The organism is Paenibacillus sp. S25 (assembly GCF_019454085.1).
Lineage (GTDB): Bacteria > Bacillota > Bacilli > Paenibacillales > Paenibacillaceae > Paenibacillus > Paenibacillus polymyxa_B.
The window spans coordinates 2,299,287-2,411,596 of sequence record NZ_CP073683.1 but is presented as its reverse complement, the minus strand read 5'-3'; the positions used below and the strand labels follow the sequence as shown (position 1 = coordinate 2,411,596).

Genomic DNA, 112,310 nt, shown 5'->3' with positions numbered 1-112,310 from the left:
AAGTAAATAGTCTTCAAAAGAATAATTTCCGTTATCCGTAAATTCGTGGAATCCCATCGGGATAAGAGGCTGACCGTTCACCTCTGGAAATTTCTCTTTCACTTTTTGAAGCGCTTTCAAAAATCCTTCCGGTGTTCTCATATCCGGCTTGCCGATCGCCTCGTACATGTCCTTCCGAACCATAAACGTCTGGTTGGAAACAAAATTTTGGCCGTATTTTTGATAATCCTGTGGCGAAGAAGAAGCATTAGGATACCCATATACATTCCCGTCCGTTTGGCGATACCAGGACATTTTCGCCGGATCAGCTATTTTAATCAAATACGGATCGTATTTCTCGGCCAGCTTGTTGAGCGGAAGCACCATCTTGCCCTCAATCATTTTTTTGACCGCGTCCTCTCCCCAATCAAGCGTGACAAAATCAGGCAGCTTGCCGGAGGCCAGCATGGTGTTGAGCTTTTCATTTTCATTTCCTGCGGGTACGATAAAATTGACGCTGACCCCGGTCTTTTGCGTAACATACTTCGAGGTCATATCCGTTCCCCACTTGTTCGGGAACCAGGAAAAGTTCAAATACCAGTCAAACGTAATCGGCTCCATATCCGCCTTCCATCCCGGTGCATCTGCGGTAGCTTTGGTCTTCTCGTCTTGTAATTCCGTGACAGTACTGCCTCCGCCGGACGTACATGCCGCGAGCAAACCCACCAGCAGAACAGAAGCCAACAGCCCCTTCTGCCATTTGCAAATGTTCATCATAAATCTCCCCCTTGGATGATGTGCTATCCTTTAATCGAGCCGATCATCAGACCCTTGACGAAATACTTTTGCAGAAAAGGATATACCAGTACAATGGGCAGTGTCGTCACGACCATTGTCGCCAGCTTGATCGATTGCGAAGTCACGGACTGGGCAACGCCCCCCGGTGCAGCAGCCATCATCTGATTAGAGCTGGATTGGGCAACAACCCGGTACAAATATGTTTGAATCGGCTGAAGATCCGTATTATTAATATAGATCATTCCAGTAAAATAATCGTTCCACTGGTATACCCCATGAAACAACGCAATCGTCGCTACAACGGGCATGGATACAGGAAGCACGATCCGGCAAAAGATACCGAAATCGTTCGCACCGTCTATTTTCGCCGCCTCTTCCAGTGCATCCGGCAATTCTCGGAAAAAAGCCATAAAAATAATAAGGTCAAAAAAGCTGAACATTGCAGGAATGATGTACACCCAAAAGCTGTCCAGCAGTCCGAGATCACGAATCAGCAAATACGTCGGAATCAATCCCCCACCGAAAAACAGGGTAATGGTGCCAATCAGCATATACAGCTTGCGCCCGATCAACTCCCCACGGGAATATGCATATGCAATCATAGCGGTAAAAAACACATGAACAATCGTGCCGATAAGCGTCTTGGCAATAGTCACTCCCATCGCAGTCATAATACCATTGTTAGCAAATACGGCCTGATAGCTGCCCAGACTGAATACTCTTGGCCACCAGTAAATGCCGCCCCGCATAGCGTCTGCTCCTTCGTTAAAGGAGTTCACCAGCACATACCACACGGGATACAACGTGACAAAACAAATGATCAGCATGAAGACGTTGTTCATGAAATCGAATATCGCTTCGCCTGCTGTTCTGCGTTGCAATAGCTGCATGCAGCCGTCCTCCTTCAAAATAGGGATGTATTATTTACCCGTTTGGTCACCGAATTGGCAATTAGCAGCAAAATGAGAGCAAGAACCGATTTCAGCAAACCCACCGCGGTAGAATACGAAAAACGGCCCTGCTGAATGCCCACCTGATATACATAAATATCAACTACATTACTTGCACTTTCATTCAGCGAGTTACGCAGGACGAGAATTTGATCAAAGTTGGAGTTCAATATGCCGCTAACCGCCAAAATAAACAAAATAGATATTGTCCCCTTGATAGCGGGAAGTGTGACGTACCACATTTTCTGAAACCGTCCGGCCCCGTCAATGGTGGCCGCTTCGTACATGTCCGTAGATACCCCCGCCATTGCTGCCAAATAGATAATAGCTGACCATCCAAGCTCCTTCCAGATATCCGAGCTAACGGCGATAGCCCAAAAATAGCTCGGCTCTGCCAAATAACTGATCGGCTGGTCAATCCAACCCCAGGCTAGCAACAGTTGATTAATCATCCCGGTATCTGCCAGCCACGTCGTTAAGATCCCACCAAGAATGACCCAAGATAAAAAGTGAGGAAGGTATGAAATGGTCTGAATAGATTTTTTGAACCGAGTAGATCGTATTTCATTCAGGAACAGAGCAAATACAATGGGCAACGGGAACCCGATCGCCAGCTTGAGCAGGCTAATGCCCAGTGTATTTTTGACAATGTACCAAAAGTTATCATCCTCCAAAAAGGCCCGAAAATGCTCTAACCCCGCCCAAGGTGCGCTTGATAAGGTACCAATGATGTCAAAATGTTTGAAAGCAATCAAAATGCCGTACATCGGAATGTAATGGAAAATAATCATCCAAACCACCCCAAGCAGCGCCATAGTCTGCAAATGTCTTTGTTGAACCCATTTGCGCGCTAGTGATGCCCCTCTACCCGATCGAACCGGCGGCTGTGACTGCGGATTCTTCCATCCTGTACTCATACGAAGACCTCCCTTCTTTTTAATGTAAGCACTTACATTTATTATTTTAGAGGCTTCTGCTTCGAATGAGTAGTACTGGATTTTTTGATTTTGGTATCTAAAGTTCAGGTGGGGATCTGACTATACGCGAAAATTTTCTTCCAGCCTTTGGATTTTTACATCTATTAATTTACGAAGAAGACTATCAGATGGTACGATAAGACTATATGTGATTCCAATCATTACCTATTTACCTAGATCAGGAGGATTAAGAATGGAAGAATTGGTTCGTTCGATTCAGAAACAGGTTCGAATTAAAAAGGTTGCCTGCTGGGCGGGGCTCATCATGTTTGGTCTGTGTATTTTAGTTGGCGTTGCAGCTCAGGAATGGCTTATGACGCTCTTGGCGCTCGCGATGACAATTTTATCTGTCTATGGATTAACTATGATGCGTGGTATGTCAAAGTTTACTAAAGAGTATCAACCGGGAAAGGGCTACGGTTATTATCGCCGTACGGTACAACAAAAGCTGCGCTATCTAACTTGGGGACAGTGGTTAGTAGGCGGCCTTATTGTCCTGATGTTCTTTATATTTAACGTCCGACTTAGCGCTTTTCTCATAGCTATCTTGGGCATCCTGACTATTCAGTTCAGTATCAAAAAACGAATTAAAAATCATCAGGAACCCGATGTCACTGAGCTGGAGGAGTTTGTACGGATGGGGATTGTTTCTCCGCATGAGCAGACTATTGGGGTATATAAAGATTTTCTACACCTGAGCCATACGTTTCGGGGTAACCAAATAGTTATCGTTACAGACAAACGCCTGATTTCTGTATTTGTAGAGGAACAGGGGCGTGCGGTGAAAACGGAAATGCTACTCTCGGGTATAAACAAAATACGCGCAATCGGTACGGGTTTTCAGGGTCAAGGTATATTGCTGTCTGTAAGCAACTGTGACCATAACGAGCTTCACATTCATATGGTCGGGAAAAGCATTTTCTTTTCTCCAGAGCAATTCATAGGTTCCTTGCTGCGGGCACTGGATGCATCGTTAAAAAGCAGATCATACAGTACGGAAGAACCATTCCCGGTTTACCAACAGACAAGGATTTCATTGCATCCATCAGAACAGGGTTTGCTGCATAAACCTACAACAGCTTAAATATTTTTGGGACATGTGCCACGTTATAAATACAATTATGATCGGTCTTCATAATACGCCAAATAGCAAGTAAGCCCTGATCTTAATGAGCTTACTTGCTATTGGGTTTACTCCCACATCATATTTTCAAATTAACTGCCTACCTGCTAAAACAACTAATTTCTACTTTACTTCTACGTTCTTAATGATTGGCTCCATGATAAAACTCCATCTAATACAAAATGGTATTCATTTTTCTGTGGATAAACAAAAAAAGAGCCCCGAAGGGCTCAAGCAGACTTTTTCGCATTTGCATTGTAATCTTGTACAGCCTTTTCGATTACGGCCAGTATCTCCTGTTCAGTTACATTGATACCCATCACCCTCAGTCTACCAATGACATAGTCGATGGCTTCCTGTAGCTTCTTATCTCCCTCATATCCCTTGAACACAGATTCAGCATAGGCAACAGCCTCAACACCAACCTTATGCAATAATTCCCGGTCCTTTACTGACGTGTTAGCCATATAGTATTGTTCAGCCTTCTTCTGTGCCTTTTTAAGAGCACTTGTAGCAATCGTAGCCAATAGACCGATCAGCGCTGTTACGATGGTTAATACATACGGTTGAGCTGCTTCTATTAATTGTTCCTTCATTATATGTCACTCCTCTTATTTTATAGTTTAGGGAAAATGTCTACACGCTTAGGATTTGTCTTGTCCCAAAAGATCCGCGCACCAAGTGCTGTGGTTAGCGCACGAGCTGGCACATGACCAATACCATTGATGTTTACTGTCTCTACTGCATCACCATTGATAGTTACCTTACCGCCTGTATATCCGATCTTACCGCCTAGCATTTCACCGATTGGTCTGGATGGCACAAAGGTTACATTCTTTATGCTGTACCCCGTGAACTCCTGGCTACCTACAATGACCTCCATTGCCGGATACGGCGCTGTCTCCGTTGGTTTAGGTTCAACTGGCACTGGTGTAGGCTTCATATCGGGACCCGTAAATGGTACACCTATATGAGCGCATAGCCCTTTGGCAATGGCTAGAGCAACATTGTTTTGAAAGTCGTTGTCAAACAGCGTTGCTTCTTCTACCGCGTTGCTAATAAATCCGACTTCAACCAGGACTGCATCCATTGTGGTAGAGCGTATTACCTGAAAGTTTCCATAAGCCACACCGCGGTCTCTAAGCCCTGTAGCTGCTACCATATATTTGTGTATGGTGTTGGCAAGATTCTTGCTGGTAGGACGCATATAGTACGTCTCTGTGCCTGTTGCCTCTGGGTTGCTGCTGCTGTTGGCGTGGATGGATACAAAAGCATCTGCACCTGCTTTATTTGCGATAGATACGCGCTCTTTAAGCTCCAGAAATACGTCTGTACCGCGTGTGAGGATCACCTTTAGTTCCGGATTGTCCTTTAAAAAGGTTTCTACCTTAATCGCCATCGTAAGGTTAAAGTCCTTTTCCTTTTTGCCAGCAGGCCCGAGTGCTCCCGGGTCCTTAGCTCCGTGTCCTGCATCAATTACGATCGTCTTTTTCGCCATGATTTGTTCCCTCCTTGATGATTGTTCCTGGTCGGTATCCCTGCGTAATAATGTCGATAACATAATTAAGCTCTTCCGATCCGCTTTCCCTAATCGTGTCATAGCACCATGAGGTCCATGCAACTCCCATTTTCGCCCACCTAACGATTCTATTTGATCCGTTACCCATGCCTGCCATTCCTCGTTTTTATCTGCAAATACAAGAGGGAAGCGTTCTTGCATCCATCTCTTTACCATCTTCATCCCGGATCGTTTCCCGAGTAGGTAAACCAGATAGAGCAAAAATACTTCCCACTTCCAGTTATTTAAGTTCTTTATAATGTAATAAATTATCTCGTAAAGTGTTTCTATCATCCACACTCTCAGCCACCACCGGGTATAAAAACTTGTCTCTCTCTGTCGGGCCGAGTAGCCATAATACTAAATTCAGAAATTCAGGCGAAACCGCGCATTCAAGGCTTTCATCATCCAGTTCAATGTATTCCATGTCGTTTCCCCCATAAAGAAAAGGACCGCCAGATAACCTGGGGTCCTTAATAAGGTGTGTAGTTAGTAATCATTACCACAATGCACTATTATGAAACTATTATAATGGTACTCCTGCTTCTTCCATACGCTGGTTTATATCAATGTAGATTTTGTTAATCTCCATTTGAATTTCTCTTTGTTGATCTGCTCGTTGTTCAGCGGATAGAGATTTGTCCTTCCCTAATTCACGTTTTTGACCATTCAATTCGGAAATTCTCTTAGTTATTGAGCCAATGGACTTTGATGTGACAAACTTATACAGTTCTTCACTGTACCAGTTTGGCAAATCTGCCTTACCATCTTGGTAGTCCGTGTAGGCCTGAGTAATTTTTTCTTTGGCATCGTAAAAGTCTGATGTCAGAGTGTTGCTAAACTGTGGATCGGCTATAAAGTTTTTAAGCAGTGTATTACGCGCATTACCTGCTCCTTGTTCGCTAGTTAATGGCAAAAGCAATCTAGCCGCATCGCCTCCATATGCTCTCAAAAGATAATCCACATTTTTAGGTGACAACCCCATATTAATTTTATCTAGCTTTTTAGATATATCGATAGCCACACTAGATGTACGTTCATCATAGCGATTTACAGGTGAGTTCGCCGCTAGATCCTGTGGTTCAATAGGAGCACCTGTAAAGCTTTGATTGGATGCTACGGCAATTGGTGCTGCTAATGACGTAGCGTTGAGTGTACCCCACAATGACTTTTTGATGCCGCCACCTTGCGTAAAGCCCTGTAAAGCTCCACTTAAGAATGGAGGCGTGTAAGCACCAGCTATAGCATCTGCTGATTTCCCCCAATCTACTGGGTTTCCATCTTTAATTTCAGTTAACATATCAACCAAAACTGCTCCAATGGCATTATACTCTGGAGGCATTGGAATTTTAACAAATGTGCCATCTTCATTTTTATGTGCAATGAAATTACGGTACTTGTCACGAGTAGGAATAATCTGATAGTCAGGATCATCACTAAATTGTGAATATTCATAAAGCTTAGGCCCAATGATAAGGCTACCAACTGCGAATGCCGTTTTTACAGGGTTATCTTTCCACTGTTTTGTAAATTTTCTTATACTTTGTACAGCAGCATTGTGGTAAGGGAAAACTTTTTCAAGTCCCGGAGATTTCGCCCCTTTTCGGCTAAAGTTTACCGTAATCTCTTGAGAATCTCGCATCGCACCGCGGATAGCTTCAGGAGTTCTTACATTACCATTCTGACGCAATCCATTTTTGTAAGCTGCGATACGGTTAACGTTCTCAGATATATCAGAAATCTTGTGTAGAACTTTGAATGGAGCTGATGCAGTAGCCCTTATCCCACGTCCAATGCCTCTAGGCGATGCAAAAGGTTCACGTAGAATGCCTGACACCGAACGGTTCAAGGCTTTATCACCCAAAAGTACGGCAGAATATTCACCGCCAGTTCTTCTAAAATCTTGAGCTAATGCTCTGATTCTTTCTACACCAGGCGTACCTTTTGGCAGTGTGTCTGCTATAGAAGATATAACTGCATGGAATAAATCAGGTAAATGCCTAACTGGATTTTTGGATTGTATTAAGGACTGAATAACATCTACGCTGGCACTCTTAGCAGCAAATAACGGAGCACCAGCACCAGTAGCCCCATATTTAGTAGCATTCGTCAACTTGCCCAACAGGTCCAACACGAAGTTACTTTCCTCTGGTCCCATCCCAACCAAAGCTTTGAATACTTCCGGATTCTCCACACGCATCTTTACAGGATTTCCATTAATCATAACTGTAACTATATTGTCGGTACGCTCGCCTTTCTGCGCAGATTTACGGAACATCGGCACTAATTCAGCATCAAGTTTCTCCATCAAACCTTCTACTCCATCAGTCTTTAAAACACTATTAATTTCCTCGAGTGATTTGGCACGCATCTCTGCGTTTTCTGGAACAATCTCAATGATGCCTTTCAAGCTTTTTGGATCAGCTTCAATCCGATGATAAACTGACTTCATTACGCGATTACGCAAAGAAGCGTTGTACCAGCTGCCTGTTTGTTCAATTGCCGATCTAAACGGACTAACAATCTTTCGAACCGAACCATTTGGACTAAGGTCTTTAATAGGCGCTTTCTGACCACTGAATCCTCGTGTTTTCATTGCGAATGGCTGAGAGTATTTTTCGGCTTTAGAAAACTGCCTTCTCATACTCGCATAGTAAGGCTCCGCTTTTTCCATAGCGGCTATCTGGCTTTCGTTCACTAAATCCGGGTCAAGTCTTCGTAATTTGCGATAGTAATCATCCCATTCACTAGCAATCCCTTTGAACTCTGGATAACGTTGTTCAAGCATGGACTTGCGTGCGTTCACTTTTTCTAAAGTCATTCCCAATTTAGGATCATATACATTTTCACCACGAGCCATACGAGTAGCTGCTCTGCGCAAGATAAGATAGTCTTCAAAAGCTGGTCCCTGACCACGAGCTACTTTATTCCCTATTTCTTTAAGGCTCTGACCAAGCACATTTCCTTCTATATCCACAAACTTATCCTGTACCGTTGTATTAGCCAAGTTGTTAGCACGTCTTACGTCCTGAGCTGCTTCATATGCTTCCCGATCTATATGCTTAAGCGGACGCATTAAATCAACCTGATTATTGTAGGATGTACGTAGCATAGACTTGCCTTGAGCCTTTATACCTTCCACATCTGTGCGCAAAGGATTATCAACGATCTGCCCTTCTGTTGTAGCTAAATTCCTTCTGGCATTTCTCGTCCCGGCAGATATTCCGACTCCTTGATTACCGAAAAGATTTGTAAACCAATTGGACTTCATAGGCGGTGCTTCACTGATCGGTATATTTTGATTAGGTGCGGATTCTGGAACAGTAACGTTATCGTCAATTCGAGCCTGTTGTCTAGCCTGTCTCGCACGCATAAATTCAGGCACAGCAGGATCGTTCATGCTAAAGGTTCGCTGACGATTAATAGACGATTCACTCACCCGTTGTACAGGTTCACGACTTGCACCTGGACGCGCTCCCACACGTTGCGTAGGTAATGGTGACTCACCAACAAATGTAGAATTGCGACCAGCCGGAAGCCCCAATGGTTCTGGTGCCCAGTCTGTAGGGTTTACAATAGCATCGTCACCACGCGCTAAACTAGAACGCTGTCCTGCCTGTGCCATGCGCTGGTCAGTTCGTCCAAGAGGTAAAGCAAGCATTTCATCTGCTTGTGGCATCACTTGTTCTCTGCCTTTCAACCTGTTCAAGCCTTCGCGTAAGCCAGACCCAAACCCTCTTAAAATGACGTCGCCACCTCCACCGAGGGCAGCTCCTAATGTTGCATTGTGCAGCATCTCTCTCCCTGTTGTTTGGTCTTGGTTGATCCCAATTGCAGTGCTGTTGATTGCGCCAGCAGCCGCCCCACTCAAGGCACCCCGCGCGTAACTATTTGCAGTTGCTGCGCTTACTCCTGGCAATCGAGAGGCTTGTTTACTTAACGCTCCTGTAACCGCCTGACCCGCACGCGTAGCAAGTGCACCTTCTGCAGCTTCCAATGGACCTGTGAACAAGTTCTGTCCCTTAACACCGGGAGCAGCAGGGTTAATCCCCATTGCTAATATCCCACCTATATTACCTGCATAGTCTGCTACTTTATCCGCTGTTGCATTGCCTGTTGTAACGTTGTAGTATGGTCGATCTCCAATTACCATGCCGCCGCCCGTGCTAAACATACGATTCGTAAAATTACCCGTGTCTGTATCCGACATTAACTTAGTCACGCCTTCTGAAAAAGGTCGTATCGGTTCAAATGAAGGGTGTTTGCGCAATGTTTCATTAATCTCAGCCATACGTAATTGGTACTCTGTAGGGTTAGGAGGACCTTGGGGCGGCTGGATATCCAAACCCGTAGCCGCCTTGTACGTACTTTTGGCTTTTGGATTACCAGCAGCAGCACGCGCAAATGTGCTACCTTCTATAAACCCTGGTCCGATTTTAAGAGCATCAGGCAACGCAGATAAGGCGCTTGTATCTGTAAGCTTCGGATTTGCAGTTACATTAGAATTAAATGCTGCTGTACGTCTATTCATCCTTTGTTGTGGCTGTTGTCGTTGAAGCGTTCCATTAAGAGCATCCGTTTTTATTTGCTGCGCTCGCTCCCGTTGCTGCTCTACAAACTGTTCATATCGCGATGCCATCTACTCCACCTCAATACCATTTATTTTTATCCCAAAATGCAAGAGCCTTTTCAGGTGTGCCGTATCTATCTTTAATATATTGAACTCCTGCTAATGCTTGTTGAGTTGGGTCGTTCCAATTCACGCTATTGCCGCCATAGGATTTACGGGTCCCATCCAAAAACTGAAAAAGCCCACGGGCTGTGGACTTCGGATTTTTAGCATTTGGATTGAAACTAGACTCCCGAGCAACCAGTTCAAGCGTAGGCTGGAGCCAACTTTGCGGTAGCCCTTTTTGTTGTAGTGCAGACGCAACAGAAGAACTAGCAACAGAGTAATTACGCGGATTCGCTTTTGCATCCTTAGTTGCTTTGTAATAGTTTTTGTACGCCCCGGAGCCACCGGGGCTAGTCAGTTTCCCGATGTTATTCCATATTTCTTATCAAAATTTTTGATGGTGTCATTCGTTAGACCCGACATCAACATCGCTTGATCATCTTGCCCATCCGGTAAATTCATAGCTACTACTTGTTGATATATCATTTCTTGCGTCTTCTCGTCAGTAGGTATCTTTTTAGTGGTCGGATCAGTATATTGTTGACGTATTCCATCAATGACTTGATTAATTGTAGCTCCACTATATTTATCTGTAGTGCCGTTTAGGCTATCGCCGTATTTAAGCCAATCAATCGTGTTTCCATCTTGCTGAATTGCCGCCCGTTGTTGGTCAATAGCATAATTCATACCAAACTGCCGAACATCTTCATCAAATTTAGCTTGATTAAATTGGTTTTCCCATCCTTGCTGGCCTTCATTGAATTGTTGTTGTCTAGCTGCCAGACTATTAGTAATTTGTTGCTGTTGTGCCTGTAGTGTTAGCGGCGTATTGGGATTAGCCGCTTGTCTTTGTAGCCCTTGCCAGTCGTCCTGTGGCGTTACAGCACGTCCGGTCATTTGACTGACTACATTAGCCGCGTTCAGGTTAGATTCTTTACGTTGTAGGTCCTGTTGTTGACCTTGTAGCGTTCTAAACCCAGTGCTTGCATTCTGTGATGCATTGTTAGCATTCACATTCGCACCATAAGCAGCAGAGTTAATGCCGAGAGATTCCAGTACCTTACGTCTGTTATCAGCTTGTACACTTAAATCGGCACGTTGTTGAGCAGTAGTACCTTTAGTCTCTGCTTGTTGCTTAAATGTGAGGATATCGTTTATAGCCTGTCTCGCCTCTGCTGGCATGTAGTTACCTGTTAACTGTGCCTCAGACATTGGTTTAGTAACGTCCTGCTGATACTGTAATCCATAGAGGTTAGCAAGCTGCTGCGCTTGTTGTTGTGCCGCGCTCTGGTCGTAGTTAGCCTTGTCGATAAACCGTCCGTATGCCTGCTGCATCATCTGTGGCAAAGTTGTATTCGCAATGCTTTCCATGCTGCGATTAGCGAGTTGATTGGCTAAGGTTTCACTATATGAGGATCGACCTTGCCCGGTTGCCCGAAGTCCAGCGTTGGTGTTGCGTTGAGCCGTACCCAAATTCGCCTGTGCCTCTCGCAAAGCAGCCTGATAAGCTGGGTCAGAGTCTGGATCATATTTAAACTCTGGCAGCTTAGAAGCCTGTGTATTAGCTAACCCTGACAAAGAGTTAAGTGTCTGCTCTAAGCGCGGCGTAGGCGGTGTAAACGTCGATGTAGTTGTGTTGTTTCGTACATTATTTGCAGCCTGCACCATAGGCGATGCCTTAGCTACAGTTGGAACAGCTACAGGCTTGGTAGGCGTCATGCCCTGCCATGCGTTATTGAAGTTCTGCTGCGTGGACATTGACGAACCATTAGAGATGGAACCCGGCTTAAGGAAGTTTTTACCGTTCACCGTTACGTAGCCATTGTTGTAGCCTATTTGATTGTTTTTAACACCTTTGTTATTCAGAGCTTGACGCACACCGAAGTTGTTTTTATTGGTGGTTGCCATTGCATACCTCCGTTCTTGTGCAATAAAAAAAGGACCCTCGTATGAGAATCCTTTTGCTCAATATTTTATTGTTGTGGTTCTTCAACTGTTTGAAGCTTTGCTAAGTTGGCTTCAATATCCTTAACGGTATTTTCATAATCAGCAAGTTGCTGCTCATATCTACTTATGATTTCCGAATAATCGGCCTTTTCCTTATCAGTTGTAGCTTTATCTGCTTTGTCTTTTTTATCAGCAATAAAATCCTTTAATTCTTGAACTTTCTTATTGTTTTCAACTAATGCAGTTTTATAGCTTTCTATTTTTTCTAATCTATATTTTTCTTTTACCTCTGCGGTGTTCAATTTAGCAGCACCATCCTTTTTAGCGCCATCTTTCAACACTACATTTTTACCTTCTACTGTAACTGTATATCCAGCCGCTTCACCAATAGAACGAACAGGAGCATAACTCTTTCCTTCTACTACTATTGCCTTATCAAGTTCTTTTCCATTAACTGAAACGGACGTTTCGCTCTGAACTTTTTTTCCAACCAAACTTTCAATTTCATCCGCAAACGACGTTGCTCCTATTGTAAATAGCGCACCAGCTAAAAAACCTGCGACAATTTTCTTCATGATGTGTCTCCTTCGATCCATTTTTCACCAATATAACACATCATTGCTGGATTATGAACCTTCTAATGCTTCAAGTCTATCAAAAATTTCTGATAAATCTTGTTGTAATGTCCTGCTAGTACTCCTGTTATAGAGTCTATTCCAGTTTTCGAATTTGACTTTGTCAGCTGTTATATCTAAATCCCCACCAATAACCCTTAATAATAAACCCCCAACTCCAAATAACTCTATCAAGCCAGTTACGTCGTTTATACCTCCTCTTGAAGTACCATTAAATATCCATTTCAAAGCAGGAGTACCAGCATAGTTAGGATCAATAGCAATGTAATGATCAGCGCTAGAAAAAGCAGCTAATATATTGCCTTCTGACCCCATTTCAATCTTAGGGAAAGCACCATCCGTACTACTCAAAAGAAACTTAGTCAACGTAACTAAGCCACTCTCAAACACCTTAAACGCTGCCTTGGCTCGGTCTGGATCACCCGCCCATATACGCAGATCATCTTCATCCGTTCGTGCGCTGGATAAGCCTACGGCTCCATCTTTAGATTGTAGCTCGGTTTTATTGACGTTGTATCCACCGATTTCGCGGACGTTCTTGGAGTCGATTGCGCCGTTGACAATAAACTCTAATTCTTTAACGACTCTCGCAAACAAATCCAACAATTGGTCATGCGTAGTTTGCGCAACTACCTGTGGAGCGTGAAACATTCCCATGAAATATACCTCCTAATAAAGCGGCAATTCGCGTTGTTGCCGGGTAAGTTCGTGCAACTTAAAGTAGCCTGTACCTTCAAATTTGATGCGTATATAATTTTCATTCGCCATTTTGGCGGTAGGTATGATTACTCTGTGCTTAATAAGGTCAGCAGTTGGTGAAATCTCACCAACCTGTACCCAATCATTACCGCTTATAGATGCTGACAAATATATCTTAAGGTTGCTAGTAGAGAGTAAATCTACCACAGCCCATAGCTTGTACATACGCAGCTTTTGAGCGATTGAGCTATTGTTAAACGGCTTGGTTACAAGCGACCATTTAACGTCCTGTGTGCCATCCTTAGCGGCTCCAAATAGCTGTAACACTCTACCCTTACTATCACCTACATAAAGGTTGCCGCCCATCTCTGCAAAGCATAACGGGTCGATATCATTGAACATCGTCCAAGCTTGTATGCGTGGATCATAATTTAGTATGTCGTTTTGGTGAGTGGAAAAGAACAAGGTTTTACCATCTGTCCCGGCGCAGCTTGTGCTTGAGACACCGTTTATAAAGCCCTTAACAACCTCGCTAAACGATTTATCAGGCAAGATACCACCGGTATATTGATAGACACCATTTAAGTTGGCGAAGTATATAACCCCGTCCTGCGTGATTACGCTTTGATTATTACGCACACCGATACGGTCAGCCACCATCTTAGTGGTAAAGTCCGATGGAACACCGCCGTACATCTCATGTAGGCTGTTAGGCATGCCGATCGTAAGCTTGGTTAAGCTACCGGACAGCATATTAACCGTTTCCCCTGCCATGGACTCCATCTCTTTTCCATAACTGTCCTCGTCATCACCGTTGTACAATTCCCATTTCTCTGGCTGGTCCAAGGCACATGACTTTATTTCCTTACCAACAGCACACCACAGCCTGTTTTGGTAGGTGGTAATATAGTTGCCTTTGGCTGGTGCTCCAGTTAAATCAGATACCGTAGTACCGTCATAGTGCTTAATAGCATCTACACCGTTGGCGCCAACTAAGTGAATGTCTGACCAGTTACCTTGGAAGTTGGTGAAACTCCAACGAGCTGAGGTATCCAGCCCAGATGCCAGCGTCTGCCAAGTATTATTGTTAAATACTCGCCATGTACCGTCTCCAAATACCGCATGTAGCTGCTGGTTCTTCCAGACTCCCAGCCCGAGCACCGCTGTACTTATCGCACTGCCAAGTACGCTGTAACCGCGCCTGGTTGCTATAACCGGGTATTCGTCCAATACAAAGTTGCTGATGCTGGTAAAAAGGTTATCAGCGATGGAGAGAGGGTCGAAACTACTCAACCCTTTCCACTCTCGGACTGTAATTGCTTGTTGTATACCGGGTAGTGGCTGGTAATTAGACTGTTGATATTGGATAGCCATCACACCGCCGCCTTTTGATAGTTCTGGGCTGCCACGTTCCAAGCCGCCTTATATTGGTTTTCGTAGTTGGAAGCTTTGACTGCATCATCCTGGCTATGCGCGATATACGCAGCAAGAGCCGGGATATACGTCCAGTGGTATTCCAGTGGCGCATCCGGCTCTATGGTTAAGTTGCTGCTTACATAGGTTGTGGTGCCAATCCTACTGTACCTCACCAAACCGCCTAAGCCTAGTGTATACGGCGGCGGCGATAGGGTTAATACTTTCGTCCCATCATCGAATCTAAACGTATTCTGGAGCGGATTAGGAGCGTCTGCTGATAACTCGAGGTACTTAACCACGCCGCACATAACAAAATCTATATTTTTAAAGCGCACGCTAGCAGATAAAGTATACTGGCTTTGATCCAAGACCGATGTAAATGAGTCAAAAACAGGGATCTTCACCACGTTAAAAAAGTCCTGATTGATTGCATTTAGCCAGATCAACTTATCTGCTACGTCAACTGCATTAGGGACCAACAAATCTGCTTCTTGGATAATCTCATTTATTTTCATGCTATCACCCTAAGATTTTGTGACTTCGACAGTAACTTCGAATGCATTGTTACTGCTGACCACATTGATTAAAGTAAGGGATATCTTAGCGCCTTCGCTGCTCACACCCCAACGGGATATGTTGAGCTTGGCTGCTGGTCCGATATTGGATGTACCAATCACATCTGTAACTGCACCCTGTAAGTAGGTAGCGTCTGCAAAGTCCCTAATAACCACTAGGAACACACGACTAACTGATATAACATTTGTTGATGTGTCTTTCATTGTGATGGTAAATGAATGCGTCTTTTTAGAATTGTCGATTAGCGAGTCCGTCCAAAAATCGAACGTTTTTTCCGTACCATACGTTAGTGTAGCCTTCTGACGTTTGTACGTTCCTAAGTTATTGACTACCGAAATGTCTGACGCTCCAGTCAATAACGATCCAAATGAAGCCTTATCCAGGTTACACCCGGTAAAGTTAATATTTTTACTGCCTGAACCAGTTACAAGGTGCGTAGGTTTAGCGTTCCCTTCCCAGTAATCCATCGTAAACACGTTGCCGCTGAATACGATATCTTCACAATTTATCATCCGTAAGTGTGTTTGCTGCCAGTCATTAACGTTAGAGTAACCAGACGCCATCATTACATTTCCGACAAAGGCTAAATCCCTTGTGTTATTCATATAAATCCCTTCATTTTCACCTCTATCGAAGACGTTGCCAACAAACGTAGAACGCTGTGTGCCAGTAAGGGATATATGCAGGTCGTTGTACTCGATTTTATTGTTGACGATATTACATGCCGACCCGTTAAAGACCAATCCGGTTTTGCAAGTGTAAATGAAATTATCAAACACCTTGGAATCGTACAGCAGGTTAATGCCAACATTAGCGTTGAAAATAGCGCTATTGCTAATCTGCCACTGTTGCCCCTGTGTACCACCAAGGTCAAACCCTATTGCCGTGTTAAATCCTGCCCACTGGCAATTGTTTACTTGAAACAATCGTACTGACCCATCTATGCCGTTAGTAACCCGGTTTTGGCCTACAAGAGTAAGGTTGTGTATACCGATGTGACTGGCACCGTTTGCCCTAAACATAAACTCATCACCAATTTTAGCGATGATACGGGATGGCCCTAAGTCATATTCGTAATCCCACGTCTGGTTAACGCCCATGAGAGATATACCGTTGTATAGGGTGAGCTCACCAGCGTAGTAACGACCGGCCGGGAAAAATATATACCCGCCTACCAGTTTCAGCGCATCAATAGCTGCCTGAATCGCTGCGGTATCGTTGGTGACGCCATCACCCTTGGCCCCATAATCTTTAACGTTAAGCGAGTATGTGCCTTTTTTGACAAAGGTGTTTTTGTTTGTGACCCAATCATTCAAGTCTGCCACTTGCTGTGGACTCATCAGACCGCTCACAGTCAGCGTTGAATTTGGGATAGGGTCCGCTCCATCGCTTAAATGCGACGATCCATGTAAGCCGGGTATTGCATCTCCGGTAGCCGTGAAGATTAATTTATCTTCCTCAGGGTTCGTTGTAATGGCTATGCCTGTTCGAGCCTCAAGGGTTAGCGTATCTTCCTTATCGTCAGCCACTACCGGGAGTTTTCCAGGTACTTCTATCGTTTTAAAAGCGTTCTTAGCAAAGTTATCATCAGCATATTTCTTCGCGTTTTCCTCAGCCTTATCAGCCTTTTCCTGCGCACCCATTGGGGTTTCGTACCTTGGATTAAGCTGTGAACCAATATCCTGTGTTGTGTTAGGACGCCATGGTAGCACCAATATCATTCACCCCTTTACGGCCTACGTCCTAGCCGTGTAAGTCTTATATGCACGTTGTACAAGCTGTATGTGCCTGTACCTGACTGCGATGCCTTAAACGTAATTACATCAGTTGCAGCAAGATAGCGCTGTTCTTCGAATCCTAAAAATGTAACTGCGCCGGCTCCAAATCCAACTACTTGGCGACTCGTCAACATTGTGCCATTTTGATTTATTGTTAAATCCAATCGGTTAGTTGCTGGTAGGTCCTGAACGGTAGCAAGTAGGTTAATGCTGTACCAGCCATCTAACGGGATTACTACGGTGCTTCCGCTACGCATGCTGTAGCTATCCTCTACCACTGAAGTAATCGGCACATCCAATACAGTCGGACTTGCTGGTAAGGTTAATAGCCCACTGCGTACGTACGTAAATGGGAAATCTGCCCACGTTAGATATCCTTGTTGCTTAACAAATCCTGTAGTGGCTACCTGAGTATTATTGGTTGCTGCCGTGGCTGTAGGAGCCGTTGGTGTGCCTGTAAGCGCCGGACTGGTAAACATGGTCGCCTTGCTCTCATTGGTCACATTACCTAAGCCCACATCTGCTTTGGTAAGAGTGACTACGCCCGTTTTGCCTGCCACGCTCTGCACGGGAGACATAGGTGTAAGCAACTCCTGCCAGTTGGCTAATACTGTTGGGTCAGTACCCTTGAGAATATAAGACTTGCTAAGGTCAGTCCTGACAGCCACATCGCCTGTTTCGGCTACCAGTGCCAACATATCGGCTTGAGTAGCTACCAAAAACGTATCTGTGACCGCTATAGCTGGCACAACTACAGCGTCAAGCTTGCCATTTTCGTCCAATACCGGGACATTCCCGGCTGCTGTGCCGGCATTCAAATAAGCAGAGTTACCAGCATCATATACCTTGCTTAATGGGATAGGATCAATATCCACTGGACCTGTTGCCGTTACGGTGATTGCTCTGTCGTCCGGATCTTGTGTTACCCGTATACCGATGCCTTGCAATATTTTGAGCTCAGTCATTTTCGCGTTAGCTGGGATGCCATTAACGACCGTATAGGCATTCTGGTTTACCTCTGCGCCCCATTCAATTCCATCTAGCTTGTTATGGTCAGTCTGAGTGACATGAACAATCTGATCGGCGGCATGGGCTTTAAAACGGTCATCCAGTGCGTCAGTGTATGCTTTGGACTCCTGTTCGGCTTTGTCTGCCTTTTCTTGTGCTCCAAGTGGCGTTTCATAGCGCGGATCTAATTCCGCTGCTGTATTTTCGCTTGTGTTGCCATGCTTCCATGGATAAGGATTAGCCACGTTACCACCTCTCCTCTATTACATACCGCTCATAACCACTCGTAGCCGTACGATAGTCAGCCAATAGCTGCTGATAACGCACATCAAAGTTGTTGTTTTCAGGCGCTATATCACGCAATACCCCATATACCAGCAACATGTCCCAATCAGGATCAAAGCCTGTTGTTGATTGCATATCATTCACAGTGATTTCTGGATACACAGGCGTATAAAATATCTTAATTCCGTAGGCTTTGGCATATTTAGGCGGTGGGAATATACCAATCTGACCAGCTACAAAGTAGTAATAGGTATGTTTCATGCGCTCGTTAAACTGCCTGAGCGGTATCCTGTGCCAATCCCGGCTATCGTCATGACCTTCGCTGTTGTCATAGATTGCACGCCGTATATCAACGTCTGTGACGTTTCCTGGTGGGCATGGTAGGTCATACAATCCCTCACCAACAACGGTGTCAATGGCTTCTTCGATTACCTCTGATTGCTGCTGTGCTGCGGTTGGTGTACGCAACAACATATCTCTTACATTAGTCAGCTTCCGCAAGATAGACACGACTGGGGTTTTGTTCTCCGGTAGCTTCTCGACTATTTCCTCTACTACATCCTGTACGCGCATAGTGGCACCTCTCTTAGTACAGCGCTAAAATATTGGTTGCTGTCGTCCCAGTCGCTTTGATCCTCTTAGCAGGTAAAAATAACGGTACGCCTGCTGGTACAGCCTTAATCGTTACTGCACTACCTGACGGGCTTACAACAGCCACATCGCCACCTACACCGCAGTACACACCAACACATTTACCATCAGGTAAGTCGGCTGTATCGCTTGGTGTGACAGCCACATAATCACTTGCCTGTTTTACGGGTAGTGGATCTAATCGGCTTGACATTCTCGTGCTCATTATCTTCACCTCTCGTTTGCTTTACTATGATTTCAAGCAGCTCATTTGTCCGTTGCTGCTCCTTAACAAGCGCGTTTAAAGCATCAATCTCCATCCTGTACGACATCACAAGTACCTCCTATACATAAAAAAAGGGAGCATTTAGCTCCCCTTCTTGGTTTCCATTCCACCGTTTTTATCAATCCAATCACGCATGGAATTATATGTTTCAACCATTTGCTTTTGTGAGTCGTTGAAGTCGTCGGATACCTTCAGGCGAGGAACATACTTGTGCTTGGGTGTTGCACCCTTGCCGCCTCCGCTCACGGTCCATTCAACATCTTTTCTCACGGTGCCACCACCTTTACTTTCCAACTACCAGATGCGAGATCTACTGTCGCTCCAGTTGGGTTGAACAAGGAAAATTTAATGGCATTAGCAGCAGATACATAGGCTTGTACCTGTACACCTTGCAGATCGTATGGAGGGAATACCTCTACACGTCTGCCGAGGACAGCACCAGTGACAGTAATTGCACTGGACACCGCTCCCGTCATGGTAGCCAAGGATGGCGGGTCAAACGTTACCGTAGCGGCAATCACGTTGCTGCCACCAACGGGTTGGCCTGCTACTGTCAGGCTGTTAGTCTCAATCGCGTCAAAATGTGTTTTAGACAATTTAACCCCTCCTTATACTGGGAAGTGACCGTAACCCCAAGTCCAGTCAATGCAACCGTGGACACAAGTCATAATTACTTTGAATTTTTTAATTTCTGTATCGAAATCTTCCATGGTTCCTTCTTCTGGCAAACGGTGGTTGAACCATTTCATCGCTCGTTTCATGCGACGACTGTCAGCGGCAATCCAAGCTTTGCGGTTACCCTTGGAAAAGAAAGGATTGACAATAACCTTAATATCACCTTCATAAATATTGATGTTATGGTCAGCAGATCCAGGCTCATATCCCTCACCTTTGCCGCTAATCCCCGCAATTTGTAATGCCGCGCGCTTGTTATAAGGTGCGACGATCAGTGTGTCAGGCATGATAGGCAACAAGTTTCCACGGTCATTCGTCCATTCCTGCATAGCTACTACAGTGTCGTCGAATGAATCAATCGTCAGGGCATCAGTACCTTTGTTAGATTGCCCTGGTCCTGTGTCGCCTGGTGCCAAAGGATGATCTGTCGCAAACAAAGCTTTACCATCAGGAAGTGCAGCATTATATGTGCGACCACGGAAGTCAATTGCATTTGTTGTTTTATCTCCATTTACAAACCATTGTGCAGCCATATTTTGACGAGTGTAGTACACTGACCCAGCCAAAGAACGAATACGGTCTTTAATAGCTGTCAGTTTTACAAAATCGACAAGATCGCGGTCAATTTCACGACCATCAGAATATTTAGAGTGAGTGAAATATTTTTGCCATAGTTCATTCACATCAGAGTAGAATACTCGTTTGTTGGAGTGAGACCATTCTTCCATCAGGCCTTCTCCACCGATCATTTCAATACTTTCTGTTTCTTTTGTAGATGCTTGAACATCAAACATATCAGGAATATAATCTTTCATCCCTTTTACTTCTTGGTCGTACAGTTCACGGAAAATCGGCTCCAATGTCTTACTATCCCATTGCAAAATACTTTGTACCATATTTGTTTATCCCCCTTATGAAAGTTGACGGTTTTTTACTTTAACCCGGCAAGTAGATTTATTTGTGTTGATATCCAATACAACCAGCGCACCGCCAGTTACATCTGACGACAATACAGATAGGCCATCAGCCGAGACATCCACTGTGTTGGCTCCTACTAGAAAACCAGCGTCTGGTGTTCCAGTATAAGGAGCTTCAAAGTTATCACCCTCACGAGCCAACGTAACTTCTAGTTTTTTGTCAGTACCAGCAGTAATGGTTTGGTTGGCAAACCCTCCGATAGCTGCTCCATTTGCTGTCTTGCTCCATCTACCATTCACAAGAGAGACTGCTTCACCTCTTGCAATCGCCTCGCTATTTGTCGCAAAAATATGAGCGATACGACTTTCAGGCGCTCCGTAATCATTAAAAACCCATCTGAATCCCATATGTTTTTACCTCACTTTTTAACGTATTTTTTAGCTAAAGCCGGGTTTAACCCGAATAATTTGAATCCGTCTGCCAACTCTTTTGGCACTTCTGGTTCTGTTTCCAATGCCGCTTGTTTCTCAACTTGAGCACGTTTATTTAGCCTTTGCTGCTTGATTACAGACTGTTCAGTGCGCTTTCGTTCTTCCGCAATGATCTTGTCACTATTGGTCAAACGATAGGCGTGAACAGGCGCATATCCCTTCTCAATGAGTGCATCCATTTCCGCAGTAAGCCAATCTGGCTTTTCTCCTTCGGCTGGTGCATTCTCAACTAGCTCAGGATGCTGATTGAACAACTCTTCCCAGCCTTTTAGTAGCTGTTGTTGCTGTTCTTCCTGCTTGCGTGTCTCCTGTGACTTGGATTCACGTTCAACCACTTCACGAGCTTGCTGTAACAAAGGATGCGCGTCCAAGTACCGATCAAGGTAATCAGGGTCAATACCAGCGCTTTCGGCATCCTCACGCAATTGCTGTTTAAGTAGATCAAAATCATCTTGCTTTTTTTGTATTGCCTGTTGCTCGATTTTGTCCAAGTTAGCAAGGTATTCGTCTGTCGAGTTGAACCCGGCGATTTTGGCTGATCGCTCTAAGGCTTTCTCCGTTTCAGATCGACGCTCACGTTCCTTTTCCAGTGCCAAACCCTTTTGTACATACTCAGGAATTTGGTCTTCGTTAATCTCAATGTCCTGCTTGTTGAACTTTACTGTGAGCTTCTTGGGTTCGTCCGCTATGGCTGGCGGCTCGTCCTCTGGCTCAAGTTCTTCGTCTTGCTCCGGTTCGACTGACTCTTCGCCCATTGGTTCATCCTTAATGATGCCGAATTCCCTCAAAGCTGCGTTGATATCGACGCCCGTTGTATCTGGTGTTTCATTAGGTTGAACGTCCTCACTATGGCTGGTGGGTTGTTCGAATACTTCATCTTCCATTGTTGGTGCCTCCTATCGGATAAGCCCTATGGCTGGGGCAGAGATAAGCAATATAAAAGGCGCTAGGATTCTCACCTAACGCCCGCAGTATTCATTTGATTCATTAGCCCACCAGCTACCTTGCTGGCTTCGATATCCAGTTTCTGTTGCTGTAGGTTCTGGTTGAACTCCCGGTCTTGCTGCTCCTGCATTTGCTTTTGCCCAGTCAACTCACCAAGCTGTTGCTGCATTTGCTGGTTATGCTGTTGCATCTGCTGGAATTGTTGCTGCATCTGTTGTATCTGCTGCTGCATACCGGATTCTTCTTGCACACGACGATTAATTACGTCCATCGACTCCATGCGACCATTATCAATGGTGTAACGAACAGCCTCACCGTCAATCATTGGAAGTTGTGTGACTGGGTCTACCATTTGCAGCATATTAAACGCCATTTGGATGTAATATTCTCTATCCTGTGGTTTATCAGCACTGATATTAACCAATATGTCGAATGCAGGTACATACTCCTCGGCTACATCATGAATGTCAGGCACTTCCTCGCCTGTCGTTGGGTCAATAGCACTGTTGCCAGTGTCATACTGTGATGGTGCATGAGACACAATAGAACCCCTACTAACGCTAACTGAACGCCCTGTGACACGCGCTACACGCTCTGTGGTGTAAAACTGTGCCATCAACTCAATGTACTGCTCAAACACGTCTTGTAAAGCTTCCTCTATCGTGTCAGTGACCGTGTTTAGCCTTGTACTTGCCGCAGCCATGAGTGACTTGGCTTGTTCACCACTGGTCACGTTACTGCTTGCCTGTCCGTTCGCACTGTCAAACTGTCCCGGCAACTTCTGAAGCATCTCCAGATAATATTGCTGCATATTAAGGACTGTTGATGGAACATTAACGCCTTGCAGTTCTCTAATCTTGTTACCTGAGATCGCGCCAGGAGCTGTTGGAAGCATGGCACCCTCAGTTGATCTCTGTTCCTTCCAAGTGTTTGGCTTAGTAATAGCGCCTTCCTCGTACATCATGCCGCTGCCGCCCTGTTTAGCCATAGTAGAAACTGCGAGTTCAGCAAACTTATTAAGCATGATTTGAGGTTTGATCATATCCCGGACAAAACCTTTGCCCCATGCATCTTGCTCAGAAGGGTAAAGGGTACGGGCTGTAAATGGATATTTGCCATGATCGTAAAAATAGGACTTATGCTCAAGGAATACACCATTTGAGCTAATGTAGATGCAATGTACGCCCTCCATATTTCCTTCTGCTTTGGCATAATCCTCTGAAGGGTCTTTGCCCTCGCTTAGTTTCGTTTCTGCCTGGTCACGGAATAACTCTTTATCATCGTTACTCATCATCTTAGGTAGACCACGATACCAGTATTCCAACAGTCCAGCGGTTTGGGATTTTTTCACTCCAGTTCCGTAACTGGCTCCATTGTCTCGATTAAATCCCTCACTACTCACACCTGTGTGGTTGAATATTTCAATATCATCTGTGTTTTCGTCAGATTCAACCTTTCCCCCCTGTAAAGGGAACCGTTCTTTGAAATATTCCAGTGGCTTTCTAGACTTGATAATAATGGCGCCCATTTCCTGCAAATTGATAAAATCCTTTATGCGCGGATCAGGAAAAAACGTGGCCAGATCAACAGGAATAATATCGTTCTGACCTACAAATCTGTTTTGCCCTCTTCCACCCTCAACCGTCGGGTCAAAGATGGTTTTAAATATAAGCGGACCGTGAATAACCATACGCCGTATAGCACGAATGTATTTTTGCTTAAACTTGATCTGCCTAAGCTCATATGGCATGTAATCATTTAGGTCAGCAGCTTTCTCTTCGTCCCCTTCTTCCTGTGCCTGAAAATCAGGGTAAGGCGCCCAGCCAGTAAGCTTGCCGACAATAGATTCCACTTGGCTGTATATTATGTTGTCTACACTGTTAGGACGTTTGCGCGAGACAGCTTCAGATCGTAACCCGCGCCAGTGGTCTCCCATGTAGAAACGCTGTTCTTCTTCCCAGTGTCCCTCGACACTCTGTCTTGCAGAACGAGCCTCATCGAAATCCACCTGAACCATACCCACTATCTGTTGCTGCTGTGGTGTATTAATCGGCTCATTCGATTGCTTTTTGCTTTCATCTGTGCCGAATATCCCAGCAAATTTACTCTTCGCTTTTTCTAGTACAGTTGACATCTAATCACCCCTTTCACGCAAAATAAAAAGCCGCTAGTGGCGACTTGTGTCTTCATCATCTACAATGTCTGGGTCATCGTGATAGCTCAATGACTTGCGCTTTGGTTTGTCTTCCGCTACTACAGGCTGCTGATACGCCTTATACTCCCCGTAATCCTTAGCCATCAACTTATTGGTCAAGTCTCTTATCGTGTCTTGTTGCACCCTTGTAATGCGGTATACAAGCACACCAGAAGCACATAGACCAACTGTAAATACGCCAGCTATAAACTGTATGTCTGTCATCGTCTCACCTCACCAGAATGTTTCTGCGCTCAATCCGTCTCTATCATCGTCGTCAGCATCAAAATCCCTGTTCCCTTTGCCCTCCGGTATAGCAGCCCATGGCGTATCGTTGTACACCATCGTATGCACCAGTTCCCCAGCAATGGAGATTGTGTCCACCTGATCGTCATGTTTACCACGCGGGAAACTCAATAGCTCATCCTCAAAGTCAGTCAACCATGGCGCATCCTCGCGGTGATAAACCTTGCCAACCTCATAACGTGCTGCTATCGGCAAGCTACGAGTAACCTTGTCCTTATCCACTTTGATCGGCATGACGCTCATACCCTCGCGGGTCATCTCCTGTATCAAGTTGGTGCCAAAGGTCTTATCCTCAATCGCCTGAAATGCTGGCTTATAGCGGTAGTTTTGCTCCTTCATGAGCGGCTTTTGGTCAGGACCTGTAATGTGCGTCCGATACACGTCATAGATCAATATGTCATTGTCTGGAGTAACATAAAAAGTCGTGACGACAAAGTAGTCATTGATGGTCTTTTCACTGTTTGCAGTGTCAACCGTCTGGAATACTTTGCATCGCGACTTTTCGTATCGTTTCTCGCCAACGATGAAATATTTGGTTATGACGTGCTCAGTCTCTTCACGGAAATACCGGAAGTGCTTCCGCTTGAAGATTGTACCGCCTGCTGCACTTGGTCTCTGCTGATACAAGGCATTGAATACATATGAGCCAACGTCCGATTTAATCTGATCGAGACGCGGAACATCAAAGCCAAATTCAGGCCAAAGCGCCTCTCCAGGTTCTCGGCCTAAGTAATCATTCTCTTCAGCCAGTGCCGGGAAGTTGATTACCGTCCAACGCTCGCCCTTATGTGTTCCTTCACGTATCTCGTCAGCTTCTTTCTTGAGTAACCTACCTACCAAATCGTCTTCATGCCATCGCGTCATAACGACTATAATGCGTCCGTCAGGCGTTAAACGTGTGTAGAGTGTCGATGTATACCAGCTCCATAATCCTTCACGTATAACCTCGCTGTTGGCTTCCTCAGCGTTTTTTAACGGGTCATCAATAATAGCTATGCGCGCGCCCTTACCAGTGATAGGACCACCGACACCAGCAGCATTCACACCACCACGATACCCGTCTATGCCCCATGATTCAGCAGATTGCCGGGCAGATGATATTTTCACACCGAATACAGATTCCCTATCAACAAAGGTGTCTCGTGCAATCCGGTTGTTGTCCCGGCTCAGTGACAGCGCGTAGGATGCTAGGATTATTTCATCATTCGGGTTCCTACCAATGTGCCATGCAGGAAACTTCTTACTCACTCGTTCACTCTTGCCATGACGCGGCGGCATCGTAACAATCAATCGTTTGATCTTGCCAGCAGACACATCCATAAGCGCCTTATCAAGCACATCCAAATGCTTACCCTCTGCATCCCTGCCCTCACTATCGTAGTCAATGAAGAAACCAAAATCATGCTTGGCTAGTATCTCCCATTGCCTACTGAGTGGTACTGGCTTGCCGTTTCCATAGCTGCTTAAGAAGCTCTGCACTGTCTGAGTCTGTTGTGATGATTTGTTCGATATTGTACTCATAGTTGTGATTCACCTCGCCTTGCAAGTCCAATTTAACTTTGTCAGTGAACATACCAAGATGCTTGCCGATGTTCTCTAACGCTTTATTGGCTCCAGATGAATCAAACTTCCATTCTATAATGTTCCCTTCTTTGTCTGTCAAAGGTTCAGGAGACATACACCTTTCAGCCACATATTTAAGGTTTTCTAGCACCCATTTTACCGAAATGTCCGATTCTTCACGGATTTTGTCCTGTCTTTGTCCGATTTCGTCCTGAACGTCAACATTTGTCAACAGGCGACTTGCAGCCCTTCTCGCGGCTTCTTCACTACATTGATAGCCAGCACGCAGATAAGCTGCTGTTGCATTCATGTCTTTCATGTACTCATTAACGAAGTTCATTTGCTTATCTGTTAATGGCATGTGTCTACCTCCTCTCTCCAAACCAACTGTAACACTGTAACGCCATCATTAGCGCTATACAGCCCGGTAACCAGCCTATCCTAATGGCTATCCTCATGTACCATGGGAACTCCTTTAGGTTGAACATAAAGCTTACTGCGATGTAACAGATGCTTATACATAGTAATAGAATCATGTTGCCTACTTTCTCCCGTGTACCTTACTTTACCGTCACCCCTCGGTGTTTCGGGTTTAGATTACGGGATGCTTATTCACTTTTTTTCTCTTGGACGGCTATTGCCAATGCCAACAAAGCTGTTGATCTTGCTTGCATCAGTGTTGCTTTAGCTTCCTCTGATATGTGTTTACTCAAACGTGTTCCGATGCTGTTTATTTGACCTTCGCACATTTCAATGACTTTGTCTTTATTCATTCGTTATATCCCTCCTTATAGGAAACCCCTCTATACGGCTGCCGCTTCGCTAGGTGATTCGGTCGCTTCGATGACCTTCGGTAAAACACAAAAAAGCCACTCAAAAAAGTGACTTATCCCGTTAAATATATGTTGACCCAGGGCAATATGTCTGCTATAATTAAACTTGTAAGGAGGTGAACAATATGCGTAAAACGAGAAAAGAAGAACGACGTGATGAAAGAATTGCTAAAGTCGTGCTAGTGAGTGCAATCATTAGCCTGACAACTTCTATCATCACCCTCATCACCGCTCTGGTACACTAATCAGACGACCCGAAAGGGGAGCCGCGCAAGCGGCTTTCCTCAAAGGCTGGTGAAATACATGAGGTTCGTTCTTCTTGACTCATTATACCACAAAGGGGCTGAATGTATGAATGCATCCAACATGAATAAGGCTACAATGGTAATGTGCGTAGCATCCATGATTATCAACTTAGCCGCCATAACCATAATCATCGTAAAGTGGTGAAAATGATGTATAGCTTTAAGGATAAAGACGAATTAATTGCTTGGATACAGTCAGAAATAATTAGCGCAAGTGAAGCTATGGAAATACTTGATTGCACTAAACAGAACCTTCATAGTTTCGTCAAGCGCGGCAAACTGGTTCCTGTCAAGGAAACTGGACGCGAACGCTTCTTCCTACGTGATGACGTCCTGGAGCGCAAAGCAGAAGCCAGTATATACAACCGTAAGAAATGAGTCCACCGAAAGGTGGGCTTTCTTTTTTGCATCATATCGTGCAAGCACACGGAATGATCAAACAATCACCCTTTTCACTTTTCCACATTTGTCACAACGGTAAGTACGTATTTTACCCATTCCTGCATCAATAAAATTTTCAGTAATAAGAACGTAATCGTGTCCACCTTTGGACAGGCGGCATTTTACATGTTTTAGGATTTCAATCACCTTCCTTGGTGCATAAAACAAAAAGAGCAGCATAGTCGCTACTCTTCTGGTTTATATTCAATCAACCATACGCCATATTCATTTTTAGCCTTTAGCCTTCCATCTTCACACATACGCTGGACTGTTCGGATGTTCTTGCCTGTTCTTTCAGCGTATCCTTTAACTGTTGTCACACAGTCCAGCGGCGTTACTTTTTTTTCAACACCGCCAACTTTGTGCTAATCAAGACAGGTTTTCCTCTCTCATAACCAATTTCACATTTTCCACCCTCATCATCCCAAATGACTTGACCGAAAAGATTTGAATCTTCTTCGTAAGTGTATCCTTCTGGAAGAATGTATTCTTCTGGTTGGCTTGTTCCGCCCACAAAATTGAAACTCAGCATATCTCCAACCAGTGCAAATCCATGTCGTTGATCCCAACCTTTTACCGCTTCGTAATTTTCCCATTTATAAAGTTTAACGGTTTGTCCCATCGTATATCCCCCTTAGTAGTACTGGTCGATTACCTTAAATGCAGCATGTTTCACATCCTTGGCTTTACCGTTTTCCAGCATTACTATTGCTTGGGCGACTAAATCATTAATTTCACCAGGGACCCATGATGTTGTACTCCCAATAGCTAGTATCGCATCTTTAATTTCTTTCCGTCTACCATTTGATGTCATCTTCATTACCCCTTTCACCTCATTCGGTGTCGTATGTACGACTTGTTGATATAAATATAACTCATTGTCGCACATACGTCAATAGGGATTATAAATAAATTTTTGTGTGAAAACAAAAAGAGCAACGGTTACCCGTTACCCTCTCTGTACAGATATCATTTGAAGAAACAGCGTGGACAGCGACTGCGCATTTAGCTACCGTTGCCCATCGCATATTTCCTATACTAGTATTATACCAGTTACCGTGCGGGTTTTGTGGGAATAATATGCGGGTTTTGTGCTGAAAATATGGGGAAATTATGCGTAAAACCTAACGTCCTGCCAAATAATTCTGGCTTGTTGAGTAACATTTCTTACAGCTTGGCTATATTCGGCATGGTACATTGCAATAAAAAATAAAGAGGAGGATTATTCATGATAACACTTACAATCATCGAAGGCCGCGTAACACATATAGATGATGAATTCGAGTGGTATGCTCCAGTGCCAACTGGAGAAACTGAGGTATTGTCATATATAGATCCTGTCACTGGGATGGACGAGACGGCAGAGTTTATCAAAGCAAACGGTGGGCTTGATAAATTGGAGATAGAAAAAACGAGTGACGGTGAATATAGATGTACACGCGATACGCTCAACCGGCTTAAAGCTGTATTGGGTGCAGTACAATAAACAAAAAGCTCTGCCGACCCATTAAGGTTAGCAGAGCTTTTTGTCACGCGGGATATTGAAACTGTCCGTCCCTATCAAACATGTGGTCAAAATTCTCAATATACTCAATTTCCTCGTCCAGTGGTTTTAACGAATTTATCAGTTGTTTTAATGCTGATGTATGCCAAGAGGTTACCGTACCACGATCCCGGTGCAGTTCATGCGCTATTTGCTTGATAGACTTCTTATTTTGATCCAGATATTTTCGAGTGATTACAGTTCGTTCGTTATCAGATAATACTTCATCGACTGCGCCTTTGATCATTTTAACAATCAACGAGTATCGTCTATAATCCCAATCGCCTGCCCTCATTAGCCTGTGATTTTTCATATTTTTTGGCATCAACGGTCCTGATGAACCGATACCTGAATCCATATTCCTCACAGCGAATTCATATGACCTGTAGTCTATAAGCAATTTAATAACTTTTTCCTTGTCCATCAATATCCCTCCTTCAGCTCTACTAATGGCACAAAAGCAACCTCTCTGTACCCCTCATGCAGTTTGTATTCTTCGTATAAGTGGAATGATGGCTTTGTCCATCGGTTTATACTCCATCCATGCCGTTCAAAGTCGAAGTACACCAGCAGCGTGCCTGTTGCCTCTTCGTCCTTTAAGTCAATCATCACCGCGTATGGATGCTCTCTCCCAGGATGATTAAGCCGATAATGCTGCATCACGCTTTTATCACGTTTAAGCATGGTTACCCTTCTTTGAGGAGGCAGCCGTTAGGCTACCTCCTCTGGTCTCTTCACCATTTTTTCCACAATAACTACGCGTCTTTTGAGTTCTTCAAACTCTTCCCGCGTAACTGCCTGTCCTGCCACCGACTCACTAACGTTCCCTTTAGCCACTCCGTCGGCTGTGTCTTCTTCGGTTTGAAACTGTGACGGCAATTCTACTACTGTTCCTGCCGTGTCCACACTCTCCCCAGGTTGTGCCAGATCCTCATTAGCACGTTTTGATTCCTCGGCTTCTCTTCGAAACTGCTCGGCCTCTTGGGCCGTTACCTCCCGATACTTACCTTTTTCCAAGTAGTTAAAGGTGATTTCTTCGTCAGTTTCAGCCAGTTTTGCTTTGAAGTTAGCTCCACGGTTATCCAACGGTTGTACATCATAGATAGCTGGACGCGACTGCTTAAACTTCTCCATCTCTTCAGCAAGATTTGTTTCTAGATTGGTATCTACAACTCGTGTCGCCGCTTTAGCTCCAATAGCAATTTCAGTACGCAGGTCCTGTACATGATCGTTCAGTCGTTCAATCTCAGCCTTAGCACCAGTCAATTCAGCAGCTGCAGCATCACGTTTAGCCGAAATGTCTTCAATCTCCAACTTAGCGTTAGATAACTCTGACTTTGCTTGAGCCAGCTTGTCTGACATTTCGTTATTCTCAGTAATGAGCTTTGCAATTTGCTCTTCATATTCCTTTTGAAGCTCATCAATCCGCTCTTTATACCCGTTGCTCATAGTTCCAAACTTTGCTTCTACTGCAAGCCTCATTACGCTAAAAGCCTGCTCGCTTGCAAAGAAACTTTCTACATTCACGTCACCTGTATTGACACTATCCAACACATATTTAGTAGGCTGTTGTTCTTCTTGCGTTTCAATAATTTGGTCTGTCATGCTACTACACACCTCAATCCGATTATTTTCATCTCTATACTATGATTATACCATATATAGTGCCGTTATAGTACATTTTTCGTACTATTACACAACATTTCGTATACATGTAAGGTTTGACTATCTCAAATATTTACGTATGGCGACCATCACAACTGCGTAAATCAATAACGCTGCTATTAAGTCCATGTTAAGCTCCTATTTGTTTATCCGGTGGTTTACCTATGAAACTATGACCATCCATTTTAAACCACGTAGCAGGCTCGTAGAGACCTTTTAACTTTCTCCCTAGTATTCGTTTGTCCATTACCTTTATCACGCCTATACGACTCCCTGAATCGTCCATAAGGGTATATCCGTCTTTGTGGTTGATCCAACATGCTATCATATCTCTTCCCACCCTCCATTTTTGTAAGTAATCAACTTGAGTTCAATGTCCGGGTACTTGGAGTCAAATAGTTTTCGCTTGATGTTAAAGTCCTTGGTCTTCACCCCTTTCACGTCTACCACTATAGTTTTACCGTGCTCCTTGTACTTAAAGTCTGCTCGATACTTCGTTGCTCTGATCGTCCTACCAAGCTTTTTAAATGCTGGTATTAATACAAACTCCGGCTGTAACTCTAAATCCGATATCAAGCCAGCTCGTTCCATAAGATTGAGCTGCGTGTAATACCGTGATTCCATCTTGCTGTCAAAGGTGATCCCGTTTAATACTGTCTGCTGGGCTCCATATTTGTTAGCCCTCATGCGGATTCATCCTCTTCATACTTGCGGTATTTATTTCTTTCTCTTTTAGACATTTCTTGAAGTAGAATAATCTCATGAACCACCCTTGCTTTCGATATACCCAGCTTCTTAGCAATCTTGGAGCGTGCCACGCCTTGTTCATCCTGAAACAGAATGTATTGGGTATCCCTCGGATGTAATGGCTTGTACAGGCTTTCTATGAGGTCGTCAGAGGACATGGGCAACTTACTTGTTTTGACTGGCTGTGCCTGCTCCCGGATAGATCCACCTGTACGATAATGCTTTTTCATCATGCTGCCTCATCCTCCTGTGCTTTCTCCCACTCTAACTCTGCTAATCCTTTACGTATGAATTCGTCCCAGTCTTTGTCCATTAGGTCATAGGGGTCTATTGGATTCATGGGGTATCCTCCAGTGGGGTTTCATAGATGTTGCCGATGATCTCGGTGTTTTTGAGCACCCCATCTGATTCCATGTGGTAATAGAAACTAGGGTCTTTCGTAAAAATCATATATGCGCAATATTCCTGAACCCACTCGACCTCGCCTTTGCCTCTATCGTCTCGCAATATATCACCCTCGTATATCTCTTTACCGTTACGGTCTTTTAGTCCGGTATATTGCATCAACTCACAGGCCTTGTCTTTATCAAGATTGTAATACCATGCCTCGTTGTAATAATATGCTTCATTGTTATCATCGAAAATTATTGAGTCGCGTATATCCTCACCGCACACATGCATCCTTTTTAAATCCTTATCCCACTTTCTAAATTTGATGGGTCTACTCATTTGTATCCTCTCCTTCCAAAGCTTCACGGGCTCGTTTGCCACAATCAAGGTTAATCAACACCTTGTCGTAGTCCGCATAAAACTCAAGCGCCTTATCCTTAATCTCTATCTGTTGTAGGAGGTAACCGATGTGATCCCGTAGTATAGATGATCTCTCTTGTATCTTCTTATCCATGGTTTAGACCTCCACAATATCATCGACTTCAATGTCATCTGTTTGCCCGTTTCGTAACGCTTCCTGCCAGTCAATTGCAGATTGAAGCAGTTCGTTTTGCTCTTTCTCCGTAAGTTCAGAAAATTGTTCTTCCGTCAAATCCAGTTTCACTTCATAGTCCACGTATACAGTTGCTGTTCCATATATATTAATCATCCCTTATTCCTCTCCTTTGATATGCTAGTAATCCCTAATCTCTAATCATCCGGCGCAAAAAGTCTGTGCATTCCGCTTTGTCATACAAATCGATCCAGTCAATTTCGTTAATTTTTGCGATACACTTATGCACGTCATCGTTGTTGTTGATTACCATGACAAGATTAAGTGCGTAAGGATTACCACCAGCGAAAAATCCCCAACCTGATCCCTGTATTGAGTGCCTACCGTAATTATGGATGTACACGAAACCTTTCAATCCTGTTTTGATCTCAAGCGTGGTAACGTTCATATGTTTCGAGATGTTTGCAGTCATGTCTTATTCCTCTCCTTGCCCTTTAGGGGCTGTATTATCCGCGTTTGCGGTAGTATTTGCGTATCTCTCTCTTCCGGCGCTGCTTCTCAAAAATCATCAGCCGGATGAATTCACTTCTTATCCGTTCTACTTCTTCATCTGGAGTGGAGTAAAAGAAGTCAGTAGACCATTTACCAACTTCAAGATGCGTGTGACCATAAGACCATGAATCAAGGTAGTTACATCCGGTGCATTTCGTAACTGACTCCGTGCAACCAAAACATTCCTCAAACCAAGAGTCATAAATCAATTTGCCGCCACATACGGGGCAAGGCGCTTCCGGCTGATTTTCTAAACCAGACCAGAAAAAGTCATCTTCTGTCATAATCTTTCTTAGCTGCCGCCATCTATTATTCATTCCTCTATCCCCTCTCCTTGAGCTATTAGAGTTGCTAAACAGATGGCTTCAGGCATCGTTTCTTTAAACACATGGATAAATATGTTCTTAGTTACGATATGAAAGTTACACATTTGGTCTCCTAAATTCGCTTCACCAAGAATGACAGATCCACTCTTCTCAGATGCTTCACCGAGAGTAAACGAGAACCCTTTGTCCTTCATCTTCTGAATCACTTCCCACGCTGCACCCATGCCCGTCGAATAATCTTTTGGATAATGGTCGAAGCCTTCCGAACTTATCCATCCATAATTTATAGGGCTTTTCTTTTTGCCCATCACTTTAACAGCGACCCATATATTCCGTTCCTGTGGATTCATACTATTCCATTTAGCTATTACTTCATCACGATTCATATCCGATCACCTTTTCTTATAATATTTTCAGCTTCTTACGACGCTCTCCGAACAGCTTTTCCTTTACTTCTTTTTGACCCACTGGATAAATTGGTCTAGCCATGAACGATATAACCAAGTCAGTTCCTCTAAGGGCAATCTCCGTATACTCTTGGATTTTGTAATATTGACCCCTATTTAAAATCGTTGAGCCAAGACCATACCTTTTCAATTCAACGTCATCATATTTCCCTTCAATTTCGAGTTCGACAACGTAATTTCTAGGCTTACGATTAACCATCTTGGTAGGCGCTTCGTGATCAAGTCGCTGGCAGGTGTACCAGATTATTATCTGATCGTGCCATAATTCGTATTTTTCAATGCCAATCACAAGCATGGGTTCACTCGTACCGCTTAATGTAAAAGTGGCACCTATTTTATGCGGCTGCTTGAATAGGCGGAAAACGCATCTAATTGTTGTGATTAGCCTTTCCATCCGTATCTTCTTCCCTTCTTATTGGAGTCTATAGTTCAGCTCAATTCCACCAGTCAATACAACTTTGTATTCCTTGCACATTTCATTGATCCGGCTGCCAATGCCTTCGTCGTATTCGCATATCTGCATCACTGTTTTCTCAGAGCTGATCAGTATTGGTTTTTTCTCGAGATAGCGATAATTGATAATTGCAAAAAGCTGTTCCATTTGAAAGTCTGTCGGCTCTCGTCGCCCCTTGAACATGTCGTCGATGTATAACACTTCTGCCTGCTGTAATTGACGGATTCTTGATTCCATCATGTCCAAGTTATCTTTTATCTCGTTGAATCCCTCAACCCAAGGGAAGTAGACCACACCAACACCGTTTTTTAATAAGTGGTTGCTGATTGCCATTAACAAATGTGTTTTCCCGCATCCAGGACGGCCCAGGAGCGCGATACTGTTGTGTCGGGTATCTTTGATGCTCCTAAACCCTTTAGCGTAGTTCTCAGCAGCTTCAAAGGCTTGTACAACAGCTAACGGTCTGCCTTCAATGTTAAAGTTGTTCAACCTCTTACTTTGGAACTCCTCAGTGATTTTGCTAGACTTCATCAGTCGTTCAATTCTCCTTTCATTCTTGCATTCGCAATCATGCCAAACATCTCGATAATCAAATGGTCCATCACCTGCTTTAACACGTATCAAGAACCCTTCTTCATCTTTGCATTTGTGGCAAAGGTATTTATCCTTGGGTTCCGGTTCGGTTTTGGCGGTCGAGGTAAGCAAACTCACTCTCTTTTTGATGTCCTCCAGATTGAAATCTTTCACCGCGGACTTTATGCTCTGCATATTGATTCCCCCTCCCTCTCATTTCTCTTGATTGCTGACGAGAATGTATCCCTTCCTTCATCCAGCGTTCACTAATTGATTTAAGGAAATTGATGCTTACTTTCCCGTTATCAGCAGATTCAGAAGCCTCTAACAACAGTTCTTTGCAGAATGACTCGTTGTAACCTTTTTGTCTGACCTCTTTGAAAAACTGTCTAAAGTTTTCTGGCATAAAGAAAGTTCCACATACTTTTGTATAGATATCCCCTAATGGCAATTTCTCCGATTCGTCTGTAGTCGTAGTAGATATATTCTCTCCTTTCTCTATGTTCTCTAAATTCTTTAACTTCTTGTTTGTGTCAGTCTGTTGTGGTTCTGTTGTCAGTCTGTTGTCAGTCTGTTGTGGTTCTGTTGTCAAAGTCTCTTGATACTCAGACCACTTAACTATTGATACAACGCTGTATTTGTTGAATGATTTGATGTCAAGGTTGCCGAATGTTTCGAGCCGTTTTAGCCAACTCCAAAGCGTTGTTTCCTTAATTTTTTTGCGCGGAGCAACACCACGGTTGTACTCGTCATGAAGTGCAAATCTTCCGGTTACAAACTGACCCGGTTGGAGGTTTATTTCTTGTTTCTCAATCATCACAGTCTTTTCCTTATAGGCGGCTTTCGCTAGACAATAGATCCATAGCCGTAACAAGTCAGGATCAGAAAATATTGCACTTTCGGTGATCTTGCGATGGAGCTTTATCCATCCGTCCATAAAATCACCGCCTAAACTGCTTGACTTTGATCGCTGTTCATTTTGTACCAGTGGTTTCTTACAGACGCCTTGGTTCTCTCAAGTTCAGCAGCAGCTTGGACAAATAGCTCGTCCACTTTCATTCGTTGCTGCCTGCCAGTAGTCATGATATCGGTAAGAATTCTTTCTTCCTCGTTTGTCCATTCGTGATAGTAATAGCGAACCATTTCATCATCCCTCTCATTTGTTCTTGTTGATTCTAGTATACTCTATTCTACTCATTATGGGTACTATATTACCCATTTTGGTCTATACTGTTTACTTATCACATGAACTGCATATGATAGAATTAAATAATAAGTGTGTAGGTGATCACGTGATCCGTAATAAATTGTCCGTTTTAATGGGTGAACATAAGGTGAAGAACTTTGTTTTGTTAGAGAAAGAAACTGGCATCACACGTAAAACGTTGGCAAAGCTTTATAACGATGAAGGTAAGGGCATCGACTATGCTACGCTTGACGCCCTATGTACCTTCTTTGGATGCCAGCCTGGTGACATACTGGAACATGTACCAGACGAGGACTAAGCCCCTCTTGTCGCACTCTGTATGGAGTGCGTGGATTGAAATTGCTCTAACCGATCCATCTTTTGCTTAATGCGGTCTATCTGCCATTCGTAGTGCATAACGTCCGCATAATTACCATATCTGTCGGCCTCGTCTCGCTTCTCTACAGCATAGGCGAGGTCAATCTTCAGTAGTGTGTAATCGTTGTTTGCTGCCATCTTCACTTTCCTCCGAGTCTGTTATGAGACGATCAAGGTAATATCTTGCCTTCTTCAAATCTTCCAATCCATTCTTATGCTCATAGCGAGAAATATATTTAATTACGTTGCCTGCTAGAAATCCTCTGTAAGCCATAGGAGACATTTTTGCATGCATGAAGTCAATTGGTTCAATGCCGCCGAAAGAGTAATGATTTGGGCGTATAGCGTCACTCATGAGCAACTCTCCCTATGCTCAAAGTATTCGGATCTATTGGCTCAATTAACATATACCTATCTATACTGACTACACCTACATATAATAGTAATGCTATTAATATAGAGGTATAAGCTCTTATCATGGGGTGTCTCCTTTATCTTGCAGGAGAGCATGATATGCCTTGGTCATATCGTCCAACTTCTTTAATGTCGCTTCATACTCTCCACGGCTTACGCAATTTGCTTGTAATCCTTCATATGCTTTCTCAGCGGCGGTTAAATCATCGTTCCAGCCCATTGCAGCTTTCTGGAACCGTTCATATTCCCTTTCAAGTGCTGCATATTGTTGGAGCCAGTAAGGAAGGGCTTCAAGTCCATCTAATATAATCTCAGCATTGCTTATGCCTACATCCCCAGCAATAACCTGGGCAAATGCATAATCAGCATCCTTTGCTACAATATTTCCTTCACCATTAAAAGTGATTTCATAGGTCCAGCATTTGGCTTTTTCTGACAGTTTCACATCCTCTTGCCAGTTACGTGGTTTATCTGTCATTGTTGTTCCTCCCTCAAAACGGGTATGGTTATTGGCGTCCAATGCGTATGATAATCCGGCCAGTCTGCATCCAATGGAGTACCGCAATATGGTGGTTCATCAATCGGGAATTTCCACCAGAGTACAGCTCCAAGATCCTCATGCCACTCGTCAAGTGGTCTCGGGGTTTCTGTTAATCGATTATTCCACACCGCAACAGCTGCCTTTTCTCCGTTTTCGATTTGGGTTGTGCACCCGCAACTTCTGCATTTAATACTTGTCCCAGTGGCGCTATGCCATCGGTTAATGTATGGTGTTCCTCCGCAAAACGGGCATGCTTTCATCTATATATCCTCCCTTAGTGGGTGTAGGTCCTACACCCTGTATTGGTTATTCTTTATTTCTAATGAGTCTAACGAAAGCATCCGTAACCAAATAAATTCCGTACCCCATGATGAACATGGTTATATAATCCCATACTATTTCTGCTTTGCTTTGTGGAGTTGCATTCCATCCGAAATATGCCGTTTCAATGATATTTAAAAAGAATCCTATAACGAGAATTTTCCATCCAAATTTGTGTTGTTTGTTACTGTCCATTTTCATTCCCTTTCTAGCGCTAAGGAGCGTATTGTATTGGTGGTTACTCCCCTAATGCCTCATCCAGTCGCTCCAGCACAGCTAAATCCCTGCCAGCTACCAACAAAGCCCTTGCATCATGTAAGTTAGCTTTTGCTTTAGCAGATATCGCAACCTCGTCGGTAATTTGCTTGGTGAGCAGCTCTATTGTCCGTTCCCTCTCTGCAAGCTGCTTGCCTCTCTCCGCAGCCGTTTGAAAGTTAGCTAGGCTTTCCTCGTTCAAGCCATTTACCTGCTGTTGGAGTGAGTCTACCAGGGCAAGCAGGTCTTCTACCTCTCTAACTGGTAACAGGATATTTTTCTTCGCTTCATTCTTTGCTGACTGCAAATCTGTACGGATTAAATCTACTGTCCGTTCACTCATGACTGTTCTTCCTCCCCTAACTCGTTAGTAAGCCACTCTATTTTGCGTTCCCTCTCTGCAATCTGCTCACGGAGATGATCTACATCAGCAGCATACCGCCTGTTATATTCGTGTAATTCAGCTATAGCATCGTCCTTCTCTGCTACCTGCTGCTGGAGTGAGTCTATTTGCGTATAGGCGGCATCAAGGGCGTTGACTAAATCAAACACATCATTACTCATATGAGCTTCATCACCCCGAGCATCGTCGGCTTTATTCCAAATAGTTTTCAAATCTCCTGCCGACATAGGTTCCAGACCATTCGGCAAATTAATTGTCCGTTCACTCACCTTTACCGCCTCCTTGGGGCTGTAGTAGCTCCGGGTTATCGTATATATTTCCAGCGACATGCATGTTTTCCTCGCCATATTCATCTAGTGGATACAAACGTCCGTTGGATTGACTTTTCAGCGCATAACCAGCCGTTTCCTTGTTCCAAACTACCGTATATATCCCGTCATTGTGTGTACATCCATATTCACTATCGCAGTCGCAGGCAATGAGCATAATGTCACCATTGTAAAACTCTATTCCGTAATAATTTACATATTGACCTACTGTTTCAGGGTCTACCTCATTTACAAATGGAGCTTCGGTATTAACAAAATTGCCTTCACTATCAATGCAGGCGCCAAAACGATTATCGACGATGAATTTCCTGCCTTGTCCTTGTTCACCCAACAATTGAATCAAGTCACCCTGTGTCCAAGATCCGTTATCCAGTCGTTTACCACGGAATTTACTATCTCTCATGCTTATCGCTCCTTATAAGGTATATAGGGGTATAGGGTAAGAGGCTGTTATGCCTCTTCGAAACATCCTGCTCTATAGAGCACCGTGCCAATAAGTATCCAGCCCGGCTTATAACGAGTGGCTGGGTATGTCTCACCCAGCTTCAATTCCTCGTAATTTGCGTGCCATTTTATATAAATGACTCTCATTGTATCTCTCCTTTGGTATAGGTAGTAGGGGGTGTATCCCCCTTATATCTGTCCTGCCGTCTCTGGCATGTCGTGATAGACATTCCATACAAGCTGATATCCTTCCCTGATCCCTTTGATCTTGGTTTCATAAAAACGACCAACCTCCGCAGCATCTTCCACCCATGGGCATTCTCTCAAATCCTCTTCCCACTGTCGTTGGATCAGGTCATCCAGCTCCTGCGAATAGATAAGCTTTTGCGGCTCCACTCCGTGCATTCGGGCCAGCTCTTCGTTTTCCCTCTCAGCCTGCCTCACAGCCTCATAGAGCTGCATACGGGCCTTAACCGTAAATGTACCTTTGCCATACTCCAGTACCGTACCGTCTCGCTTGCGGCCTGCCTTATTGCGTGGGTCCTTGTACATGTCGATCATAAGGTTACGCAGGCCTACATATGGCTGTAGCCATGGGTTATGCTTGGCAAACTCTTGGCTGGATTTATCTATTTTGACCACAGGGCAGATAATACACCCGGTTCGCGCTCCACACGGATCGTCTGTTTTTTCGTCAGCCCCGGCTTTACGTTGCCGCAACCCGCACTCGCCTGTTGCCTCCTTGTAGAGCTGGCCTAGCTGCTCCGCATCGCCCCATGCCATGCCCTCACGTACCAGGTAAGACCAGACATCATCAAGCGTGAAATTCACGATCGGCATAAATTCCGTGTCACTGAAAAACTCGGACACCTGACGGTTCTTGATGTTTTCCTGCCGCGCTGCTGACTCGCTCATTCGGACCCCTGTAACCGTAAGCGCTGGTGCAATAGCTTTGTGCTCTTTTTGGGATGGCTCAATCTTGAGCCGTTCAGTACACCAACGGTTCATTCTGCTTTTGGGAAGCGGGTAACCACGTCCAACAGTCAGATACATAAAGCTCTTTTCGATTGGCGCAGCAACTTCGACAATCTTCACGGGAAGCCCCTGCTCACTTACCAGACGTTTGATCTTTGCCAGTTCCGATTGCTTGAGCGGGTCCGTTACAAAATCCAGATTGGTGTTAGCTGTGGTCAGATACACATCCCTCGTAAGCGCGTCGGGCTTGTACGTCTTAAGCTGCATCAGCGACCGGATTACGATATCTAGGGCTACTGTACTGTCCTTGCCACCGCTGTACGCTATAACCCACGGCCCCGGCTTATCAGTATCTGTATATGCTTTAAGCGTCTCCGCCGTAGCGATAAGCCGCTTTTGCTTATAGTCCAATGTGCTGTTCCCTCCTTCTTATCCCCTATGAGGCTAGACTTTTTAATGCAACGTTTCAAAATACTTCCGTGACATTGGCTTTGTATAAACGGTCTTTGCACCTTCATAAGTCAGGCGGAAATACGCGCTTTCCTCATCCCAACCGCCACGTTTCGTAGCCAACCCTTTAGCAACAAGATCGTTCCAACCCGCATCGTCCGCGTCACAGTAAAAATTGTTTCTTGTCGGCTTCTTGTTGTAGTTAAGGCCCAAAGCGTGCTTCACATTCTCCAACTGTTCCTCGTTAAGTTCCATCTTGTATTTGTCCTCTCTGCCCTTGGGGGCTATAGATTCCTTGCTTGATATATTGGAGACATATCAGGTGCATATTTCATTGCCTTGATATGGTCTAGTAATATGGGTTGCCATACTCTCTTATTGCTGTGGATTCGTTCATGGCATGCATGGCATACCAGTACACAGTTATCTACCACATACTGACCTCCACCGCCGCCCATGCCGCCGTATATTACTCGATGAAGGTGTAAGCCTGGACCCGGCTTGCCGCACAGCAGACAGCAATTATGAGCGCCTACGGATGCATCACGCTCAGACACCCCAGAGCGTACCTTGTCCTTGCTAATGGACTCTGGATCAACAAAACGTTTCTTTTTAGGTCGTTCTTTACGATTGTGGTGAGCCAGGATATTTTTACGATGTTCAGGTATAGGTTTCTTACGTTTCGCGAGTGCCATAGCTACCTCCTAAAATGGTCCGTCAATGGGATCGGGTAAGGGGCCACCATCGTCGTAAAATGGGTCTTTATCGCGGTCATATTTAGAATGGAAGATCATCATCGCTCACTCCTATTGAATAGTCCGGGTCTTGTCGTTCAAGCTGTTGCCCACCGTTCTCAGGTCGTTCTAGGAAGCGCACGTTGTCTGCTACAATCTCAGTTACGTACACACGCTTGCCTTCACTGTTCTCGTAGTTACGCACCTGTACACGGCCTTCTACGGCTGTCAGTCGCCCCTTTCGGAGATAGTTGGCACATGTCTCAGCAAGCTGCCGCCAGGTTACAATTGGTATAAAGTCCGCTTCCCGTTCGCCGCCTTGACTTGTAAACGGCCTGTCTACCGCTAAGGTAAATTCAGTTGTGGCAACGCCCGAAGGCGTATACCGTAGCTCAGGGTCGCGTGTCAGGCGTCCGATCAAAATTACTCTGTTCAACATGTGTTATGCTCCTTCCGGCTCAACTGTTTTTTGTTTATCGTTCAGGACATCAATGAATGATTGCCCCTGTTTTTCCGTTATTCCTTGTAAAGGTGATCCATACAATTTCCGAGTTTGCGCATCTATTAACTCAACTTGAAGACCGAGTGCGTTCCATTTGTGTTTGATGATGTCCGTTGTGTTGTCAGTAATAAGCTTCTCGCCTGACTCCAGCCAGTCCAGCAATTGTTTGCCTGTCTCAACTGATGGCGTGAAGTATTGTCCATCGAATAGACCTGTCCGATCCTTTGACACAGTTGCCACATGGTCTGCAGTCAGGTCCATGACCAGCGTAAACTCGTACTCTAACCCATCACGCTGTACCGGAGCCATACCAATCTTACGTGGTACCTGTTTTCCTTTATCGTTCGCTTCAAGGACGTATTCTGTCTTGGATCTCATCGTTGTGAATACGTGACATTTCGATTTGAGTATGGTCTCGACCATCTTGTTTTGCTTTGGCGTTAGTTCTCCCCACGCTGCGAAGCTATTTTTTGTCTTCGACATGGTGTCCTTCTGCTCAAGCAATCCGCCTTCACCAGCCCAAGCGTGGGACAACGAGTCAATAATGATGACGTCGACGCCGTAGTCCTCAAAAGCTTTGATTGCCTCAATGTACTTTTCCGTGGTGTATGGAGGATCAAGGTCAATCTTCGGGAACTCCGGAATGTGTACACCTGCTTTCATAGTTTCTGCATATAGGTCAGCGCTTCGGTTCTCAGTATCAATTAAACCTACCTTTTCCCAATCCTCCGTCATTCCATATGCCATCAGTAGAGCGGATAGTGTCTTGCCTGAACCACTTGGCCCCGTTATACCAACCTTTGCCTTAGTTACCTTACGCTGCGCTTTACGTATTAACATTTGCTTCATCCTCCAGTTCATAAATAATACTTACTGGCATAACTTCATATTCCCAAGGCTTTTCAGGTCGGAATTGATTAATATATAGGAAATGATTTGCTTCATCTTCGTCGTAATAGAGATAGGCTTTGGTTAGTTCGTATACAATTCCGCGTGCAAGATGGTGATAGTGACCTTTCGACTTATGCCGAATTACATACCGAATCTTTTTCTCGCAGATTTTCATACCATTCGACCTTTCGTTGTGGTATAATCACGTTACTTACTTTAGATGTGTGCTTGATCTGTGCTGCCGTTGCTTCGGCAGCTTTTTCTTTTTTATAAGCTATCACCATGTTTTTCAGGTACACCCTCAGCAACGTTTTTGTCAGCGTCCCGCGTTGTTTTGCGATCTTTGCGAGTTCTAGAAACACCCTGCGATCCGTCAGATTCATTTTTCTTCACCTCCGAGTATTTCACCTCACCTTCCCAACCGTAATGCTTTAAAATGTCGTCTACGTTGCGAAACCTCATGCTGTGCGTTTGCCCTCCCGATCCTCTGGATGAAACATCTTGTCCAATTCAACTGCGCGCTTCTCATAAATCACGTCAGGCCGTTTCAAGTCAAAATCTATTGCCCACTGACTATCTGACTTTCCCAACTCCATATCATCAGCCAACTGGTTGATCCAAAATGCTTGGTCCCGTAGATATGCGATGTACTCAACTCTGGTCATGTTAGCAAGCCCCGCCATATACTCGCCGCCCTCCTGCTTCTTTTAGAACCCAGTTTGTCACGCACCCATCGTCAAGGAACAAATCACCGTCCACAATGATGTAACTGTCTATGCTGGTGTTTATCTCACAGCCGCAGCCGCATTTGCAAATCACCGCGTTGGTTGATTCAGGACGTTTAAATGGGAAAACTGGTGTCAGTATGCGGTTTTCAATCTCCTTTGGATGTTTAGCCACTTTTCTTCTCTCCCTCCAGGTTGGTAACTCGATGTCCGTACTTTTGGTTAAGCAATATAATTTTGCGGGTGACCTCTAGTCGTGTACGTTCACTCAGTTCGGGCGTGTTTTTCTTTAATTCACCGTTGGTAAAATTTCCTTTCATTCCGCAGCCTCCTAGATGTACAATGGGTTGTGGTTGTTCTTACATATGAATCAAGATGTTGATCTAAGATGATAACGTTGGAACTTATTAATGAAGTATTCCTGACCGCGTCCAGTAACTTTAGGTGTCTTTCTAACCTTGATGTCCTCACCATTGCTGTACATAGTCGTTTTAACTTCGAATAACTTAAGTTCCATAGAACGTTGAGTTGGTAAGTTGTATCTCTCTCCAGACTTGCAAAGGTAACCTTCTTCTCTGAGCCAGGAGAACAATCGTTTTTCACCAATATTCACGCCGTTCTGTTTAAGTTGTGTTGCCAACTGACCTACCAAAATAGCGTCTTTAGAGGTTTGAAGAGCTTTGGCGAAGAATACTTTATCGCTGTCGTCCAAAATCTGTTGTTCAAGCGATGCTCTCTTTTCCTGTTCCTTTTTCAACTCTGTGGCAAGGGTGATTATGAAATCAGGATTTGAAAGCGTCTTTTCTATGGCTTCTGGTGACATGTACGCGCCATGTTTTCTAATGGAAGGAATGACTTCGTGTGTGATCCAACGTTTGAACTGTTTGGCCTCGGGTTTTCGACTGCCAAGGATTAAGGTGTATAATCCGGGTTCGTTTACAATTGCAACTGAGGGGTTACCGCGATTACCCTCATTTAAAATGATGGTATTTTTCTCGTCTTCATCTAATCTTGAAAGTGATTGACTTGGATTTCCCACTTCCAAAACATCGCAAACATCTTTGGCAACAAACCATGGTTCGTTTGAAACAGTCAATGTTCTTACTTGTGATGATCCATACATAAATGGTTTCAATTCTTTCACTTTAAACACTCCTTATTTTTAATTTTGATCACGAAGCGCGATCATTCAGGGTAAAAAAAAGCTCATCAACTGTTACTTTATAGAACTGAGCTAACTTAAATTGCAAATCTCTACGTGGGAACCTTTTACCTGTCTCAATCATGGCGTAAGTGCTATAAGGAATACCGATCTGCTCAGCAACTTCCCTTAAAGAGCGGTCGCCACGAAGTTCAGACATTTTCTGATTCTTCATGTTATCCTCCTTTCAGTCACGTTTCGTGACCGCCTTATGTCTATAATATACAGTCACATTTCGTGATTGTCAACACTTTTATTCACTTTTCGTGATCAAATTTATAATGTTCACGTAATGTGATATATAATAATCATCTGGAGGTGGGAATTTTGAAGTCATTTGGCGAACGTCTCTCTTATTTAAGAAACAAAAAGGGATTGTCCCAAGAAGAACTAGCAAAAATTTTTAAAATTGCAAAATCCACTCTTGGTATGTACGAAACAGACAAGAGAGAGCCAAACCACGAAATGACAGCTAAAATCGCTGATTACTTCGATGTTAAAATTGGATGGCTTACTACAGGAAAAGACGAAAAAGAGAGCGAGTACACGCTCCCGGAGGAAGTCGTATCAAAAGTCATTAAGGAAGCTGAGGCACATTACGGAGTTAGCCTGAGGGATGATCCTGTTGTAGAGTCGGCAGTTCGTGATTTAATAAACAATCTTGCAAAGATGAAGCAATCAACTCAGAAAAATGATTAATTAGAGATTTGTTTGTTTCTTCAATACCAGTTCTAGAAATTATTACACTTGCCGACATCAACAACTGTTCATCCATGTTAGCAGCTCCTTTGTGTCTATTTCAGCCGTTTTTAACATAATACCACATATCAGCAACAAATGAAGAACGTATGTTCTGTTTTTGGTTAAAAAAAGAGAACAAGGTGGCAGTGAGATGGAGTTAGTACCCGTCCGCTGTCGTATTCCCGAGTTACTCAAAAGGATCAATAAGAATCAACAATGGTTAGCTGATAAGACTGGTTTGCCCAAGCAACGCATATCGGACATTGTTCACCTGAGAACGGACAATATCCAAATTCAACGAGCTGCTTTACTAGCTTATCACCTTAATTGTAAAATAGACGATCTTTTTGTTTGGGAATTGCGGTAGCAGAGTAGCATTAGCTACTCTCGGGGAAAAGTACCGTTTAAATGGTACTTGCTTCTTAAAAAAAATTAACTGCAACCGCAGCCATTCCCTGCTCACCTTTATTAACACTATATCAGATAATAATTGTCATATGCTGTCGAATTTCGCCGTGAATCAGTCGACGAATAGGGTTAGAGGGGCTTGACAAATCAAATATTCTTTCTAATTACTACATAACTACCATCTGTGAAAATTATTCTTGTACCGTTTTTAACTGGCACGACATCTTCTATCTTATTCTCATTAACCACTGTGGACTGATCGTAACTCCTAAATCCAAAAGAATAATAGGCTTGCGAAATATCTTTAAGTGTATGAAGAGATAAGTACGAACCGTGTTGCGTGTGATGACAAGGTACCTTAGCAGAAAATTTAGTAGGCTGCCATAAGTCAATATAGTTGACTTCATCTAAGCCGAACTCAACAAAATCCGAATCATCTCCTGCTCTATCAAGCAATTTAACTCCAATCATGATGCCAACTCCTGATGTATGATATTTTTCACCATACATCATAAAGCATAGTTGACTACTGGGTCATGGGTAAATGCTACCAAAGGAAATTGTGGGAAATGACGATAATATAGAATAATAGATAAAGAAGCGAGATGAAAATAATGAAACCAATAATAACTGTTATAATAACAGCGCTATTACTTTCAGGATGTTTCGACAGTTCATTTGACACATATATGAGAAAGGGTAAAGATGCACTGATAAATAACAACTACGATGAAGCCATCGAAAACCTTGATAATGCACTTATTGAAGAACCAACTAACAAAGATGCAATTGCGTTAATGAAAATGGCAAAAGAAACGAAAGAAAAAAGTGAGAACAAGAAAATTATTGATGACTTTACAAAAGATACAGAAGAAATATATAAAAAACTAAAGTCACTTGGAGATGGCATCAACACAATGGTTGATAATGTAACTTATGAAGAAGCATTATCCAAGGTGGAAATTCTTAAACCGATGAATGAAAAATTCGTGGAACTAACTCCAAAGTGGCAAGATGAAAAAGTAGTTGGTAGTGCTTTTAGTAACTTGAATTCTGCATATAACAATCTAAGTTATACTTATAGTCTTATCATTGAAAATACAGAACAGCCAGAACCAGAAATTGAGGACACTGATGGTGACGGAAAAATCAGTAGGTACGAAGCGATCCGAGGGAGAAAAGTTCAACCTAGCTTAGCATTCGTTGATTTCAGACAAAATATGGAATCATATAAAAATACACTAACTAAGCTGGAAGAAAACAACCAATAACTAAGGAGTTGACGTTTTGATTACTACTATTATCTATATCGTAATTGGATTAACATCCATCTTCATTATTTTAGGACTCGTTGGTACTGCTTCATTAATTTTTTCAAAAGAAAAAGACAAGAGTTTAGCAGTAATAGCAATAAAGGACGTTTTCAAATACGCATTTATACTGATGCTTTTACTGCTTATATTTTACTATGTTTATCCGACACCGTATTTATATACACATTCAAAAGAAACCTTGGTCAAAGTGAACAGGCTTACTGGAGAAACAACTTATTTCAGATTTAACGAGGGTTGGGTAAAGCCTGAAAACTCTAATTTGTCTGAATAAATAAAAGCTCTGCTAACCTTAATGGGTCGGCAGAGCTTCGTTGTTTTAAGCAGGATTGTATCTAGTTTTAGCTTCTTCGAACAGTTGGCCAAGATCACGAAACTCAATTGTCTGAACCCCGCGATTCAATAATGTTTCAACACCCTTGTGGAATACCTCGAACTCGATTAATAAGCTATCTTCCTGGAGCTGAAAATAGCACATCCGCTTAACATCATCCGCAAGCCACCATTTGTTATCCCCGTATTTATCCATAACCCGCAACATATTATCGATTGCCTTTTTATCGCTGGTCATAGCCTTAGCATATTGTTCGTTTGTCATGGTATTCATCCTTTGTTAGCATAGTTTTTTTATTTAATGATATTCCTAACAGCATCCAAAACCGCTTCTGTATTTTTACGGAACTCATCATAATGTTTGTCGTCAAGTAAAGTATGTATGTGTTCAGTAGACTCTTCAAAATCGTTTATGACTTTAGATAATTTTAATTTGTATGCCGATAAGTAAATATTGCTCAAGTGGTCATTAAGATTGTAGGTTCCTTGCTCTGTTTTTGGTACACCATGCTTATTCAATAATTCTGCAATGTCTTGTTCGCTTAATCCAATTCCACTTAAATTATATGTAAGCTTAACAACTTTAGGGTCAATTGCTGGTGTATCCAATTATGTATCCTCCTAAATATAATATCTGTTGATATTGTATTCCAAATGGAAATTGAATTGCAATGAATAAAAAAATTGTGTTACCATAAGAATAGATAAAGGGACCGGCTGCAACCGGTCCCCTGTACAACTTACCGCTATAAGAGCGGTCGGCATAAGGTTTTAGGTACAGAAATAGACCGTTTACCTTGTCCAGGGCGGTCTATTTCCGTTTATGGAAAGAAAGTATCAGAATCACCAATGTTGCAAATTGAATCATCAACATCAGCGTGTCTTTAACTTCCATGGCTTCACCCCCTTTACAGGAGATTAGCCGACCGCCATTGATAGCCGTTATGTCGTACAACCCAAATTATACCACATTAGTCCTCTATTAAGAGGGCTTTTTATTTTGCCATATTAACCTTACAATCAAAGATAAGACAGTTAGGAGGCACAATATGAGAGTAGCAATATACATCCGGGTAAGTACAGATATGCAGGTTGAAGATGGCTTCTCTATTGAAGGGCAGCGTACAAGGCTCACAAGCTATGCTGCATCCCAAGATTGGGTGATACATGATTTTTACATAGATGAAGGTCAGTCAGCTAAAGACCTTAAGCGTCCTGAAATGGAACGCATGCTTTCGGACATGGAAGAACATAAATTTGACGTGGTACTCGTTTATAAGCTTGACCGTCTCACACGATCTGTGAGCGATCTGCACGTTCTTCTAAAGCGTTTTGATAATCATAGCGTAAAGTTCAAGTCAGCCACTGAAATATTCGACACTACGACTGCTATGGGACGTCTCTTTATCACAATCGTTGCTGCGATGGCAGAATGGGAACGTGGCACCATCTCTGAGCGTGTACGCTTCGGTATAGAGCAAATGATACTAGAAGGTAAGCGTCCTGGAGGTGTCCTGCCCTATGGATACACACAAGACAGTGAACTTATAGAAGAAGAAGCAGAATTAATTCGTTACGCCCGTAAACTATATATGAGCGGTTTGGGATTCAAATCTGTAGCTATGAGATTGAATCGAGAAGGTAAACTGCGAAGAGGACAACTATGGACGGCTGCAACGGTTGCCTACACGATAGAGAATCCTTTTTATGCCGGCATTCTTCGACTTGGTTCAAAACTTCCAGGAGGAGGATATGTTAATAGCGGACGTGACGACAAAGTAAAATGCCTGTATGGTGATGGTGATCATCCTGTTATATTTACCCGTCTGGAATATGAAGAAACAAAAGAGTATATGAAGCGTAGAACCCATGGAGGATTCAGTCGTATCCAGACTTACTGGTTTTCTGGCGTGCTGCGTTGCGGGCGCTGTGGAGCAGCCATGTTCGGCAGAATGACAACTAAACGTCTTAAGTCCAGTGGTGAAGTTGTACGTAGACCATATTATATCTGTTATAACAAGCACTCTAATAAAAGCTGTGACATGCCCACATTTAGACAGGTACATGTAGAGCATCTATTTATGGAGTATATTAAGCAAGTAACCACAGATGATGAAACCGTAAAACAGGTTGCAGCTACTATGGAAAATGATGAGATTAAAATAGTAGATGAAGTTGCGTCCGCAAAGAAAGAGTTAAAAAAAATAGCAGAGCGACGCGAGAAGTGGCAATACATGTTCGTCGAAGGTCTTATAACTAAAGATCAAATCCGAAAAAGAATTATGGAAGAAGATGCCGCTGAGGAAGAAATAAAAAAACATCTGACCGAAAATAAAAATATGATGTCTGCTGTTCCAAAATCGGATGATTTAAAAGAGCTCCATCAATTGTGGCCTGAAATGAATGATGAAGAAAAGAAAGATATGATTTTTACATTGTGTTCTAAAATAGTATTGAATACGGATGAAACAAAAGTTAAAGGCGTAAAAAACAAATTTTTCGACGCTTATATTGGTGAGGTACTTTATAATTGATACTGTATTTATAGCGCTCATAAAAGAGCGCTTATTTCATTTCATATGAATACCATTTTGTATTGCATAGAACACCGTGATGAGGTCATGACTTGTAACAAACACTAGCAAACTAAACAGACTGAGCGACAGAGGGCGTGAAATCAATTTTTTCATCCTTTAACACTCCTTTTAAAATAGTTATATATTGGTCTTGCTGTGTTGCTGTAGCTTGGGATCTGAAAATTTCAAATATAGCGGTACATTTCCTAAACTCATGCTCATGTTCCATACCCAGGGTATCGGACAGCATAAGTGATTGCAGGATATAGCCCAACGCAACCGTAAACTGTTCTTGCTTGATATAATAAAGAGCCAGTTGATAACAGAAGCGAAAATAATATGATACATTCACAGGCTCTTCAAAATATTTAAAACCTTCAATTTGTTCGGCAAATGATTTAAGCACAGCCTCTAAAGGATAATCGTATCTCGACGCTCCCTCAACGATGGAAAGAAGCCCCGGTAACAGCTCTTCCGGATTGTTACGAAGAAATTGGACGTATTCCTGCAACACTTCGGCATGGCCTGACAAAATTTCAAGGGCATACAAATTAGCTCTGGCAGCATAGCGGTAATATTCTACCTCTGCCTCCCCATATTGGTCGAGACCATTAAACCAGCCCAATTCTGCATATTTTTCGATGCAATCGCGAGCGGCCTCATACTTGCCCTGTTTTTGAAAGGCCATGCCTTTCATGAGATGACTGTAGCCGTAGTAGTAGACTAGCGGCCGTTTGGTATGTATGGGTTGTATAGGTTTCTTGCGCGCTTTGTAGAGCTGCAATTCCTGATACTTTTGGTTGACATGGCTATACAGCCGGTCGCATAAAGCAATCATATTGGCACCATCCGCAAATGAAAAAGACAGCTTAATCATGTTAACAAGTGTGTCTAGATCTGTGATGTCGGAGTGAACAAGATCATCCACCGTTCCCGCCTCCTTGTCCGACTTTTTATATTCACCAAACAAAAGTAAGATCTAAATCCTAACTAAAAATAACTTAATTACGTATTTATTACGTAATTAAGTTATATCATAAATACAAACATATGACAAGTACATTATGATAATATATTCCAGTTTTTAAAATACCGATGAAAGTGGATCGTTCACTTGTTTATTTCCATGTGAAGTAAAGGAAATGCCCTACCTGATCCATCCAGTGCAGATCGCGCCGTTTGTACAAAGCCGTAATGTCTGTAGAAAGCATACGCTTTCTCGTTCTGCTCATTCACGTCCACTTTGAGGTGCTTGCCTTTTATTTTTTCAGCATGCTGGATGAGTCGGCTACCTATGCCTTGCCCATGCCGTTCAGGGTCCACAAACAGCATCTCGATTTTCAATCCGTCCAGTCCGATAAAGCCTGTTGGTTCTTGACTTGTATTCCATTCCATCCAAACTTCAAGTTCTCTTAAAGCACCATTGCGTACGATATGATGATAAAATTGAATGTCCTCTTCCGACAAAAATGTGTGCGTCCGGCGTACACCCCGCTGCCAAATATCAACGAGTTGATCATGATTTTCTTCCCGATAAGCAACAATTTCATTTTGCACTTGCACTTCCCCCTTCATTTAAAAATCGATATTGCATGTTTTGCAGTAAGTCTAACATGCCTATTTAGAAGCATACAAACTCAAAAAGGGAAGCGGAATAATTCCGCCTCCCTTACATTACAGCCTTTTACAACGTAACACCGTTTTTAAAAATAGCGAGCTCTCTGAAATTGTTTTTCTCATTGTTCACCCAGGTTCCGCTGGCTACATCGACGATGTAATCGACAAAGTTGCGAAGCGCATCTTCCATACTGACATCCTCCACCAATGAACCGGCGTTATAGTCGATCCAATGAGGTTTAGCCTTATACAACGGCGAGTTGGTTGAGACCTTCATCGTCGGAACAAAGGAGCCAAACGGCGTACCGCGTCCGGTTGTGAAAATGACGAGCTGGCAGCCTGCTGCGGCGAGAGCTGAAGATGCCACTAGATCGTTCCCCGGCGCGCTGAGCAGGTTGAGCCCCTTGGTCTTGAGACGCTCCCCGTACTGAATGACATCAGTGACCGTGGAAGACCCGGATTTTTGCGTACAGCCCAGTGATTTATCCTCCAGAGTCGTGATGCCCCCTGCTTTATTGCCCGGTGACGGATTTTCGTATACTGGCTGCTTGTAATCCAGAAAATATTGTTTGAAATCGTTAATCAGATGTACGATCTTATTAAATACTTGCTCATCGGCAGCGCGCTCCATTAAAATCGTCTCCGCCCCGAACATTTCAGGTACTTCTGTCAAGACCGTTGTTCCACCTTGCGCGGCCATATAATCCGACAATCGTCCGAGTAGTGGGTTGGCAGTAATACCCGATAAGCCATCAGATCCACCGCATTTCAAGCCGATGTTCAGCTCAGACAAAGGTACAGGTTCCCGCCGATCTTCTTGCACGGCCGCAAAAATTTCATGAAGCAACCTTACCCCTTCCTCTACTTCATTCGACACATCCTGGGAAAGCAAAAACTTTACCCGCTCTGAATCATATTCCCCGATGGCTTCCTTAAATTCTTTCATCTCATTGTTCTCACAGCCCAAACCCAGCACAAGTACGCCACCTGCGTTCGCATGTTTCACGGCATCAATCAAAATCGTGCGCGTATGTGCATGATCGTCACCCAACTGAGAACAACCATAGTTATGCTTGAGCACAAGTGCATTTTCAAAAGGTGAAATATCTCCCGCTTCCTGCTTGAAACGGTTTAAAATAAGTTCAGCGATCCCGTTCACACAGCCGACCGTCGGCACAATCCACAACTCATTGCGAATCCCCACACGACCGTCCTTTCGCCTAAAACCTTTAAACGTACGACTCTCCTGTTCATATAAATGAGGAGCTGGCTTAGGCTTATAAGTGTACTCCTCCACGCCTGTCAGGTTCGTCTTCGTATTATGCGTATGCACATGCTGACCTGCCTGAATGGGCTGAATAGCATGACCGATGGGATATCCGTATTTCAGAACATGCCCACCTTCAGCTATATCCTGCAAGGCGATTTTATGCCCACGTGCTACATCCTCGGCTAGCTCCACCCGTTGTTCTTCTTGTGCTCCCCACGCCAGTGTCTCTCCCTGCTTGTAATCACGCAAGGCGACAGCCACGTTATCTTGATCATGAATTTGAATGAATTCCAGCATTCCGGTCTCCTCCTTGCTTATGCTCTGGGCACGCTGTTCCCGGTTAGAGAATCGAGCGTCTCCTTCATTCCTCTGCTTGTAATTTCATACACGTGCTGTGCCGTTTGTTCAGCCAGTCCTTCGATCTGGTTCAGGTCTTGCCCCCACCATGTCTGTCGGCCAAGTACCAGCGCAGTCAATTGCTTCGCCCCGGCGAGAGTACCGTCATATTTACTCCACAGTTCACCAAACGCACTCAACACTTCAGCTTCGTCTGCCAACGCAATCGACTCGCCATTTCTGTCACCCCGGTAAAATACGAGCAAGGACGCCAGTGAAAACACGATTTTGACAGGCAGCACCTTACGTTGTGCCACATACTGGAGCAAGGATGGCAAGTTCCGTGTCTTGAACTTGGACACCGAATTCAACGCAATACTCATGACATAATGACTTACATATGGATTACGGAATCGTTCAATAACATCGTCGGCATATACATTCAATTCCGCTTCTGGCGAGTCCAGCGTCGGAATAATTTCTTCTCGAATCAGCGACTGGATAAAGTTTCCCATAATATCATGCTCGACCGCCTGCCCCACCGTATCCAGGCCATATAAATAAGCTACAGGTGTAAGCGCCGTATGTGCTCCATTCAAAATGCGTACTTTCCGTGTACGGTATGGCGCCATATCGTCGACAATCAGTACATTCAATCCGGCCAAATGAGCAGGTAATTCTTCTTTAAGCCACTGTGGCCCTTCAATAACCCATAAATGATACTGTTCGCCCACAACAACCAAATCGTCCTTGTAACCCAATTCTGCTTGAATCTCATGAATCCGGTCTTTGGGATAACCAGGCACAATCCGATCTACCAAACTGTTGCAGAACGTATTCGATTCCTCCAACCATGCAATAAACTCAGCCCCAAGCTTCCATTGGTCCGCATATTTCAATACGATTTCCTTGAGAGCGTCTCCATTACGGTCGATGAGCTCGCACGGAATGATCACCAGTCCCTTGCTCTGATCGCCCCCGAAAAATTGAAAGCGCTTGTACAGAAAGGCTGCCAGTTTGCCTGGGAAGCTCTTTTGTGGACGATCTTCTAGCTGATCCTCTGGTGCATAAGCGATCCCCGCTTCCGTCGTGTTTGACACGACAAAACGCAGCTCCGGCTTTTGGGATAATGCTTCATACTCCAAAAAGTCCGAACCGTACGGATTAATCCCACGAGTGACGCACTCCACAACGGTATGCTCCTTCATGGCCTTCCCATCCTTAATCCCTTCAAGAATAACCGTATACAGGCCATCCTGCTCGTTAAGTTTCTCCACGAGGCCTCCTGGCTGCGGTTGTACAATCACAACTCCCGTATTCCATTCTGCCAGCTTGTTCATTTTGTCAAATTGCCAGTCTACAAAAGCACGCAGGAAGTTCCCTTCCCCAAATTGGAGCACCTTCTCGGGATGTGGTTCAGTAACAATAAAGCTTTTTCTGTTTAATTGGTCTAATTCATCTACTTGTTTCATCCGGAGTAACCTCCCATAATTACCATAATGATTTCATCGTTATTTTATCACAATGCACACGTTAACAAAATAGTTTTATCAATATTTTTAGTTTGAAAAAATAATAATGACAATAATATGAACACGTTAACATATACGTTTATATTTAAATTTGCAAGTATATCGTCCTTTTTCTGTTGTTTCGCACCTGATCCAAGACGGTTAAGGCTAACTATCACCCTATCCCGAGACCTTGTTCTTATATACATTTCAGGAGAATAGACGCAAGAAAGCACGGGCAGGATAACACTACTTACTAGGCAGGAGGAACATCTATGAAGACAATCGCAGATACTATTGTACAAGTTTTGGTCAATGCTGGGGTCAAGCGGATTTATGGCATTGTTGGAGACTCTCTAAATAATATGGTTGATTCCATTCGCATCAATGGTCAAATCGAATGGATTCATGTAAGGCACGAAGAAGTGGCTGCCTTTGCAGCCGGAGCGGATGCTGACCTTAGTGGCAGCATTGCTGTATGTGCTGGAAGCAGTGGTCCCGGAAATTTGCATCTGATTAATGGTTTATATGATTGCCACCGCAATCGGGTGCCTGTACTGGCTATTGCCGCTCATATTCCAAGCGACGAAATCGGAAGTGAATATTTTCAAGCTACGCATCCTGAGCATCTTTTCGGAGAATGCAGTCACTTCTGTGAGGTTATTACGACACCGCGACAAATTCCCAGAACAGTGACCATGGCCATTCAACAGGCAATTTCACGTTCAGGTGTATCCGTCATTGTTCTTCCCGGTGATGTAGCAGCTTTGGCGGCGGAAAAGGTACCCGTCCCTGAACATGTCTACCATCCCACTGCACCTGTAGTGCATCCGTCAGCTTCCGAAATCTCCCGACTGGCCGAATATTTGAATAAAGGCAAACGAATTACGTTACTATGCGGCGCCGGCTGTGCACAATCTCATGAATTGCTCATGCAGCTATGCGACAAGTTAAAATCCCCTATGGTATCCGCTCTGCGAGGCAAGGAATATCTGGAGTATGACAACCCTTATTATGCTGGATTGACGGGACTGATCGGGTATTCTTCCGGATACCATGCGATGATGGATTGTGACGTCCTGCTTATGCTCGGAACAGACTTCCCTTACAGACAATTTTACCCTGAAGATGCGATTGTTCTACAAGTAGATATAGAGCCAGCCCATCTCGGCAGACGTACTCCGTTGACGTATGGTTTATGCGGGGATGTAAAAGCCACATTGGAAATGCTGCTACCGCATTTAACGTCAGAGCATGATTCCAAGCATCTAGAGAAAACCGTTTCCCACTATACCAAGGTACGCCAGGAGTTGGATGACCTTGCCGTCGGTAAACCAGGGCATACGCCGATCCATCCCCAATATCTCGCCAAGGTCATCAGTGACGCCGCGCAGGAAAATGCTATTTTCACCTGTGATGTCGGTACTCCCACTGTATGGGCGGCGCGTTATTTGCAGATGAACGGTCATCGTCGGCTGCTTGGCTCGTTCAACCATGGCACGATGGCAAATGCGCTGCCGCAGGCAATCGGAGCGCAGGCTACTGAGCCTGACCGACAAGTGATTGCCCTCTCAGGCGATGGCGGGCTCACGATGTTGATGGGCGATCTGCTCACCCTGAAGCAGCATCAGCTGCCTATTAAAGTCATTGTTTTCAATAATGGCGCTCTCGGTTTTGTCGAGCTGGAAATGAAAGCGGCCGGATTCCTGGAAAACGGCACTGAACTGGTGAATCCTGATTTTGGTGCTGTAGCGCAAGCCATGGGACTCAAGGGCATCCGGGTTGAAGATCCGGCAATGCTGGAGGATGCCATTCAGCAAGCACTCGCCTATAATGGCCCTGCTCTGGTAGACGTGGTGGTAAACCGTCAGGAGCTATCTATGCCACCCAAAATTAATCTTAAACAAGCAGAAGGATTTACACTGTGGATGATGAAAGCGATGCTGAACGGACGCGGTGACGAGATTGTAGAACTGGCTAAAACCAATCTCTTTCGTTAAATGCAGACGAGGCAGAGCGCATTTCAACCTAAAAGGGGCAGAAACCATACATCTAGCATGGTTTCTGCCCCTTTGGGCTGCCTGTTAATAAAACGAAACTCAGCGTGGTCTGCCTGCCGTTGATTTCCGTTTCTTAAGCGCAGTCTCCATAAATATAAGCTCACCCTCATTGGACGGTGACTGAATTCGTTCCAGAATGCAGGCGGCTCCGCGCTCACTTATCTGCTCAATCGGTCTTTTGACCGTTGTTAACGGTGGAGTCGTATACATTGAGAACCCGATATCGTCAAAACCAATGACTGAGATATCCTCTGGTACCTTCAAGCCGTTTTCGAATACCGCATTCATGGCCCCAATAGCCATATCATCGTTAGAGCAAAATACCGCTGTCGGCGGCTCCTGCAAGGAAAGCAGTTGCTTCATTGCCTGGCTTCCGCTTTCAGTATCATAATGACCTTGCACAATATATTCATGTCGAATCGGCTTACCACTATCAATCAACGCATTCATAAAACCCTCGCGGCGTTGCTGGGTAGACTTGAAGCCTTCTACCCCTTCGATGATTGCAATGCGTTCATGCCCGCTTTCAACGAGAAAGGAGACCGCTTCATAGGACCCTTCCTTATCATTAGAAATCACATTTACAATCCCCGCACCGGACACCTGCCGATTCAGTACAACAAGCGGAATACCTTGACCGAGCACATGATAAATAAAAGGGTTGTCCGCCTCGCTCTGGCTCATCAGAATGATACCATCAAAACGCTTGCGATGAATGGCCGAAAAATCGGCGTAATCGTCAATTCCTCGCACAAACAAATTGTAATCCACCCCGATGACATGATTAACTCCGCGGATGGTATCCGCAAAAAAACTGGAGCTGGTGCCTTCTGAAATACTGGTGAAAAACAGGCCAATCGTATGCGAGCGCTGGAGAACCAGGCTTTTGGCATTAAAATTTGGAATGTAATTGAGTTGCTCTGCCAACTCCATAATTTTGCGTTTCGTATCTTCTTTAATCAGCGGGCTGTTATTGAGCGCCCGGGAGACGGTTGTATGGGAAACATTAGCCAATTTGGCAATGTCTTTAATGGTAGCTGCCATATACGTATCCTTTCCTTAGTGAGGCTCTAAAAACTTATATACCCACCATACCACAGGAGCCGCCCGGAAAAGAAGACTTTCACAAATTATACGCGGTTGTCCGCATGTCGACGCTGTAACTCTTGAACCATTTCTGCATGTCTACTGTCAGTCAGCTTGTACATTTTACCGATGACCAGCATGGCCAAAGCCAGGGCAACAGCCGGATAGAGACAAAGTAATGCCTTGATCCCAAGCAGCGTTCCAGAGGACTGAACCACATTCGGAACATACCCGATGAGCGCTAGTCCAATACCCGATAGAAAGCCAGACAAGGATTGAGCCAGCTTACGTGAAAAGTTAAATAACGAGTAAGTAATCCCTTCCTTACGCTCCCCGGATGACCATTCGCCATAATCAATGATATCGGACACGAATGCCCAGGTAACCCCGTTAGGAATACTAATACCAATGAACGAAATACTGGCCAGGATTGTGAAAATATATACATTTGAAGGCATGAAAAAGTTAATGGAGTCGGCAATGACACTAACCAGCATCCCCAGTATAGCTGTTTTTCGTTTACCGAAGCGCCGTACCAGCTTGGGCAGGAACAACACACCCAGTAGCGACGAACCGATAATAATAAAATTCATATAAGCCATTAATTCTACATGCCCCAAGTTATATTCGGCAAAATAGATCAGCAGTGCGGACTTAATATTGTACGCGGATATGGTGAAAATCGTCATCAAAACGAGTACCAGCAAAGGCTTGTTATTCGTAAAGGTATGGACGATAACGCCTATAGATAGCTTTTCTTTTGGTCCGGACTGGCTAATAATACGTTCTTTCGTTCCTCGGTAACATATGATGAAAGCGATCACACCAATGAGTGACATAATCCCCATCACAACTGGATAGCCAACATGATGGTTAGGAAACAGTAAAATAAGCGGCATGACAACGACACTGGTGACGAATAATGCGCCCAGAGATCCTGCCTGACGGAAAGATGACAATGAAGCACGCTGATGAGTATCCTGCGTAATGGCGGCACCCAGCGAGCCGTATGGAATGTTTACAATAGAGTAGCCGATCCCCCAGATCATATAGGACGCATAGGCGTAAATGAGTTTGCCTGTGGGTGAAATATTCGGCGAAATAAAGGTTAGAACCGTAAGAATTGCAAGGATAACGCTTCCAACGATAAGAAAAGGCCTAAATTTTCCACGTGTACCGATATGTTTGCGATAATCAACAAAGGACCCGACAATGGGATCACAGATGGCGGCAAACAGCTTGCTGACCAAGAAAATGCCTGCGGCGGCTCCTGCAGAAACCCCTGCTACATCTGTAAAAAATTTCAGCAAATACAACTGCCCCAAATCAAACATGAATCCGTTTCCAAAGTCACCCATACCATACGAAATCTTTTCTTTCAGGCTAATATGCTCGCCTGTCTTGTTGTCAGTTTGGACGCTCTCCTGCACGATAGGCACTCCCATACCTACACACTCCTCTATGTTTGTAATTATTTTCACATAATTAGTTCAGGATTTTGCAAAATTCGATTCCAGTCGCTCCGAAGTGCAAGATGCAGACGAACTAAACCATTTCGATCTATATCTTGTTCATTGGAAGTCGCTTATGGGATTTTTGCAAAATCCTCAGTTGATAACTATTTTGTTTTCAATTGCTCTTACCAGGAGTTTGAAACAAGCTCCTGGCAAGAGCTATTTTTTATAAAGTTAGTGAGTTCTCACCTTAGGCGGTAGCTTCACTTACTATGAACAACCGTTGGGAAACTAAAATATTGCTCAGCGTTATTGTAGCAAATGTTTTGTACCATTGCTCCGAGCAGTTCCAGATCCTCAGGCGCCTTACCCTCCTGAACCCACGTTCCGATTAAGTCACAAAGTATACGGCGGAAATATTCATGGCGCGTGTAGGAAAGGAAGCTGCGGGAATCCGTCAGCATACCAATAAAGCGGGACAGCACCCCGTAGTTAGCCAGCAACTTCATCTGCTCCTGCATGCCTTCGATATGGTCGTTATACCACCATGCCGTGCCAAACTGGATTTTCCCTACAGTTCCACCGGATTGGAAGCAACCCGCGAGACTTGCCAGTACTGGATAATCAACCGAATTAAGCGAATACAAAATGGTTCTCGGTAATCCTCCTGCCAGCTCCTGTGCGTCCAGCAATGCCGCCAATGGACGAGCGATAGAGCCATCATTTACGGCATCATAGCCTGTATCCGGTCCCAAATGACGGAACATAGCCGTGTTGTTGTTACGCAGCGCGTGAATGTGATATTGCATAGCCCAGCCATGTTCTGCATACTGTTTGCCAAGGAAAACCAGAACGTATGATTTGTATTTCGCCTCCTCTAAAGGAGTCACATGGCCTTCCTCCAGCGCCTTGCTGAATATAGCTGCCGCTTCCTCCAGTGTCGTTTCTTCATAGACTACAGTATCCAGCGCATGATCAGATACCCGGCCTCCGGCAGCATGGAAATGGCGCACCCGGCTCGCCAGCGCATTCAAAAATCCTTCCAAGCCAGAGACATCCAGTCCGCTGACTTCACCCAACCGAGCCACCCAAGGCTGGAAAGTTTCACGATTAATTTCCAAAGCTTTGTCGGGGCGAAAGCTTGGCAGCACTGCCACTGGGAAATCGGTCAGCTTGCTGATTTGTTTGTGGTATTCGAGATGGTCTGTCGGATCATCCGTGGTGCACACCACAGTTACCTTCGAGTTCACAATCAGATCACGTGCGCCAAAGCCCTTTCCCTGCAGCTTTTGGTTTACCTTTTCCCAGATCACTGGTGCGTTCTGTTCATTCAGCAGCTCATAGACACCAAAAAAGCGTTGAAGCTCCAAATGCGTCCAGTGGTACAGCGGATTGCCGATTAGTGTAGGTACGGTTTTGGCCCAAGCCAAAAACTTATCATAATCTTCACCATCCCCCGTAATCAGGCGTTCCTCAACCCCATTGGCCCGCATAAGTCTCCACTTGTAATGATCTCCGTACAACCAAGCTTCCGTAATATTCTTGAACGCTTTATTTTCATAAATTTCTTGTGGACTTAAATGACAATGATAATCGATAATCGGCATATCCTTGGCGTACTGATGGTACAAGATTTCAGCCGTTGGATTGCTCAACAAAAAGTTTTCGTCTAAAAACGCTTTAGTCATTACTCTCTCATCCCTTCTATAATCGTGTTTCCTAATAAATTGTTAACGTTAACAAAAATGTTCGTACTCTACTTGTTTTTCAACAATAACATTCTCCACCACATAGCAGGCCTCGTGATTGCATAAGATAATATAGCTATAATACGAAACCTGTACATCATTTCAAGCTGGATTACTTCACCTTAAATTTAATGTTTACGTTAACAACAATTACATTGTAACCGCTATCCTTTGTAGAGGAAAGTGATTTTTATCATGTGAGAGGACAAAAAAACCGACCTTCCACTCTTTGGGGCAGATCTGTTTGCATTTCGTCTATGTCCTGCACCATCCAACACCAAAAAGGAATCTTCAAAAGACTCATTGTGATAGGTGCCTTTTCCTTCACATCCGCCGAGAACATCTGCCATTGCAATAGCAACCCATTCCAAATCTCCGTACTTTTTATTTTCCCCGAAGAATCAAACTTTGAAAACGCTTTATATATTTTCAATCTTTTTCAGAAAATTTCCTTCTTGAAAATACCAGTTATTGTATTATAATTGTCATATACATCCATTGTTTTACATTGAAAGTATTTCATTAGTTTATTTCAAAGATGAGAAGAAGAGGTGGTAGCATTGAGTACCAAAGTTCAAGCTGTCCAAGCAAAGACCGATACTAGAGGAGCAGACCTTGTTGTCGATTGTTTAATCAAGCAAGGGGTGACGCATATTTTTGGCATTCCAGGTGCCAAGATCGATTCTGTTTTTGATGTTCTTCAAGATCGGGGTCCAGAATTAATCATATGCCGTCATGAACAAAATGCTGCCTTTATGGCCGCTGCAGTCGGTCGATTAACTGGAAAGCCGGGCGTATGTCTTGTCACCTCTGGCCCCGGCGCATCCAATTTGGCGACAGGACTTGTCACCGCGAATGCTGAGAGTGATCCTGTCGTCGCTCTTGCAGGTGCAGTCCCAAGATCCGCACGCCTGAAACGCACGCATCAATCCATGGATAACGCCGGACTATTCGAGCCTATTACCAAATACAGTGTAGAAGTAGAACATCCTGATAGTGTACCGGAAGCTATTACTAACGCATTTCGGATTGCGACCTCAGCCCAGCCTGGAGCCACCTTTGTCAGTCTGCCGCAGGACGTGTTGACTTCGTCATCTGAAGTAACAGCCATTGAGAAAATTTCCCTTCCCCAGCTTGGAATCGCACCAGCCGGGCTCATCAAACAAGTCGCAGACCAAATCAAAAAAGCCAAGCTGCCCGTACTTCTCCTCGGCATGAAAGCCAGCACGCCCGAAGCCACAGCAGCCATCCGTGCACTGATTCGAAACACGGATTTGCCTGTAGTTGAAACTTTTCAGGCCGCTGGAGCCATTTCCCGGGAGCTGGAAAGCCACTATTTTGGAAGAGTCGGTCTGTTCCACAATCAGCCCGGTGACATGCTTCTTGGAGCGGCAGATCTGGTACTGACAATTGGCTATGATCCTATTGAATATGATCCAAAAAACTGGAACATTCCTGCAAACCGAACCCTCATTCACCTGGATGATCATCAAGCAGATATTGATCATGATTATCAACCTGATTACGAGCTTATCGGGAATATATCCCTGATTGTGAGTAGCCTTGCAGAAGAATTGCCTACCTTAAAGCTATCTAGAACCTCCTGCAACCAATTAAAACGTCTTCACCATGATCTAAACGAGCAAGCAGCTGTTCCTGTACACAAGCATGACTATCTGATTCATCCATTACAATTCATTCGCACACTGCGCAGCCTGATTGACGATAACGTCACAGTCACTTGTGATGTCGGCTCACACTACATTTGGATGGCACGATATTTCCGTTCGTATGAGCCGCGTCGCCTTCTATTCAGCAACGGGATGCAGACGTTAGGCGTAGCACTTCCTTGGGGGATTGCTGCTACACTCGTCAACCCCGGTCAAAAAGTCGTTTCTATTTCCGGAGACGGAGGATTTCTTTTTTCATCAATGGAGCTCGAAACCGCCGTACGTCTTAACTCACCGTTGGTGCATATCGTATGGAGAGATGGTTCCTATGACATGGTCGCTTTTCAACAACAGATTAAATACGGAAGAACATCTGGTGTAAAATTTGGAGATGTTGATGTAGTGAAATATGCTGAAAGCTTCGGGGCCACTGGATTACGCGTGCACTCTCCTGAAGAACTAGAAAGTGTATTGCAGCAGGCACTTCATACCGATGGTCCTGTGGTTGTCGATATTCCGATTGATTATCAGGATAACATCCAATTGGGACGTAAACTGCTGCCTAACCAATTAAACTAACCTTAACCATGCCTCACTCGTGACGGCTTTATGACAATTATGGAGTATAACGTTTTTTTTATGATTTTTTTGAGTTATTCATGTTATTTACTGAAATTTTACGTTTATTATTGAAAAGGAAAGAAAATAAATGCATACAATTACAAAAGGAAGTGTATTGCCATGACCGTTGCACAATTGGAAACCAAGCAAGAAACTGATCATGATATTTACCAAACGTCCACCATGCTTGCTTTATTAGATGGTCTTTATGACGGAGTCGTTGCGTTCGAGGAACTGCAAAAGCACGGGGATTTCGGACTCGGTACCTTTGATCAACTCAATGGCGAGATGATCGCGTTCGATGGTGAATTTTATCACTTGCTTCCAGACGGTACGGCCCATCGCGTAAAACCAGAAGAAACTACTCCATTTTCCACCGTCACCTTTTTTCATGAAGATTTCACATATACTATTGACCGTCCCATGCATCGTGAAGAGCTGGAGGCTCTGCTGTTAACGTTGTTTCCAAGCCGTAATCTGTTCTATGCCTTCCGTATGGATGGTACTTTTCGTGAAGTAAAGACACGGACCGTGCCTCACCAAGTTAAACCATACAGACCGTTTATCGAAGCGACTAAGTCACAGCCTACCTTCACTTTTAATGAGGCTTCCGGCGTGATTACAGGTTTTTGGACACCTGCCTATGCTCAAGGTATTGGGGTAGCCGGATTTCATCTGCATTTTATTAACGATGAACGCACCGGAGGCGGGCATGTCTTTGATTTTATCGTCGAAAAGTGCACCATCCGCATTTGTCAAAAATCCAATCTGCACCTGGTCCTGCCCGATACCCCGGATTACTTGAAGGCTAACCTGTCCAGAGAAAACCTGGAGAAGGAAATCGCCGTTACTGAAGGTGCGCAGTAATCGCAGTTATTTAACTCATCAAGTTACGGATCCCATAGCTAAACAATAAACAGCAAAAGATCACAGTCAGGGAAGAGAATTAGTACTCTCTGACTGTGATCTTTTTATGTACGAGCGTATATACACGTTAGTTACTACTTATGCTCTCACTCCGGTTCACCTATCCTCGATCTGATCCAGTTTATCTGCATAATATTGAATGGCACGTGAGTACTCCTGTGTAGATAAATCCGAGGTCGTTTCAGCCACCTCCATTAGCAACTCCTGCATGGCCTTCCCGTATTCCCCCAGATTATATAACACCATCGCGTAAAATACCCGAAACGGTCTGTAATCCGGAAATTCGTTCATTCCTGTGTCCAACCACGCTTTCGCCTTGGCGTAAACGCCCAATACACGATATGTACTGCTTAATCCCAGGATAGCTCCTTTCCTTGATTCTGCAGATAACGCCATACCCAGGCATTTTTCATAATAGGCAACCGCTTCCCGCTCTAAGCCCAATGAATCATGGGTCCAAGCTGTCTGATACCACAATTCTGCATCATTTTGCTGCTGTTCTAATGCCTTTAAAAGAAGCTTACGTGCTTTCTCTGCTTGCCCTATTCGTCTAAGCTCGTCAGCTTGCGCCATGATATCGTTCATATTCTCCTCCACTTCTGACTCATGCCTATCTTTGAGACATATGTTACCCGACATTTGAATGCAATGTAAATGGGGTTTTTCCTAAGATTTGAAATCCAAAAAAAACGACCCTCCCTTTAGGAGAGCCACTATATATCCGAAGTTGAAGTTACGGTTTATTTAACCTTCAATGATCCTACAGTTAGTATTCCCGCTACACGCTGCGCGTCGAAAATACGAGAAAGCTCCTCCACTGCCGTCAAGTACAGTAGACCGTTGCCCTCCAGCTTAGGAGAATTGCCGAGTGGAATCGTGCGTTTGATGAGTTGTGCGTATAATTCCGCTTCGGTGAGATCACGCTCAAAGCTCGCATTCGCCAGCTGCTTAATCAACGCCAATGCACCTGCTACGTGTGGAGTAGCCATCGAAGTTCCGCTAAAGGTCGCATATTTGCCGCCCGGAACAGTGGACAAAATATCTTCTCCCGGTGCAACCAAATCCACCTCATTATTAGAATTACTAAATTCTGAGGCGTGCCTGTCAAAATTGATAGCACCTACGCTAATCACTTCATTATAGCAGCCGGGGTAGCCGAGCTCGTCCGTTCTGTCGTCACCGTCTCCCTCATTTCCAGCTGCACAGATGACTAAGATTTGGCTAGCTACAGCCTTTTTTACTGCTTCATGAAGCTCTGGTACATCCTCAGGACCGCCAAGTGACATCGATATAATATCTGCCTTTTGCTCAATTGCATAATAGATGCCTTGAATAATCCAGTCATATTGACCGGAGCCCTGCTTGTTTAGCACTTTGATGATGAGCAGGTCTGCCTCTGGAGCAACACCCACGACACCCTCCGCATTTTCTGCTGCCGCAATGGTTCCTGCTACATGCGTACCATGACCGTTGTAATCCTTGAAAATTTCCGGATCACCTTGATCATCATCCGTAAAATTCCGGCCGCCAATAATGCGCGCCTTCAAATCTGGATGGTCTGAATCACAGCCCGTGTCCAGCACCGCCACCTTCACGCCTCGGCCTCGAGTCTGGTTCCATACCGCAGGAGCCTGAATCAGCTCTACACCTCGCGGTATTTCATTCACTTGTTGCTCCTGCTTGATCACTTGGTAAGGAATGATATGCACTTTACGTTCCATCCTATTCCCTCCTTCATGGATTCAATCGGAAACCATCCGTCTTTGAAACTTTGAAACTTTGAAAACCTCTAATACATTCGAGGTTACTATATTCTAGCAATTTTTGAAAAGTTTGAACATCCCCATTTTGCTTATTTTTGTAAAAAAAACAGACATCCTCCAATTCGCTTGGAGAATGTCTGTTGTAGAATCTCTTTCAGCCTTAGGCTGACTCCGCCTGAAGTTCAGCCTTAGATAACAGCGATTTGTGCTGCCATTTCCGCCCCTTCCAGCGTAAATAGTGGAAAATGCCTCGTACCCACTCATCGCAGGCATGTGCAATCCACACACCCAGCACACCATATCCCATATGAATGCCCAGCACATATGCTAACGGGATTTTAATCCCCCACATTGAAATAATGGCCATCATTAACGGGAACTGAACATCTCCCGCTGCTCGCAAGGAGTTAATGACAACATGATTAAACACACGGCCCGGCTCCAGCAATATACAGAAGAGCAAAATCGCTGCCCCTAATTGAATGATCGCCAGCTCATCTGTAAAGATCGCCATCACTTCATATCGGAAAAAGGATACTACCACGATCACAGCAATTGTAATGACCAAAGACCATTTCAGGCTCCGTAAAAGTTGATGATAGGCCTTTTCTTTATCTCCTGCTCCAATCAGACGGGCAACAATAATTTCCGTCCCCTCACCTACAGCCATTCCAAATACCATAAAAAAGTACACAATTGTATTCGTATAAAAATGGGTTGCGATCGCCGTTGTACCCATAAAGCTGACAAACCGGGTCACCATCATTTGGCTAAGCTGATAAGACAACCATTCCAGCCCGGCAGGAATACCAATCTTCAGGATGGCTACCAGCTTACTCCACTGAAGCTGTACATAATACCGGATGCGAATCGGCGCACTTACACGCTTGTACAGCAGTAGAAAAATCCAGACACATGCTACAGCACGACTAATAACCGTTGAAATCGCTGCTCCCGCCACTCCCATCTGCGGCAGACCAAACCAGCCATAAATGAGCAACGCATTTCCCACGATGTGCAATATATTCATACCAATGCCCACGATCATCGTATCTTTAGTAAAACCATGCGATCGAATAACCGGACCTGCGGTTAGCATGAGCGCTTCCAGAAACAGCGAACCCCCTGCCAGCATCATATAAACCTCTGCATTTTCCTTAATCGTCGGGGTAATATGGTAAAAGGATAGTAAAAAATCCCGGCTCACAATAAACATCAAACTCAGCGCCAGACCAAACACCAGATTAAAGGTTAGTGCCGAAGCTGTAACACGGCTTGCATCCACATGCTTTTGCGCCCCCAATAGCTGAGCAATAATCACACCTACACCAAGACCAAGCAGATTGAAAAGTATAATCGTAAATTCAATCAACTGTCTTGATACACCTACAGCCGATACAACCTCATCAGAAACATGGCTTAGCATGAACGTATCCACGCTACCCATCAAAATGTGAAACAACATCTCTATAAAGATCGGCCAAGTGATTGCAAAAACCGTCATCGTTTTAACGGCTTGTGCTTGCTTGGAACCGTTTTCCTGAGACAGTGACATCCTTCCGTATTCCTCCTAAATGCGACCCAATTATTACTTAATACCTACACTTCAATATCGATAACACTTACTCAATCATAAAAAGTCATATGCTTTTTTTCATTTTTATAATATTGCAGGCGATCCTGCAATTGTCCTGTGTGGAATTCAAACTTATGTCCGTCTGGATCTGTAAAATAGACCGACCTTTTGTCCTGTTCATTCCGCTCTCTTCCGGGCAAAATGGTGACATTAAAAGTTCTCAGCTTGTTAAGCATGCTCTCAAAATCCGCTTCCGCTACCGAAAATGCAATATGCGTATAGGATTGATGAATTTCATTTCTTGGGATATCCTCCTCCACATTGAGGGCCAGCCACATTCCCAAGCAGTCCAGGTAAGCCAACTTACGTCCTTTAACGAGCAGTTTTCCATCTAGTACATTCTGATAAAAATGTATTGATTCCTCTAAATCTGACACCGAAAAGCAAATATGATTCCATCCTTGTATGCTCATATTCCCTGTTCCTTTCAGCGAACACTGTTCAGCCAATAAGGCCACGCTTCTGTATATTTATCGAGATCTTTAGGATGATGGCGAATGCAGGTAGCTATACGAAAGTATAATCCCAGTAACACTTCCCTGTTCAGCTCGTATTCCCCTGTCATCTCCGGCCCAAGCTTCTCTAAGGCAGGCAAAATAGTATCGACGGTCAGCCTATCCGGTGAAGAACAAAAGGCGTATATTAGATCATACAGAGGTTCTCCCACCACTGGATCAGGGTCAATAATGCCCGTCAATGTGCCGTTTTCGGTAAACACAAAATTATGTACTCCACAGTCACCATGAAGCAAATATTTAATATTACGTTGTGGCAATCCAGCCACAAGGGTATGAGCGAACCGATGATTCTCTCGGGGTAAAACGCCTTGTATGATCTTTTCAGATTCCTTCGTTCTGTGCAGCAGAAAATCTCTCCATTCCACAAACGGGTGGTCCGGATAACCATAATGACGTTCCTCACCAAAAGGCTTATAGTGCGAGATCACCTCCGTCGCCAGACGAAGCAACAAATCGCTTTTGTTTCGTCCATGATACTGTGTGAGCCCCGACCTGAACGTGTACACCAAATAACGGTGCAACGGATCTACATAAACCAAACGTGATAGCTTCTCAATCTGTACATAGGTATGTAAGAACTCTGCCTCGGCTTCTACGACAGCGGGATCATTTTGCTTAATCACGTATCGCGGCTTAGTTCCGTCCATGACAACAACCACTTTGCTCGAAGTTCCGCCGGTCAACGGTTTGAGATTTCGCATATGGCTTTCAAGCACGCCCGTTTCGTGAAGCTCATTCAGGATCAGTTGAACATCCATCTTACGCCTCCTCCATGCGTTTGATCGACAATGCAGCTGGCGATTTGGATATTTCATTTAGCTCCCACACGTTCGCCAGCCGCTCTTCTTTTAAAAATAAATCTTTTCATGCTCCGCATAGATTTCAAGCGCCCGCTCCATCTTATGCACATAGGCCTCATCCTGACTAGAACATAGAAATGTAATATGTCCCTCCTGCAATGGACCGGATTTTGGCGAAGGTTCCAGCAAATTACGCTCAGACAACACCTGTTTCAACCGTCTGACTGTTCCCTGGCTCCCGTCAATTAACTGAATATGAGAAGGCAGTAGTTCCCTTAGAATCTCCTTATAAAAAGGATAATGAGTACATCCCAATACCACCGTACCATATATGTCGAGATTGAACGAAGACAGCTCACGGTTAAAATATTCGGACATTTCTGCCCGGTCAAAATTCAACTGTTCGCAATAATGTACTAGCTCCGGCAGAGGTAGTGAGTCCACGCTCCCATGATCGTCAACCCTGGATATCAGCGCTGCATAACAGGATTGTTTCAACGTCAATGGTGTGGCTAACACCAGAACTCTTTTACCATTGGCTCGGTTCATCTCGACCGCTGGCTTCACAGCTGGCTCCATCCCGATAATCGGAATAGGATATTCCTTCCTTAGCTCCGCAACCGCGATACTTGTAGCCGTATTGCAGGCAATTACCAATGCCTTAACATCTTCTTTTAGAATCGTTTGTACTGAAGCCTTGACATAACCAAGCACCTCTTGGGGAGTTTTCGTCCCGTAAGGCACATGAAGGGTATCCGCCATGTATACAAAATTTTCGTTTGGCAAACGTCTTAGTGCCTCGGACAATACTGTAATTCCACCCAATCCTGAATCAAAAAAACCTATCTTCAAGCTACTCACCTTTTTTCGTTCAACTATTGTGCCTATCTTGCTGGCACCATGTTCATTTTCTTCTTAGCCTACTCAAACCATTCTCTGCATTAAACTTTACATTTAAATTTTACCGCAAAACTGATATTTTGCAAAAGAAACACGTAAAATTTACAGTGTAAAAAATAAAGTAGCTTTTCAAAGTAAATTTAATATAAAAGTGTTGACAGATATTATCTTTATATTGTAATATTACGTGGTAACTTACTAACTTAACTTACTTATTCAACTTACTTAGGGGGAAATAAATCATGTCTAAAGTATTATTTGTCAAAGCTAATGATCGTACAGCTGAAGAATCTGCAACAGTTAAATTGTATAACGCCTTCGTAGAAAGCTACAAGTCTTCCCACCCAACTGATGAAATCACTGAGCTGGACCTGTTCTCCGTCGAGCTTCCTTATTTGAACGCTAACATGATCAACGGAACGTTCAAATCCGCTAGAGGCATGGAACTGAACGCAGAAGAAGCTCGCCTGGCAAACATCGCTAATGGCTACCTGGATCAATTCCTGGCAGCAGACAAAGTCGTATTTGCTTTCCCGCTCTGGAACATGACGATTCCAGCTGTACTGCATACGTACATTGACTACCTGAACCAAGCTGGTAAAACATTCAAATACACTGCTGAAGGTCCAGTTGGTCTCGTAACTGAAACTAAAGTAGCCCTGTTGAATGCAAGAGGCGGCGTTTATTCCGAAGGACCAGCTGCTGCAGCTGAAATGTCTTTGAACTACATGAACAACATCTTATCCTTCTTCGGAGTAAAGGATATCGTGAAAGTTGTTCTGGAAGGACATAACCAAGCTCCAGATCAAGCACAAGAAATCGTTGCTTCTGCTGTACAACGTGCAGTAGACACAGCAAAATCGTTCTAATCATATATTATGAAGAGAAGAGGATATCCGCGCCCTATATGGGCTGGATATCCTCTTTTTTGTTATAAAGTATAAAAAACACGTGCTCCCCTGATCTATAATCAAGTGAGAGCACGTGTTTGTGAAATGAGATTACTTCTATTTTAAGGAATGAATTGCTGCACGATTTTTACAACTTTACCCTCACGAAGCGTAATATGGTATGGAAATTGACTGAGGTCCAGAACGTCCTTTTTAGCAAAATCTTTCTCAAACTGTGCCAGAGGAATCGATTCGTTCCATTGCACGTCTGTATCTTCTATGTTACCCGTGTGATCATAAATCTGCACCTCTACCGAAGCATCTGGTGCAACCTGATACACGTCATTTTGCACGGAATTGTTTACGATGTAGTAGCCGTCTGGAGCTCCATCCAATCCTGTATTTCCTTCATGTTCCAATAATGCTTTGTCAGCTGCCGCGCCTTCATACCATTCAATCGGGTCTGCCGACAAATAAATTTGTCCGTCACGAATCTCCATTTGGTTTATATATACGGTCTCCTGATTTTCAGCAGCTGCTACAGGCGTGTAGCCTTGCGCTGTTGCCCCTGCCGTCGTAATCAGCATCATCATTAAAGCCAATACGGTCCATTTCGAAGCTAGTTTCATCATGTCTGATCTCTCCTTGCCGTTTGGGTATGTACACGGTGTCTGTAAGCTTCATTACCCTTGTGTACTTATCATAAACGTTGCACGGTTAAAAAGTGTATCAGATACATAAAAAAGAAGTTACGATTTTTTAAGACTTGGTCTTAAAACTTGATAACATGTCCTATTTTTCTTTGCTATCTTAATAATCCGACCTGACGTGCCTGTTCTTCGGTGAGAATAAACTCTTCATTTTGCCATACTTCGTCCTCTTTGGTTACAGCAAACATCCCCATGATCTCTGTCCATATTCCTTTGTCAACGGCTTCCTTTTGCGTAATAATAATTTTCATTTCGTTTCCTCCTCCTGTAAAATATGAGCAATCCAAGGCTGTCGATTTGTGTGTCTCACTTCGCGATCAGATGGTTTCTACCATTCTCATTTTTCATGAGTTTGCCTCTAAAAAAGCCAACGACCTAAACTGATACTTAGGCCAAATATAATACTTTTATTTAAAGCCTCTAACCCTTATATGGAACTCACAATGCTTGTCCTAGATTTGCATTATCGGAGTGCTTGAGAGATTCTTGTCCCACTTATAACATATGTACCCTTTTCCTGCCGAGATTATTCGCATCTTATTTGTAACCATAAAATTTTATATTATTTTTGTAGGTAGTGACCTCTTTCGAAATGACTAAGCCCTAACATAAAAACGGCTGTAGGTTATCCTACGAGCCGTTTTCACTAAAAAATTTTCTATGCTTGGTTAATCTATCAGTACCATCAACATATACGTATTCATTTATTGTTTCTGCATAAAAAAATGGTCGCCAAAAGCACTAAAGCAGCGGAGAGGACGGAATTGTTCTGAAGAAGCGGAGCGTTCGCCTTTGTCCCCGGATTTCTACCCTTGAACATACAATCGAGAAATCCGGGGGCAACAGCGATCGGAAGAATGATCCGTTCTCGTAGCGGTCACAAGCCGCATACCGTTATTTAGTTACCCCCAATGTTTTCCTAATTTTTACACGGAAAAGTAAAAAGGCTGTACGCATACTGGCTTGGACACGGTTACTTGTTGCCCAGTGTAGGTCAAGCGTCCACTTGCCTTGTCCACTTTGAACGTAACAATGTTGTTGGTGTCGCGGTTGGCCACGAGCATATGATCACCATTTGGAGTCAAAGCAAAATGGCGTGGATGCTCTCCTTCGGCAGATACATGCTCGACCAAGCTCAGCTTGCCAGTTGCTCCGTCTACAGCGTATACCACAATGCTGTCATGCCCACGGTTGGACCCGTACAGATAAGCTCCATCCTCCGAAATTGCAATTTCAGCAGTTGTGTTTTCACCTGTAAAGTCAGACGGCAATGTCGGTACGCTCTCAAGCTCAGTGAGCTTGCCAGCCTCTGCATCATATGCAAAAGAAGTAATGGAAGAATCCACTTCGTTAATGACAAAAGCAAATTTACCATTCGGGTGGAACGTCAAATGACGTGGACCTGCACCTGCATGGGTTTTCGTTTCACCATGAAGCAACAGTTGTCCTTTGCTGTCATCAATGGTGTAGACGCGGATCAGATCCAGACCGAGATCTTGTACGAACAGGAAGCGGCCATCCGGACTAAAGAAACTGGAATGTGGATGTGGACGATCCTGACGTTCAGGATGCGCTCCTTTGCCCTCATGCTGTTTAACATCCAGCAACTCACCAATACGTCCGTCCTCAGTCAGAGACACCAGTCCCACCATACCTCCGTGGTAGCTGACTACAATAAGGTAACGATCAGATGGATCACGCTGAATGTGGCAAGTTGTTGCACCCACGTTTTCCGCACGATTCAGCAATGTAAATGTTCCTTTAACTGGGTCAATTTCGAAAGCAGAGGCTTCGCCTACTTTCGCTCCTGCAGCAGAAGTCGTCTCTCCAATGGAATACAGCTTCCGATTTTTGACGTCCACATTCAAGAATGTAGGATTTTTCAAGCCGGAGAACTCATCCTGTAGTGTAAGTGCTCCTGTCTGTTCATTAAAAGTGTACGAATAAACCCCGTTACCTTCCAATTCGGCGTAAGAGCCTGCGAATACGAGCAATTTTTGTTGTGCTGTCATGGTTGTGTCCTCCTTGGATTAAAAAAATGATGGGCAGTTGGAATGATTGCTCCTGTTACAAATATCGCTTTAAGAGGCGCGCTCCACCACGGGCTCTGTGGACAACGCCACATTCCCCGCTACGGCACGCGAGATCATGCATGAGGTTTCTGCCTGCTCTGCCAGTCGCAATGCTTGTTCGATCTGCGATTCTGTCGCATCGGCGGCCAATTGAACCTGCGGACGATGCACAATTCGGCGATATGTAAAAATATTGTTCGTTACATCGACAATCCCTTCGGATTCCAGTGCCAGTGATGCCACCGGGAGACTCGCGCGCTCCATCATCGCCGCCAAAGTAATCAAATAGCAGGTAGCGGCGGCACCGAGCAGCATTTCATCTGGATTGGTGCCCACACCAGGGCCTCCCATCTCAGCCGGGATCGAAATTGCAGTCCGCAACTGTCCAGCCTCAATACGGCCGTCGCTGTTGCGCCCCCCGTTCCAGTCTGCCTTGAGCAGAAAGGTATGCTCCATTTCAGGTCACTCCTCTCTCTTATATTATGAATCTTTACACAGGTGAATGTAAAGGTTAGTCAATCTCCTGATTTTTAGTTTCCGTACCCAGCAACCATACAGCCGCTGCTCCAATCAAGATAGCTACGAAGAAAATCACAAAGATAGATGGTAACGCTACGCCCTGTCCTACGAGTATACCGACCGCAAACGGCCCGATAACGCCTCCAATACGGCCAAACGCAGCCGCCATACCCACACCAGTTGAACGTACAGCTGTCGGGTACAATTCCGGAGTATAAGCATACATGGCTCCCCATGCACCAAGATTAAAAAAGGACAAGCAGATACCAGCAGCTAGCAGCATTCCCGCTGTTTCCGAGGTGCCAAACCAAATGGCAGACACTGCTGTGAGCAGCAAGTAGATGATCAGTACGAATTTTCGCCCTAGCTTTTCAATTAGATAGGCGGCGGTAAAGTATCCTGGTAGTTGCGCAAGCGTCATGATCAGCACATATTCAAAGCTTTTAACCAGTTCGAAACCTTTCATAAACATAATGCTCGGTAGCCACAGGAACATGCCGTAGTATGAAAATACAACTGTGAACCATAAAATCCACAGCATCAGCGTAGACTTGCGATTGGGTCCCGACCAAATCGAAGCCAATCGTGCACGCAGCGGAAGTTTAACGCTTTGCTGCTTATAACGCGGTGAATCCTCAATAGCTCTGCGCAGATAAAGAGCGTACAGCGCAGGTACTGCGCCGAGAATAAATGCCATTTGCCAACCATACTTTGGAATAACAAAATAAGCAATAAGAGCCGAAAGGATCCAGCCTGCCGCCCAGAAGCTTTCCAGCAGCACAACCGCTCTTCCTCGTTCTTTCACAGGCACTGATTCTGACACCAACGTCGAAGCAACAGGCAATTCCCCACCCAAGCCTGCACCAGCAATAAAACGCAGCACCAGCAGCATTCCGAGTCCTGTCGCCAAAGCTGATAAGCCGCTGGCAATAGAAAAGATCAACAATGTCCACACTAATATAGCACGTCTGCCGTAACGATCAGCCAAAATCCCCGCCAAAGCGGCTCCGAACACCATTCCTATAGAATTCATTGCAGTCAGCAGTCCAATTTGCTCAGATCCTAGATGCCACTCCTTTGCCAACGCTGCGACTATAAATGAAAGCAGCCCCACATCCATAGCATCAAACAACCAGCTGAGCCCTGCGCTAAACAGCAATTTTCTTTTTTTGGCTGGTGGTAATGAAGTTAATTCACTCATGATTCGCTCTCCCTTAAAAATATATCGTATGTAGACGTATATTCAGGTGTCTTGTCACCTGTAGCCTAGCATCTATTGTACCGTAAGCTTCCTTAATCTGCGAGCTTTTTAACACAGAAAAAAACGGAAGATTGCCTACGGCAATTCTCCCGCCTTCTGGAACCTGCCACTTACCGGTTTTGGACCAGACCGATGATCGTCACCATGAGCACCAGCAGCTGGATGAGTGTATCGTTACTCATTCCAATCGCCTCCATCCCATATGAGATACTCCTTCGGCCGTTTCCCCTCTCCCCGGATCATGACGCTTGTTCCCCAATACATACCTATGCAGGTGGCGGGAAGCTTATGATCAATAATGGATGAAAATCTCCATACGTTTAAGGTTTAATCCAGGACCACTGCAAATCCATTTCCTGAATACATTCACGGTTATCATGTTCATCATTGGCCACCAGTGGGGTCACTGGATAGATGCTCATGTCGCCTTGCTCATACGTGCGCAGTAGAGGCAACAGCTCATCTATGTTCTGGACAGACGGGTCCAGCCATGAATCTATATGATCAGCTTCCAAAATAGCTGGCATACGGGTATCGAATTCACGTATATCCGTATTGGCATGAACTGTCATCATCGTACAGGTGCGTAAAGGCTCCTTACGACTATCCTGCCATACTTCATATAGCCCCGCGACCGCAAACATCTTCTGTTCCGGTAGTACCACCCGTACAGCACACATGCGTTTACCCAATTTGCGCCAATAATAAAATCCATTGCATGGAATGATACAGCGTCGGGTTTCCGCCATCTTGCGATAACTCGGATTTACCCGAACCGTATTCAAGTCTGCATTGACACAATCCTTGCCCCAGTAGGGAATAAATCCCCAGCGAAATTCATCAAGTACCCGTTCTCCATCCTGATGCAGCACAATTGGAATATGCTGGGTGGGACTCATGTTATAACGCGTTTTGTAATAATACATCACCCGTTGTATACCAAAATGATCCCTTACCTCATCCAAATCAGCCGATAACGAAAACCTTTTGCACATACGCTATTCATCCTTCCGCCTTTTTCACCTATTGTGCGGATATACAAGGAAAAATATGCATATGCAGATTTTGCAAAATTCCAATAAACGACAAAACATATAGCAATATCCCCGCAGTTGTGAAGCTACGGGGATAGATACTAGCTTATATTGTTATTACTTCTTTTCTACCGCGTGACCGCCAAATTCATTGCGCAGCGCAGCAACCACTTTCCCGTTGAACGTGTCCGCATCAAGAGACCGGTAGCGCATCAGCAGGGACAAAGCAATGACTGGAGTTGCAGCCTGAATGTCCAGTGCTTCCTCAACCGTCCATTTTCCTTCACCAGAAGAGTGCATAACCCCACGGATTTCGTCCAGGTTTGCATCTTTGGAGAATGCACGTTCAGTTAAACCCATCAGCCAAGAGCGAATAACAGAACCGTTGTTCCACACACGCGCTACTTGTTCATAATCAAAGTCAAAGCTGCTTTTTTCCAGCACTTCAAATCCTTCACCGATGGAAGCCATCATGCCATATTCCACACCGTTATGAACCATTTTCAGAAAATGTCCGCTTCCGGATTTACCTGCATACAGATATCCATTTTCCACTGCTGTGTCGCGGAAAATAGGCTCAACAACCGCCCAAGCTTCCGGATCGCCACCGATCATGTAACAAGCGCCATTGCGTGCGCCTTCCATCCCGCCTGAGGTTCCAGCATCCATGAAGCTGATACCATATTCCTGAAGACGGGCATGACGAGCAATAGACTCTTTGTAATGAGAATTACCACCTTCAATAATGATGTCCCCTTTGGACAACATCGGTTGAAGCTGATCCAGCACAGAATCAACAATTTGGTGAGGAACCATAATCCATAATACTCTAGGGGATTGAGTTGCCTGTACAAGCTCTTCCAATGTAGAAGCACCTTTAGCTCCATAATCCTTCATTTCTTGGATGGCGGCTGCATTGACGTCGTAAGCAACAAGTTCATGCTTATGATCGATCAAATTTTTTCCGAGATTCAAGCCCATTTTTCCCAAACCAATTAATCCTACTTGCATAGTAAAGGCCTCCTGCCGTAGCAAACATATTTTGTATATACTTTCTTGTTAGTGTTAAGAACGAACGACTGCTTTTTCAGTGCTTTCGGACTTTTCGTCCAGCCACCATGTAAAGCCTTGCTCTTCCAACAATTGATCTGAAGCTTCTGGACCGTAAGAGCCTGCTGCATACGTATGAAGTGGGACCTCACCACGAGCAAAAGCTTCCAGTACAGGTTGAACCCACACCCATGAAAGCTCAACTTCGTTCCAATGAGCAAAAAAGGTGGAATCGCCGCGCAGCGCATCAAAGATGAGGCGCTCATAGGCTTCTGGTACATCCTTAGCCTCGGAATGATAATTCATCAGAACCGTTTCCAGTTGACCGGCGTTTAGCGGGTCTCTGCTATTCAGACGCAGCGTTACCTTTTCATCCGGGTTAACATGGATGATCAGCAAGTTCGGGTCGGACGGCTGCCCTTGAGCGGCATAAGGATCTGTGCTGTCCTTTTTGAATTCCACGACGATACGAGTGGATTTTTCTTTCATACGTTTGCCTGTACGAATATAGAACGGCACACCAGACCATTGTTCGTTATCAATCCATAGGCGAGCTGAAATGAAAGTATCATTTTGTGAATCAGGACCGATGTCCGGCTCTTCTTTATAGGAAGGAACTGCTTTTCCGTTGATCTCACCGTTGGTATATTGACCTCTAACCACGTTGGAAGCAATATCGGAAGGATCAAGCGCACGAAGCGCGTCCATAACCTTGCTTTTTTCGTCACGCACCTGGTCAGCCGTGACATGTCCCGGCTTGTTCATCGCCGTCATCATCAACACCTGTAGCATGTGATTTTGTACCATATCACGAATAGCGCCGGAGTGATCGTAGTATCCCGCTCGCTCCTCCACCCCTACAGTCTCGGAAGCGGTAATTTGCACATTGGCGATGTATTGATTGTTCCATATCCCTTGAAGCAATGGATTAGCAAATTTTAAGGCTTCTAGGTTTTGCACCATGGGCTTACCTAAGTAATGGTCAATACGATAAATCTCATCCTCAGCAAAGGTTCTGCTCAGGCGATCATTCAGCTCACGTGCTGATTCCAGATCATGTCCAAATGGTTTTTCGATAATGAGCCGTTTCCAACCCTTTGTTTCAGCTAAACCACTCTCCCGAATATTGAGGGCAATCACATCAAAAAATTCCGGTGCCACCGATAAGTAAAACATGCGGTTCCCCGGAATTCCCAATTCATTTTCACGTTGCTCAGCAAGCTGTAGCAGCTTTTTATAATCTTCCGGGTGGTTAACGTTCAATGCGCTGTAACGGAAAGCACTTAAGAACTGATCCATCTGTGCACGGTCTTCATTCACGTGTCTGGAAAAATCCTTAATGGATTGCTCTACATTACTTTGAAATTGCTCATCCGCCACTTCACGACGCCCCATCCCAATTACAGAAAAGGAAGCCGGAATTTTACCTTCTAAAAACAAATTATACAAGGCAGGGTAGATTTTGCGTTTCGCCAAATCCCCTGTCGCTCCAAATAAGACAAATGTCATTGAATCCATGAAATATTCCTTCTTCCCATTATAAAGATGAGGTTATTAAAAGTTACCTGAGGAATTAACGTAACCCATAATACACCCAAAATAAGGGGCAAGTCAATCAAATTTTAGCGAAATCGTGAACATTCGATATATCCTGTAATGATAACGTTTTCTGTGGTATGATTGACGAAGGGAAAGAGAAAAAACTGTTAAATATGTCACAGTTGATACAAAGCGTTATAGTTACTATTGGTATACAGAGTTACTTTTAGTATACTGTTTAAAACAACAATGAAATTGAGGGGATTCAGATGAGCGACGACAGGCAGCCTAAGCTTTTGTGCGGTAAGGTGGAACAGTCCTTTCAGATCATCAGCAAAAAATGGACCGCTCTCATCATTCATACTTTGATGGAACATCCCAAACGATTTAGTGAAATTCACGTCTCCATACCTGATCTTAGCAAACGCATGCTGAACGAACGCATCAAGGAACTAGAGCTTTCCGGCCTGATCCTTCGCAATGTCATCACAGAGCGGCCTGTGCGTACCGAGTATTCGCTGACACGCAAGGGTAAAGAGCTAGGTGATGCATTAAATGGTGTGGAGAGCTGGGCCGAGAGATGGCTTTAACCGCTAACAGGAGGTCGTCCCACATGGTCTCCTGTTATTGTGTTACCCCATGTGGATCATAATACAAACTATAGCACGAAAATAATGGGACAACCACGCAGCAGCTCATGATTTCAGAACGAGCCAAGGAAGGATGAGAATGATGGCATTTGGCATTACCCGGCAGGAGCTTATGGCCTGGAAAAGAGAGGTCAGTCGTGGTGAAATTGCTTTTCTTACACATTACTGGCTGGATGATCGCTTTCCAGGCATTACAACCGTCACCAAGGTGGGATGTTCTGATTTGGACAAGCTGCGCTTATGGTGCAACCATAACGGATTGGACCCCCAATATATTCATCAGCGTCAGCCCTATCCGCATTTTGATCTTATCGGCAACAAACAAACGGAAATTTTACGTAAGTACGGCATGAGCGATCAATTAAAACGCTTCGAACTTCATCTCTCAATGAGTACACGCCCATCGTTCTAAACCGCAGCTCTCAGAGCTGCGGTACTTTTGTTTTCATACCAGTTAATACCTTGTGTATCCAAATCGCTGACATAGCTCCTTCTCCCATCGCCACAGTCGCTTGCTCGGCATGTGCTCCTAAGTCCCCGGCTACCCATACATTTTCCACATTTGTCATTTTGCTGCGAGGATGAGTTTCGATATGCTTATTATGCAGCAGATGTACACCCAGTTGCTCTGCCAGCTCTGAATGAACGTGATTGCTGCCAAAGGCTAAAAACCCCCGCTCTGCTCGAACCACTTGTCCATCAGCCAACCGCACTCCTTCAAAACAGCCCGGTTCTCCGGTTATAATCTCAGAAATGGCTGCTTCCTTATAGCCAATCCCTTTTTCCCGCAACTTATCGGTCAGCTCGTCCGACACCTCTGAACGCTCATGATTGACATAAACAAGTTGATCAGTGCGGGCTGATAAAATCAGAGCCATGGAAGCTCCTGCTTTGCCTGCCCCCATGACGACCGTGCTTCGATCCTGAACCTCATAACCGTCACAATCCGGGCATACATATACACTGTTGCCCAAGCAGGCTTGTAACCCATCCAGCTTTGGAAAACGGTCCGTTAACCCTGTAGCTAACAACAGCGTCTTAGATGAATACACGGATCCTCCCTCCACTTGAATGTCAAAAAGCTCATCTCTTTTGGCGGCTTTTACCGCCTTCCCTTCAACAAATTTAGTACCTAGTTTCGTGGCTTCACTACGTCCAAGCCGTCGCAGCTCTTCACCAGAAATTCCGTCAGGAAAGCCCAAAATATTATGATACTGGTGGCACAGCGTAGATCGACCATAGCCCGAATCTATCACTAGAACTCGATGACTGCTGTATCTCCCCAATTGAATCGCTGCTTGCAATCCGGCAATTCCCCCACCAACAATAATGCAATCATAGTTCATAACTTTTCCTCCTTTGAATGCGCGTTATCCTAGACATCTGCATAAAACCGCAATAACACCTATGTAAACTTCTCATCCAATTTTAAACATAATATCACCCACTAACGGATGAATTAACCCCTGTGTCCGTATATATCAAAAGCTTTCATACCTTAAAAATGGAATGACAAAGAGCACTGTAGATAACCACAGTGCTCTAATCAGGCTGAACCTGAAACGTCATTTTATCGTAAAAATTATTTAAATGTTTTTACGCGTTCCTCAACAGGCTGGAATTCTTTTTCACCTGGTTGGAATGTCGGTTTACCAAATGGCATTTCAGCAATCAGTTTCCAATGCTCAGGAATGTTCCATTCGTTTTTCACTTTTTCATCAATCAATGGGTTGTAATGCTGAAGGGATGCGCCCAGTCCTTCTTGCTCCAGAGCCGTCCATACAACCAATTGCAGCATACCATTAGATTGGTTGGACCAGATTGGGAAATTGTCCGCATAGGCTTCAAATTGTTGTTGTAGACCAGCCACCACGTTATTGTCTTCAAAGAACAAGACTGTTCCGTATCCGCTGCGGAAACCGTTCATTTTCTCAGCAGTAGACTTGAATTGCTCCTCATTGCCTACAACCTCACGCAAAATATCTTCTGTAATATTCCATAGTTTGTCATGATGCTCTCCAAGCAGCACTACGGCACGTGAAGTTTGGGAGTTGAAAGAGGTAGGTGTGTACTTAACAGCTTCCTCTACAATCTCTTGAATCCGTTGGTCAGAAATGACTTGTTCTTTGCTAATACCATAATAGGAGCGTCTGTCTTTCAGAGCTGTGAAGAAGTCTTTAGCCATTTTGTTACCTCCTGAGAAAAATTAATTACTTTTCGTAACTTAATATACATTACACATATCTTAAAGTCAAGAGATTTCTTTTTAAATATTACCAGTTAGTTGATGATTATACGCCACCATTGTATTTTTTCTCACTGGAAGAGGTATGCTTGGTTGCATCCTTGTCTCTCTCCTCCTGTCTTTCCATCTTCAAATCCTCTACGGGAATGGCGTCTACCGTCTGCTCAATCTCAAAACGGTCAAACAAGCTTTCCTGCTCTGTCGGATACTGCTCTGCATGATCTCGATTGATCAACTGTTCCTGATGTTTAGACTCCGTTGTTCCTCTCCCCGTCTGCCCTTTCTGCTCATTCTGATCGTGCAGGTTATCTTCAAATGGGGCCATTTTACTTCCCTCCCTATCGGATTGGTGTCCACAGTATACTTTTACCTTTCACATCGGGGATTAAACGCAAAAAAGAGAAAATCTCCACAAAGATTTTCTCTACTCTGTTCTTATAGATGGTTGATTGGATTATTCCGAGCTGGATTTACCTGTACACTCATGAAAAAGATGAGGTTCCAGCTTCTCTCCCGTTACGAGCCTCTGCACCAGTTGAGTCCCCGAGTCGGGGGTCATTTGACCATACCAGTCCCCTTGAGGATATACGATCACAACCGCAGCATCATGACAACGCCCATTACAGCGAGTTCTGGTCGTGTGAATATATGCTTCTGCATTTTGTTTACGAATTTCATCCCGAATTGCCTGTGTAACTTCTTCACCCTCATGTCGCATACATGTGCCTCCATTGCAGATCAACACATGATGCTTCATCGGTTCTAATTCAAAAATGGCCATAGCTTCCCCTTTAATCAACAGTTGTTGGTTTTAAATCAATGTTTATCTGGATAAAGAACAAGCTGTGCTTCCATCTGACCAGCTTCAATCGTCAGCACGATAAATGAATATTCGTCTTCGCCGCGTTTGTCCGTCGGAGACCCCGGATTAAGGACAAGCTGACCGTCAATCGTTTTGACCACCGGAATATGCGAATGTCCATAAATCAGGCAATCCAGCATTTCTCCCTTAAACGTATTCAATGCGATATTTTCTGTCGAACCTCGCCAGCCGTGACCGTGAACCATACCGATCCGCTTGCCTTCAACATCAACGATTCGCTGATAGCCTAAACGCTCCACGATGTCCATTCCATCATTGTTTCCAGCAATGCCTTGCACAGGCGCAAATTCAGCTAGACGTTCATATACGAACCAATCCGTCCAGTCTCCGGCATGGAGAATGAGGTCACTGCCTTCTAACTCCTGTACCAGTCGACTAGGCAGTGTTTTACTTCTGTGCGGCATATGAGTGTCTGAAAGTACGATGATTTTCATATTAATTGCTCCTTACTGGCGTCTTACACGGTTGAACTTTGTTGCCCAACGCGCTGCTGAAGCGCCTGCTCCAGATCTCGCAGCGTAACGGTCTCGAAAAACGCCTGTATTTTCTGCTCTGCCACGGTATATAAACCATCCAACAATGCGTCTATGTTCCTACCAACCTCACAATTATGATTGCTGTCGGTATGGATAGCAAACAACGGACCTTCATCCTTGGTCGCTTCATAGATCATTTTCAGATTGATGTTTGAACTGGACATGCTTAGACGAAAGCCGCGTGCTCCAGGCGACGAATCCACCAACCCCGCTTGCTTAAGTCGGCTCATAATCCTTCTCACAACTACCGGATTTGTATTGATGCTGGAAGCAATAAGTGACGATGTCATTCGCTCCGGTGCCCCTTCAGCCAGAAGAAGCAGACAATGGATACTAACGGAAAAATGGGTACTCATGTTAACCACCTTTATGTGTGTGCCTCATTAAATGTTTGGTAAAATGCTTGTTTCCATCATACCACAATAGAGGCACCAACACAGTGCTTACTGCATCTTACTCCGGAAAATAGTCATTTTCAGGACGTACTCGCACTTTTAATTGGCGTACACTATATTCCAACTGCTTAACGATATCCTCCAGTTGACGACGGTCAAGTCCATTAAGGTCGGCGGCAGGCTTAGGCGCATTTTTCAAATCACGTATGGTTGCCTGCTGCTCCTGCCACTTGTCCATCAGGTCGGCTATATTCGCATAAAAGCGTTCATAATCCTTGATTACTTCATCCAGAAAGGCATCCACCTCGTCCGGATCATAGCCGCGCATTTTATTTTTAAACTGTTTCTCATGAATGGAGAGCGCGTCCAGCTGAATGCCCAGTTGTTTAAACAACTGCTTTTGTTTTTCCAGACGACGCTTCATATGTTCATCCATCGGTTATTCCCTCCTTAACACACTATTCTTTTTATATCACATTCTAGGCTGGGAATAAAAGTCTCTGCTGATTGTCCGGCCCTATGAACGGGTATAAAAGAGCATACGTGTCACTTATACAGACCACGAAGGGGAGAGATGATCATGAATCATTTGAACGATTCGCAGCTCGCAGAGCTGAAGCATATGTTACTGGAACAGAAAAAGGATTTAGAAAAGCATTTTGAACAAAACGGTCAGGACAACGCTCCATTGGGAGAAACACTGACAGATTCCACAGGTGAACTTTCTTCCTATGATAACCACCCCGCTGATATAGGGACAGAAACCTTTGAACGGTCCCGTGATTTGGCGATTAATGATTCGCTGCAAGGCGAGCTGGAGCAGGTCAATGCAGCCCTTCAACGGATGAAGGATGGGACATACGGAATATGTGTGGAGAGCGGGGAAGAAATTCCTTTTGAACGGTTGCAAGCCATTCCATATACAGCCTATACAATCGAGCACACACCAACTCGAGAATTATCGAATGACCGTCCTGTAGAGGAACAGGTCATGACTCCACCGCCCAAGGGTTCAGGTGAGGTTCGCCAACGGAATGCAGGACGATTTGACGATGCGGGCGCATGGGACGCCGTGGAGAAATACGGTACATCAAACTCGCCTGCAACTGCCGCCAAGCGTGATGTCACCGATTATGATGAAAATATGTAATGCTATATGCTTATGTATTCGTTCATCTAAAAAAGCAGCTTGTCCTTCGGACAGGCTGCTTTTTATGTCTTTACGGGAATGCGGTGATCCCGTTTATCCAATTTCTATCCGTTTCCGACTGCGAGCTGACTCAATACAAGCGTCAATCACCTTCATATTGCTCACCGCATCTTCTGGCTCATACGGCAACGGGACACCGTCAAGCACCGCTTTAGCAAAAGCATCCGCTTGCAGTTCAAAGGAATTAAAACCTTTCAGACGTTCCTCACGCGTGACCGAACCGACGTGGACGAAAATTTGCGGTACAACAGACGTTCTTTCCCAACCGAACATTTTGGGCATCGCAATCGTACCCTTGCTACCGAGAATCTCCATGTTGGAACGATTGGCTGCCCACATGCCACAATCGAAAGTAAGGTTGACTCCACCCGGAAATTCCAGCAAACCGGAAGCCATCATATCGACGTTGTCATGTTCCGGGGAAAATAAGGCATGTACCGTCACTGCCTCCGGCTCCCGATCCAAATACATACGAGCGGCTGATATCGGATAGACGCCCACATCATATAGCGAGCCGCCGCCCATGTTTTTATTAAAGCGCACATTATCTGCCTGATCGGTATTGTTAAACGTAAACGTGCAATGAATGCCGCGAATGTCACCAATTTCCCCACTATTGATAATTTCCTTAATTCTTCGATGTTTGGGATGATAGCGATACATAAAAGCCTCTGCAAAGATCACTCCTGCACGTTGACATGCTTCAATCATGCGGCTTGTCCCGGCCGAGCTAAGAGAAGATGGTTTTTCACACAAAACGTGCTTCCCAGCCTCCGCTGCCCGAATGGTCCACTCCTCATGCAGATGGTTCGGCAACGGAATATACACCGCTCCGATTTCGGGATCAGCCAACAGTTCATCATAGCTTCCATAACTTTTCGGAATATCGAACTCCCGGGCGGCCTCAGCGGCTTTATCCGCATTACGACTAGCAATCCCAAGCACTTCTCCGCGTTCGGATTGCTGAATTGCCGGAATTACAGCGATTTGGGCGATCTCCGCAGTGCCTAAAATTCCCCATTTCAGCTTTCTACCCATCATTCTCATCCTTTCGTGGTTAGGAATAGTTGTCTTGTTCCGCTTTATGCAGCATACCTAAGCAACGGTCCAAATCGGCTTTGACCTGCTTCTTGTACAGTCGGGCTTTCTCCTCCCCATCATCTGTAAAGTGATAGAGTACAATCTCCTGAAAATCCACGCGCGGGTCTGTTCCTTTCAATCGCTTGGTACGGTAAAAAACGCCTTCCTGTACCAGCTCATGCAGCGCCCGGTAAACCTCGCTCTGAGGCGGAACATATCCAAAGCCACTAAACTCATCCTTCATCGATTCGAGCATCTGATATCCATAACCGCGATGCCTCTCCACCATTGTGATCAGATAAATTTTGATAAAAGCCCGCTGGGATATCATAAACGCCATTTCATAGCCTCCTCCACACCTTATTCGTGCACCTTATCTTCCATTATAAACCACTCTGCGTCCATACACTATTTCCTTTGATGATATGAGAGCGTATGAGAACCCTTCATCCCTTGTGACCTGTTTTAAGATGGCGAGAGATATAGAATGAGGCGATATAGAGTAGTGTGCGAAGCGCTGAGAAATGATTTTATTGTTTTTATTATTATGAATTTTTCATATGTTGAAATAATGTAATTAAAGCTAAAAAAATAGAGTTACAGATTACGAAGACTGGATTAATTGTTTTAAGGCCTCCGTATCGTTACTTGTCAAAACAGGAATATATTCTGTTATTTTTTGAATGTCCCAGTCCCACCATTTCAGGGTTTGTAGCATAGCTATTGTCTCCTCATCAAACCGATAACGAATTAACTTCGCGGGATTTCCTCCTACAATGGAATATGGCAGAACATCTTTAGTCACCACGGCATTTGACGCAATGATCGCGCCATCACCAATTTGAACTCCGGGCATAATGGTAGCGTTGTAACCAATCCAAACATCATTTCCAACCACAGTGTCCCCTTTGTAGCCCCCACTTAAATTGGGTAAACCAACTTTCCAATCTCCACCAAACGCTCCAAAAGGAAAAGTGGTAAACGCATTTGTATTATGATTAGCGCCATTCATAATAAATTTGGCTTTGGCTGCAATCGCGCAAAACTTTCCAATCTTTAATTTGTCCCCTATAAAATCAAAATGATAAAGGACATTTTTCTCAAAATCCAAAGGGTTATCATCATCGTCATAATAGGTATAATCTCCGATTTCGATATATGGATTAACCACTACATTGTTCAAAAAACACAGACTTCTAATATTTTTCATCGGAAAAACGCTTCTTGTATCTGGACCACTCATTTTGCGACCCTCCCATATGGATGTTCCTTCACCCTACTGGTAAAGGCACATCCAGTCTATCAGTATGTATACTATTAAACAAATGCAGATAGAAAAGTATCCCTTGGCCTTATTTCTTGGCTTTGGGATACTCTTGTGAACATATGTGATTGGATTATCAAATCAGGCTTGCTTTTGTAAGGCTGGAGGACCTCCAGTCGGGCGAGGACGAACCCGAAGCCCCACGATCCATTTGCCCAGAGGCAAACGTGCCAGCAGCCATGTTCCGGCAACGGAAAAGATCATACAGAGAACGAACGAAGCCAGCGTACGAAGAACGTAGCTCCAGTCTGCAAACAACGTCTCGTCAAAATAATAGGTCACGCGCAGCATAAAGGCATGCATGAGATAGGCTCCATAGGACAACGTTCCGATGGCCGTCAGCATACTCGCCGCACGTCCCCTCTTATGAGCAATCCACGTCGCTACCCGATAAGCTACAAAAATAGACGCAACGCAATATACAGCCATGACCGGACGCAGCAGAGACAAATAGTTAAAGGAAAGAACTGTACCTCGCGGCGTCTGGAACTGACCGATCATCTCGTACAGTAAGTAGCCTGTAATCACGATAAACAACGGCCAGTATATCATCTGTGCTTTGGTTATCCAAGCATTCCAACGCTTGACGTTCATCCCGGCTGCTGCTCCTAGCACAAAATAAAAGAAAAAGTAGATCACATTCCGGTCAGCGTACAGGGTAAACCAAGAGGTAATGACCGGAAGCTGGAGCTTATCCATCGCTTGGTATACGGGTCCAACGGCGAACATGAGCAAAATATATAGCACACCGAATCCAGCCAATACAGTGGGTCGCCATTTTGACGGCAGTAGCGCAGACAAATGACGGACCGCATAACGAAACACGGGAAATAACACATAACATTGGATAATCATAACGATGTACCATAGATGATAGCTGCTTTTCCCGTTCAACAGCTTCTGGAAAAAATCCAGCGGGTGAATATATCCACCACTTTGGGCAAGCTGATTTCCCAATTCGTATAAAAGAGACCATATGATATACGGAACGATGATGTCCATGAATCTTTTACGTAAAAACGTTCCGTACTTTAAGACCCCATCATAATTGTAAAATAGCACCATGCCCGTGATAAACACAAACACAGGAACTGCAAATTTGGAACACAGCAGTAAAAGTGTCATCAAAACCCCGTCCTGGATGCGCGCCCCCTGCGCAACCGCATAGTGTGCGACGGAATGCTGAAGAACAACGGCAGCAAAAGCCAGCCCTCTTAGCAAAGCGACTTCGGAAATTCTCTCTTTTTGACTCATGTCACTCTCCTGTTACATCTAGCAATTTATAAATCCAGGATTTTTCAAAATCCTCAAATCTATTATAACGACAATTCTGTAAAAATATATAGAAGGATAAACGTGCCAACAGCAAGCAAAGCATCATTTATCTCAGGTTTATTCCATGTTTCACTAACATGTAAAAGCAGCAGCCTTCCCTCTCGGGGAGACTGCTGCTGTAGAAACAACCTATATACAAAGGAGATAGGAAAGCCTGTTAAATCACGTTCTCAACTAGCCGTTAGTTGTTTAGAGGTTCCTTCTAGTATCTGTGTACGCATCTGTCCGCGTGTCCGCCACCGTATCATCATACGTTCTGTAACGATCCGCATTCAGCGAACGGTTGGTGCGGAAAATATCATAAACATCCCTGTGATGGTCAGCTGAATCCACCAGCACTAAAATCTTGCCCTGATCGACGTATGTCTCGTATTGACGTGCATCATCTTCTGGAATACCTAGCCCGACCAGTCCACCGACCAAGCCACCTGCTCCCGCACCGACAGCTGCTCCGGTAAGAGTAGCCGCGATAGGTCCAGCAGCGAGGATCGGTCCGATACCCGGAATAGCCAAGGCCCCGATGCCTGCCAGCAAGCCAGCAACGCCGCCTACAATACCGCCTGTAGCCGCACCTGTGGCCACACCCTCCGGTGCTTTGGTGCCTGTCTCTTCACTAATCGTCCTTAGCTCGTCACGGTCACGGGTGATCACAGAAATTTCACTGCTTGGGATTCCTTTGCTCTGCAATTGTCCTATCGCACGAGATGCTTCCTGCTCTGTATCAAAAACACCAACAATTTTCTTTTCATTATAATCGTTTAAGTTATTAGCCATGATAGTTACCTCCCAATATTTTGGTGTTGAGTGGTTCGTCTTTCATTACCCCGCCATTATGACGTTTAAACGATTTTACGAAAATTCAAAAGTCGATACCCTTCAATTTGAACCCATTCTATAAAAGTTACATATGGAGCCACTGCGCAGTCAGATGGTGCTTCCCAGCGCTGTTGTCCCCAGATTTCCTGAATGAACGTGCAAGAGTAGAAACCTGGAGACAAAGGCGACCGCTTCCGCTTGTACAGCACCATTCTGCCTACTCCGTTTTTATGTGAATTTTTTGAATTCAGCTTACTACTTCTCACACCGTTCTGTCGCATAATAAGACAGCTGCTGGTCAACGCTTTGGCTTTGCTCTGTTGGTCGCCACAGCTTCCAGTGGATCATCCGGCCAATAATGCTTGGGATATCTGCCCTTCAGGTCCTTTTTGACTTCAAAGTAAGCCTCGCTCCAGAAGCTGGACAAGTCGGAAGTCACTTGGACAGGTCGCTGGGCAGGTGACAGTAAATGCAATACAATGGGTACGCGTCCGCGTCCAATAAGAGGCGTATCCCTCATACCGAACAACTCTTGTAGTCGTACGGCCAGCGCTGGTGCCTCAGGATTCGAATAATCGACAGGAATGCGGGAACCGCTGGGTACGCGGATATGCGTCGGCGCTTCCTGATCAAGCTGCTGCCGCTGTTCCCAATCCAGCCTGCCAAGCAGCAATGCAGCACTGTCCAGCCGTTGCAAATCGGATACATTTTGGGCTCCTAGAGCAAAAGGCAACAGCCACGATTCCAGTGAATCCAGCAATGCCGATTCCGTGCAGTCCGGCCAGTCCTCAGGCGCCGAGAAGTGCATAAAAATCAAACGAGCCTGCAACTGGAGGGTTTGCCGATTCCATGACAGTAGCTTTAGACCGCGTTCACGGACACCCTGCATCAAGGCGACAGCAACCTCCTCTGCCGGAGGTCGCTCATAGGACGTTTCCTTTAAGACGAGTGAGCCCAGCCGCAGTACCTTGCGGGCTCTCACTGCTGAGGCGGAGCTATCCCAGTATACGTTGGCCTGTTCCAGCAACAAATCGCTGCAATGCTGGATCAGCTCTTGCAGTTCAACCGGTGCCGCCAACTGAATGGCGCCATCTGCTCCCTCGTCGTCCACTTCGGCGGCGACAAGATAGGACGAACGCGACATCCACTCCACTTGTCGGAGTCGCGCCCCCCGACCGCCGCTAAGCAAAAAGCGGCCGTCCCCTCGGCCCTGCGCGATCCGATCCGGATACGCAAAGGCCAGCAGCTGCCCGCAAGCCGCGGAGCCGTCAGGCTCGTCCTGCACTGCGGCTGCTGTTGGCAGCGTGGCTAGCAGCTGCCGGCTCTCCTGCACGATACGGCGAATCACCGTATCGTCTGCTGCCCGCAGCAGGCTGTGCGTACTGCGGGCATGGGCCGCCTCGCGCAGGGCATCCAGACGCGGGCGCAAATCCGTTCCGCCATGAGCGCGGAACGGGTCCCGCTCTTGCAGCAGCGCAGCCAGACGGCTGGCAGTCGGGGCCAGGCCAAGGGCTGCTGCACGCAACAGCATATGCCCGAGGCGCGGGTGCGTGCCCAGGGCGGACACCTCGCGCCCATGCACGGTGATGCCGCCTGTAGTGCCATCGGCTGCTTCATCCAGGCAGCCGAGCTGGTGCAGCAGACCTGTGGCTTGGCGGTATGCGGCCTCAGGCGGGGCATCCAGCCAGGCCAGTTCGGCAGGCTCGCGCACACCCCAGGCCGCCAGCTCCAGCGCGAGCGGGGCCAGATCCGCCGCGGCGATCTCCGGGCGGCTGGCATCGGGGAGCGCGGCATGCTCCTGCGCGCTCCACAGCCGGTAACATACGCCCGGTTGAAGGCGCCCTGCCCGTCCGCGCCGCTGGTCGGCGGAGGCCTTGGACACCTTGACGGTGGTCAAACGACTCATGCCAGTTCGCGCGGAAAACACCGATTCCCGCGACAGTCCGCTATCAATCACCACCGTGATCCCGGCGATGGTCAAGCTGGACTCGGCAATCGAGGTGGCCAATACCACTTTTCGACTGCCCAAAGCCGATGGGCGTATTGCCTCATCCTGCTGCTCCAGCTTCATGCTGCCGTACAGCGGAATTACCTTGACGTGTGCTGGTAAATGCTTTGAAGCCAATTCTCGTTCCGTTCTATGAATTTCTCTAGCCCCTGGTAAAAACACCAACAGATCGCCTTCATGAGCATCAAGCGCCTTTTCTACCGTCTCAGCCGTAAAGGACTCTAATGAAGTTGACGAAGGTTTGCACATATGAGAGGTTTCTACTGGAAATACGGTGCCTGGACATTCCAGCAATGGCGCATCCCCTAATAGTCTGCATACAGGCTCTGCCTCCAGGGTGGCAGACATGATCAATATCTTCAAATCTGGTCGCAGCAACGCCTGGCTTTGCAGGGCAAGTGCCAATCCCAAGTCTGCATGCAGGCTCCGTTCATGAAACTCATCAAACATAATCAGCCCGACTCCCTCCAATGCCTGATCATGTTGCAGCATCCGGGTCAGCACGCCCTCCGTAACCACTTCAATCCGCGTGTTTGATCCTACTTTTGTATCCATACGAACCCGGTAACCCACGGTCTTCCCGGTGGGCTCTCCCAGCGCTTTCGCCATTTGCGCTGCTGCTGCACGTGCTGCCAAACGCCTCGGCTCCAGCATAATCATCTTTTGCCCTGCCAGCCACGGCTCATGCAGCAATTCCAGCGGTGTTACCGTCGTTTTCCCCGCTCCTGGCTGTGCAATCAGTACCGCCGCCGAATGGGATTGCAGTGTATGTTTAAGCTCGGGAATCACTTGCATAATAGGCAGTTGTTTATCTGTCAATGAAATCTCTCCAATGATACGCTTGATGCGTAGAATCTAAGTTTTAATTTCTTTATTATTATGAATTTTTCATTACCTGTAATTATCGAGCAATGAATAGAAAATGCTAAGCTGCCCTCTGGGACTTCTCTTCGGCCTGTAGTGCATAATCCTTCTAAATCTATTATACAGATATTTAAATTTCCCGTCTGGCCATCGCGGCTATGTATGCTTCGTGTTTAGCTTCTATACCTGTCGGGATGCACTCGCGGCAAGTTCGTTTTATAATATGGTTGATATGGATTGCTGAAGGACGGAACATAGAATCGAGGTCACTTTCTTATGGAATTACAGGCCCAACCCATCAGAGGGCGATTTGCCCCAACACCATCGGGATGGATACACTTAGGAAACGCTCGCACCGCCTTATTATCCTGGCTGCACGTTCGTTCCCTGGGCGGAACCTATATTTTGCGCATGGAAGATATTGATATGACGCGAGCTCGCAACCAGTTAGCGCAAGGGATTATGGAAGATTTGCGCTGGATCGGGCTGAATTGGGACGAAGGACCCGACGTAAGCGGTCCCTACGGTCCCTACACTCAAAGCCAGCGGCTGGAACGCTTCCAATCTGCATTGGAGAAACTACAGGAGCAAGATTTGCTGTATCCTTGTTTTTGTAGTCGGGCAGACATTCTGGCTGCCGCTCATGCTCCACATGGACTGTCTGGTGAAGGACCCGCATATTCGGGGGCATGTCGTAACCTTAGCTCTCAAGATGTCGTAGCCAAAGCACAACATAAACTCCCTTCACTTCGCTTTAAAGTACCGCAAAATCCAGATGCCGTTATTTCTTTTCATGATCAGGTAGCAGGTCATGTGGCCTTTGGTGCGGCAGATGGGGGCGATTTTATCGTCAAACGAGCCGACGGCATGTTTTCCTATCAGCTTGCCGTCGTTGTCGATGATGCGGATATGCATATGACCGACGTACTACGCGGATATGATCTTCTCGATTCAACCCCCCGTCAGCTATTGCTGTACCAAGCTTTGGGGTTGCAGCCGCCACGTTTCGCACACGTTCCCCTTGTCCTGGGCCCTGATGGGCGAAGGCTGGCCAAACGACATGGTGGCGTAGCACTCCGAGCTATGCGCCGACAAGGTGTCACACCGGAAGCAGTCATTGGCTGGCTCGCCTATTTTTCCGGGCTGCTGGATTCACCTGAGCCTGTGAAGGCTGTGGATTTAATCGATGACTTTCATTTGGACAAACTGCCCAAAGAACCTGTCATCCTGACGAAACAATGCCTCACGAGATTATCTGCACTGCAACGGTAATGAGGTAAAGCACGGAAATCAAAGTGTACGGGCAAGGGCATTCCGCCCTTTGCTCCTCTCGCTTCTATTCCTCCAGTCGCTTACGCATAGCGGACTCATATTCATAAAATACAGATGACGTATTCAGCCCTCTTTCCTCCAGCAGCATACGGAGACGTAGTGATTTTTCAGTCAGCCTGCGACTGATCCGTTGTTGCTCTCCTGCCTCATGGCAAGCGTGAAGCAAATCACGTAGCTGGACACATTCCTTTTGTAACTGAAGCTCTTCCGGTAGAATGCCTGCATTCTTCAACAGCTTGTACGACATCCGCAGCTCCTCTGGAACATGTGACAAATCCTCGATGACCAGTGGCTTGCCCGCTCCCGGCAAATGATCAAACTCACCTTTGGCCATCGCCTCGGCAATCTTCTGCTCTGCCATTCTGGAGAACATCTCCATCACTCCTTGTATTAAGCTTCCTATGTACAATCTATATTAAAGAAACCTGGAGTCCTTTGCCACTGTAGCTTACATATCATTAGGATGTCCTGTATCCATAAAGGAGAAAGAGGGTTATTCTTCGATCCCAAGCAATTGAGATACTTGTACTCTATATTTTTTGGCCTTACGTGTTCCATGAATGAGATTAGACAAGCGGCTATCAGGAATATGGTAGGTATCACAAAATGTTCTCTGATCCATTTGCCTCTCGACTAGCTTTTCTTTGATTTTCCACCCAAAAGGAGTTACAGGATTTCGTTTGTTCAACAACGTTATCACCTCTTCATAGTATAGGATTTAGAATTTTGATTGGGGTTTGGGGTTTGGAGATTGGATTTCACATTCTTCCATTAGCAACATGTCATGAACTCATTTGTTAAGATTTCATTTTGTATATTTGGTATTGATTCAATAGTTCATCCAGTTTCATGGATTGTTCAATCACTTTGGGATGCGTTAAAAATCCATATTTCTTCTGGACTTGGTACAGTCTTTTTCTGGCCCGTTCGACACGAAGTAAAGTCACACCTGGATTCATCAGCATGATTCCCCCTTCTGTGTCATATCCTAATGCAAAACGTAAATTTTTGGATTTTTTTAAAATACGCTTAACAAAAAAAGTGCTTCTGGAATATTCCAGAGGCACTTTTTGTCGGTATATGTTTATTTTCAGTTGGTTTCAAGTTGTTCAGAGTTAAACTTTGGAACCCTTATAATCGTCAGTTGTAAAGTTAGCAGAACATTGTTTGTGTTTCTTCTCTGTTACATACCTCCAATTTGATCATTAAGTTGAATGTGACTATGCGAATGAACCGGCACAGTAACAATAAACAAAAAACTAGTCGCGATGATCAGCAGTACCATTTTTTTCAACATTCTCTAACCACACCTTTTCAATAAGATTAAAAAAACCTGCTTTAGTTTCAAGAACCGCATAATCCCGAAAATGTAAAAGCAGCCCCATACAATTTATAAAATAAGTCTCATTATTTAGTGTATGATAACTTACCATTGCATACATCAAATATTTAAAACCATCACTATACACACCTTGATGTAAATAATAATAAGCTAATTCATATCCAAAGCGTGCACATTGCTCTGGTATTACTTGATTAGTATACATATCATCAAACAACATTTCCGGCTGAGTGAAAGAATTAACTTCAGTTTCAAAACGCTGAAGTATTTTATCTACATCAATCTGATATCGGTTAGCAGCCATCAAAACATTAAGCAGTTTGGTGACCATTTCTTTATTCGTTACATTTGTTGATGCAATGTATTCAACATAATCCGTAAGCACACCTGTATCTCCAGATAAGAGTTTATTAACGTAAGTATTACCTTCGGACCAATGTTTGTACAAATTGACCCAGTGCTGAGTAGCCTCGTCTGTCTCTATGACCCAATCTAAATTAGCGTAGGCGTATGTATATTGCAGAGCTTGTCTATAGTCGCCTTGAGCTTCACAGACACATGCACACAACAAGTCAGCATAAGCGATGTAACCAAATAATGGACTCCTTGTTTTCTTGCCAGAATCTTTTCGCTTTTCCTGCTTATGCTTCATAGTGTATTGAATTCTCGCTTTAACCCTCATTCTGCAAGCTGTTGCATCAAGCTTGTCCCATTTACGTAAAGACCTATACACATTCGCCAAATCCTTTAATGCATCAAGCTGAACTATTTCATCCAGACGCTCGACATAAGGTTCAAATAGTATCGCTGCCTTGAGATTACGGCTCTGATCATCTCCAACTTGAATCGTGAATATACGATATTGGCAGGTGGCCAAGCGTTCAGAATGCTGATATTTCTCCACTTCTGCGACATTCTCATAGAGAGGCAGCGCAGCAGCATGTCGTCCCTGTTCAAATAATGCTTCTGCAACATCAAATAGCCTAGTCGCATACAGCGGATTATCCATGATATGTCCAACCATTCGACGGATAGCATACAGCTTGTCCAGCTCCGCACAACGATACAATAATGGCTCGATTCGCCTAAAATTCGGGGAAAGGTCAATGATGTAATTTTCTATGTATAGATCGTAAAAATAGCCTTCTGGCAAATCCATAGCCACAGTGATTCGGTCTAGCTGCTGTACGGAAATAGGACGATGCTGAGTAATCCAATTACTAAGCGTTCTTTGATGAACCCCTGAATATTCGGCAAATTGACTCAATGTCATATCATTTTGTTTTAGATAATCCTCAAACTCCGCTGAAATCGTAGGTGTATGCTTCAAGTCATAACCACCCTTCACATAAAAATTCCATTATTTTAAAAATCACCCTCTATTCTTCTCCATAATTAACCATCTGTCAATATATTATGCAACTAATGTTTATAGCGAAAATTCAGCATAACTTACACATATTGGGACATGATGGACGAGTGGCATCCTGAAATGATTGGGTTGATCCAAGTAAAAGGTTTCACAGAGTTGACATGACTAATTCATTTCCCCATGTGGATTCTCACCAGTAATGATATAGAGGTCCCATGCAGAAACTCTGTTGTACCTTTTAATTACATGAAAAATCCCCTGATGTTGATGCAATCAGGGGATACCTAGGTTCATTTCTCTCGCTTTGATAATACGAAGTTGATTATTTCTCCAGTCACAATTCCTGTCAAAATTGCATAGATTCCCATAGCGCTCATCTTATAACCCAAAGCGTAAAATAACCCTATACCTATTGCGTAGCCCAACAAAATCACTGCATAGCGCTTTAATTTCAATCCACGCACTCCATACAGAGTGCGACGTTGAATCTGAGGCCATAGCCTACAATGAGGTCGATTTCAATCCACGCACTCCATACAGAGTGCGACGCCAAACGATATTATTGAGTACGTAAAAGAGCAGGAGATTTCAATCCACGCACTCATATAGAGTGCGACCGGAACAGCACTTTGAATTTCTTGCTCCAATGAAGATTTCAATCCACGCACTCCATACAGAGTGCGACGCCAAACGATATTATTGAGTACGTAAAAGAGCAGGAGATTTCAATCCACGCACTCATATAGAGTGCGACTTCTATCTACTGCCTTTTGTGCTCGGTTAGTTAATTTCAATCCACGCACTCATATAGAGTGCGACGCTGGGACAGACAATGATGCTTACCGTCAGATAGATTTCAATCCACGCACTCATATAGAGTGCGACGTAATCTTTGGATCGTGACGGGCGTTACTGTCGTGAGAATTTCAATCCACGCACTCATATAGAGTGCGACAGAGGCTGTCGATGTTGCAATCAGTATACCAGTCAATTTCAATCCACGCACTCATATAGAGTGCGACTATATAGTCCTGCACAGCCTTGACGACTGCCACTATTTCAATCCACGCACTCATATAGAGTGCGACCATCGAATTTGTCAGCAGCAGCTTGGTCAGCAGATTATTTCAATCCACGCACTCATATAGAGTGCGACTTTGCTCTATCGCCCCCATCTTGTCGCTCCTTTATAATTTCAATCCACGCACTCATATAGAGTGCGACGCTATTTACTGGATATCAAAGAGGATGAAGAATTCATTTCAATCCACGCACTCATATAGAGTGCGACTCAATCAGACCGCCGAGACCATACCGGAGGCCGAAATTTCAATCCACGCACTCATATAGAGTGCGACTAACAGATTATTTCAAAAAGTCAATAGTTTTTAATGAATTTCAATCCACGCACTCATATAGAGTGCGACAGCGAAAATGGGTCAAATGCCCCCTATTTAAGTAACATTCTAACGTTATTTTGGCAAAAACGCATCTAATATTACCTCATCCTCTTGCGATCGTTTAAAATTTGTTCACATTCGATATAATTCGACAAAATCTGAGGTGCGAATCTCTCGGAGAATTCATGTGAGCTTCACATTCGCACCTGGACAGACTCGCTTTTTGGCTTAGCAACAAATACCTGCCTGAACTTATTTCACCTCTGCCAGTTCTGCCAGTTAACTCCAAAGCTGAACGTTCTGGCTTTGGGTAAATACATCCGGAAATATCCACTACATTGATCAGAAAAATACCTTTATGTCTTCGAAAATCATAAAGGTATTGTAAAATATTTTATGAAGACGTTCGGCAAAAGTTGAGTTATTAACCCTGTTCATCATACCGGCTGCATTACCTGCATAAACCTTCCCATCCGTTCCAGCGACTTCTCCAAATCGACGAGCGAGGCTGCATATGAGCAGCGAATAAAGCCCTCTCCGCCTGATCCGAATACATGTCCAGGTACAACCGCCACCTTCGCTTCCTTCAGCATACGAAGTGCAAACTGCTCAGATGACATGCCAGTAGAAGTAATTGAAGGGAAGGCATAAAAAGCCCCCTCAGGCTCATGACAAGCAAGCCCGATTGCATTCAAGCCAGCCACAAACAGCTTGCGACGTTCATTGTAGCTCGCCATCATCTCATCCTTGGCAGCCAAGCCATGGCGCAATGATTCCAGCGCGGCAATCTGTGCAATGGTGGGCGCACACATGGCTGTGTACTGGTGGATTTTCAGCATGCCGGCAATCAGCTCATGCGGACCGCACGCATAGCCTACCCGCCAGCCTGTCATCGCAAATGCTTTGGAAAAACCGCTGATGACAATCGTACGCTCCTTCATGCCCGGCAAAGAGGCGATACTTACATGCTTTCTCCCGTAAGTCAGTTCGGCATACACTTCATCCGAAATGACGACCAGATTATGTTTGATAATGAGCTCTGTAATCGGCAGCCAATCCTGCTCCGTCATAACTGTTCCAGTCGGATTACAGGGATAATTGATCATAAAAACCTTTGAATGAGGAGTAATTGCCGCTTGCAGCGCTTGCGGGGTCAGCTTGAATTGCTCCTCTGCCGTAGCCGCCACCTCTACAATTTTACCGCCATGCAGATGGGTAATGGGTTCATAGGCAATATAGCTTGGTGCTGGAATCAGCACCTCGTCACCTGGATCGATCACTGCTCGCAGCGCCAGATCGACGGCTTCACTGCTTCCCACGGTCACGATCATTTCCTGCTCAGGGTCATAGGAAAGCGCGAAACTGCCGAAAAAATAAGCAGAGATCTCCTCCCGCAGCTCCATCAAGCCGGCATTCGAAGTATATTTCGTCTGCCCTTCACGCAATGCCTGAATGCAAGCTTCACGTACCTTTTCCGGTGTAACGAAATCAGGCTCTCCGACCCCAAGGGCGATTGTATCTCCTCCTGCTGCATTCAGATCAAAAAAAGTGCGAATTCCCGATGGGCGAATATCCCGTACACGCGAGGATACAAAACACCCTGTACCCTTTTCATTAAACATATTACGCCATCCCCCATTCCTGTTTACGCTCATGGAGCGAGCTGGCAATAATATGGTCCAGCAGTTGTGTAAAGGTTATACCCGCAGCTGCGGCACTTTTCGGAAGCAGGCTGTTGGCGGTCATACCCGGTAATGTATTCACTTCCAGCACATAAGGTCTATCCTGACACAAAATCATATCGACCCTTGCATAGACCTTGCATTGCAGCAGCCGGTAGCTGGCCAGTGCCGCCTCGCGCACACGCTGCTCAATAACAGGAGGAAGCTCGATCACCTTCTCCTCAGCGCCGCCGACCTCATATTTCGCTTGGTAGTCGAACCACTTTGAACGAGCAGAGCTAATGCTAATAATCGGCAATACCTCGCCATCCACGATCGAGCAGGTAATCTCCGTCCCTTTATAATAGGGCTCAATCAAGATCGCTTGATCCAAGCTGCAAGCCTCCTGAACAGCTGGTAGCAGCTCCTTCTCATTTTGTACAAGCTGGATGCCAATGCTGGATCCCCCCGTATTCGGCTTCACAATTACCGGGTAGCCCAAACGCTCCACCACCTGCGGATCATAATCGTCCATCCCCTGCCAACAAAGGCCTGCAGGCGTATGCACACCTGCTGCCTTCAGCAGCGTCTTGGACAACTGCTTATTCATGCATAAGCTGCTTGCCAGGACACCGCTGCCTGTGTAGGGAATGCAGAGCGTCTCCAGCGCTCCCTGCACCGTGCCGTCCTCGCCATACTGACCATGCAGTGCCAACAGCGCGATATCAATGCCTGTCTGCTGGACCTGCGTGATCAAATCCGCTCGCTGCTCAATCACCATTGGAACCACTTCATAACGGCTGCGATCCAAATGATTGATCATCTCTTGACCTGTCTGCAAAGAAATCTCACGCTCAGAGGAAATACCGCCCATAATAACACCAATTTTCATCATGACACCTCATTTTTCTTCAAAATCTTTATGTGGTTACGGATTGTTCTTTTGATCGCTGGTGCTTCTTCAGAACAATATTCCGTCTCTGTAGCTCTTTTCTAACCATTATGCTTAAGAAAGTTAAGCGTCTGTTTGCCGATTATTTGAATACCCCGTTCGATATTTTCATCTGTTACTCGTGAAAACCCAAGCCGCAATGTATTCGTCCCTTCGCCTTCTTGAATAAAAAACTTGTCTCCCGGTGTGAAAATGACGCCCTGTTCAGTGCAAGCTTCTAGCAGCTGGCGCGTATTTACACCTGTCGGGAATGTAAGGAACAAATGCAAGCCCCCGTCACCAGACACCTGCGCCTCAGGAAGATGTGCTTCACAGCATGCCTTTGTCAGCTCATATTTGCGCTTATACTCTGTACGTGCTTTTTTTACATGTTTATCGAAATTTCCGTTAAGCATATATTGGTATAAAATCGATTGATCGATTGTTGAGGTATGAATGGTGCGCGCACGCTTAATGCTTTCCAGAGTGTCAATCAGTGCTCGGTCTCCAAGCACCCATCCTACACGCAAGCCAGGGAACAGCACCTTGGAGAAGCTGCCAATATAGATTACCCCGTTCCCTTGCCCTGCTGTCGCTATTAAGGGCGCAATGTGCGCTCCCGAGTAACGCAGCTCCTCATTGAATCCATCCTCGATCACCGGAATCTGATGGCGCGCCATTAATTTCATAACAGCGCTGCGCTTTGCCGGCGACATGACGATGCCTGTCGGATTATGATAGGAAGGAGTCAAATAGGCCAAATCGAAGCTATTGTTCTGCAGTACCTCCTCTAGCCGCTCTACATCAATACCGTCACACTCCATCGGAATGCCAGTAATCTCAAATCCTTGCAACTTCAAATTTTTGATCGCTGTGTGATGGGTCGGATTTTCACAAATTGCCGCTCCGCGGCGTGCAGAAGGGCGTAAAGCCGACAGTACAATGTCAAAACCTTCTGTAAACCCGCCTGTAATCAGCATATCCTTGCCAATTATATCGACGCCTTTGTTCTCCATATAATGCATCAGATAATCAATCAGCGGCTTGTAGCCCTTGGCATAGCCGTAGTTGAGCAGCACCTGCCCTTCAATTGCCATACGATCCATAAAAGCTCGCCTTACATCCCCCAGATCAAACAGCTGCTCATCCGGAGCGATGCTTGTGAACGAGATAGTTCCCTTTTGGGCACAAATGCCCTGCTTCATCATATCGAGATCAACAGCCGATACAGCATACTCGTTCATTCTTGCCTTCCAGTCGACCTCCCAGGTGGCAGAACCGTCAGATCCTCCGTTATCTACGGCCGACTGGCCCACCATGGCGGCCACATAACTACCCTTTCCGGGAATCGCATACGTAAACCCGTCATCCTCCAAGCCTTCATAGGCTGCAATGACTGTATTGCGGCTCACCTTAAGCAGAACGCTCATTTCTCGTGTGGAAGGCAGCTTCTGATCCGCCTGAAGCGCCCCTTTTATAATTAAACGATTGACGTATTCTTTTACTTGTATCGAGAACGGGCGGTCACTGACGAGCTTGAAATCCTGGAACATCCTTCATCCCCTCCCCCTATAATGATGGCATACAAGACGAGTGAAAAAAAAGAACCACCGCACTGGATTTTTCATCCTTCGGTGGTTCTTCCGCATTTTATCCCCTGTACGCCCTCATATTCTTGCCTCATTCCCCCGCATCATTGCCTCTCATCGCGCCCATCGCCAGCATTGTACATATCACAAAGATCGTTTCACTTCGATTTTATTTTCTTCCTTCTGCAGCTGAAGCCCTGAGAACTATGCAAAGCATACCAGTCAAACAAAACCATATGCCGTAACGACTGACCGTGAATCCTGCCGCATCGTCAATTGTCACATGGAGTGCGCCTATTTCTTTCTTGAGGACGTCCTCCATTCATCATATTTCAATCCACGCACTCATATAAAGTGCGACCCAATAAAATCGGTGCAGCTACCGTTAATCATTTGTCATTTCAATCCACGCACTCATATAGAGTGCGACCAAAGCAATGGTATAGCCGCTTTGCAAAAGGAATTAATTTCAATCCACGCACTCATATAGAGTGCGACTTCCCAGCAGCCGAAGTCATTTGACTATGACGTATTTCAATCCACGCACTCATATAGAGTGCGACTCAAAAAGTGTTCTGATATTCACGTCTCCGTTGTCATTTCAATCCACGCACTCATATAGAGTGCGACTCGACCAACAAAAGCAAAAAATAAATGAAATCACAATTTCAATCCACGCACTCATATAGAGTGCGACTGGCGTAGTTGCTACGTCCTTTACGCTCTGGCACAATTTCAATCCACGCACTCATATAGAGTGCGACCCGGAGTCACGGAGTTTATAAACGCAGTATAAGGAGGATTTCAATCCACGCACTCATATAGAGTGCGACTACGGCTTTGATTGGACTTCGCGCCTGGGCAGGGATTTCAATCCACGCACTCATATAGAGTGCGACTCCAGCTCCAAGGCACTATCATCGGTGTGGATGTATTTCAATCCACGCACTCATATAGAGTGCGACGTTCCAGCTCCAAGGCACTATCATCGGTGTGGATGTATTTCAATCCACGCACTCATATAGAGTGCGACGGCCTTTTGTACTGTATAATAGTTCTTACAGGTAATTTCAATCCACGCACTCATATAGAGTGCGACCTGAATCCAGGCTAATAAAATCGGGAAATCCGTTTGAATTTCAATCCACGCACTCATATAGAGTGCGACAGCGAAAATGCAGTAATTGATTATCTAATGATATCATTTCCATGCATTTTCGAAAAAAGCAATGTCTAAAAGGCTTAAATTAACCATTGACTTTTTCTCACTGATAGCATTTTCTATACTTTTCGACAAATTCCGAGGTGCGAAGGACCCGGGGTTTTCATGTGAGCTTCACATTCGCACCTTATAAAATCAGTGAGCTTTCCACATTGGAAGCTTCCTTAGCCCCTATATGCTCTTCTTCTTTTTATAGCTATCACCCAAATTGTAGAAATGCAGGCTAAGTTCTCTTTCGTCTATTAATTCTTCTAGTTCATACTTTAAACGTCTAAATTGGGTCAAATCCAAAATACATTCAAATAGAGATACATAATCCTATCCTGTTTCATTGTACCATGCCTTCATTACGATTTTCCTTATATCATCGTTTCATCATGACATCCCATTTTCTTTTTTTGTAAAATCCTTTATCTAATCATTTTCTTGTTAATCAAAATCAGGACAAAACAGTCGGCATACGCCTCGAAACTCTTTCATCATATCCGGTGTCAAGGAGGCTCATCCCGGATGATCTCTATGCAGAAAACCTACATTAGCATCCAGCCGACGGCTTCCAGTGCTGATTCATATAATTGGGCAGCAGTGTATAGGCAAAAGATAACAAAGCATTCACATGATCTAACGGCGGGCGCTTATGGCGTCCATGGAAGTAAAAATCAATTTTTCACTACAAAATCAGTTCATCCCAAACGGAATTGTACTGAACCGCCTCCCTCCCCTCCAAACAGCGTAAAATCACCAGCTCCTCCACTTCTCTGTGATGCCATGCGTTCATGATGACAGGACATTGGTCAGATTTAATTCTGCCTGGATGATAATATAATCCAGTTTTCATATAAATACCTCAATAGTCCCTGTTTATATCATCATCATACGAGATTGAATGTACATCATAAGTGCTGGTAAACAAGGAAAGTTTAACGCAGGAAGTTATCCCCCTGGAACCAGTGAGTCAGGTTACGTATAAGAATTCGAATTCATCCCTCACATCCGTAACTGATACTACGTATAAAAATAATAGGTATAAAGATTCAACGGGGCAGTTATATACTTTACCCGTATTACAGCCTAAACTAGCGTGTATGGGAAATCACTTATTAACACCAATGGATTTTAGCACTAACTCCGCGAGCTTTCCTGAATGTCGAGACCTGAGAAACGTGCCGTATCGTTCGGTATGGTCACATATAGGGTTTGCATGGGCTAGTACACGGGTTCATTTACCAAGTGCTAGAGAGATTCGTGATAATAATAGTGGTTATAATGGAAGCACAGGATTTATCTATATGGGTGGTTGGAGTAACACCAATATGGCGGTTGATGTTGGTTTGCAGCATAGTACAAAATATAATGACTGGGCTCCTTTTATGCTTATTGAAGGTGTGAAGAACCCTTATACTTTCAAGCCACGTTTTGAACCCGATCAGGAAGTACAAATGAAATTTTATGTTCCTTCTGACGGTAACATTGCCTTGACTGTAACAGGTTATGCAGACGGTGAAAAGATAAGTAGGAGCTATGTCGAGCCGGCCCCAGGTTGGACTGCTACTGGCAACGGTAACCTTATCAAAAGAACGACAAGTATAGGGCAGATACAAGATCGACAAGACTATAATGATGGATCTTACATTAGAAGAGTTCGTTGGGCCACATCCTATATCGGTTCAAATTCAGAAGATAATATCCCTTGGCGTAACAGTCAAACCTATGATTATTGTTCTATGCCACGGAGTAAAGTTGAAGTGGATTACGTGCATGGAGGAGAGGAAACAGACAGTATATTTTTAGACTGAATTTTTATGAGAGGGGCTGCTTCGCCCCTCTCTTTTAAGGAGGAAATTTTGTGGGAAAGATGTTGTTCAGAATTATGCTTATAGGTGCATTGTTTTTTTGTTTTTCTCAACCCAATACAGGAAAAATGTCAGCTCAGAGTATAGCTCCAAGCACTCCATTTTTGAAGATTAACAATTACTATGTCTTGTTCACAGCCCCCAAAGCACCTTATATTGATCAGAACAATCGCTATATGGTGCCTTTGAGATCCATTAATGATTTGTTGGGAGGACAGACTAAGTTTAACCCAACTTCTAACACGGCTACAATTAAGTTTGGAACACACAAGGTTAAGATTAAAATGAACTCCACTGAGATTGTTACCGACTCGAACACGTCCGTGATGGATACCGTCCCTGTACTTTATAAAAATGCGATGTTTGTGCCTTTAGGGGTGCTTACTAAGTACTTAGATATACACCAGGAATGGGATCAGCAAAATAAACTGTATTCCCTCTCTGGGAAAGAATTAATGAAGACACCTATGATGGAGAATGTAGAAGATTTGGATCATTTTAGAGAACAAGTGGATAATGAAAATGCATTCCAGTTGTTATCGTACAAATTGACTATGGGAGAAAAAATTCATCTGGCCATTACAGCTAAGAATGTGACAGGGAAAAAGATTAGTGAGAGCATTGAAGATTTAAATACTACTTTTATTTTTTCTGACAATAGCACAGCCGGGGAAAATAGAAATCGTAAAAGACCAAATATAGATAAGGATGAAATTGTAACTCGCGAATATGACATAGATTATGTGAAAACAATTGAGAATAATAAAATCATCAAAAATGAGCTGTCGTATATTCTCTTTAAGGGAAGAACGCTAAAACCATAGAATCCCTTATGTGAAATGGTACTGTTTTCCTTGCAGATGGGTCGTAGGGTGTGAATTGAGTTAAAAATAAAGCTGATCCAAGAAGGGATCAGCTTTACTTTTGCCATTCTAATTATGTAGCCATACAGAGGTTTTCATTCTCCTCCTCTTATCAAGGCTACTGAAATAAAAAAATGACAAAAAATATTATAATATGGAAACTTTTTGCTGAATAACAACGTCTATATAGTTGATCGTTGATTTATAAAAAATTCCATAGGAGGAACAAACATTGAGAAAAGTGAAATGGAAAAAGAAATTGATGATCACTTCAATGACATTTGTTTTATCTTTAATGGCAGCAACAGTAAGCGCTGACACTGGAGCCGCGCATATTAAAATTGGTTCTATATCAGGTGGGGCAAGTAATATCTCCTATTGGTACGATTCATCTCTTTCAACATACGGCCAAACTGGTGCTGTAGACAATGCGAGAAGTAAGTGGGATGCAACATCATCTAGAATTGGATGGAGTTCTGGAAGTTCCTCAAGTGCAAAATTAAAAGTTTATGCCGGGAATTACTCACTTCCTGGAGGTACTTACGGATCAACCTCTTACTTTCTTTCTAACGGACAGCAAGTTGACGCTGGAGCCATAACAAATGGGTCAAATTAAGATGTGGCTAGAGTTGTATTAGATGCAGGCTGGACAAGCGGCTGGTCACAATCAGAAAGATTTATGAATGCTGGTCACGAACTTGGTCATGTACTTGGCTTAAACCACTTTCAAAATGCTCCTGCTCATGCAGGAGAACATTGGATGAAATCAGGTAGATATGCTCTCTCATCACCTACATCAACAGATACTTCACATGTGGTTAAGAAATGGGGGAATTAAACATGCGGAAAAAACTGGTATTGACGGTCGCTGCTTCTCTAGCGCTTGGGATGGGTATTTTCTCCTATTCATATTCAAATAGTGCGGCAATAAGTAAGCAAGCCCAACATAATGCTAATCCAATTGCTATGAAAGACCCTTCATCTATATTACGTACAGGTGAAATTGAAGCCAACCATGCAATTTTCACAAATGCAGATGATGCGGAAGCTCAATCCGATGCTGTAGTTAAAGTCATTGCAACCGGAGAAAGCAAAAATGTCATTGAAAATTTTGATTGGGGGCCTTCAGGTAGAACAGAAACTAAGGTCAAAGTAACTAAAGTATATAAAGATTCCATAAAAAAGGAAATCGGTTCTGAACTTGTAGCATTCGAGCCTACCTATGTGATCCAAGACAAGCAGGGCAGTATTAGAATGAATTATGAAGATTACACACCAATGCAAGAAGGGAAGGAATACATCTTATTTTTAGTATGGAGTGAACCGCTTGGTGGATATTGGATTAATGCTTTAGAACAAGGAAAGCATGATTTATCTGGGACTGATGCAGAAGAAAAAACATTACAAGCTACTAATAATCAGTATAATGAGCTGAAGAAAAGTGTATTAGAAAAATATAAATAATGACTGGCAGGTAATAACTTATATGTGCCTTTTCAGACAAATGTGCTAATAGGTCCTAGGGCTGTGAATTGAGTATAATTATGTAGCCATACAGAAGATTTCAATCTCTCCTCTATCAAGTCCAGTTCGTTCAACTCCAGTGCCGCATTTGTCTCAATTACTCCCACATTCCTTCTTCATCCATTGTACTGTGACGTTCCCATCTTATTACGTATTTCGAATACTCTAGTATCATTGAAGCAAGCAGCTGTGTTTTTTCGCCATACGTTAGTTTGTATTGTTCTGAGATTTTCATTAGAAGAGATTGAACACCTGCCTCAAAAGCGTCATTGTCTTCTTCCTTACTCCAAAAAGTAGCGATAATGCGCCGGAGCCAATACAAAACCTCCTTATGAAATATGCTACCTCTCCAATACGCACTCACATGGAGTGCGACGTACGAGGCTGTCCCTTTTCACCAGTATCTTCAAATTTCAATCCACGCACCCATATAGAATGCGACTTTAGCTTCTACTGTTAATTCTTCAAGTCCTAGCAAATTTCAATCCGCGCACTCCACACAGAGTGCGACTCCTTCGGTACACTATACTGGTTCATCTCTGTTACCTATTTCAATCCACGCACTCACATGGAGTGCGACCATAGCGTGTATTTTCTGCACGAAGCATTTTCTTTACATTTCAATCCATGCACTCCATACAGAGTGCGACAGCAGCTCTAATAGCTACCCAAGGAGAGGGGATAGAGATTTCAATCCACGCACTCCATACAGAGTGCGACGTGCCGGTTCATCAGGACCATTGATGCCAATAAACATATTTCAACCCACGCTCTCCATACAGAGTGCGACGGGCAGTTCATGGGGCAAATTTTCATTTGTTTGGATTATTTCAATCCACGCACTCCATACAGAGTGCGACCGAGCCGACTTCGGTACTGGTTCGTACTCCGAATATTTCAATCCACGCACTCCATACAGAGTGCGACGATCACTACGTATCGCAAAACTCCTCTACGACACAAATTTCAATCCACGCACTCCATACAGAGTGCGACGGTAAAAACAGTGAAGCTTCATACCTTGCCTATTGCCAATTTCAATCCACGCACTCCATACAGAGTGCGACCACATTCGGGAACGACTGGAGCGCTTGAACGCTCATTTCAATCCACGCACTCCATACAGAGTGCGACTTGGTTATTGTAGATGATGATGAACTGAGAGATCGATTTCAATCCACGCACTCCATACAGAGTGCGACTACGAGAATTGCAGAGTACAAGCAGAAAGTGGGCCTATTTCAATCCACGCACTCCATACAGAGTGCGACTGTCTCCCGAGGGAGATGTCTGCTCCAATATTGGCTATTTCAATCCACGCACTCCATACAGAGTGCGACGAGAGGTCAGCGGGTACGAGGCGGAGATGTTAGAAATTTCAATCCACGCACTCCATACAGAGTGCGACATGGGAAAGCTCGCGCATTATTATACCGGAGCATAAGATTTCAATCCACGCACTCCATACAGAGTGCGACATTGTTAATAAGAAAGTCGATATCTATTTGAAGCAATTTCAATCCACGCACTCCATACAGAGTGCGACCGGAGTCACGGAGTTTATAAACGCAGTATAAGGAGGATTTCAATCCACGCACTCCATACAGAGTGCGACCAAGGCTTGGAGCTACACGACCACATGGATAGATATTTCAATCCACGCACTCCATACAGAGTGCGACAGCGAAAATGCAGGAATTCATACCCTAATGATATCAATTCCACACATTATCGCAAAAACTGATGTCAAAAAGGCTTGTATCAACTATTGACTTTTTCTCATAGACAGCATTCTAATGCTTTTCGACAAATTTCGAGGTGCGAAGGACCCGGGATTTTTATGTGAGCTTCACATTCGCACCTTATAAAATTAGTGGGCTTTCCATATCGTAAGCTTCCTTTGCCCCTATATGCTCTACTTTCTTCTTGTAGTTATCTCCTAAGTTGTAGAAGCGCAAGCTGTCTTCTTTTGGGTCTATTAATTCTTCGAGTTCATACTTTAAGCTGCGGAACTGGGTCGAGTCCAAAATACATTCAAACACAGAATTTTGCACCCTTTGTCCGTGATCTACGCACTTTTTCGCAACCTTTGCCAGTCTTTTTCTACCTTCTCTGTCTACTGTACTTACATCATACGTGATCAAAATGAGCAAGTGTTCACACCTACTTCCACAAAAATGGAGGGTACTCGTCCAGATCTCCCCGAATATATCTAGCCAAGAGCAAAGCCTGTGAATAGGGCACCAGTCCCCAAGACATTTTCTCATTCAAATAAGGATGAATCATTTTTTCCTGTTTTCGTTCTTGCCATGCCTTCAATACGATTTTCCTCGTATCATCGTCCATCATCACAGCCCCGTTTTCTTTTTTGTAAAATCCTTTCCCATGAATAAATTTTTTGTTAATCAATGTAAGGACAAAACGGTCGGCATATACTCCTCGAAGCTCTTCCATCACATCCAGTGCCAATGAGGCTCGCCCTGGACGATCTCTATGCAGAAAACCTACATAAGCATCCAGACCGACAGCTTCCAGTGCAGATTTCATATCGTTGGATAACAGTGTATAGGCAAAAGATAATAGGGCATTCACATTATCTAGCGGCGGGCGCTTATGGCGCCCATGGAAGTAAAAATCATCTTTTTGCTGCAAGATCAGCTCATCCCACACGGAATTGTACTGAACTGCCGCCGTCCCCTCCAAACCGCGTAAAATGTCCAGTTCCTCCACTTCTCGGACTTGCTTCATGATCTCTGTCAAAGAAGCGGTCACCTTCTTCATGCGTTCCGTATCAATACGAAGTGGATAATCCCTCGTTGCCCGTTCCAAAATCCATTTATGGTTATATATTTTGCCTATAATCATATTTCTGGCTACAAGAGCACTTCTTCTATCATCATCGGAAATCCGGTACTGTTCTTTTCTCAGTACCACATTTCCCCGGCTTTCCCCGGTAACTCTCGCCAGGAAGCGTCCGCTTCGTGTCATAAAGGTTAGGTCTATATTGCGTGTTGCACAAGCTCCCATGAGGCCTGGACTGGCCCCTGAATAGCCAAAAGTGCAAACCGCCTCCAAATTGTGCAAAGGATACCGTGCAAGAATGGACTCTTCTTGTTTGATCACGATATTTTCCCCATCTAGTGACAAGTACGTATCTGGCATGGTCACAAATAATGTGTTTAGTAATTTTTTCATTCAGCTATCCTGCTTTCAATAAAGCTTGAAACTGATTTTTTATTCAGTATTTCGGGAACACATATGTTATGTAGTGAGCAGCTCAGGCAGTGTGGTCCCGCTTTGGCTTTAGGTGTATGATTTCGCTCAAAATAATGCCGCATTTCCTGCAAGCTTGTACGCACACGCTCTCGGTCAGCCGCCGTGATGATTACCTCTACACGGTGTTTGATCTCATCGTAATAAAAGTAGCCTTTTGAAATCTCACACACGAGCATTTCTTCAAGACACATCACTTGTGCGACCAATTGTGCATGATCCGAGTCATTTCGTTTCGGTTTGCCACGCTTGTATTCAACAGGAAAAGGAAGGTAGGTACCTTCCTCCCCTGCAAGCGGAACACCAAGGGGATCACATTTGAACTCTACCACGTCACAGATTCCTGTAATTCCAAGCTCTCTGGAATGTACAGGTAACGCGCGTACGATGAGCTTATCCCCTCTTTTTTCACGAATCATGGGCTGATCGGCTTTCCTGTGCAAATGATTGCCCTCAATCGTCCGCACGTTTTCTTCCCATTGCTGCTCAATGTGAATAAGCGCCCACTGCCTTCTACAAAAATTAAAATGCTGTAAACCGGATAGCAGCAAATAATCTTCTTCGTTATAGCCCAGCATACTCTTGGACCTCTAAGCCTTCGAGCGGTGTTAATATACATTCATAATGTGTATCAAAAGATTTGTCGATTGCACTTACATTTTCTTTCGGTTTCACTTCCAAAGATCGGTGTACTTTAGCAGATGAGTATTTTCCAAGTTTGGACTTGTGCTCCCACCAATAAACTTTATGAACCTCCATACTACCGTCAGGACGAGCGGATGAGACATCATTTTCAAATAACGAAATCAGCGCATCTTTGATCTTTCCAGCATCTTCGTTGGTAAACCCTGTTTTTTCAGCTAGCTGCGTATTGATACTTCCTTTGAAAAGGTACACGCCGAAATCCACCCGATGCTTCATCCCCATCGTATCGGAACCTCTTTCTTTCCCCGGTTCGGAGTTTACACTTTTTGTGATTTGTATACTTGTAATATCAATAGGATCTATACTGGTTGCCGTATGTATAGATACAGGGCCTCTTACCCCAACGGACACTCCTGCTCCCTTACTCGCCGCCTTGAACGCAAATACTTGACCGAAGCTACGAACATCTATCCATTCCTGACAGGCAATTTTAGCAAATTCATCACTTGAGCCTTCCTTGCCCTTGAAGAATTTTTCCAATTCAGGATTGGAATCTGCACGTTCTC

Annotated in this window: 138 protein-coding genes, 1 pseudogene and 3 CRISPR repeat arrays (2 of these 142 cut by a window edge); of the genes and pseudogenes, 21 read left to right on the top strand and 118 right to left on the bottom strand. The window is 44.5% G+C overall.

Annotation, left to right across the window (positions count from 1 at the left end):
* The 3 genes in view from KAI37_RS10845 to KAI37_RS10835 are tightly spaced (at most 26 nt apart) and all read right to left on the bottom strand, a layout consistent with a single transcriptional unit that may run on beyond the window.
* A protein-coding gene (locus KAI37_RS10845) for a type 2 periplasmic-binding domain-containing protein (RefSeq protein WP_220031464.1) crosses the window boundary here: on the bottom strand, positions 1–753 show its 5' end (the start). 894 nt of this gene lie to the left of the window's left edge; the window shows 753 of its 1,647 coding nt (coding positions 1–753); the start codon lies at positions 751–753; its stop codon lies off the left edge, out of view.
* Positions 754–779: 26 nt separating this feature from the next.
* Positions 780–1,667: a carbohydrate ABC transporter permease gene (locus tag KAI37_RS10840; protein WP_220031241.1), complete on the bottom strand. Its 888-nt coding sequence runs from the start codon at positions 1,665–1,667 to the stop codon at positions 780–782.
* Between the two features lie 14 nt (positions 1,668–1,681).
* Complete coding sequence (locus tag KAI37_RS10835) at positions 1,682–2,644, bottom strand: ABC transporter permease (protein WP_220031240.1); 963 nt, start codon at positions 2,642–2,644, stop codon at positions 1,682–1,684.
* 253 nt (positions 2,645–2,897) lie between these two features.
* Here KAI37_RS10835 and KAI37_RS10830 point away from each other — a divergent pair, with 253 nt between their 5' ends.
* Positions 2,898–3,788, top strand: coding sequence for a hypothetical protein (locus tag KAI37_RS10830; protein ID WP_220031239.1), 891 nt, complete (start codon positions 2,898–2,900; stop codon positions 3,786–3,788).
* A 269-nt stretch (positions 3,789–4,057) separates the two neighbouring features.
* On the opposite strand, the gene KAI37_RS10825 is transcribed toward KAI37_RS10830, so the two are convergent.
* The 26 genes from KAI37_RS10825 to KAI37_RS10705 form a co-directional block, all read right to left on the bottom strand.
* Positions 4,058–4,423, bottom strand: a complete 366-nt coding sequence (locus KAI37_RS10825; protein ID WP_220031238.1) for a phage holin, LLH family — start codon at positions 4,421–4,423, stop codon at positions 4,058–4,060.
* 20 nt (positions 4,424–4,443) lie between these two features.
* Positions 4,444–5,325 (bottom strand): N-acetylmuramoyl-L-alanine amidase, encoded by an 882-nt coding sequence (locus tag KAI37_RS10820; RefSeq protein WP_258383067.1) that lies wholly within the window; start codon positions 5,323–5,325, stop codon positions 4,444–4,446.
* Positions 5,300–5,455: a hypothetical protein gene (locus tag KAI37_RS26340; protein ID WP_258383066.1), complete on the bottom strand. Its 156-nt coding sequence runs from the start codon at positions 5,453–5,455 to the stop codon at positions 5,300–5,302. Before KAI37_RS26340 ends, KAI37_RS10820 begins: the two co-directional genes overlap by 26 nt.
* A 171-nt stretch (positions 5,456–5,626) precedes the next feature.
* On the bottom strand, positions 5,627–5,812 hold the full coding sequence (locus tag KAI37_RS10815; RefSeq protein ID WP_220031236.1) for a hypothetical protein: 186 nt from the start codon (positions 5,810–5,812) through the stop codon (positions 5,627–5,629).
* Positions 5,813–5,911: 99 nt separating this feature from the next.
* On the bottom strand, positions 5,912–10,024 hold the full coding sequence (locus KAI37_RS10810; RefSeq protein WP_220031235.1) for an LPD38 domain-containing protein: 4,113 nt from the start codon (positions 10,022–10,024) through the stop codon (positions 5,912–5,914).
* A 10-nt stretch (positions 10,025–10,034) separates the two neighbouring features.
* Entirely contained in the window at positions 10,035–10,259 is a 225-nt protein-coding gene (locus KAI37_RS26335) for a lytic transglycosylase domain-containing protein (RefSeq protein ID WP_258383088.1), read from the bottom strand.
* A gap of 155 nt (positions 10,260–10,414) precedes the next feature.
* Entirely contained in the window at positions 10,415–11,968 is a 1,554-nt protein-coding gene (locus KAI37_RS10800; protein WP_220031234.1) for a hypothetical protein, read from the bottom strand.
* 65 nt (positions 11,969–12,033) lie between these two features.
* Positions 12,034–12,582: a hypothetical protein gene (locus tag KAI37_RS10795; protein WP_220031233.1), complete on the bottom strand. Its 549-nt coding sequence runs from the start codon at positions 12,580–12,582 to the stop codon at positions 12,034–12,036.
* 51 nt (positions 12,583–12,633) lie between these two features.
* Positions 12,634–13,299 (bottom strand): hypothetical protein, encoded by a 666-nt coding sequence (locus KAI37_RS10790; protein WP_220031232.1) that lies wholly within the window; start codon positions 13,297–13,299, stop codon positions 12,634–12,636.
* A gap of 12 nt (positions 13,300–13,311) precedes the next feature.
* Positions 13,312–14,715: a hypothetical protein gene (locus tag KAI37_RS10785; RefSeq protein WP_258383065.1), complete on the bottom strand. Its 1,404-nt coding sequence runs from the start codon at positions 14,713–14,715 to the stop codon at positions 13,312–13,314.
* On the bottom strand, positions 14,715–15,272 hold the full coding sequence (locus KAI37_RS10780) for a phage adaptor protein (RefSeq protein WP_220031231.1): 558 nt from the start codon (positions 15,270–15,272) through the stop codon (positions 14,715–14,717). Before KAI37_RS10780 ends, KAI37_RS10785 begins: the two co-directional genes overlap by 1 nt.
* A 9-nt stretch (positions 15,273–15,281) precedes the next feature.
* On the bottom strand, positions 15,282–17,045 hold the full coding sequence (locus tag KAI37_RS10775) for a glycosyl hydrolase family 28-related protein (RefSeq protein WP_258383087.1): 1,764 nt from the start codon (positions 17,043–17,045) through the stop codon (positions 15,282–15,284).
* A gap of 17 nt (positions 17,046–17,062) precedes the next feature.
* Positions 17,063–18,364, bottom strand: coding sequence for a hypothetical protein (locus KAI37_RS10770; RefSeq protein ID WP_220031229.1), 1,302 nt, complete (start codon positions 18,362–18,364; stop codon positions 17,063–17,065).
* A gap of 1 nt (position 18,365) precedes the next feature.
* The gene (locus tag KAI37_RS10765) at positions 18,366–18,977 is read right to left on the bottom strand and encodes a phage adaptor protein (RefSeq protein WP_220031228.1); all 612 of its coding nucleotides are present in this window, start codon (positions 18,975–18,977) and stop codon (positions 18,366–18,368) included.
* A gap of 13 nt (positions 18,978–18,990) precedes the next feature.
* Entirely contained in the window at positions 18,991–19,260 is a 270-nt protein-coding gene (locus KAI37_RS10760) for a spike base protein, RCAP_Rcc01079 family (protein WP_220031227.1), read from the bottom strand.
* On the bottom strand, positions 19,205–19,366 hold the full coding sequence (locus tag KAI37_RS10755; RefSeq protein WP_220031226.1) for a hypothetical protein: 162 nt from the start codon (positions 19,364–19,366) through the stop codon (positions 19,205–19,207). The genes KAI37_RS10760 and KAI37_RS10755 overlap by 56 nt, the downstream gene beginning before the upstream one ends.
* Positions 19,367–19,401: 35 nt before the next feature.
* Positions 19,402–19,590 carry a hypothetical protein gene (locus KAI37_RS10750; RefSeq protein WP_220031225.1) on the bottom strand — a complete coding sequence of 63 codons (189 nt, stop codon included), beginning with the start codon at positions 19,588–19,590 and terminating at the stop codon, positions 19,402–19,404.
* Positions 19,587–19,916, bottom strand: a complete 330-nt coding sequence (locus KAI37_RS10745) for a hypothetical protein (protein ID WP_220031224.1) — start codon at positions 19,914–19,916, stop codon at positions 19,587–19,589. The genes KAI37_RS10750 and KAI37_RS10745 overlap by 4 nt, the downstream gene beginning before the upstream one ends.
* 12 nt (positions 19,917–19,928) lie before the next feature.
* On the bottom strand, positions 19,929–20,891 hold the full coding sequence (locus KAI37_RS10740; protein WP_220031223.1) for a Mu-like prophage major head subunit gpT family protein: 963 nt from the start codon (positions 20,889–20,891) through the stop codon (positions 19,929–19,931).
* A 15-nt stretch (positions 20,892–20,906) separates the two neighbouring features.
* Positions 20,907–21,320, bottom strand: a complete 414-nt coding sequence (locus KAI37_RS10735; protein WP_220031222.1) for a hypothetical protein — start codon at positions 21,318–21,320, stop codon at positions 20,907–20,909.
* Between the two features lie 11 nt (positions 21,321–21,331).
* Positions 21,332–22,288 (bottom strand): hypothetical protein, encoded by a 957-nt coding sequence (locus tag KAI37_RS10730; RefSeq protein WP_220031221.1) that lies wholly within the window; start codon positions 22,286–22,288, stop codon positions 21,332–21,334.
* 71 nt (positions 22,289–22,359) lie between these two features.
* Positions 22,360–24,483 carry a portal protein gene (locus KAI37_RS10725; RefSeq protein WP_258383064.1) on the bottom strand — a complete coding sequence of 708 codons (2,124 nt, stop codon included), beginning with the start codon at positions 24,481–24,483 and terminating at the stop codon, positions 22,360–22,362.
* A 33-nt stretch (positions 24,484–24,516) separates the two neighbouring features.
* On the bottom strand, positions 24,517–24,768 hold the full coding sequence (locus KAI37_RS10720; RefSeq protein WP_220031220.1) for a hypothetical protein: 252 nt from the start codon (positions 24,766–24,768) through the stop codon (positions 24,517–24,519).
* 9 nt (positions 24,769–24,777) lie between these two features.
* Positions 24,778–26,370, bottom strand: a complete 1,593-nt coding sequence (gene terL, locus KAI37_RS10715) for a phage terminase large subunit (protein ID WP_258383063.1) — start codon at positions 26,368–26,370, stop codon at positions 24,778–24,780.
* Positions 26,276–26,773: a terminase small subunit gene (locus tag KAI37_RS10710; RefSeq protein WP_220031219.1), complete on the bottom strand. Its 498-nt coding sequence runs from the start codon at positions 26,771–26,773 to the stop codon at positions 26,276–26,278. Before KAI37_RS10710 ends, terL begins: the two co-directional genes overlap by 95 nt.
* A gap of 247 nt (positions 26,774–27,020) precedes the next feature.
* Complete coding sequence (locus KAI37_RS10705) at positions 27,021–27,185, bottom strand: hypothetical protein (RefSeq protein WP_220031218.1); 165 nt, start codon at positions 27,183–27,185, stop codon at positions 27,021–27,023.
* A 512-nt stretch (positions 27,186–27,697) separates the two neighbouring features.
* On the opposite strand from KAI37_RS10705, the gene KAI37_RS10700 reads away from it, so the two are divergent.
* A complete protein-coding gene (locus KAI37_RS10700) occupies positions 27,698–27,928 on the top strand; it encodes a helix-turn-helix domain-containing protein (protein ID WP_345945625.1) in 231 nt (76 codons plus the stop codon).
* Between the two features lie 397 nt (positions 27,929–28,325).
* Here the strand turns inward: KAI37_RS10700 and KAI37_RS10695 are convergent, their stop codons facing one another.
* On the bottom strand, positions 28,326–28,613 hold the full coding sequence (locus KAI37_RS10695; protein WP_076293206.1) for a hypothetical protein: 288 nt from the start codon (positions 28,611–28,613) through the stop codon (positions 28,326–28,328).
* A 12-nt stretch (positions 28,614–28,625) separates the two neighbouring features.
* A complete protein-coding gene (locus tag KAI37_RS10690; RefSeq protein ID WP_076293207.1) occupies positions 28,626–28,811 on the bottom strand; it encodes a hypothetical protein in 186 nt (61 codons plus the stop codon).
* A gap of 408 nt (positions 28,812–29,219) precedes the next feature.
* On the opposite strand from KAI37_RS10690, the gene KAI37_RS10685 reads away from it, so the two are divergent.
* Entirely contained in the window at positions 29,220–29,477 is a 258-nt protein-coding gene (locus KAI37_RS10685; RefSeq protein WP_220031217.1) for a hypothetical protein, read from the top strand.
* A 43-nt stretch (positions 29,478–29,520) separates the two neighbouring features.
* Here KAI37_RS10685 and KAI37_RS10680 read toward each other — a convergent pair whose 3' ends face one another.
* The 15 genes from KAI37_RS10680 to KAI37_RS10610 form a co-directional block, all read right to left on the bottom strand.
* Positions 29,521–29,958, bottom strand: a complete 438-nt coding sequence (locus KAI37_RS10680) for a sigma factor-like helix-turn-helix DNA-binding protein (protein WP_220031216.1) — start codon at positions 29,956–29,958, stop codon at positions 29,521–29,523.
* Positions 29,958–30,218 (bottom strand): hypothetical protein, encoded by a 261-nt coding sequence (locus KAI37_RS10675; RefSeq protein ID WP_220031215.1) that lies wholly within the window; start codon positions 30,216–30,218, stop codon positions 29,958–29,960. Before KAI37_RS10675 ends, KAI37_RS10680 begins: the two co-directional genes overlap by 1 nt.
* 27 nt (positions 30,219–30,245) lie before the next feature.
* Positions 30,246–31,139: a hypothetical protein gene (locus tag KAI37_RS10670; RefSeq protein ID WP_220031214.1), complete on the bottom strand. Its 894-nt coding sequence runs from the start codon at positions 31,137–31,139 to the stop codon at positions 30,246–30,248.
* Positions 31,140–31,523: 384 nt separating this feature from the next.
* Positions 31,524–31,886, bottom strand: coding sequence for a DUF1064 domain-containing protein (locus KAI37_RS10665; RefSeq protein WP_220031213.1), 363 nt, complete (start codon positions 31,884–31,886; stop codon positions 31,524–31,526).
* Positions 31,883–32,179, bottom strand: a complete 297-nt coding sequence (locus KAI37_RS10660; RefSeq protein WP_220031212.1) for a hypothetical protein — start codon at positions 32,177–32,179, stop codon at positions 31,883–31,885. Before KAI37_RS10660 ends, KAI37_RS10665 begins: the two co-directional genes overlap by 4 nt.
* A 103-nt stretch (positions 32,180–32,282) precedes the next feature.
* Positions 32,283–32,675 (bottom strand): YopX family protein, encoded by a 393-nt coding sequence (locus tag KAI37_RS10655; protein WP_220031211.1) that lies wholly within the window; start codon positions 32,673–32,675, stop codon positions 32,283–32,285.
* Complete coding sequence (locus KAI37_RS10650; RefSeq protein ID WP_220031210.1) at positions 32,668–32,850, bottom strand: hypothetical protein; 183 nt, start codon at positions 32,848–32,850, stop codon at positions 32,668–32,670. The genes KAI37_RS10655 and KAI37_RS10650 overlap by 8 nt, the downstream gene beginning before the upstream one ends.
* Positions 32,851–32,853: 3 nt before the next feature.
* Positions 32,854–33,045 carry a hypothetical protein gene (locus KAI37_RS10645; RefSeq protein ID WP_220031209.1) on the bottom strand — a complete coding sequence of 64 codons (192 nt, stop codon included), beginning with the start codon at positions 33,043–33,045 and terminating at the stop codon, positions 32,854–32,856.
* Between the two features lie 34 nt (positions 33,046–33,079).
* Positions 33,080–33,361 carry a hypothetical protein gene (locus KAI37_RS10640; RefSeq protein ID WP_064795287.1) on the bottom strand — a complete coding sequence of 94 codons (282 nt, stop codon included), beginning with the start codon at positions 33,359–33,361 and terminating at the stop codon, positions 33,080–33,082.
* A gap of 34 nt (positions 33,362–33,395) precedes the next feature.
* Complete coding sequence (locus tag KAI37_RS10635; protein WP_220031208.1) at positions 33,396–33,758, bottom strand: hypothetical protein; 363 nt, start codon at positions 33,756–33,758, stop codon at positions 33,396–33,398.
* Positions 33,755–34,153, bottom strand: a complete 399-nt coding sequence (locus tag KAI37_RS10630; RefSeq protein ID WP_220031207.1) for a BC1872 family protein — start codon at positions 34,151–34,153, stop codon at positions 33,755–33,757. The genes KAI37_RS10635 and KAI37_RS10630 overlap by 4 nt, the downstream gene beginning before the upstream one ends.
* 16 nt (positions 34,154–34,169) lie before the next feature.
* Positions 34,170–34,628: a hypothetical protein gene (locus KAI37_RS10625; protein ID WP_220031206.1), complete on the bottom strand. Its 459-nt coding sequence runs from the start codon at positions 34,626–34,628 to the stop codon at positions 34,170–34,172.
* Positions 34,629–34,646: 18 nt separating this feature from the next.
* On the bottom strand, positions 34,647–35,456 hold the full coding sequence (locus KAI37_RS10620; RefSeq protein WP_220031205.1) for a DnaA ATPase domain-containing protein: 810 nt from the start codon (positions 35,454–35,456) through the stop codon (positions 34,647–34,649).
* Entirely contained in the window at positions 35,350–36,198 is an 849-nt protein-coding gene (locus KAI37_RS10615) for a DnaD domain protein (protein ID WP_220031204.1), read from the bottom strand. The genes KAI37_RS10620 and KAI37_RS10615 overlap by 107 nt, the downstream gene beginning before the upstream one ends.
* A gap of 11 nt (positions 36,199–36,209) precedes the next feature.
* A complete protein-coding gene (locus KAI37_RS10610; protein ID WP_165178480.1) occupies positions 36,210–36,404 on the bottom strand; it encodes a hypothetical protein in 195 nt (64 codons plus the stop codon).
* Positions 36,405–36,460: 56 nt separating this feature from the next.
* On the opposite strand from KAI37_RS10610, the gene KAI37_RS26675 reads away from it, so the two are divergent.
* Complete coding sequence (locus tag KAI37_RS26675; RefSeq protein WP_345945629.1) at positions 36,461–36,766, top strand: helix-turn-helix domain-containing protein; 306 nt, start codon at positions 36,461–36,463, stop codon at positions 36,764–36,766.
* Here the strand turns inward: KAI37_RS26675 and KAI37_RS10600 are convergent.
* The 19 genes and pseudogenes from KAI37_RS10600 to KAI37_RS10510 form a co-directional block, all read right to left on the bottom strand.
* Complete coding sequence (locus KAI37_RS10600) at positions 36,763–36,963, bottom strand: hypothetical protein (RefSeq protein WP_220031203.1); 201 nt, start codon at positions 36,961–36,963, stop codon at positions 36,763–36,765. The two genes, KAI37_RS26675 and KAI37_RS10600, sit on opposite strands and share 4 nt — an antisense overlap.
* Complete coding sequence (locus KAI37_RS10595) at positions 36,926–37,180, bottom strand: DUF3310 domain-containing protein (RefSeq protein WP_220031202.1); 255 nt, start codon at positions 37,178–37,180, stop codon at positions 36,926–36,928. The genes KAI37_RS10600 and KAI37_RS10595 overlap by 38 nt, the downstream gene beginning before the upstream one ends.
* Before the next feature lie 120 nt (positions 37,181–37,300).
* Positions 37,301–37,717, bottom strand: coding sequence for a hypothetical protein (locus tag KAI37_RS26330; protein ID WP_258383062.1), 417 nt, complete (start codon positions 37,715–37,717; stop codon positions 37,301–37,303).
* Positions 37,714–38,040 carry a Lar family restriction alleviation protein gene (locus KAI37_RS10585; protein WP_220031201.1) on the bottom strand — a complete coding sequence of 109 codons (327 nt, stop codon included), beginning with the start codon at positions 38,038–38,040 and terminating at the stop codon, positions 37,714–37,716. Before KAI37_RS10585 ends, KAI37_RS26330 begins: the two co-directional genes overlap by 4 nt.
* A gap of 46 nt (positions 38,041–38,086) precedes the next feature.
* Positions 38,087–38,296 carry a hypothetical protein gene (locus KAI37_RS10580; protein ID WP_220031200.1) on the bottom strand — a complete coding sequence of 70 codons (210 nt, stop codon included), beginning with the start codon at positions 38,294–38,296 and terminating at the stop codon, positions 38,087–38,089.
* A 43-nt stretch (positions 38,297–38,339) separates the two neighbouring features.
* Positions 38,340–38,699 carry a hypothetical protein gene (locus tag KAI37_RS10575; RefSeq protein ID WP_220031199.1) on the bottom strand — a complete coding sequence of 120 codons (360 nt, stop codon included), beginning with the start codon at positions 38,697–38,699 and terminating at the stop codon, positions 38,340–38,342.
* Positions 38,696–39,028 carry a hypothetical protein gene (locus KAI37_RS10570; protein WP_220031198.1) on the bottom strand — a complete coding sequence of 111 codons (333 nt, stop codon included), beginning with the start codon at positions 39,026–39,028 and terminating at the stop codon, positions 38,696–38,698. Before KAI37_RS10570 ends, KAI37_RS10575 begins: the two co-directional genes overlap by 4 nt.
* Positions 39,021–39,491 carry a YopX family protein gene (locus KAI37_RS10565; protein ID WP_220031197.1) on the bottom strand — a complete coding sequence of 157 codons (471 nt, stop codon included), beginning with the start codon at positions 39,489–39,491 and terminating at the stop codon, positions 39,021–39,023. Before KAI37_RS10565 ends, KAI37_RS10570 begins: the two co-directional genes overlap by 8 nt.
* 47 nt (positions 39,492–39,538) lie before the next feature.
* On the bottom strand, positions 39,539–39,679 hold the full coding sequence (locus KAI37_RS10560) for a hypothetical protein (RefSeq protein ID WP_167348655.1): 141 nt from the start codon (positions 39,677–39,679) through the stop codon (positions 39,539–39,541).
* 42 nt (positions 39,680–39,721) lie between these two features.
* The gene (locus KAI37_RS10555) at positions 39,722–40,918 is read right to left on the bottom strand and encodes a phosphoadenosine phosphosulfate reductase domain-containing protein (protein WP_220031196.1); all 1,197 of its coding nucleotides are present in this window, start codon (positions 40,916–40,918) and stop codon (positions 39,722–39,724) included.
* A gap of 42 nt (positions 40,919–40,960) precedes the next feature.
* Complete coding sequence (locus KAI37_RS10550; protein WP_220031195.1) at positions 40,961–41,212, bottom strand: hypothetical protein; 252 nt, start codon at positions 41,210–41,212, stop codon at positions 40,961–40,963.
* 29 nt (positions 41,213–41,241) lie between these two features.
* On the bottom strand, positions 41,242–41,652 hold the full coding sequence (locus tag KAI37_RS10545; protein ID WP_220031194.1) for an HNH endonuclease: 411 nt from the start codon (positions 41,650–41,652) through the stop codon (positions 41,242–41,244).
* Positions 41,653–41,661: 9 nt separating this feature from the next.
* A pseudogene (gene ssb / locus KAI37_RS10540) lies at positions 41,662–42,130 on the bottom strand (single-stranded DNA-binding protein).
* A 3-nt stretch (positions 42,131–42,133) separates the two neighbouring features.
* Positions 42,134–43,033, bottom strand: coding sequence for an AAA family ATPase (locus KAI37_RS10535; protein ID WP_220031193.1), 900 nt, complete (start codon positions 43,031–43,033; stop codon positions 42,134–42,136).
* Positions 43,034–43,215: 182 nt separating this feature from the next.
* The gene (locus KAI37_RS10530) at positions 43,216–43,467 is read right to left on the bottom strand and encodes a hypothetical protein (RefSeq protein WP_220031192.1); all 252 of its coding nucleotides are present in this window, start codon (positions 43,465–43,467) and stop codon (positions 43,216–43,218) included.
* A 75-nt stretch (positions 43,468–43,542) separates the two neighbouring features.
* On the bottom strand, positions 43,543–43,767 hold the full coding sequence (locus KAI37_RS10525) for a hypothetical protein (protein WP_220031191.1): 225 nt from the start codon (positions 43,765–43,767) through the stop codon (positions 43,543–43,545).
* 209 nt (positions 43,768–43,976) lie between these two features.
* Positions 43,977–44,129 carry a hypothetical protein gene (locus KAI37_RS10520; RefSeq protein ID WP_220031190.1) on the bottom strand — a complete coding sequence of 51 codons (153 nt, stop codon included), beginning with the start codon at positions 44,127–44,129 and terminating at the stop codon, positions 43,977–43,979.
* A 50-nt stretch (positions 44,130–44,179) separates the two neighbouring features.
* Positions 44,180–44,953, bottom strand: coding sequence for a phage antirepressor (locus tag KAI37_RS10515; RefSeq protein ID WP_258383061.1), 774 nt, complete (start codon positions 44,951–44,953; stop codon positions 44,180–44,182).
* 28 nt (positions 44,954–44,981) lie between these two features.
* On the bottom strand, positions 44,982–45,185 hold the full coding sequence (locus tag KAI37_RS10510) for a helix-turn-helix transcriptional regulator (protein ID WP_025683628.1): 204 nt from the start codon (positions 45,183–45,185) through the stop codon (positions 44,982–44,984).
* Between the two features lie 152 nt (positions 45,186–45,337).
* Between KAI37_RS10510 and KAI37_RS10505 the strand changes: the two genes are divergently transcribed.
* The gene (locus tag KAI37_RS10505) at positions 45,338–45,709 is read left to right on the top strand and encodes a helix-turn-helix domain-containing protein (protein WP_220031189.1); all 372 of its coding nucleotides are present in this window, start codon (positions 45,338–45,340) and stop codon (positions 45,707–45,709) included.
* Between the two features lie 193 nt (positions 45,710–45,902).
* Positions 45,903–46,118, top strand: coding sequence for a helix-turn-helix domain-containing protein (locus KAI37_RS26770; RefSeq protein ID WP_076293237.1), 216 nt, complete (start codon positions 45,903–45,905; stop codon positions 46,116–46,118).
* A 188-nt stretch (positions 46,119–46,306) separates the two neighbouring features.
* Here the strand turns inward: KAI37_RS26770 and KAI37_RS10495 are convergent, their stop codons facing one another.
* Entirely contained in the window at positions 46,307–46,630 is a 324-nt protein-coding gene (locus KAI37_RS10495) for a LytTR family transcriptional regulator DNA-binding domain-containing protein (RefSeq protein WP_220031188.1), read from the bottom strand.
* A gap of 143 nt (positions 46,631–46,773) precedes the next feature.
* Here KAI37_RS10495 and KAI37_RS10490 point away from each other — a divergent pair, with 143 nt between their 5' ends.
* A complete protein-coding gene (locus KAI37_RS10490) occupies positions 46,774–47,430 on the top strand; it encodes a hypothetical protein (protein ID WP_220031187.1) in 657 nt (218 codons plus the stop codon).
* A gap of 16 nt (positions 47,431–47,446) precedes the next feature.
* Positions 47,447–47,764: a hypothetical protein gene (locus KAI37_RS10485; RefSeq protein WP_220031186.1), complete on the top strand. Its 318-nt coding sequence runs from the start codon at positions 47,447–47,449 to the stop codon at positions 47,762–47,764.
* A gap of 45 nt (positions 47,765–47,809) precedes the next feature.
* On the opposite strand, the gene KAI37_RS10480 is transcribed toward KAI37_RS10485, so the two are convergent.
* The 3 genes from KAI37_RS10480 to KAI37_RS26765 form a co-directional block, all read right to left on the bottom strand.
* Positions 47,810–48,088 carry a hypothetical protein gene (locus tag KAI37_RS10480; protein WP_220031185.1) on the bottom strand — a complete coding sequence of 93 codons (279 nt, stop codon included), beginning with the start codon at positions 48,086–48,088 and terminating at the stop codon, positions 47,810–47,812.
* A 29-nt stretch (positions 48,089–48,117) separates the two neighbouring features.
* Positions 48,118–48,432: a hypothetical protein gene (locus KAI37_RS10475; RefSeq protein ID WP_220031184.1), complete on the bottom strand. Its 315-nt coding sequence runs from the start codon at positions 48,430–48,432 to the stop codon at positions 48,118–48,120.
* Between the two features lie 202 nt (positions 48,433–48,634).
* Positions 48,635–48,718 (bottom strand): putative holin-like toxin, encoded by an 84-nt coding sequence (locus KAI37_RS26765; protein WP_223822117.1) that lies wholly within the window; start codon positions 48,716–48,718, stop codon positions 48,635–48,637.
* A gap of 154 nt (positions 48,719–48,872) precedes the next feature.
* Between KAI37_RS26765 and KAI37_RS10465 the strand changes: the two genes are divergently transcribed.
* Positions 48,873–50,357, top strand: a complete 1,485-nt coding sequence (locus KAI37_RS10465) for a recombinase family protein (RefSeq protein ID WP_220031182.1) — start codon at positions 48,873–48,875, stop codon at positions 50,355–50,357.
* Between the two features lie 112 nt (positions 50,358–50,469).
* Here KAI37_RS10465 and KAI37_RS10460 read toward each other — a convergent pair whose 3' ends face one another.
* The 4 genes from KAI37_RS10460 to KAI37_RS10445 form a co-directional block, all read right to left on the bottom strand.
* Positions 50,470–51,327, bottom strand: coding sequence for a DNA-binding protein (locus KAI37_RS10460; protein ID WP_071640674.1), 858 nt, complete (start codon positions 51,325–51,327; stop codon positions 50,470–50,472).
* A 182-nt stretch (positions 51,328–51,509) separates the two neighbouring features.
* Positions 51,510–51,956: a GNAT family N-acetyltransferase gene (locus KAI37_RS10455; RefSeq protein WP_220031181.1), complete on the bottom strand. Its 447-nt coding sequence runs from the start codon at positions 51,954–51,956 to the stop codon at positions 51,510–51,512.
* A 127-nt stretch (positions 51,957–52,083) separates the two neighbouring features.
* Positions 52,084–53,583, bottom strand: a complete 1,500-nt coding sequence (locus KAI37_RS10450) for a UxaA family hydrolase (protein ID WP_071640670.1) — start codon at positions 53,581–53,583, stop codon at positions 52,084–52,086.
* A 17-nt stretch (positions 53,584–53,600) separates the two neighbouring features.
* Positions 53,601–55,094, bottom strand: coding sequence for a tagaturonate reductase (locus tag KAI37_RS10445; protein ID WP_071640667.1), 1,494 nt, complete (start codon positions 55,092–55,094; stop codon positions 53,601–53,603).
* A gap of 314 nt (positions 55,095–55,408) precedes the next feature.
* Here KAI37_RS10445 and poxB point away from each other — a divergent pair, with 314 nt between their 5' ends.
* Entirely contained in the window at positions 55,409–57,133 is a 1,725-nt protein-coding gene (poxB, locus tag KAI37_RS10440) for a ubiquinone-dependent pyruvate dehydrogenase (RefSeq protein ID WP_220031180.1), read from the top strand.
* A 99-nt stretch (positions 57,134–57,232) separates the two neighbouring features.
* Here the strand turns inward: poxB and KAI37_RS10435 are convergent, their stop codons facing one another.
* From KAI37_RS10435 to uxaC, 3 genes are all read right to left on the bottom strand, one after another.
* The gene (locus KAI37_RS10435) at positions 57,233–58,237 is read right to left on the bottom strand and encodes a LacI family DNA-binding transcriptional regulator (protein ID WP_071640663.1); all 1,005 of its coding nucleotides are present in this window, start codon (positions 58,235–58,237) and stop codon (positions 57,233–57,235) included.
* Between the two features lie 86 nt (positions 58,238–58,323).
* Positions 58,324–59,724, bottom strand: coding sequence for an MFS transporter (locus tag KAI37_RS10430; RefSeq protein WP_071640661.1), 1,401 nt, complete (start codon positions 59,722–59,724; stop codon positions 58,324–58,326).
* A gap of 272 nt (positions 59,725–59,996) precedes the next feature.
* Complete coding sequence (uxaC, locus tag KAI37_RS10425) at positions 59,997–61,421, bottom strand: glucuronate isomerase (protein ID WP_220031179.1); 1,425 nt, start codon at positions 61,419–61,421, stop codon at positions 59,997–59,999.
* 611 nt (positions 61,422–62,032) lie between these two features.
* On the opposite strand from uxaC, the gene alsS reads away from it, so the two are divergent.
* A complete protein-coding gene (gene alsS, locus KAI37_RS10420; RefSeq protein ID WP_179085946.1) occupies positions 62,033–63,730 on the top strand; it encodes an acetolactate synthase AlsS in 1,698 nt (565 codons plus the stop codon).
* Positions 63,731–63,892: 162 nt separating this feature from the next.
* On the top strand, positions 63,893–64,639 hold the full coding sequence (gene budA, locus KAI37_RS10415) for an acetolactate decarboxylase (RefSeq protein WP_071640653.1): 747 nt from the start codon (positions 63,893–63,895) through the stop codon (positions 64,637–64,639).
* Positions 64,640–64,795: 156 nt separating this feature from the next.
* On the opposite strand, the gene KAI37_RS10410 is transcribed toward budA, so the two are convergent.
* From KAI37_RS10410 to murI, 6 genes are all read right to left on the bottom strand, one after another.
* Positions 64,796–65,284 (bottom strand): tetratricopeptide repeat protein, encoded by a 489-nt coding sequence (locus tag KAI37_RS10410; RefSeq protein ID WP_104495413.1) that lies wholly within the window; start codon positions 65,282–65,284, stop codon positions 64,796–64,798.
* A 155-nt stretch (positions 65,285–65,439) separates the two neighbouring features.
* Entirely contained in the window at positions 65,440–66,420 is a 981-nt protein-coding gene (locus KAI37_RS10405) for a S8 family peptidase (protein WP_071640649.1), read from the bottom strand.
* 202 nt (positions 66,421–66,622) lie between these two features.
* On the bottom strand, positions 66,623–68,017 hold the full coding sequence (locus tag KAI37_RS10400; RefSeq protein ID WP_220031178.1) for an MATE family efflux transporter: 1,395 nt from the start codon (positions 68,015–68,017) through the stop codon (positions 66,623–66,625).
* Positions 68,018–68,088: 71 nt separating this feature from the next.
* On the bottom strand, positions 68,089–68,511 hold the full coding sequence (gene fosB / locus KAI37_RS10395) for a metallothiol transferase FosB (protein ID WP_071644290.1): 423 nt from the start codon (positions 68,509–68,511) through the stop codon (positions 68,089–68,091).
* A 14-nt stretch (positions 68,512–68,525) separates the two neighbouring features.
* A complete protein-coding gene (locus KAI37_RS10390) occupies positions 68,526–69,374 on the bottom strand; it encodes an aminoglycoside phosphotransferase family protein (RefSeq protein WP_220031177.1) in 849 nt (282 codons plus the stop codon).
* 90 nt (positions 69,375–69,464) lie between these two features.
* Positions 69,465–70,268, bottom strand: a complete 804-nt coding sequence (gene murI / locus KAI37_RS10385) for a glutamate racemase (protein WP_220031176.1) — start codon at positions 70,266–70,268, stop codon at positions 69,465–69,467.
* A 290-nt stretch (positions 70,269–70,558) separates the two neighbouring features.
* Here murI and KAI37_RS10380 point away from each other — a divergent pair, with 290 nt between their 5' ends.
* Positions 70,559–71,185, top strand: coding sequence for an FMN-dependent NADH-azoreductase (locus KAI37_RS10380; RefSeq protein ID WP_043882169.1), 627 nt, complete (start codon positions 70,559–70,561; stop codon positions 71,183–71,185).
* A gap of 143 nt (positions 71,186–71,328) precedes the next feature.
* Here the strand turns inward: KAI37_RS10380 and KAI37_RS10375 are convergent, their stop codons facing one another.
* From KAI37_RS10375 to zwf, 8 genes are all read right to left on the bottom strand, one after another.
* A complete protein-coding gene (locus KAI37_RS10375; protein ID WP_025723668.1) occupies positions 71,329–71,838 on the bottom strand; it encodes a hypothetical protein in 510 nt (169 codons plus the stop codon).
* Positions 71,839–72,011: 173 nt separating this feature from the next.
* The gene (locus KAI37_RS10370; protein ID WP_023988309.1) at positions 72,012–72,167 is read right to left on the bottom strand and encodes a hypothetical protein; all 156 of its coding nucleotides are present in this window, start codon (positions 72,165–72,167) and stop codon (positions 72,012–72,014) included.
* A gap of 675 nt (positions 72,168–72,842) precedes the next feature.
* Positions 72,843–73,928 (bottom strand): lactonase family protein, encoded by a 1,086-nt coding sequence (locus KAI37_RS10365; RefSeq protein ID WP_220031175.1) that lies wholly within the window; start codon positions 73,926–73,928, stop codon positions 72,843–72,845.
* A 69-nt stretch (positions 73,929–73,997) separates the two neighbouring features.
* On the bottom strand, positions 73,998–74,444 hold the full coding sequence (locus KAI37_RS10360) for an OsmC family protein (protein ID WP_013310026.1): 447 nt from the start codon (positions 74,442–74,444) through the stop codon (positions 73,998–74,000).
* Positions 74,445–74,499: 55 nt separating this feature from the next.
* Entirely contained in the window at positions 74,500–75,708 is a 1,209-nt protein-coding gene (locus tag KAI37_RS10355) for an MFS transporter (RefSeq protein WP_071640639.1), read from the bottom strand.
* A gap of 380 nt (positions 75,709–76,088) precedes the next feature.
* Complete coding sequence (locus tag KAI37_RS10350; RefSeq protein WP_028542409.1) at positions 76,089–76,763, bottom strand: SOS response-associated peptidase; 675 nt, start codon at positions 76,761–76,763, stop codon at positions 76,089–76,091.
* Positions 76,764–76,919: 156 nt separating this feature from the next.
* Entirely contained in the window at positions 76,920–77,813 is an 894-nt protein-coding gene (gnd, locus tag KAI37_RS10345) for a phosphogluconate dehydrogenase (NAD(+)-dependent, decarboxylating) (RefSeq protein ID WP_013310023.1), read from the bottom strand.
* Between the two features lie 54 nt (positions 77,814–77,867).
* The gene (gene zwf, locus KAI37_RS10340; protein WP_220031174.1) at positions 77,868–79,370 is read right to left on the bottom strand and encodes a glucose-6-phosphate dehydrogenase; all 1,503 of its coding nucleotides are present in this window, start codon (positions 79,368–79,370) and stop codon (positions 77,868–77,870) included.
* A gap of 290 nt (positions 79,371–79,660) precedes the next feature.
* Between zwf and KAI37_RS10335 the strand changes: the two genes are divergently transcribed.
* A complete protein-coding gene (locus tag KAI37_RS10335) occupies positions 79,661–79,981 on the top strand; it encodes a winged helix-turn-helix transcriptional regulator (protein ID WP_007430161.1) in 321 nt (106 codons plus the stop codon).
* 142 nt (positions 79,982–80,123) lie between these two features.
* Positions 80,124–80,453, top strand: coding sequence for a hypothetical protein (locus KAI37_RS10330; protein ID WP_071644288.1), 330 nt, complete (start codon positions 80,124–80,126; stop codon positions 80,451–80,453).
* Between the two features lie 10 nt (positions 80,454–80,463).
* On the opposite strand, the gene KAI37_RS10325 is transcribed toward KAI37_RS10330, so the two are convergent.
* From KAI37_RS10325 to KAI37_RS10295, 7 genes are all read right to left on the bottom strand, one after another.
* On the bottom strand, positions 80,464–81,387 hold the full coding sequence (locus KAI37_RS10325) for an NAD(P)/FAD-dependent oxidoreductase (protein ID WP_220031173.1): 924 nt from the start codon (positions 81,385–81,387) through the stop codon (positions 80,464–80,466).
* 236 nt (positions 81,388–81,623) lie between these two features.
* Entirely contained in the window at positions 81,624–82,226 is a 603-nt protein-coding gene (locus tag KAI37_RS10320) for a nitroreductase family protein (RefSeq protein ID WP_025722870.1), read from the bottom strand.
* A gap of 106 nt (positions 82,227–82,332) precedes the next feature.
* Positions 82,333–82,611: a hypothetical protein gene (locus KAI37_RS10315; RefSeq protein ID WP_071640633.1), complete on the bottom strand. Its 279-nt coding sequence runs from the start codon at positions 82,609–82,611 to the stop codon at positions 82,333–82,335.
* Between the two features lie 129 nt (positions 82,612–82,740).
* Entirely contained in the window at positions 82,741–83,067 is a 327-nt protein-coding gene (locus tag KAI37_RS10310; protein ID WP_071640631.1) for a (2Fe-2S) ferredoxin domain-containing protein, read from the bottom strand.
* A gap of 35 nt (positions 83,068–83,102) precedes the next feature.
* Positions 83,103–83,603, bottom strand: coding sequence for a metallophosphoesterase family protein (locus tag KAI37_RS10305; RefSeq protein ID WP_220031172.1), 501 nt, complete (start codon positions 83,601–83,603; stop codon positions 83,103–83,105).
* A gap of 23 nt (positions 83,604–83,626) precedes the next feature.
* Entirely contained in the window at positions 83,627–84,061 is a 435-nt protein-coding gene (locus tag KAI37_RS10300) for an Rrf2 family transcriptional regulator (RefSeq protein ID WP_220031171.1), read from the bottom strand.
* 97 nt (positions 84,062–84,158) lie between these two features.
* Positions 84,159–84,536, bottom strand: a complete 378-nt coding sequence (locus tag KAI37_RS10295; RefSeq protein ID WP_071640627.1) for a DivIVA domain-containing protein — start codon at positions 84,534–84,536, stop codon at positions 84,159–84,161.
* A gap of 144 nt (positions 84,537–84,680) precedes the next feature.
* On the opposite strand from KAI37_RS10295, the gene KAI37_RS10290 reads away from it, so the two are divergent.
* Entirely contained in the window at positions 84,681–85,250 is a 570-nt protein-coding gene (locus tag KAI37_RS10290) for a TraR/DksA C4-type zinc finger protein (RefSeq protein WP_220031170.1), read from the top strand.
* A 93-nt stretch (positions 85,251–85,343) separates the two neighbouring features.
* Here KAI37_RS10290 and KAI37_RS10285 read toward each other — a convergent pair whose 3' ends face one another.
* From KAI37_RS10285 to hrpB, 6 genes are all read right to left on the bottom strand, one after another.
* Entirely contained in the window at positions 85,344–86,348 is a 1,005-nt protein-coding gene (locus tag KAI37_RS10285; protein WP_061830313.1) for a Gfo/Idh/MocA family protein, read from the bottom strand.
* Between the two features lie 19 nt (positions 86,349–86,367).
* Positions 86,368–86,730 (bottom strand): replication termination protein, encoded by a 363-nt coding sequence (locus KAI37_RS10280; protein WP_013310011.1) that lies wholly within the window; start codon positions 86,728–86,730, stop codon positions 86,368–86,370.
* Between the two features lie 264 nt (positions 86,731–86,994).
* Positions 86,995–87,633: a CatB-related O-acetyltransferase gene (locus tag KAI37_RS10275; RefSeq protein WP_081366817.1), complete on the bottom strand. Its 639-nt coding sequence runs from the start codon at positions 87,631–87,633 to the stop codon at positions 86,995–86,997.
* Positions 87,634–87,795: 162 nt separating this feature from the next.
* Positions 87,796–88,968, bottom strand: coding sequence for an acyltransferase (locus tag KAI37_RS10270; RefSeq protein WP_220031169.1), 1,173 nt, complete (start codon positions 88,966–88,968; stop codon positions 87,796–87,798).
* A gap of 270 nt (positions 88,969–89,238) precedes the next feature.
* Positions 89,239–89,823 carry a general stress protein gene (locus KAI37_RS10265; RefSeq protein WP_028542417.1) on the bottom strand — a complete coding sequence of 195 codons (585 nt, stop codon included), beginning with the start codon at positions 89,821–89,823 and terminating at the stop codon, positions 89,239–89,241.
* A 340-nt stretch (positions 89,824–90,163) separates the two neighbouring features.
* Entirely contained in the window at positions 90,164–92,692 is a 2,529-nt protein-coding gene (gene hrpB / locus KAI37_RS10260) for an ATP-dependent helicase HrpB (protein ID WP_220031168.1), read from the bottom strand.
* Between the two features lie 321 nt (positions 92,693–93,013).
* Between hrpB and gluQRS the strand changes: the two genes are divergently transcribed.
* Complete coding sequence (gene gluQRS / locus KAI37_RS10255) at positions 93,014–94,009, top strand: tRNA glutamyl-Q(34) synthetase GluQRS (protein WP_220031167.1); 996 nt, start codon at positions 93,014–93,016, stop codon at positions 94,007–94,009.
* A gap of 64 nt (positions 94,010–94,073) precedes the next feature.
* On the opposite strand, the gene KAI37_RS10250 is transcribed toward gluQRS, so the two are convergent.
* The 11 genes from KAI37_RS10250 to KAI37_RS26320 all read right to left on the bottom strand — a co-directional run bounded on the left by KAI37_RS10250 (position 94,074) and on the right by KAI37_RS26320 (position 104,424).
* On the bottom strand, positions 94,074–94,448 hold the full coding sequence (locus KAI37_RS10250) for a DnaJ family domain-containing protein (protein ID WP_053325287.1): 375 nt from the start codon (positions 94,446–94,448) through the stop codon (positions 94,074–94,076).
* 114 nt (positions 94,449–94,562) lie between these two features.
* Entirely contained in the window at positions 94,563–94,757 is a 195-nt protein-coding gene (locus tag KAI37_RS10245; RefSeq protein WP_220031457.1) for an XRE family transcriptional regulator, read from the bottom strand.
* A gap of 109 nt (positions 94,758–94,866) precedes the next feature.
* Entirely contained in the window at positions 94,867–95,034 is a 168-nt protein-coding gene (locus KAI37_RS10240) for an aspartyl-phosphate phosphatase Spo0E family protein (protein WP_071558834.1), read from the bottom strand.
* 294 nt (positions 95,035–95,328) lie between these two features.
* On the bottom strand, positions 95,329–96,741 hold the full coding sequence (locus tag KAI37_RS10235; RefSeq protein ID WP_220031166.1) for a helix-turn-helix domain-containing protein: 1,413 nt from the start codon (positions 96,739–96,741) through the stop codon (positions 95,329–95,331).
* 332 nt (positions 96,742–97,073) lie between these two features.
* Entirely contained in the window at positions 97,074–97,238 is a 165-nt protein-coding gene (locus tag KAI37_RS26760) for a GtrA domain-containing protein (protein ID WP_481856599.1), read from the bottom strand.
* Positions 97,239–97,505: 267 nt separating this feature from the next.
* Positions 97,506–98,210: direct repeats of the CRISPR family, unit length 32 nt; unit sequence ATTTCAATCCACGCACTCATATAGAGTGCGAC.
* A 410-nt stretch (positions 98,211–98,620) separates the two neighbouring features.
* The gene (locus tag KAI37_RS10230; protein ID WP_076294174.1) at positions 98,621–99,805 is read right to left on the bottom strand and encodes an aminotransferase class I/II-fold pyridoxal phosphate-dependent enzyme; all 1,185 of its coding nucleotides are present in this window, start codon (positions 99,803–99,805) and stop codon (positions 98,621–98,623) included.
* 1 nt (position 99,806) lies between these two features.
* Positions 99,807–100,736 carry a D-alanine--D-alanine ligase gene (locus KAI37_RS10225; RefSeq protein ID WP_076294175.1) on the bottom strand — a complete coding sequence of 310 codons (930 nt, stop codon included), beginning with the start codon at positions 100,734–100,736 and terminating at the stop codon, positions 99,807–99,809.
* A gap of 101 nt (positions 100,737–100,837) precedes the next feature.
* The gene (locus KAI37_RS10220) at positions 100,838–102,328 is read right to left on the bottom strand and encodes an aminotransferase-like domain-containing protein (protein WP_076294176.1); all 1,491 of its coding nucleotides are present in this window, start codon (positions 102,326–102,328) and stop codon (positions 100,838–100,840) included.
* A 365-nt stretch (positions 102,329–102,693) separates the two neighbouring features.
* Positions 102,694–103,532: direct repeats of the CRISPR family, unit length 32 nt; unit sequence ATTTCAATCCACGCACTCATATAGAGTGCGAC.
* Positions 103,533–103,757: 225 nt separating this feature from the next.
* The gene (locus tag KAI37_RS10215) at positions 103,758–103,871 is read right to left on the bottom strand and encodes a CRISPR-associated endonuclease Cas2 (RefSeq protein WP_231517282.1); all 114 of its coding nucleotides are present in this window, start codon (positions 103,869–103,871) and stop codon (positions 103,758–103,760) included.
* Positions 103,872–104,121: 250 nt separating this feature from the next.
* Positions 104,122–104,250 (bottom strand): CRISPR-associated endonuclease Cas1, encoded by a 129-nt coding sequence (locus KAI37_RS26325; RefSeq protein ID WP_258383086.1) that lies wholly within the window; start codon positions 104,248–104,250, stop codon positions 104,122–104,124.
* A gap of 6 nt (positions 104,251–104,256) precedes the next feature.
* Complete coding sequence (locus tag KAI37_RS26320) at positions 104,257–104,424, bottom strand: hypothetical protein (protein WP_256703364.1); 168 nt, start codon at positions 104,422–104,424, stop codon at positions 104,257–104,259.
* Between the two features lie 247 nt (positions 104,425–104,671).
* Between KAI37_RS26320 and KAI37_RS10205 the strand changes: the two genes are divergently transcribed.
* From KAI37_RS10205 to KAI37_RS10190, 4 genes are all read left to right on the top strand, one after another.
* Positions 104,672–105,382, top strand: a complete 711-nt coding sequence (locus KAI37_RS10205) for a YrpD family protein (protein ID WP_345945628.1) — start codon at positions 104,672–104,674, stop codon at positions 105,380–105,382.
* Positions 105,383–105,441: 59 nt separating this feature from the next.
* The gene (locus KAI37_RS10200) at positions 105,442–106,263 is read left to right on the top strand and encodes a copper amine oxidase N-terminal domain-containing protein (protein WP_256703367.1); all 822 of its coding nucleotides are present in this window, start codon (positions 105,442–105,444) and stop codon (positions 106,261–106,263) included.
* Between the two features lie 271 nt (positions 106,264–106,534).
* Positions 106,535–106,918: a hypothetical protein gene (locus KAI37_RS10195; RefSeq protein ID WP_076294178.1), complete on the top strand. Its 384-nt coding sequence runs from the start codon at positions 106,535–106,537 to the stop codon at positions 106,916–106,918.
* 224 nt (positions 106,919–107,142) lie between these two features.
* Entirely contained in the window at positions 107,143–107,766 is a 624-nt protein-coding gene (locus KAI37_RS10190) for a hypothetical protein (protein ID WP_025722394.1), read from the top strand.
* 677 nt (positions 107,767–108,443) lie between these two features.
* Positions 108,444–109,508: direct repeats of the CRISPR family, unit length 33 nt; unit sequence ATTTCAATCCACGCACTCCATACAGAGTGCGAC.
* Between the two features lie 180 nt (positions 109,509–109,688).
* On the opposite strand, the gene cas2 is transcribed toward KAI37_RS10190, so the two are convergent.
* The 4 genes in view from cas2 to cas7c are tightly spaced (at most 10 nt apart) and all read right to left on the bottom strand, a layout consistent with a single transcriptional unit that may run on beyond the window.
* Complete coding sequence (gene cas2 / locus KAI37_RS10185; RefSeq protein WP_023988276.1) at positions 109,689–109,979, bottom strand: CRISPR-associated endonuclease Cas2; 291 nt, start codon at positions 109,977–109,979, stop codon at positions 109,689–109,691.
* 10 nt (positions 109,980–109,989) lie between these two features.
* Positions 109,990–111,021, bottom strand: a complete 1,032-nt coding sequence (cas1c, locus tag KAI37_RS10180; RefSeq protein WP_220031165.1) for a type I-C CRISPR-associated endonuclease Cas1c — start codon at positions 111,019–111,021, stop codon at positions 109,990–109,992.
* Positions 111,018–111,677 carry a CRISPR-associated protein Cas4 gene (cas4, locus tag KAI37_RS10175; RefSeq protein WP_076294180.1) on the bottom strand — a complete coding sequence of 220 codons (660 nt, stop codon included), beginning with the start codon at positions 111,675–111,677 and terminating at the stop codon, positions 111,018–111,020. Before cas4 ends, cas1c begins: the two co-directional genes overlap by 4 nt.
* A protein-coding gene (gene cas7c, locus KAI37_RS10170) for a type I-C CRISPR-associated protein Cas7/Csd2 (protein WP_076294181.1) crosses the window boundary here: on the bottom strand, positions 111,664–112,310 show its 3' portion. The gene runs 229 nt beyond the window's last position; the window shows 647 of its 876 coding nt (coding positions 230–876); its start codon lies off the right edge, out of view; its stop codon occupies positions 111,664–111,666. The genes cas4 and cas7c overlap by 14 nt, the downstream gene beginning before the upstream one ends.

Coding starts and splice junctions, on each gene's coding strand:
- KAI37_RS10315 (WP_071640633.1), bottom strand. CDS start 82,611: ATGGCCCCATTTGAAGATAACCTGCACGATCAGAATGAGCAGAAAGGG.
- KAI37_RS26330 (WP_258383062.1), bottom strand. CDS start 37,717: ATGACAGATAAACCACGTAACTGGCAAGAGGATGTGAAACTGTCAGAA.
- KAI37_RS10520 (WP_220031190.1), bottom strand. CDS start 44,129: ATGAAAGGAAATTTTACCAACGGTGAATTAAAGAAAAACACGCCCGAA.
- KAI37_RS10575 (WP_220031199.1), bottom strand. CDS start 38,699: ATGAGTGAACGGACAGTAGATTTAATCCGTACAGATTTGCAGTCAGCA.
- KAI37_RS10300 (WP_220031171.1), bottom strand. CDS start 84,061: ATGAGTACCCATTTTTCCGTTAGTATCCATTGTCTGCTTCTTCTGGCT.
- KAI37_RS10490 (WP_220031187.1), top strand. CDS start 46,774: ATGAAACCAATAATAACTGTTATAATAACAGCGCTATTACTTTCAGGA.
- KAI37_RS10350 (WP_028542409.1), bottom strand. CDS start 76,763: ATGTGCAAAAGGTTTTCGTTATCGGCTGATTTGGATGAGGTAAGGGAT.
- poxB (WP_220031180.1), top strand. CDS start 55,409: ATGAAGACAATCGCAGATACTATTGTACAAGTTTTGGTCAATGCTGGG.
- KAI37_RS10725 (WP_258383064.1), bottom strand. CDS start 24,483: ATGTCAACTGTACTAGAAAAAGCGAAGAGTAAATTTGCTGGGATATTC.
- KAI37_RS10665 (WP_220031213.1), bottom strand. CDS start 31,886: ATGAGGGCTAACAAATATGGAGCCCAGCAGACAGTATTAAACGGGATC.
- KAI37_RS26675 (WP_345945629.1), top strand. CDS start 36,461: ATGGGTACTATATTACCCATTTTGGTCTATACTGTTTACTTATCACAT.
- KAI37_RS10740 (WP_220031223.1), bottom strand. CDS start 20,891: ATGGTACAAAGTATTTTGCAATGGGATAGTAAGACATTGGAGCCGATT.
- KAI37_RS10380 (WP_043882169.1), top strand. CDS start 70,559: ATGTCTAAAGTATTATTTGTCAAAGCTAATGATCGTACAGCTGAAGAA.
- KAI37_RS10275 (WP_081366817.1), bottom strand. CDS start 87,633: ATGAGTGGTCCAGATACAAGAAGCGTTTTTCCGATGAAAAATATTAGA.
- KAI37_RS10495 (WP_220031188.1), bottom strand. CDS start 46,630: ATGATTGGAGTTAAATTGCTTGATAGAGCAGGAGATGATTCGGATTTT.
- KAI37_RS10595 (WP_220031202.1), bottom strand. CDS start 37,180: ATGAGTGACGCTATACGCCCAAATCATTACTCTTTCGGCGGCATTGAA.
- KAI37_RS10550 (WP_220031195.1), bottom strand. CDS start 41,212: ATGGAACTTAACGAGGAACAGTTGGAGAATGTGAAGCACGCTTTGGGC.
- KAI37_RS10720 (WP_220031220.1), bottom strand. CDS start 24,768: ATGACAGACATACAGTTTATAGCTGGCGTATTTACAGTTGGTCTATGT.
- KAI37_RS10545 (WP_220031194.1), bottom strand. CDS start 41,652: ATGGCACTCGCGAAACGTAAGAAACCTATACCTGAACATCGTAAAAAT.
- KAI37_RS10565 (WP_220031197.1), bottom strand. CDS start 39,491: ATGAGAGATAGTAAATTCCGTGGTAAACGACTGGATAACGGATCTTGG.
- KAI37_RS10630 (WP_220031207.1), bottom strand. CDS start 34,153: ATGAATCGTGATGAAGTAATAGCTAAATGGAATAGTATGAATCCACAG.
- KAI37_RS10650 (WP_220031210.1), bottom strand. CDS start 32,850: ATGGATAAGAAGATACAAGAGAGATCATCTATACTACGGGATCACATC.
- gnd (WP_013310023.1), bottom strand. CDS start 77,813: ATGCAAGTAGGATTAATTGGTTTGGGAAAAATGGGCTTGAATCTCGGA.
- KAI37_RS10700 (WP_345945625.1), top strand. CDS start 27,698: ATGATGTATAGCTTTAAGGATAAAGACGAATTAATTGCTTGGATACAG.
- KAI37_RS10615 (WP_220031204.1), bottom strand. CDS start 36,198: ATGGACGGATGGATAAAGCTCCATCGCAAGATCACCGAAAGTGCAATA.
- KAI37_RS10325 (WP_220031173.1), bottom strand. CDS start 81,387: ATGAACTATGATTGCATTATTGTTGGTGGGGGAATTGCCGGATTGCAA.
- KAI37_RS10685 (WP_220031217.1), top strand. CDS start 29,220: ATGATAACACTTACAATCATCGAAGGCCGCGTAACACATATAGATGAT.
- KAI37_RS10435 (WP_071640663.1), bottom strand. CDS start 58,237: ATGGCAGCTACCATTAAAGACATTGCCAAATTGGCTAATGTTTCCCAT.
- KAI37_RS10270 (WP_220031169.1), bottom strand. CDS start 88,968: ATGAGTCAAAAAGAGAGAATTTCCGAAGTCGCTTTGCTAAGAGGGCTG.
- KAI37_RS10660 (WP_220031212.1), bottom strand. CDS start 32,179: ATGATGAAAAAGCATTATCGTACAGGTGGATCTATCCGGGAGCAGGCA.
- KAI37_RS10735 (WP_220031222.1), bottom strand. CDS start 21,320: ATGGGATTCAGATGGGTTTTTAATGATTACGGAGCGCCTGAAAGTCGT.
- KAI37_RS10585 (WP_220031201.1), bottom strand. CDS start 38,040: ATGAAAGCATGCCCGTTTTGCGGAGGAACACCATACATTAACCGATGG.
- KAI37_RS10230 (WP_076294174.1), bottom strand. CDS start 99,805: ATGTTTAATGAAAAGGGTACAGGGTGTTTTGTATCCTCGCGTGTACGG.
- KAI37_RS26340 (WP_258383066.1), bottom strand. CDS start 5,455: ATGGGAGTTGCATGGACCTCATGGTGCTATGACACGATTAGGGAAAGC.
- KAI37_RS10430 (WP_071640661.1), bottom strand. CDS start 59,724: ATGGGAGTGCCTATCGTGCAGGAGAGCGTCCAAACTGACAACAAGACA.
- KAI37_RS10295 (WP_071640627.1), bottom strand. CDS start 84,536: ATGGATGAACATATGAAGCGTCGTCTGGAAAAACAAAAGCAGTTGTTT.
- KAI37_RS10795 (WP_220031233.1), bottom strand. CDS start 12,582: ATGAAGAAAATTGTCGCAGGTTTTTTAGCTGGTGCGCTATTTACAATA.
- KAI37_RS10810 (WP_220031235.1), bottom strand. CDS start 10,024: ATGGCATCGCGATATGAACAGTTTGTAGAGCAGCAACGGGAGCGAGCG.
- cas1c (WP_220031165.1), bottom strand. CDS start 111,021: ATGAAAAAATTACTAAACACATTATTTGTGACCATGCCAGATACGTAC.
- KAI37_RS10280 (WP_013310011.1), bottom strand. CDS start 86,730: ATGGCGTTTATGATATCCCAGCGGGCTTTTATCAAAATTTATCTGATC.
- gluQRS (WP_220031167.1), top strand. CDS start 93,014: ATGGAATTACAGGCCCAACCCATCAGAGGGCGATTTGCCCCAACACCA.
- KAI37_RS10655 (WP_220031211.1), bottom strand. CDS start 32,675: ATGAGTAGACCCATCAAATTTAGAAAGTGGGATAAGGATTTAAAAAGG.
- KAI37_RS10250 (WP_053325287.1), bottom strand. CDS start 94,448: ATGGAGATGTTCTCCAGAATGGCAGAGCAGAAGATTGCCGAGGCGATG.
- KAI37_RS10785 (WP_258383065.1), bottom strand. CDS start 14,715: ATGGCTATCCAATATCAACAGTCTAATTACCAGCCACTACCCGGTATA.
- KAI37_RS10680 (WP_220031216.1), bottom strand. CDS start 29,958: ATGGACAAGGAAAAAGTTATTAAATTGCTTATAGACTACAGGTCATAT.
- KAI37_RS10220 (WP_076294176.1), bottom strand. CDS start 102,328: ATGTTCCAGGATTTCAAGCTCGTCAGTGACCGCCCGTTCTCGATACAA.
- zwf (WP_220031174.1), bottom strand. CDS start 79,370: ATGGATTCAATGACATTTGTCTTATTTGGAGCGACAGGGGATTTGGCG.
- KAI37_RS10825 (WP_220031238.1), bottom strand. CDS start 4,423: ATGAAGGAACAATTAATAGAAGCAGCTCAACCGTATGTATTAACCATC.
- KAI37_RS10450 (WP_071640670.1), bottom strand. CDS start 53,583: ATGCTGGAATTCATTCAAATTCATGATCAAGATAACGTGGCTGTCGCC.
- KAI37_RS10760 (WP_220031227.1), bottom strand. CDS start 19,260: ATGAGCACGAGAATGTCAAGCCGATTAGATCCACTACCCGTAAAACAG.
- KAI37_RS10780 (WP_220031231.1), bottom strand. CDS start 15,272: ATGAAAATAAATGAGATTATCCAAGAAGCAGATTTGTTGGTCCCTAAT.
- KAI37_RS10360 (WP_013310026.1), bottom strand. CDS start 74,444: ATGGAGCATACCTTTCTGCTCAAGGCAGACTGGAACGGGGGGCGCAAC.
- fosB (WP_071644290.1), bottom strand. CDS start 68,511: ATGAGCATACAAGGATGGAATCATATTTGCTTTTCGGTGTCAGATTTA.
- KAI37_RS10705 (WP_220031218.1), bottom strand. CDS start 27,185: ATGAATAAAGACAAAGTCATTGAAATGTGCGAAGGTCAAATAAACAGC.
- KAI37_RS10600 (WP_220031203.1), bottom strand. CDS start 36,963: ATGGCAGCAAACAACGATTACACACTACTGAAGATTGACCTCGCCTAT.
- KAI37_RS10390 (WP_220031177.1), bottom strand. CDS start 69,374: ATGGATGTTCAACTGATCCTGAATGAGCTTCACGAAACGGGCGTGCTT.
- KAI37_RS10635 (WP_220031208.1), bottom strand. CDS start 33,758: ATGAATAATAGATGGCGGCAGCTAAGAAAGATTATGACAGAAGATGAC.
- KAI37_RS10465 (WP_220031182.1), top strand. CDS start 48,873: ATGAGAGTAGCAATATACATCCGGGTAAGTACAGATATGCAGGTTGAA.
- KAI37_RS10560 (WP_167348655.1), bottom strand. CDS start 39,679: ATGAGAGTCATTTATATAAAATGGCACGCAAATTACGAGGAATTGAAG.
- KAI37_RS10710 (WP_220031219.1), bottom strand. CDS start 26,773: ATGCCATTAACAGATAAGCAAATGAACTTCGTTAATGAGTACATGAAA.
- KAI37_RS10330 (WP_071644288.1), top strand. CDS start 80,124: ATGGCATTTGGCATTACCCGGCAGGAGCTTATGGCCTGGAAAAGAGAG.
- KAI37_RS10240 (WP_071558834.1), bottom strand. CDS start 95,034: ATGCTGATGAATCCAGGTGTGACTTTACTTCGTGTCGAACGGGCCAGA.
- KAI37_RS10480 (WP_220031185.1), bottom strand. CDS start 48,088: ATGACAAACGAACAATATGCTAAGGCTATGACCAGCGATAAAAAGGCA.
- KAI37_RS10830 (WP_220031239.1), top strand. CDS start 2,898: ATGGAAGAATTGGTTCGTTCGATTCAGAAACAGGTTCGAATTAAAAAG.
- KAI37_RS10670 (WP_220031214.1), bottom strand. CDS start 31,139: ATGACAGACCAAATTATTGAAACGCAAGAAGAACAACAGCCTACTAAA.
- KAI37_RS10690 (WP_076293207.1), bottom strand. CDS start 28,811: ATGAAGATGACATCAAATGGTAGACGGAAAGAAATTAAAGATGCGATA.
- KAI37_RS10790 (WP_220031232.1), bottom strand. CDS start 13,299: ATGGGAATGTTTCACGCTCCACAGGTAGTTGCGCAAACTACGCATGAC.
- KAI37_RS10190 (WP_025722394.1), top strand. CDS start 107,143: ATGCGGAAAAAACTGGTATTGACGGTCGCTGCTTCTCTAGCGCTTGGG.
- KAI37_RS10525 (WP_220031191.1), bottom strand. CDS start 43,767: ATGGCGGGGCTTGCTAACATGACCAGAGTTGAGTACATCGCATATCTA.
- KAI37_RS10580 (WP_220031200.1), bottom strand. CDS start 38,296: ATGGACAGTAACAAACAACACAAATTTGGATGGAAAATTCTCGTTATA.
- KAI37_RS10755 (WP_220031226.1), bottom strand. CDS start 19,366: ATGTCGTACAGGATGGAGATTGATGCTTTAAACGCGCTTGTTAAGGAG.
- KAI37_RS10205 (WP_345945628.1), top strand. CDS start 104,672: ATGGGAAATCACTTATTAACACCAATGGATTTTAGCACTAACTCCGCG.
- budA (WP_071640653.1), top strand. CDS start 63,893: ATGACCGTTGCACAATTGGAAACCAAGCAAGAAACTGATCATGATATT.
- KAI37_RS26320 (WP_256703364.1), bottom strand. CDS start 104,424: ATGAAAACTGGATTATATTATCATCCAGGCAGAATTAAATCTGACCAA.
- KAI37_RS10610 (WP_165178480.1), bottom strand. CDS start 36,404: ATGGTTCGCTATTACTATCACGAATGGACAAACGAGGAAGAAAGAATT.
- KAI37_RS10675 (WP_220031215.1), bottom strand. CDS start 30,218: ATGCTTAAACGTGATAAAAGCGTGATGCAGCATTATCGGCTTAATCAT.
- KAI37_RS10840 (WP_220031241.1), bottom strand. CDS start 1,667: ATGCAGCTATTGCAACGCAGAACAGCAGGCGAAGCGATATTCGATTTC.
- KAI37_RS10355 (WP_071640639.1), bottom strand. CDS start 75,708: ATGAGTGAATTAACTTCATTACCACCAGCCAAAAAAAGAAAATTGCTG.
- KAI37_RS10765 (WP_220031228.1), bottom strand. CDS start 18,977: ATGCGCGTACAGGATGTAGTAGAGGAAATAGTCGAGAAGCTACCGGAG.
- KAI37_RS10620 (WP_220031205.1), bottom strand. CDS start 35,456: ATGCAGAGCATAAAGTCCGCGGTGAAAGATTTCAATCTGGAGGACATC.
- terL (WP_258383063.1), bottom strand. CDS start 26,370: ATGAGTACAATATCGAACAAATCATCACAACAGACTCAGACAGTGCAG.
- KAI37_RS10285 (WP_061830313.1), bottom strand. CDS start 86,348: ATGGGTAGAAAGCTGAAATGGGGAATTTTAGGCACTGCGGAGATCGCC.
- KAI37_RS10370 (WP_023988309.1), bottom strand. CDS start 72,167: ATGAAAATTATTATTACGCAAAAGGAAGCCGTTGACAAAGGAATATGG.
- KAI37_RS10400 (WP_220031178.1), bottom strand. CDS start 68,017: ATGTCACTGTCTCAGGAAAACGGTTCCAAGCAAGCACAAGCCGTTAAA.
- KAI37_RS10835 (WP_220031240.1), bottom strand. CDS start 2,644: ATGAGTACAGGATGGAAGAATCCGCAGTCACAGCCGCCGGTTCGATCG.
- KAI37_RS10320 (WP_025722870.1), bottom strand. CDS start 82,226: ATGGCTAAAGACTTCTTCACAGCTCTGAAAGACAGACGCTCCTATTAT.
- KAI37_RS10305 (WP_220031172.1), bottom strand. CDS start 83,603: ATGAAAATCATCGTACTTTCAGACACTCATATGCCGCACAGAAGTAAA.
- KAI37_RS10530 (WP_220031192.1), bottom strand. CDS start 43,467: ATGAATCTGACGGATCGCAGGGTGTTTCTAGAACTCGCAAAGATCGCA.
- uxaC (WP_220031179.1), bottom strand. CDS start 61,421: ATGACTAAAGCGTTTTTAGACGAAAACTTTTTGTTGAGCAATCCAACG.
- KAI37_RS10310 (WP_071640631.1), bottom strand. CDS start 83,067: ATGGCCATTTTTGAATTAGAACCGATGAAGCATCATGTGTTGATCTGC.
- KAI37_RS10410 (WP_104495413.1), bottom strand. CDS start 65,284: ATGAACGATATCATGGCGCAAGCTGACGAGCTTAGACGAATAGGGCAA.
- KAI37_RS10225 (WP_076294175.1), bottom strand. CDS start 100,736: ATGAAAATTGGTGTTATTATGGGCGGTATTTCCTCTGAGCGTGAGATT.
- KAI37_RS10265 (WP_028542417.1), bottom strand. CDS start 89,823: ATGGCTAATAACTTAAACGATTATAATGAAAAGAAAATTGTTGGTGTT.
- KAI37_RS10510 (WP_025683628.1), bottom strand. CDS start 45,185: ATGAAGAATCAGAAAATGTCTGAACTTCGTGGCGACCGCTCTTTAAGG.
- KAI37_RS10375 (WP_025723668.1), bottom strand. CDS start 71,838: ATGATGAAACTAGCTTCGAAATGGACCGTATTGGCTTTAATGATGATG.
- KAI37_RS10730 (WP_220031221.1), bottom strand. CDS start 22,288: ATGGAAGATGAAGTATTCGAACAACCCACCAGCCATAGTGAGGACGTT.
- KAI37_RS10365 (WP_220031175.1), bottom strand. CDS start 73,928: ATGACAGCACAACAAAAATTGCTCGTATTCGCAGGCTCTTACGCCGAA.
- KAI37_RS10625 (WP_220031206.1), bottom strand. CDS start 34,628: ATGGAAAGGCTAATCACAACAATTAGATGCGTTTTCCGCCTATTCAAG.
- cas4 (WP_076294180.1), bottom strand. CDS start 111,677: ATGCTGGGCTATAACGAAGAAGATTATTTGCTGCTATCCGGTTTACAG.
- KAI37_RS10535 (WP_220031193.1), bottom strand. CDS start 43,033: ATGTTAATACGTAAAGCGCAGCGTAAGGTAACTAAGGCAAAGGTTGGT.
- KAI37_RS10640 (WP_064795287.1), bottom strand. CDS start 33,361: ATGACTGCAAACATCTCGAAACATATGAACGTTACCACGCTTGAGATC.
- KAI37_RS10800 (WP_220031234.1), bottom strand. CDS start 11,968: ATGGCAACCACCAATAAAAACAACTTCGGTGTGCGTCAAGCTCTGAAT.
- KAI37_RS10820 (WP_258383067.1), bottom strand. CDS start 5,325: ATGGCGAAAAAGACGATCGTAATTGATGCAGGACACGGAGCTAAGGAC.
- KAI37_RS10200 (WP_256703367.1), top strand. CDS start 105,442: ATGTTGTTCAGAATTATGCTTATAGGTGCATTGTTTTTTTGTTTTTCT.
- KAI37_RS10695 (WP_076293206.1), bottom strand. CDS start 28,613: ATGGGACAAACCGTTAAACTTTATAAATGGGAAAATTACGAAGCGGTA.
- KAI37_RS10290 (WP_220031170.1), top strand. CDS start 84,681: ATGAATCATTTGAACGATTCGCAGCTCGCAGAGCTGAAGCATATGTTA.
- KAI37_RS10335 (WP_007430161.1), top strand. CDS start 79,661: ATGAGCGACGACAGGCAGCCTAAGCTTTTGTGCGGTAAGGTGGAACAG.
- KAI37_RS26765 (WP_223822117.1), bottom strand. CDS start 48,718: ATGGAAGTTAAAGACACGCTGATGTTGATGATTCAATTTGCAACATTG.
- KAI37_RS10645 (WP_220031209.1), bottom strand. CDS start 33,045: ATGATTAATATATATGGAACAGCAACTGTATACGTGGACTATGAAGTG.
- KAI37_RS10405 (WP_071640649.1), bottom strand. CDS start 66,420: ATGGAACGTAAAGTGCATATCATTCCTTACCAAGTGATCAAGCAGGAG.
- KAI37_RS10815 (WP_220031236.1), bottom strand. CDS start 5,812: ATGGAATACATTGAACTGGATGATGAAAGCCTTGAATGCGCGGTTTCG.
- KAI37_RS26770 (WP_076293237.1), top strand. CDS start 45,903: ATGGAGTTAGTACCCGTCCGCTGTCGTATTCCCGAGTTACTCAAAAGG.
- KAI37_RS10445 (WP_071640667.1), bottom strand. CDS start 55,094: ATGAAACAAGTAGATGAATTAGACCAATTAAACAGAAAAAGCTTTATT.